Source organism: Nocardioides sp. SLBN-35 (genome assembly GCF_006715725.1).
Classification (GTDB): Bacteria; Actinomycetota; Actinomycetes; order Propionibacteriales; family Nocardioidaceae; genus Nocardioides.
On the sequence record NZ_VFNU01000001.1, the window covers coordinates 559,545 to 669,578 of the forward strand.

Consider the following 110,034-nt stretch of genomic DNA (forward strand, 5'->3'; position numbering starts at 1 on the left):
TGGGTCAGCCGCGGCTCGTCGCTCGGGACGGCGATGCCGAAGTCGGTGAGCCGCAGGTGCGGCCGGCGGCGGCCGGTCGGCTCGAGCAGCAGGTTGCCCGGCTTGATGTCGCGGTGCACGATCCCCGCGAGGTGCACTGCCTCCAGCGCCTGCAGGGTCTGGTCGGTGAGCACGGCGATCCAGCGTGGCGGCAACGTCCCGCCGTTGCGCTTCATCAGCCCGGACACGGATCCGCCGCGCACCAGCGGCATCGTGAACAGCACCCGGTCGTCGACGCCCGCCCAGGACTGCGGAGTCACCACGTGGGTGTGGTCGATGCGCACCGACTGTTCGCGCACGAACCGCAGCAGCATCGCCGCGTCGGCCTGCCGCAGCATCTTCGCGGCCTTGACCTCGCCGGCCGTCCGGTCCAGCACCCGCCAGACCGTGCCCATGCCGCCCGCGGCGATCGGGTCCAGCAGCTCGTAGCGCCCCGCGAACACCTCGCCCATGCGGGCGACCCTATCCGGCCCGGGTGTCAGTCCAGGCGGACCGCCCGGTGCACCCAGGTCGCCTCGACCCGCATCCCGACGTTCTCGTAGAGGCTCAGCGCCCCGGTCCGCGAGTCGGTCGACAGCGACGACGAGGTGGCCCCGCGCTCGCGGCCGGCGGCGAACGCCGCGACGAGGAGGGCCTGGGCGAGGCCCCGGCGCCGGTGCTCCCGAGCGACGGCGAGCTTCGAGACGAAGGTGTCCGTGCCGGCGTTCCAGGCGTGGGCCGCGGCGACGACGGTGCCGTCCGGCCCGGTCACCAGCTGCAGGTGCCAGGGCTGCGAGCCGGGTCGGCCCCAGACCTGGGCGCCGAAGTCCGCCAGGCTCGCCCGCTCGCGCACCGACCACTCGAGGAAGGCGTCCTCGGTCACCGTCCAGACCTGCCGGCGGTCGGCCGGCGTCGCCTCGCGCAACGTGTAGCCCTCGGGCAGCCGCCGCGGCGCCACCCGTGCCCCCTCGGGCAGCCGCAGCACCCAGCTGGTCCAGCGCACGTCGTACCCCAGCGCGGTGAGCAGCCGGTCGCCGTCCGAGCCCTCGGGCACCGGCATCCCGACGATCGCGACGCCGCGGCTGCGGGCCAGGTGCTGGATCCAGCCGGCGAGCCAGGTCCCGATCCCGCGCCCGCGGTACGACGGCGCCACCGCGGCGTCGTACCTCTCCTCGCCGAGGTGCTCGGCGTAGGCCACGATCCGCTCGCCGTCGAGGACCGCGACCGAGCTCGCCCCGAGGTCGTACGACGGCCGCCCCCAGTCGGCGAGGAGGTCCGCCTCCTCGACCTCGACGGTGCCGGTGTCGTGCCGCTCCTGCTCGGCGACGACGGCGAACACCGCCGCGACGTCGTCGAGGGTCAGCGGGCGCGCGGTCAGCCCGGGCAGGGTGGCGGGCAGCGAGATGGCGGACACCCGGGTGAGTCTGGACGACGGGCCCGGGTGTCGGCGCGGGATTTACGGGACAGGATCCTCGCCATGATCCGCACCGGTGCTCGTGTCCTCGTCGCCGTCGTCGCCGCGACAGCCGCCACGGGCTGCTCCCAGGTCACCGGCGACGACGAGCAGCACGCTCGGGTCGGCGACGTCTTCGAGCTCAACGGCCAGGCCGAGGGCAGTCCACTCACGGTCCAGCTGCCGAACCTGCGCTACCAGTTCGTGGTCAGCCGGCCCCAGGCGAAGGCACGCCACTCGGTGGGCGAGTACGACGACCACTGGTCCGCCGAGCCGGCCCGGGGAGCGGAGTTCCTCGAGATCGGCTACCGCCCCGAGAAGACCGACGGCGACGCGTGGGCGCTGTGGCAGCCCAGCGCCCGCGGCAAGCTGCCCGACCCGGTGTTCACCGTCGTGGCCGATGACGAGCGGATCGTTCTCGACAACGACCTGAGGTTCGACTGGCTGGTCACGGTCCCGGCGGACGCCGACGACCTGGCCCTCGAGGTGGAGTTCGACGGCCGCACGCTGCGCACCGACCTCGGCACGCCGGTCAGCGGGATCGACGTCTTCGCCGCCGCGCCACCGCGACGCTCGCAGGTGCCGTGTCCCGAGCAGCCGCGCACGACCGTGCGCGGCGGTGCGCGGTTCAACGGGACCGAGTGCGGCGTCGCCGCGCTCACCGCGGTCCCCTGGCATGCCGCGGTCGGGTGGGCAGCGCCGGGCCGGGCCTGGCTGGTGGCGAAGGTGAACGTCTCGATCAACACCTACTTCACCGGTGGCTCCGGGCCGGGCACGAGCTACGAGATCGGCTACGGCGAGCCGTCGTACCTCCTCGACGGAGCCCTGCCGCACGTCGTGCTGGACGATGACGGCCGGGAGCTCGCAAGTCGTCCCGCCGACATGACGGTGGACGACGTGCGCACGGTGATCTTCGACGTTCCCGCCGACGCCACCCGGGCCACCCTGGAGCTGGCGCTGGACTACACCGGCACCCCGGAGGACGGCGAGGGCCAGCAGGTGCGCTTCCGGCTGCGCCGGTCGCTCCCACTGGCCCTTCGCTGAGTTCCCAGGCCCCGCGTCGCAGGGCCCGGGCGAACGTCGTCAGGCGTTCTTGATGGCGGAGATGTCGAACTCGAGCTTGATCTTCTCCGAGACGAGGACGCCGCCGGTCTCCAGCGCGGCGTTCCAGGTCAGGCCCCAGTCCTTGCGGTTGACGGTGACGTCGCCCTCGAAACCGACGCGGATGTTGCCGAAGGGGTCCTTGGCCGAGCCGTTCTCCTCGAACTCGATGGTGACGGGCTTGGTGACGTCCTTGATGGTCAGGTCGCCGGTGATGGTCCACTCGTCGCCGTCGCGGGTGACGTCGGTGGAGACGAACTTCCACTCCGGGAACGCCGCGGTGTCGAAGAAGTCGGGCGAGGTGAGGTGGCCGTCGCGGTCCGCGGACCCGGTGGAGACGCTGGCCGGGTTGATGGTCACGGTGACCGAGGACGCGGCGGGGTTGGCGGTGTCGATGTGGGCGGTGGCGTTCCAGTCGGTGAACTGGCCACGGACCTTGGTGACCACCGCGTGGCGCGCGACGAAGCCGAGGCGGCTGTGCGCGGTGTCGAGGGTGTAGTCGCCGGTGATGTCGGTGAGGGCTGCGGACTCGCTCATGGTTCTGGCTCCTGTGGTGGCGGATTCGTTGAACTTTCAAAGACCGTAACCAATGGTGACACGGCAACCATTCCGTGGCAAGGGGTGACGTGGGTCACATACGTGGCAAGCAGGTGAAGTCCAGGCGTCGTGCGCTACCCGGAAATGACGGAAGCCACCCCCCGAGTCGGGGAGTGGCTTCCGAAGAGTGGTCCTGCGTCAGGCAGCGTGCGAGTGCGCGGCCGTGGGCTGGCCGACCTCGACCCAGACGGCCTCCATCCGGGTGCGTCCGTCCGGGGCGGTCACGGGCAGCCAGCGCATCTCCAGATGCGTCTCGGTCATGTTCGTGTCGGTCATGGGTCACCTCCTGTTCACCTTGTGTTCACCAAGATAGCACGTCCTCCACCGCGCCGCCTCGGAACGCCGGATTCCGGCCCCTCCCGCTCCACTCCGATGCTCCGGGCGCTGCCGTGAGGGGGCTTCGTCCTCCACCACCGGTGGCGGGCGGCCGTACGACGCAGGGGACCGTCGATCTGCCCGATTTCGGGCAGGAAGTTGAGAATTGGCCGGAAACGGGTGCAGTCTCACCGGGTGCACGTCGATCCGCGGCTCCTCCAGCACGTCCAGGACAGCACCGGGCTGGCGTCGGCGGCGGCGGCCCGGCTGGTCCAGGACGTCCTCGCCTTCCACGACGAGACGGTGGAGGGCTGGGTCCGGCGGCGGCACGCGGAGCTGAAGCTGCACGGCGGGCGCAACGAGGAGATCTTCGCCCGGCTGCGCGAGGAGCTGCGGACCACGGTGGTCGCGGCACCTGACCTGTCGGAGCGCCAGCTCCGGCGCATCATCTACGGCTGAGGGAGACGGACATGTGCGGGATCGTCGGCTACATCGGGACCCAGCAGGCGGCGCCGCTGCTGCTGGAGGGGCTGACCCGGCTCGAGCACCGCGGGTACGACTCCGCGGGCGTCGCCGTCCTCGGCGGCAGCGGCCTCAAGGTCGCCAAGCAGGCCGGCCGGGTCCGCGACCTGTCCGACGGCCTGCCGAAGCGCTTCGGCGGCAAGATCGGCATCGGCCACACCCGCTGGGCGACCCACGGTCCCGCCAACGACGTCAACGCCCACCCGCACACCGACGAGGCGGCCCGCGTGGCGGTCGTCCACAACGGCATCATCGACAACGCCGCCGCGCTGCGCGCCGAGCTGGCCGACGACGGCGTGGTGCTCGTCTCGGACACCGACACCGAGGTGCTCGCCCACCTGGTCGCGCGCTCCACGGCCAAGACGCTCGAGCAGCGCATCGCCGAGGCGCTGGGCCGGGTGGAGGGCACCTACGGCATCGCGGTGGCCCACGCCGACTTCCCCGACCGGCTGGTCGTGGCCCGCAACGGCAGCCCGCTGATCATCGGCGTCGGCGACCACGAGATGCACGTCGCCTCCGACCTGGCCGCGCTGGTCCGCTACACGACCACGGTCGCCCACCTCGACGACGGCGAGATGGCCACGATCACGGCCGCCGGCTTCACGACGTATGCATTGGGGAGCATCGAGGCCACCGGGCGGCCTGGTTTGACGGCCACCGACCGCCGCGCCAAGGAGGTCGACATCGACCCCGAGGCGTACGACGCCGGCGACCACGACTCGTTCATGCACAAGGAGCTGCTCGAGCAGCCTGCCCGCGCGGAGGCGGTGCTCCGTGGCCGGCTCGACGAGCGCTTCGGTACCGGCCACCTCGGCGGCCTCAACCTCGACGCCCGCGAGCTGCGGGCGTTCCGCCGCGTCAAGATCCTCGGCTGCGGATCGGCGTACTACGTCGGTCAGATGGGCGCCTCGCTCCTCGAGGAGCTGGCCCGGATCCCCGCGGACGCCGAGGCGGCCAGTGAGTTCCGCTACCGCAACCCCATCGTCGAGCCGGACACGCTGTACGTCGCGGTGAGCCAGTCCGGCGAGACCATCGACACCCTGCTCGCGGTGCAGGAGGTGCAGCGCAAGGGCGGTCGGGTGATCGGGCTGGTCAACGTGGTCGGCTCGGCGATCGCGCGCCAGGTCGACGGCGGCATCTACCTCCACTCCGGACCCGAGGTCGCGGTCGCCTCGACCAAGGCGCTGACCAACATGTTCCTCGCGTTCGGCATGCTCGCCGTCCAGCTCGGCCGGGTCCGCGACCTGTCCATCGCCGACGGCAAGCGGCTGATCGCCGGCCTGACCCGGATCCCCGAGCAGATCGACCAGGTGCTGGCGACCGAGGCCGACCTGGCCCTGGTCGCCAAGCGGCTCGCCGAGGCGGAGAGCCTGTTCTTCATCGGCCGGGTGCGGGGCTTCCCGGTGGCGCGCGAGGGTGCGCAGAAGTTCAAGGAGATCACCTACCGCCACGCCGAGGCGTACCAGACCAGCGAGCTCAAGCACGGCCCGCTCGCCCTGATCTCACCCGAGGTGCCGACCGTCGCGATCGTCCCCGACGACGAGCTCGTCGAGCGCAACGTCGCGGCCCTCCACGAGATCGCCGCCCGCGGCGGCCCGCTGGTCGTGGTCACCCACGAAACGGTCGACCTCGGCGACCTCGAGGGGATCGTGGCCGGCCGGATCGACGTACCCCGCAACGAGCGGGAGCTGGACCCGATCCTGCTGACGATCCCGCTGCAGGTGCTGTCCTACCACGCCGCCCTGGAGCTGGGTCACGACATCGACAAGCCGCGCAACCTGGCCAAGTCCGTCACCGTGGAGTGATGCTCACGGCATCAGGACGGTCACCCGGACGGGGGAGTGGTCGGACAGCTGCTGGCTGCCGGCGAACGGCGACTCCATCTGCCAGCTGGTGACCTTGGCGCCCGGCGTCACGAAGACCCGGTCGACGTGCTCGCCCCAGCGCCACGACTGCGGAGCCGGGTTGCGCCAAGCGTTCCAGGAGTTGATGTAGGGCAGCGTGTTGTAGCGCTCGGCGACGTCGAAGGCGTCGTCGTAGCCCGCGCCGTTGAGCAGCTCGCGCGGCGCGTCCCACGAGCTGTTGCGCGTCGAGTTGTAGTCGCCGGTGAGCACGATCTGCGGCGGGGCGCCGGCGTAGGCCGCCTTGATCGCCTCCAGGAACTGGTAGGTCTCGCTGTAGCGCTCGGTGTCGGAGGCGTCCTTCGGCGGCGCAAGGTGCACGCTGGTCAGCACCAGGTGCCGGGAGTTCGCCCCGGCTGCATTGTCGATCACCTCGACCCAGCAGCCGCCGTGGGTGTAGCCGGGGAAACGGATGCCCCTGGCGGTGCCGTTGACGACGCTGTACTTGGCGGTGCGCACGAACAGGGTCTGGTTGCGCCACTCGGCTCCGTTGCCGTCGCCCGCCTTGCACGCACGCACGTAGCCGGGCAGCGGCTCCATGCCGTCGTACCCGACGTTCGGGCCCTCCTGGATCGCGACCGCGTCCGGCTGGATCTGGGTGATCCGCTGCTTGATCAGCGGCTCGCGGACCGCCCATCCGTCGCAGACGTTGGCGCACACGTTCCAGGTCATCATGTTCACCTGGATCGGTCCGCCGACCCGGTCGGTCGGCTCGGTGTACTTGCAGCCGGCGGTGCCGAACGCACCGACACCCTTCGGCCCCGACGGCCGGACCTGGAAGCAGTACGTCGCGCGCGGCTCGAAGCCGCCGATGGTGACAGCGGCGGTGCCGCTGCCCACGGCCGCGACCTGCACCCGCTTCTTGTTCTTGTGGCCCTGGATCGGCTGCTGGCCCTTGACGTAGTCGAAGTCGTACGAGGTCGCGCCGGCGATCTCGTTCCAGCGGAAGGTCAGTGTGACGGTCGCACCCTGGACCTGCTGGGCCTCGACCCACACCGGCTGCACCGGGGGGAGCGTGGCCGTCGTACGACAGCGGGTCTTGGACCACTTGCCCTTGCGCTTGCCGTTGTAGGCGCGCACCTTCACGCAGTAGTCGGTGCCCTGCGCGAGCTTCTTGATGGTCATCGTGGTCTTGCGGGTGCGCTCCTTGTGCGGCTTGCCGCCGGGCGTGCGCCACTGGACCTTGTACGACGTGGCGCGGGCCGCGCGCTTCCACTTCACCTTGAAAGACGCGGTCGTGCCGTCGACGTGGGGCTTCTTGAGCTTGACGCCCTTCACCTTCGCAGGCTTGGGCGCGGCGCTCGCGGGCGACGCGTTCGCAGCGACGAGGCCGGAGGTGCACAGGAGGACGGCGATCGCCGCGAGCAGCAGGTGCCGCACGCGGCGGGTGGTGGTGTCGGGCCTCATGGAGATCTTTCTCGTCGCGGAGCATGACCGTATGCCGAGGGTGACAGCGGTTGCAGGCCGTCCGGCATTACAGGCTGTCCTTACCAGATCGCACCCGGTCTAACCGGCAGTGACCCAGCGCACCGCGACGAGGATCACGCCTCGCACGCTTGACGGCACTAGTCTTGACGGGTGAGTGACCTTGCCAGTGACGCCGCGGACCAGCCCGCCACCTTCGCCGACCTCGGTCTCGGTGACCGCATCCTGAAGGCTCTCAAGGACATCGGCTACGAGTCGCCGTCCGCGATCCAGGCCGAGACCATCCCCCACCTCCTCGAGGGGCGCGACGTGATGGGCCTCGCGCAGACCGGCACGGGCAAGACCGCCGCGTTCGCGCTGCCGATCCTCGACCAGCTCGACCTCGCGCAGAAGACCCCGCAGGCGCTGGTCCTCGCGCCGACCCGCGAGCTCGCGCTCCAGGTGTGCGAGGCGTTCGAGAAGTACGCCGCCAACCTGCGCGGTGTCCACGTGCTCCCCGTCTACGGCGGCCAGGGCTACGGCGTCCAGCTGTCCGCGCTGCGCCGCGGCGTCCACATCGTCGTCGGCACGCCCGGACGGATCATGGACCACCTCGAGAAGGGCACCCTCGACCTCACCGAGCTGCGCTTCCTGGTCCTCGACGAGGCCGACGAGATGCTCAACATGGGCTTCGCCGAGGACGTCGAGACGATCCTCGCCGACACGCCCTCGGAGAAGCAGGTGGCGCTGTTCTCGGCGACCATGCCGAAGCAGATCAAGTCGCTGTCGGCGAAGTACCTGAAGAACCCGGTCGAGATCGCGATCGAGCGCAAGACCCGCACCGCCGAGAACATCAAGCAGCGCTACCTGATGGTCAGCTACCCGCAGAAGGTCGACGCGCTGACCCGGATCCTCGAGGTCGAGAACTTCGAGGGCGCGATCGTGTTCGTGCGCACCAAGAACGAGACCGAGACGCTGGCCGAGAAGCTGCGCGCCCGCGGCTACAGCGCGGCCGCGATCAACGGCGACATCGTGCAGGCCCAGCGCGAGCGCACCGTCAACCAGCTCAAGGACGGCAAGCTCGACATCCTGGTCGCCACCGACGTCGCGGCCCGCGGCATCGACGTCCCCCGGATCAGCCACGTCTTCAACTACGACATCCCCACCGACACCGAGGCCTACGTCCACCGGATCGGCCGCACCGGCCGCGCCGGCCGCAGCGGTGACGCGATCTCCTTCATCACCCCGCGCGAGCGCTACCTCCTCAAGCACATCGAGAAGGCCACCCGCTCCACGCTGGAGCAGATGCAGCTCCCGAGCGTCGACGCGATCAACGTCTCGCGCCTGAGCCGCTTCGACGACCAGATCACCGCCGCCCTCGAGTCGCCGCAGATCGACTTCTTCCGCGACGTCGTCGGCCACTACATCCGCGAGCACGACGTGCCGGAGGCCGACGTCGCCGCGGCGCTGGCCATCGCGCTGCAGGGCGACACCCCGCTGCTGCTGGAGGAGGAGCCGGAGCCGGAGCGCCGTCCGCGCCGGGAGTACGACGACCGCGGCGACCGCGGCGAGCGCCGGGGCGGGGACCGCGACCGGGGTGAGCGGGGCAGCCGGGACCGTGCCCCGCGCTCGGGCGGCAACCTCCAGGCCTACAAGATCCAGGTCGGCAAGCGGCACCGCGTCGAGCCCCGCCAGATCGTCGGCGCGCTCGCCAACGAGGGCGGCCTCGACCGCCGCGACTTCGGCAAGATCACCATCCGCCCCGACTACTCGATCGTCGAGCTGCCGGCCCGGCTGACCGAGGACCAGTGGGAGCGGCTCAAGAGCACCCGGATCAGCGGCAAGCTGATCGAGCTGGCCAAGGACTACGGACCGCCGAACCGCTCGCGCAAGCCCCGCGACTGACCTACCCTCGGACCCCATGGGGGGTCTGCGTCGCTCGGCCGCGCCCGCTGCACTCGCAGCGGGCGCGCTGCTGCTGAGTGCCTGCGGCAGCACCACTGCTCCCGCTGCCGAGCCGGCTGACGCAGCGGTGGCCACCTCGGCGGCACCCCCGCCGACCCCGCGCGAGGCGGATCCGTCGCGCTCGGGCGCCCGGGTCGACGTACCCACGGTCGAGATCATGGCGGCGCTCGCCCGGCGGGCCGAGCGGATCGCGAAGAAGCTGCCGGCGGTGATCGTCCCGGCCGAGGTCGACCCCGCGTCGAACCGCGGCCTGGGCTACCGCGAGATGATCGAGTTCGGCTTCCCTGCCGACCAGTGGCCCTACCTCGACGCGCTGTGGCAGCGCGAGTCCGGCTGGAACCACCTCGCCGAGAACCGCAGCTCCGGCGCCTACGGCATCCCGCAGTCCCTGCCGGCCACCAAGATGGCCGTCGTCGGCAGCGACTGGCGCACCAACCCCGAGACCCAGATCCGGTGGGGGCTGGCCTACATCGCCGCGCGGTACGGCAACGTCCAACGCGCCTGGGAGCACTCGCAGCGCACCGGCTGGTACTGAACTCGCTGCTGCGCGTGGCCGGTGTTGACGTCGCAACTACCGAATTTGCGGTGCTGGCGCCGATTCCGCGACGAATTCGGTAGTTGCGTCGCAGCCAGGCCAGCCCCTCAGGTCAGGCGGGCGAGCGCCGCGTCCTGCACGCACGCGGCCGCGGCCATCATCCCGGCGGCGGCGGCCACCAGCACCGACGCCATCGGCATCGGCAGGCCCGGGCCCTGGGCGAGGTCACCGGCGGCGTAGACGCCGGGGACGCTCGTGCGGCCGAAGGCGTCGACCACCACGGCGCCGACCTCGGAGGTCTCCAGTGCGAGCTGCTCGGCGAACGGCGCGGCCTGCTCCCACTCGGTCTTCACGAGCAGCCCGCCCAGCGCGAGCTCCTCGCCGCCGGCGAGGGTGACGACCAGGCCCGCCCCCTCCTTGCGTACGGCGACCAGCCGGTCGGTCACCACGCCGGCACCCGTCCGGTCGAGCGACGCCGCGGTCGCCTCGTCGAGGTCGGCGCCGTCGGTGAGCACGACGCGGTCCTCGGCGATCGGCTGCACCATCGACGCCATCGCGGCCACGTGGGGCGCGGAGCCGAGGATCCCGACGCGGGTGCCGGCGTACTCGTGGCCGTGGCAGAACGGGCAGTGCGCCACCAGGTCGCCGAAGTTCTCCGCGATGCCGGGGACGTCGGGCAGGGTGTCGCGGACGCCGGTGGCGAGGAGCACCCGCCGGGCGCGCACGGGCTCCTCGCCCTCGATCTCGAGGAGGAAGTCGCCGAGCTCGCCGGAGATCCGGGTGACGCCGGTGCCGACGACGTCGAGGAAGTGCACGTCGTCGTAGGCCTCCGCGTCCTTGCGGGCCGCGAGCCGGAGCTCGGCGGGCGGTGCGCCGTCGTGGCCGAGGAAGTTGTGCATGTGGCCGGTCGGGTCGTTGCGGTAGCGGTCGGTGCCGATCACGACGGTCGAGCGGTGCATCCGGCCGAGGGTCTGGGCGGCCTGGAGGCCAGCGGATCCGGCGCCGACCACGGCGACGTCGTACAGCGTCGGTGAGGAAGTGGAGTTGATCATGGGCCCCAGCCTGTGACTTCATGTGAACATGAAGTCAAGTACCCGGGACATCCGGTGGTCGGTGGGCGAGCTGGCTGCACGCTTCGAGCTCGAGACCCACGTGTTGCGGCACTGGGAGGACAAGGGCCTGCTGCACCCGCAGCGCGACTCCGCGGGCCGGCGGGTCTACGGCGAGGACGACGCGTACCGGGTGGCCGCGATCCTCGCGAGCAAGGCGTCGGGGATGAGCCTCGACCAGATCCGCACCCTCGTCGACGCGTCCGTGGAGGGCCGGCGCGACGCGCTGCGCGCCCACCTCGACGAGCTCGACCGGCGCCAGGCAGAGCTCGAGCGCTCGCGGCACATGACGAAGCACGCGCTCGAGTGCCGCGCGCACGACATCACCACCTGCCCCGGATTCCAGGCCCACGTCTCCGACATCGTCGACGGCACCACCCAGGGCATCCGGTTCCTCGCCAGCCACTGACGCGGCTGACGCGCGGTCGTGGCGGACCCGGCTGGTAGAACCTTCACCATGCGGCGGACCTCGGCAGCCCTCACCTCCCTGCTCGTGCTCGGAGGCGTCCTGAGCGCGTGCTCCGGCAGCGACACCGACGGCGCCGAGGCCGTGGCCAAGCAGCTGGCCGGCGCGCTGGCCGCGGCCGCGACCCCGCAGGCCGGCGAGGCGAGCAAGGCCCCGGACCCGCTCGCCTCGGTCCCGTTCACGGGCACCGACTCCGCGACGGTGGCCGAGGCGTACGCCGCCATCGTCGACGACATGGACGGCGTCGTCCCCACCGTCGCGGTCGGCAAGGTCGACGCGGAGGCCGAGAAGCCGACCGCCACCCTGCGCTGGTCCTGGCCGGTGGTCGACGGTGCCGACCCGTGGGCCTACGAGACGACCGTCGCGCTGAGCCACCAGGGTGACAAGTGGTCGGTGGGCTGGGCGCCCGACGTCGTCGCCCCCGACCTGGCCGAGGGCGAGACCCTCGACGCGGTCACCCAGCCGACGGACCGTGGCGACATCACCGGCGCCGGCGGCACGGTCCTGGTGACCGAGCGCGCGGTGGTCCGGGTCGGGATCGACCGGTCCAAGGTCGACGCCGCGGCCGCGCCGGACTCAGCGCGCGCCCTCGCGAAGCTGGTCGGCGTCGACGTGAAGCCCTACGTCAAGGCGGTCAGCGGCGCCGGGCCGCGCGCCTTCGTCGAGGCGATCACCTACCGCTCCGGCGAGGAGCCGGCGGGCTTCGCCGACGCGCTCGGCGCCATCGTCGGTGCTACGACGGTCGATGCCGAGCTCGCCCTCGCGCCCAGCCGCGACTTCGCCGCGCCGATCCTCGGCCGGGTCGGACCGGTGACCGCCGAGATGGTCGAGAAGCACCCCGACACCTACCGCTCCGGCGACGTCGCCGGACTCTCCGGCCTTCAGGCGCGCTACGACGACCAGCTGCGCGGGAGCGTCGGCCGGGTCGTCGACGTGGTCCCCGCGCCGGACAGCAAGGACCCTGGCGCCGACAGGCGTGAGGTCTACCGCCACGACGCGACCCCCGGCCGGCCGCTCGCGATCACCCTCGACGAGCGGCTGCAGACCCTCGCCGAGCAGGTCCTCGCCAAAACCGGTCCGGCCGCGGCCCTGGTGGCGCTGCGCCCGAGCGACGGGGCGATCCTCGCGGCCGCCAACGACGCGGCCACCGGCGGCCAGAACTACGCCACCTTCGGTCAGTTCGCGCCCGGGTCGACGTTCAAGATCGTCACCTCGCTGGCCCTGCTGCGCGCCGGCCTCACGCCCGACAGTCCGGTGGAGTGCACGCCGACGGTGACCGTCGACGGCCGCCAGTTCAAGAACTACTCCGACTACCCGTCGTCCGCGCTCGGGACGATCCCGTTGCGTGAGGCGGTCGCGCAGTCGTGCAACACCGCGCTGATCGGCCAGCGAGATGCGCTCGGCAAGGGCGACCTCGCGTCGGCGGCGGCGACCCTCGGCCTGGGCATCGACCACGACCTCGGCTTCCCGGCGTTCTTCGGGGAGGTCCCCGACCCGGCCAGCGAGACCGAGGCCGCGGCGTCGCTGATCGGCCAGGGCAAGGTGCTGGCCTCGCCGATGGCGATGGCCACCGTGATCGCCAGCGTCCAGGCCGGCACGACCGTCGTACCCCGTCTCGTCGACCAGGTCGACGTCAGCGTCCCCGCCGAGGCCACGCCGCTCGCCGCCGGCGAGGCCGACCAGCTGCGCGCGATCCTGCGCCAGGTCGTCACCGAGGGCAGCGGCCGCGGCCTGGCCGACGTCCCGGGACCGCCGGTGATCGCCAAGACCGGCACCGCCGAGTACGCCGACGGCGACACCATCCGCACCCACGCCTGGATGGTCGCCGCGCAGGGTGACCTCGCCGTCGCGGTCTACGTCGAGACGGGCGAGTCCGGCTCCCAGACCGCGGGTCCGCTGCTCGAGGCCTTCCTCCGTGGCGCACGCTGACCATGCACCCGGGACCAAGGTCCCGGGCAGCGGGGGACGACCGGAGGAAATCTCTGCGTGAGGTCTTGTCCCTCACCGTCGGCGCGCTAGAGTGGCATCAGTCGTACTTCGGAGGGAGCACCGATACGACTGAGCCCCTCGTCGACCCCATGCGATGAGGGGCTCTCTCCGTTTTTCACCCCCGACGTCCTCGGGGGTTCTGGCCGTTGCCCGGCAGTGCCAGAGTGGGCCCATGACCTTCCGCGAACGCCTTGCCCACCTGCTCCCGGAGTCGCGTCGCCAGCTGTACGTCGGCGGCAGCTGGGTCCCCTCGGGCAGCGGTGCCCGGATCGACGTGCTGGACCCGGCGGACGGGTCGGTGCTGACCGACGTCGCGGACGGCACCCTCGACGACGCCCGAGCCGCACTCGATGCGGCGGCCGGTGCCCAGGAGTCGTGGGCGGCGACCCCGCCGCGCGAGCGCGGGGAGATCCTGCGCCGGGCGTTCGGCCTGGTCACCGAGCACGCCGACGACCTCGCGCTGGTGATGAGCCTCGAGATGGGCAAGCCGATCGCCGAGGCGAAGGGCGAGGTGACCTACGGGGCGGAGTTCCTGCGCTGGTTCTCCGAGGAGGCGGTGCGCATCCACGGCCGCTGGATGCAGAACCCGGCCGGCGGCAGCCGGCTGCTGACCGTCCGCAAGCCGGTCGGCCCGTGCCTGTTCATCACCCCGTGGAACTTCCCGCTGGCCATGGGCACCCGCAAGATCGGCCCGGCCGTGGCGGCCGGCTGCACGATGGTGGTCAAGCCCGCCTCGCAGACCCCGCTGACCATGCTCCTGCTCGCGGCGCTGCTGGCCGAGGCGGGCCTGCCGGCCGGCGTGCTCAACGTCGTGACCACCTCCGACTCCGGCGGCCTGTCCAAGACCCTCCAGGCCGACCCGCGGCTGCGGAAGGTGAGCTTCACCGGCTCGACCGGCGTCGGCAGGTCGCTGGTCGAGCAGTCGGCCGGTCAGCTGCAGCGGATGTCGATGGAGCTCGGCGGCAATGCGCCCTTCCTGGTCTTCGCCGACGCCGACCTCGACGCCGCCGTCGACGGCGCGATGATCGCCAAGATGCGCAACATGGGGGAGGCCTGCACCTCCGCGAACCGGTTCCTCGTCGAGGCCTCGGTGGCCGAGGAGTTCGGCGCCAGGCTCGCCGAGCGGATGGGCGGCCTGCGGGTCGGTCGCGGCCAGGACGTCGGTGTCCAGGTCGGCCCGCTCATCGACGCCAAGGCGGTCACCTCCGTCTCCGCCCTGGTCGACGACGCCGTCGACCGCGGCGCCCGCCTGCTGACCGGAGGCAAGGCTCCCGGCGGCGACGGCTTCTTCTTCCCGCCGACGGTGCTGGCCGACGTACCCGCAGACGCGGATGCGGTCCGCAACGAGATCTTCGGACCGGTCGCCCCGATCACCACCTTCACCTCCGAGGACGAGGCGATCCGGCTGGCCAACTCCACCGAGTACGGCCTCGCCGCCTACGCCTTCACCCGCGACCTGGCCCGCACCATCCGCCTCGCCGAGCGCCTCGAGACCGGCATGCTCGGCATCAACACCGGCCTGGTCTCCAACCCGGCCGCGCCGTTCGGCGGCGTGAAGGCGAGCGGGTTCGGGCGCGAGGGCGGGTTCGAGGGGATCGAGGAGTACCTCGACACCACGTACGTCGCGCTGCCGGTCACCTGAGCCCGGCCGGCCACCGATGAAATCGGTGGCCGGTGTCGGTCCTCACGGGCAGACTCCCTAGGACCGCCATGACCGATCAGCTCGCCCCGCCCGTCCCGGTGCCGGAGGAGCCCGATCCCGGGCTCCGCGGACCGCGGCGGCTCCCGCGCGCCCTCACGCCGTTCCGGCACTCGTCGTACCGGCGGCTCGGGTCGGCACTGGTGCTGACCAGCTTCGGCAGCGGGGTGTGGATCGTGGCACTGGTCTGGGAGGTGATCCGGATCGGCGGGGGCGCCGGCGCGCTCTCCGCGGTCACGACCGCCGGCGCCGTCGGTGTGGTGCTGCCCGCGCTCCTCGGCGGGGTGGTCGCCGACCGGGTCCCGCAGAAGCTCATCCTCGTCGTGACCACGAGCGTCGAGCTGCTCGGCATGAGCCTGGTGGCGGCGCTGTCCTTCACCGACCTCACCCGGCTGTGGCACCTCGCCGCGGTCGCGTTCGTCGCGGGCATGGCGATGGCGTTCTACTACCCCGCCTACTCCGCGTGGCTGCCGGCGCTGGTTCCCGAGGAGGACCTGCTCGCCGTCAACGGGTTCGAGGGCATGGTGCGCCCGACGATCGGCCAGGCGCTCGGCCCGGCCGTCGCCGGCGGCGTCGTCGGCGCGAGCTCGTCCTCGGCCGCGATCGCGGTGGCCGCGGCGGCGTACCTCGGTGGGCTGCTGGTCCTGCTCCTGGTCCCCCTGACCGCCGTACGACGCGACCTGCCGGTCGCCACGGACGGCGGCTCGGGCGGTGGCTCGGGCGGCGCGCTGCGGGCGGTGCGCACGACGCTGGCCGACATGCGCGAGGGCTTCGGCTACATGGTGCGCACGCCGTGGCTGCTCGCGACCTTGCTGTTCGCGTCGATCATGGTGTTCGTGATCATGGGGCCGCTCGAGGTCCTCGTCCCGTTCCTGATCAAGGACGAGCTGGGCGGCGGCCCCAGGGACCACGCGGTCGTGATGGCCTGCTTCGGCATCGGCGGAGCGGTCGGCTCGCTGGTGACCGGCTCGCTGCCGATGCCGCGGCGCTACCTGACCTGGATGAACCTGATGTGGGGCGTGGGCTGCATGCCGTTCCTGGTGATCGGGTTCGCGACCGCGGTGTGGCAGGTCGCGGCGGCAGCGTTCCTGATCGGCGCGCTGTTCTCGGCGCCGATGGTCATCTGGGGCACGCTGCTCCAGCGCCGGGTCCCGCCCGAGCTCCTCGGCCGGGTGGCCTCGCTCGACTTCTTCGTCTCGATCAGCCTGATGCCGGTCTCGATGGCGGTCGCCGGACCGGTGGCCGGGCTGATCGGGCTCGAGGCGACCTTCGCCATCGCCGCGCTGGTTCCGGGAGCCGCGGCCGCGGTCGCGATCCTCGGCGCGCGGCTGCCCGCCGACGAGCTCGCCCACCCGCTGCGGGAGGAGCCGGTCAGTCCGTGAGGCTCTCGAGCACCGCGACGTTGTGGCGGTAGCCGACCGTCTCGTAGCCGACCACGGTCACCCACGGCGCCAACGCGAGCACCAGCAGGCACCAGCTCAGGTCGACCTCCGAGCGCGCCATGAGCACCGGCACCACCAGGACCACGACGGTCACGGCCAGGAGCACCACGTGGAAGGCGTCGAAGGAGCGTGAGAGGAGCGAGTAGCCGGCGTAGAAGACGGCGATGAACAGCGCGACCGGTACGACGACGGTGAGCACCGTCGCGGTCAGGCCCAGCTTGCTGTGGTGGTCCAGGTAGTACGCGCCCACGTGCAGGCCGGCGCCGATGGCGACGATCGCGCCGAAGAGTCCGATGGCGCCGTACCCGAAGCCGAAGGAGCGCTCGCGACGGGCGTGCAGGATCTCCCCGGTCGGGATGGAGAAGTAGCACCACCAGATCCCGAAGGTCAGCGCCGTGCCGGCGAACGTGAAGAGCCCGATCTCCCAGTCGAGGCCGTCCTGCGCGAGCGCGTTGATCGCGGCCATCGTGCCGATCATCCCCTCGCCGAGGGTGATGATGACCATCAGGCCGTACCGCTCGGCGATGTGGTGGGCGTGCCACGGCGTGCCGCCGCGAGCACGCTCGGCGAGGGCGGGCCCGCCGATCTCGACGAGGAACGGCACGATGATCAGCGCGAAGGTGGTGCCGACCGGCAGGTCGACCAGGGCCAGGATGCACCACAGCACCTGCGCGATCGCGATGGAGACGACATAGGTGCGGCAGGCCTGCCGGCGGTCCGGGTCGTGCCGACCGGCGCGCAGCCACTGGAAGATCATCGCGACGCGCATCACGACGTAGCCCCACACGATGACGTCGTTGTCGAGCGTCTCGCCGTGCTTGGTCACCGACTCGAACATGGGCTTGATGCCCAGCGCGAAGATCAGCACACCGACCATCTGCACCATGGTGGTGACCCGGTAGATCCAGTCGTCGGTGTCGTACGCCGAGGCGAACCAGGTGAAGTTGATCCAGGCCCAGGTGATGCCGAAGGTCGCGAACGCGAACGCCGCGATGCCGCTGCCGATGTGGTCCGCGGACAGCGCGTGGGCGAGCTCGTTGGCGGCGGTGCCGAAGGCGACCACGAACGTGAGGTCGAACAAGAGCTCCAGCGGCGTCGACGCGCGGCCGGACTCGTGGGGATCGCGGCCGGACATCCGGCGGGTGCGGTGGCGGACCGCGGACTCGGTGTCGCGTTCCTCGGCCTGCTCGGCGTGGTGCTCCGACATGCGCCGCAGTCTAGGAGCCTGCTGAACAAGACGGGCGAACGCCGCGTAGCCGCGCGGATGTTCAGCAGTCACCTAGGAACGAGCTGCGGGCCCGGCCCGGTCAGGACCGCCGGCCGAGCAGGGCGAGCACGTGCACCCCGGCGGGTGCCTCGACGTCGACCGGCAGCGGCGGCGCGAACCGGTCGTCGCCGGCCAGCGCGATCTGCAGCGCCGAGGGCAGCAATGCGACCGCGAGCGGCTCGGGCAGCGGCTCGGCGTGGCCGGTCGCCCGGCGTACGTCCCAGCCGTGGACCGCGATCTCGAGCGCGGCGATCCGGGCGATCGCGTCGACGGGCAGCGGGTGCCCGCCGACGTCGACGCTCGGCTGGTCGGCGCTCAGCCAGGCCGTGAGCAGGGCGCAGGCCTTGTGCTGCAGGGCCTGGACCCGGGTCTGGAGCGGGGTCGGGGCGGCGCTGCTCAGCCCGACCGCGCCGTCCGCGGCCTCGGCGAACGCGTCGAGTGCGTCCTCCATGTGGGCGAGCAGGTCGGCGAGGCTCCAGCCGGCGCAGGGGGTCGGGCGGTCGACGTCGGCGCAGGTGATGGTACCTAGCGCGGCGCTGGTGTAGTCGAGCGCGCGCTGCAGCAGGTCGAGGCCGGCGACCATCCCGTCCGGCGCTCTCGTGGGCGCGGACACGGTGGCCTCAGGCCGGGACGTAGTCGGCGGGCAGCCGCTCCGGCAGCCCGAAGCGTGCGAACAGCCGGGCGTCGAAGAACGCCGTGACGTGCTCGACGCGCAGGTCCTCGCCGGTGCCGGCCAGCTGCAGCACCTGCAGGTGGAAGGGCTCGAAGTGGCCCTCGGGCTGGCGCATGTAGAGACCGAACGCCGGCTGCCCGTTGGCGATGGTCTCGACCATCGGCATGTCGTTGCACCCGCCCGGGCACTTGGTGCCGATGAGCTGGCCGATCGCGTCGGTGCCGCGGTAGTGGTTGAGGAACGGCGGCATGTCCCAGGTGGCGTCGTACTTGAGGAGCTGGACGATCTGGTCGATGTCCTTGCGCCAGAACGCCTGCAGGTAGGCGTCGAGCAGGGTGCGCTGGGCCTGGTCGAGGTCGGGCTCGACGGTGTCGGGGGACAGCCCGCGCTCGGCGAGCTGGGCGTGTGCGCGCTGCAGCGCGGAGTTCACGGCCGCGGTCGTGGTGTCGAGGGCGGTGGCGGTCTCGGCGGCCGACCAGCGCAGCACGTCACGCAGGATGAGCACCGCGCGCTGGCGCGCGGGCAGGTGCTGCAATGCGGCCACGAAGGCGAGCCGGATCGTGTCGCGCTCGGCGACCTCGACCGCGGCGTCCGGGATCGGCTCCAGCCACGGGACCTCGTGGTCCTCGAGCAGCTCGTCGGAGGGAGCGGAGTCCGCCGTACCGAGTCCGGTCGGCAGCGGTCGACGTGGCTTCGCCTCGAGGTTGGTCAGGCACACGTTGGTGGCGATCTTGTAGAGCCAGGTGCGCACCGAGCTGCGGCCCTGGAAGCTCGCCGACGCCTTCCACGCGCGCAGGAAGGTCTCCTGGACCAGGTCCTCGGCCTCGTGCACCGACCCGCTCATCCGGTAGCAGTGCGCCATCAGCTCGCGCTGGTAGCGCCCGGTCAGGGTGTCGAAGTCGGCGAGCTCGTCACTCGCCACTGCTGCCGTCTCGGTCTCGGTCACCGTGATTCCCATCGCTACCCCCGTGGTCTCGCCAGTCTGCCTGATGGGTGTGACCGGGTGCGAGCGGAAAACTCATCGCTCGCCGCGGACGATCTCCAGCACCTTCTCGGCAACGGGTACGGCGAGCGCCCGGTCCTCGGGGATCAACCCGATGCGGGTACGCCGGTCGAGCAGGTCGGCGACGTCGGCGGCGCCCTCGTGGGTGACTCCGAAGAAGAGCTCGGCCCACACCGTCGAGATGCCCTCGGCGATCGGCGCGAGGAGCTGGTCCTGGTCCCAGCCGCTGGCCCTGACGGCAGCCTCGAGCGCGAGGTCGGCGTCGGCGCCGTAGCGGCGGACCAGGCGGGCCTCGCCCGGGTGGCCGGCCTTGGCGGCGCGGTCGGCCAGGGTCTCGCGCGGCGCGGCCCCGGCCAGCGGCAGGGTGGCGGTGACACAGGGGCCGGCGGTGAGGCGGGCGTGGCCGACCGCCGCGTCGACGGCGTCCTCGGCCATCCGGCGGTAGGTCGTGAGCTTGCCGCCGACGATGGTCACGATGCCGGTCGGGGAGGTGAGCACCGCGTGCTTGCGGGACAGGTCGGCGGTGGAGTCGTCGCCGCTGTCGAGCAGCGGGCGCAGGCCGGCGAAGGCGCCGACCACGTCCTCGCGCCGCAGCGGTCGGGCGAAGGAGGCAGCCACCACGTCGAGCAGGAAGCCGATCTCGACCTCGGTCGGCTCGGCCACGTCGGGGATCGGCCCGTCGACCGGCTCGTCGGTCAGGCCGACGTAGAACTGGCCGTCGGGCTGGGGCAGGACGAGCACGAAGCGGTTGGTCTCGCCGGGGATCGGGGCGAAGACCGCCACGTCGAGGCCGGGCAGGGTGCCGGCGCGGAGCACGAGGTGGGTGCCGCGCGAGGGGCGCAGGCGTACGTCGTCGACCAGGTCGCCGGCCCACACGCCGGCAGCGTTGACGACGGTGCGGGTGGTGACGGTGGCGGTCGCGCCGGTGAGCTCGTCCTTCAGCACCACCTCCTGGCCGGCGGCGGAGACGACGCGGGCGTGGGTGCGCACGTGGGCGCCCCGGTCGGCCGCGGTCCGCGCGATGGTGGTGACCAGGCGGGCGTCGTCCTCGAGCTGGCCGTCCCAGCCGAGGTAGGCGCCGCGCAGACCGTCGGTGCGCAGCGGTGGTGCGAGCCGGCGGGTCTCGGCGGCGCTGAGACGGCGGGGCCGGGGGAGCGTGTCGGCGCTGGTGCCGGCGGCCCGGCGGAGCAGGTCGCCGCCGAGGAATCCGGCGCCGGCGAGGGCCCCCATCGGGCGGCTCACGCCAGCCGAGAGCGGGATGAGCGACGGCAGCGGCCTGGTCAGGTGGGGCGCGGTGGTCTCCATCAGGATCCCGCGCTCGACCGCGCTCTCGTGGGCGATGCCGACCTGGCCGGAGGCGAGGTAGCGCAGGCCGCCGTGGACGAGCTTCGAGGAGAACCGCGACGTGCCGAACGCGAGGTCGTGGGCGTCGACTGCCAGCACGGTCAGCCCGCGTGACACGGCGTCGAGGGCCACGCCGGCGCCGGTGACGCCGAGGCCGATCACGACCATGTCGACCTCAGTGGGGAGATCGGCGAGACCAGGGGTGATCCGGGTGTGGGGCTGGTGTGCGGTCATGGCGCGAGGCTCCGGGAGATGAGGGCGTGCAGCTCGTCGTCGAGCGCGGACTGGTCCACCTCGTCGTCGACCATGGTGTGGGCGGACAGGACGAAGCCGTGGGCGGCGAGGACCAGGCCGCGAGCGACCGCCTGGGGGAGGCCGTCGGTGATCAGTCCGGCCTCCTGGCCGGCGGTGATCGCGGTGGCCAGCACCTGGAGGATCAGCTCCTGCGAGCGGCCGCGCCGGGACAGCAGGTAGGGGAGGATCAGCTCGGGGTCGAGCTCGACGATCCGGGTGAACAGCTCGTTCTCGCGCAGCGCGCCGACGGTCGCGACCACGGCGTCGGCGATCGCGTCGGGTGTGGGCGACGCCGCGACATCAACGCCGGAGGCGACGAGCGTCCCCCACTCGCGCGTCATCAGGTCGCCGAGCAGCGCCGGCATGTCGGACCACGCGCGATAGATCGTCATCCGCGAGACGCCGGCCCGGCGGGCGACCTCGGTGAGGGTCGTGCGCCGCCAGCCCACGTCGAGGATGCACTCGCGCGCCGCGTCGAGGTAGGCGTCTCGAGGGCTCTGCTCGGATTCGGTGTTGTGACGATGTGACGTCATGTGTAACACTGTAACACATGACGATCGAGCGCCCCTCCGTTCTCCAGCCCGAGATGCCCCCGACGCGCTGGGGCGACCCGGCCCACGCCACCGGGCTGCCGGACGGGGTGCGCGACCTCGTCGGCCTCGTCTTCCCGATCCAGGACACCCCGGCCCGTGCCGAGGTGACCGTCCCCGCTCCGCGGCTCACCGACGACCGGGTCGCCGGCCTGCGCGCGATCGTCGGTGACGACAACGTCGTCCTCGACGACGACCTGCGCCGTCGGCGTACCAGGGGCAAGTCGACCCCCGACCTGCTCCGCCAGCGCACCGGCGACCTCGGGGACACGCCCGACGTCGTCGTCCGCCCGGCCGACCACGACGAGGTCGTCGCCGTGCTCGGCTATGCCCAGGAGCAGCGGATCGCCGTGGTCCCCTTCGGTGGAGGTACGGCGGTCACCGGCGGCCTGGTCGCCGACCCGGCCGGCCTCACCGGTGTCCTGTCCCTCGACCTCGGCCGGATGCGCGGACTGCTCGCGCTCGACCCGGTCTCCTCGACCGCGACCCTCGAGCCCGGCCTGCGCGGCCCGGAGGCCGAGGCGCTGCTCGCGGCGCACGGGCTGATGCTCGGCCACTTCCCGCAGTCGTTCGAGTACGCGACGATCGGCGGCTTCGCCGCGACCCGCTCGAGCGGCCAGTCCAGCGCCGGTTACGGCCGGTTCGACTCCATGGTCGTCGCGCTGCGCGTCGCCACCCCGGTCGGCGAGGTCCGGCTCGGCGCCTCCCCGGCCAACGCGTCCGGCCCCGACCTGCGCGAGCTGTTCCTCGGCTCCGAGGGCACCTTCGGCGTGATCACCGAGGTGACCGTGCGGGTGCGCCCGCTGCCCGAGGTCAAGGAGTACGAGGGCTGGCGCTGGCCCACCTTCGACGCCGGCGCCGACGCGATGCGCGCGCTCGCCCAGTCCGACCTGCTGCCCACCGTGATCCGGCTCTCCGACGAGAACGAGACCGCGATCAACCTCGCCGACCCCGCAAGTGTCGGAGGGACCGGCGGTGAGGGCGCTGCATCGTCGGGCGGCTGCCTGATGATCGTCGGCTACGAGGGCACGCCCGCCGCCGTCGCCGCCAAGAGGGCTGCCGTCACCGAGGCGCTGACCGCGCTGGGCGGCACCGCCCAGGGCTCCGGCCCGGGCGAGGCCTGGGCGCACGGTCGGTTCAACGCGCCGTACCTCCGCGACAGCCTGCTCGACAACGGCGTTCTCGTCGAGACGCTCGAGACCGTCACCTTCTGGAGCAACCGCGCCAACCTCTACACGCGGGTGAGGGCCGCGCTGCAGGAGACCCTCGGGGAGGGCGCGATGGTGCTGTGCCACATCTCGCACGTCTATGCGACCGGCTGCTCGCTCTACTTCACCGTCGCCGCCCCCGGTGGCGCGGACCCCCTCGCCACCTGGCTCCCGGCCAAGGCCGCGGCGTGCGAGGCGATCGTCGCCGCCGGCGCCTCGATCACCCACCACCACGCGGTCGGCACCGACCACAAGCCGTACCTCACCGCCGAGATCGGCGAGGTCGGCGTCGAGGTGCTGCGCGCGGTCAAGAAGGCCGTCGACCCGGAGGGCATCCTCAACCCCGGGGTGCTGATCCCGTGACCGCGGACAGGGCCTTCGCCTTCCTCGTGAACCCGGCCTCCGGCGGCGGTGCGGCGCCGAGGGTCGTCGTCCCGCTGGCGCGGGCGTTGCGCGAGGCCGGCGCGGACGTCGAGGTCACCTACACGACCTCGGCCGCCGAGACTCCCGCGCTCGTCGACGCCGCGGTCGCCCGCGCCGCCGTCGTGGTGTCCGTCGGCGGCGACGGGATGCTCTCCTCGGTCGCCGGCTCCGTGGCCGAGCGCGGCGGCGTGCTCGCCGTGGTCCCGGCCGGCCGCGGCAACGACTTCGCCCGGATGCTCGAGGTCCCCACCGAAACCGCCGCCCAGGCGCGACTGTTGCTCGACGGCGAGGCCCGGCCGATCGACCTGCTCCGGGCCACGCAGGCCGACGGGTCGTCGTACGTCGTCGCGGGGTCGGTCTACGCCGGCGTCGACGCCCGCGCCGCGGAGATCGTGGACCGCTCGCACTGGCTGCCCTCGAAGCTGCAGTACCCGTACGCCGCGGTCCGCGCCCTGGCGACGTACCGCCCCGTCGAGTGCACGCTCGAGGTCGACGGCGTCCGGAGCACGCACCAGGCCGCGACCGTCGTCGTCGCCAACTCCCGCTTCTACGGCAAGGGCATGGCGATCGCACCGACCGCGTCGCTCGACGACGGCCTGCTCGACGTGATCGTCATCGAGGCCGCCGGGCACCTCGACCTGATCCGCTCGCTGCCCAAGGTGTACGACGGCAGCCATGTCGACCTGGCCGAGGTGACCGTGCGCACCGGCCGCAGGGTCAGCCTCTCCGGGCAGCACCGTGGGGGTGCCGCCGTACCCGTGGGCGCCGACGGCGAGCGCCTCGGTCCCCTCTCCGCCGACCCGGCGACCCCGCTGACCGTCGAGCTGCTCCCCGCGGCGGTCCTGGTCATCGCCGACCCGGCTCGAACGGGCGCGTAATTCCGGCCGACCCGGCTCGAACTGGCTCGTAATTCCGGCCGACCCGGCTCGAAAGTGCGCGAAAGAACAGCCGACCCGGCAGAAAGTGTCCTGCGGAAGATCACTTCCTGCCGGGTCGGCGGGAAATCCGAGCCACTTTCTGCCGGGTCGGCGCGATCTCAGAGCCAGTTCGAGCCGGGTCGGCGTCAGACAGGAGCCGGCAGTGAACGGGCGATGATCTCCTTCATGATCTCGCTGGTGCCGGCGTAGATCTGGGAGACGCGGAGGTCGGCCCAGGCGCGGGCGATGGGGTACTCGTTCATGTAGCCGTAGCCGCCGTGCAGCTGCAGGCACATGTCGGCGACCTTCTGCGCCCGCTCGGAGCACCAGAGCTTGGCCATGGCCACCGTGGGGATGTCGAGCTGCTTGTCCAGGTGCAGGCCGACGCACTCGTCGACGAACGAGCGGGCGACTCGGGCCTCGGTGGCGATCTCGGCCATCTTGAACTTGGTGTTCTGGAAGCCCCAGATCGGTCGGTTGAAGGCGTGCCGGTCGTGGACGTAGCGCATGGTCTCCTCGAAGCAGAGCTCCATCGCGGCGACATTCGAGACGGCGACGATGAGCCGCTCCTGGGGCAGCTGCTCCATCAGCTGGATGAAGCCCTGGCCCTCCTCGCTGCCGAGCAGGTTGGTGACGGGGATCCGGACGTCTTCGAAGAAGAGCTCGGAGGTGTCCTGGCCCTTCATGCCGATCTTGTCGAGCACCCGGCCGCGTGAGAAGCCGGGGGTGTCGGTGGGCACGATGACCAGCGAGATGCCGGCGGCCGCCTCCTCCGGGTTGGTCTTCACGACGGTGACCACGACGTCGGCCTGGGCGCCGTTGGTGATGAAGGTCTTGGCGCCGTTGACGACGTACTCGTCACCTTCGCGGATCGCCTTGGTCCGCACGTTCTGCAGGTCCGAGCCGGTGCCGGGCTCGGTCATCGCGATGGCGCCGACGACCTCGCCGCTGGCCATCTTGGGGAGCCACTCGAGCTTCTGCTCCTCGGTGCCGTAGTTGAGGATGTAGTGGGCGACGATGCCGTTGTGGAGCGAGACGCCCCACGAGCTGTCGCCGACCCGCGCCTGCTCCTCGATGAGGATCGCCTCGTGGGCGAACGAGCCGCCCCCGCCGCCGTACTCCTCCGGGATCGACAGGCAGAGCAGGCCGACCTCGCCGGCCCTGTTCCACAGGTCGCGGTCGACCTGCTTGTTGGCGATGTAGGTCTCGACGTTGGGCTTGATCTCCTTCTCGCAGAACGTCCGGGCGAGGTCGCGGAAGTCGTCGAGATCGGTGTTCATCCAGGGTGAGCGGCGCATGGGTACAGGGTGTATCACGGAGAACCGTCCGGATACAAGGTGTATCCGGACGTCGGACCGCGATAGCGTCGGTCGCATGGTCGACGTGGCGGACGTGGCGAAGTGGGTCGACTCGACCGTGCGCCGGCGCAACGCCAAGGAGGCGCTCGAGAGCGACGCCCGTCGCGCCCAGGTCGTCCAGGCCGCCGTCGACGCGATCGAGGAGGGCGGCGGGCAGGTCGGGATGGGCCAGATCGCCGAGCGCGCGGGCATCCCGCGACCCAACGTCTACCGGCACTTCGCGAGCAAGGAGCAGCTCGACGCCGAGGTCGCCCGCTTCGCCGCGACCGAGCTGCTGCGCCGGGTGCGCCCGCACCTGTCGACGCCCGGTACGCCGGTCGAGATCGTCCGCGGCCTGATCGCCCCGTGCGTCGCGTGGGCGGCCGAGCATCCCCACCTGTTCCGCTTCCTCGCGGCCCAGCAGCAGACCAAGGCGCTGCATCGCGCGCGGCTCGGGCGCACCCGGCTGCTCAGCGAGATCGCCGACGCCGCCCGCGCGTACCTCAGCGAGACCCCGCTCTCCGCCGACCCGCCCGAGGGTGTCCTGGTCGGCGTCATGGGGATGGTCGACGCCAGCATCATCTGGTGGTTCGACCACCATGACGAGACCCAGGGCCAGCTCGTCGAGCGGCTCACCCGCCAGGTCGTGGCGGTGCTCGTCGACGCCCTGGCGCAGTCGGGCCTCGAGGTCCCCGACGACCTGGTGCTCCGCCCGATCCGGTCGACCTGACGGGAATACCTGCGCGGCCGGCCGCCTTGTGCCACCATCATTTCAAGTTTGAAATAATGGAGCGACCATGACCACCTGCCCCACCCGCGCCCGCCGCGCGCACCGCGTGAGCGACGTCCCGACGGTCCCGTACGCCGAGCCGGCGGCGGCGGTCCGCACCCGGGTCGTCGTACCGCTGCGCTTCCCCGACGGCTATGCGACCACCGCCGACGTGGTCACCTTCGAGGGCCTGGTCGACGGCAAGGAGCACCTGCTGCTCGGCCTCGGCGCGTGGCGCGAGCGCCTCGACACCCTGGCCCAGGGCGGCCCGGCGCCGCTGGTCCGCCCGCACAGCGAGTGCCTCACCGGCGACGTGTTCGGCTCCCAGCGCTGCGACTGCGGCCCGCAGCTGCGCGAGGCCGTCGAGCGGATCACCGACGAGGGCGGCTTCCTGCTGTACCTGCGCCAGGAGGGCCGCGGCATCGGCCTGTACGCCAAGCTCGACGCCTACGCCCTCCAGGACGCCGGCCTCGACACCTACGAGGCCAACGTCGCGCTCGGTCGCGGAGAGGACGAGCGCGACTACCGCGCCGCCGCCCAGATGCTCCGTGCCGTCGGCGCCGACCGGGTCCGGCTGCTCAGCAACAACCCCGACAAGGCCCGTCAGCTCGGTGAGTACGGCGTCGGGGTGGACGAGCGGGTCCCGACCGGGGTGCACCTCTCGGCCGCCAACGAGCGGTACCTCACCGTCAAGCGCGACCACACCGCCCACACGCTCGACCTCGGCGGGCTGTCGGCATGAGCGAGCCGCGCTGGCTGGACGAGCAGGAGATGGCGGCCTGGCTGCCGCTGGTCCGCCTCGTCCAGGAGCTCCCGCAGGCGATCGACCGGCGGCTGCGCGAGGAGGCCGGCATCACGCACACCTACTACGCGATGCTCGCCAACCTCTCCGCCGCGCCCGACCGGATGCTCACCATGGGCGAGCTGGCACGGCTCACCGCGACCAGCCCGTCCCGGCTCACCCACGCCATCGCCGTCCTCGAGCAGCGCGGTTGGGTCACCAAGACGCACTGTCCCAGCGACCGGCGCAGCCAGTTCGCGGTGCTCACCGACGAGGGGCAGGCGCTGCTCGAGAGGATCGCCCCCGGTCACCTCGCCCAGGTCCGCGAGCTCGTCTTCGACCGGCTCACGCCCGCGCAGGTGCGCAATCTCGCCGAGATCGCGACCGCCCTCGCCGAGCCGGCCGAGGTGTTCGGGGAGGCCTGAGCCGCCCCTCAGAGGAACGACCAGACCAGGATCTCGGTCGGCACCCCCGCCGTCAGCTCGTACGACGCCCCGTCGCTCACGCACATCGCGTCCCCGGCGGCCAGCGGCTCGGCCAGGGACGACCGGACCAGCGCGCCCGTCGTGAGGAAGGCGTGCACCCGCGGAGCGGCCGGGAGGGCGACGGTCTCGCCGGCCCCGAGGCGGACCACGTCGAGGGCCGCGCCCGCGACGCCGACCGACAGCGCCGCGTCGTCGCCGACCACCCGCACCCACCCGGCACCGGGCTCGGCCGCGACGGAGGAGCGAGCGTAGGAGGGCGCGAGCCCGGGATCGTCGGGCCGCAGCCACACCTGCACGAACCGCGCCGGCCCGTCCGGCCCCGCGATCTCCGCGTGCCGGACCCCCGCGCCGGCCGACAGCACGCCGCAGTCGCCCGCGGCGAGCACCTCCTCGGCGCCGGTGCCGTCGCGGTGGACGACCGCGCCGGACACCACCCAGGTCACGATCTCGAGCCCCTCGTGGGGGTGCTCCTCGAAACCGGTGCCGCGGCCCAGGACGTGGTCGTCGTGGCAGACCATCGGCCCGAACGAGAGCCGTTCGGGGTCGAGGTGCGGGCCGAACGAGAAGCCGTGGTGACTCAGTCGACCGGGCTCTCGTTCGACGAACCGGGCGGTTCCCCTGCGGATCTCGACGCTCACGTGTCAGATTGTGCCGGTGTCGTGGGAGTCTGGTCCCGTGGGGGACAGGGTGGGAGCGCTCGCCGGACGTCTTCCGGTCGACTTCAGGTTCGGCACCAGCACGGCGTCGTACCAGATCGAGGGCGCCGTCACGGAGGACGGACGAGGTCCGTCGATCTGGGACACCTTCTGCGCCGAGCCCGGCCGCATCGTCGACGGCTCGAGCGGTGCGGTCGCGTGCGACCACTACCACCGCTATCCCGAGGACATCGCCCTGATGCGCACCCTCGGCGCCTCCGGCTACCGCTTCTCGATCGCCTGGCCGCGGATCCAGCCGACCGGCTCGGGCGCGGTCAACCAGGCGGGCCTCGACTTCTACGACCGGCTCGTCGACGGACTGCTCGAGGCCGGTATCGAGCCGATGGCGACGCTCTACCACTGGGACCTGCCGCAGGCCCTCGAGGACGACGGCGGCTGGCTGAACCGCGCGACCGTCGATCGCTTCGCCGACTACGCCGCGATCGTCGGCGAGCGCCTCGCGGACCGGGTCACCGACTGGGTGCCGGTCAACGAGCCCAACGTCGTGACCCTGATGGGGTACGCCGTCGCGATGCACGCGCCGGGCAAGGCACTCATGTTCGACGCACTCCCGGTCGGTCACCACCTGCTCGTCGCCCACGGCCGGGCCGCGATCGCGCTGCGGGCCGCGGGCGCGACCAGCGTCGGCTGCGCCAACAACCACGCACCGATCTGGCCGGCCAGCGACGACCCGGCCGACGTCGGCGCCGCGAAGCTCTTCGACATGCTGTGGAACGCCCACTACATGGAGGGCATGCTCCTCGGCCGCTACGGCGACGACCTGATGATGCTGCTCGAGCCCCACGTGCGCGACGGCGACTTCGCCACGATGCGCCAGCCGCTCGACTTCTACGGCGTCAACTACTACAACCCGATGCGGATCGCGGCCGCCGACGAGACCGCCGAGCTGCCGTTCGAGTTCCGCGAGGTGCTCGGCTACCCGATGACCGACTTCGGCTGGCCGGTCGTGCCGGACGCCCTGCGCGAGTGGCTGATCACCTTCCGCGCACGGTTCCGCGCCGCCGTACCCCCGATCATGATCACCGAGTCCGGCTGCTCCTACGGCGTCGGGCCCGACGAGCACGGCATCGTCGACGACCACCTGCGCGTCGACTACCACGCGCTGCACCTCAACGCGGTCGCCGAGGCGATCGAGCGGGGCGTCGACGTGCGCGGCTACTACGCGTGGTCGCTCATCGACAACTTCGAGTGGTCCGAGGGCTACACCCAGCGCTTCGGCCTCGTGCACGTCGACTACGAGACCCAGAAGCGCACCCCGAAGCGGTCGTTCAGCTGGTACGCCGACCTGGTCGCCGAGCACGCCCGGCGCTCCGCAACCCCGTAGGGGCCACTAGCCTGCGAGCCATGCGCGCAGTCCAGGTCGTCACCACCACCGGTCCCGCCGACGTCGTCGTCCAGGAGGTGCCGGACCCCACGCCCGGGCCCGACGACGTGCTGGTCGAGGTGCACAGCGTCGGGGTGTCCTTCCCGGACCTGCTGCTCAGCCGCGGCCAGTACCAGCTGCGCCCGGAGCCGCCGTTCACCCTCGGCGTCGACTACGCCGGCGTCGTGGTGTCCGGGCCGGGCTTCGAGCCGGGCCAGCGGGTGGTCGGCGTCGGCGGGTACGGCGGCGCCTCCGACCTGGTCGCCGGCCCCCGCCAGGCCACCTTCGCGCTGCCCGACGGGGTGAGCTTCGACGAGGCGGCCGCGCTGCCGATGAACTACCTCACCGCTCTGTTCGCCCTCGACGAGCGAGCCGGGCTGCGCCCGGGCGAGACCGTGCTCGTGCACGGTGCGGCCGGCGGTGTCGGCACCGCCACGATCCAGGTGGCCAAGGGCCTCGGCGCGCGCACCATCGCGGTCACGAGCACCGAGGAGAAGGCGGCCTACGCCCGCGCCGCCGGTGCCGACGAGGCCGTCCTCTTCGACGGGTTCAAGGACGCCGCACTCGAGCTCACCGGCGGCAGGGGCGTCGACGTGGTGCTCGACGTCGTCGGCGGCGACGCGTTCACCGACTCGCTGCGGGCGCTCGCGCCGCAGGGCCGGGTGATGGTCGTCGGGTTCGCGGCCGGCGCCGGCATCCCTGAGGTCAAGGTCAACCGGCTGCTGCTCAACAACATCGACGTCCGCGGCGTCGGCTGGGGCGCCTACGCGTTCACCCGGCCCGACTACCTGCAGCAGCAGTGGGCGCAGCTGGTGCCGATGATCGAGTCCGGCGTCGTGAAGCCGCCCGTCGGCGAGGTCTACCCGATGGCGGAGTTCGGTCGCGCGCTGGCCGACATGGACGCCCGCGCCGCGCTCGGCAAGCTCGTCGTACGCCTGCGCGACTGAGCCTGCATTCACCGATTTCCAGCGGCGGAGCGCCCCCACATGGGCGCGCTGGCTGCGTTGCCGACGCTCGACAGACGCCCAGTCTGGCTTCGCGCCGGACGCCTTGCCATCACACCCATCTGGTGACGCTCCACTCGCCGCAAATCGGTGAATACAGGCTGAGCCCGAGCCTGCGTCAGCGCCGGCGGACCAGGTCGATGGTCCACCACAGCTGGCTGCCGACGGACTGCACGCCGAGGCCGACCAGCCGGAGTCGGCAGTCCAGCAGCAGCGCCCGGTGCGGCGGGCTGTCGAGCCAGCGGCGCAGTGCCTGGCGGGCGCTCATCGGTCCCATCGCGATCACCTCGCCCATGAGCGCGGCCTCCGGGTAGCCCGCCGCGGCGATCCGCTCGCGCAGCTCCGCCTCGCCGGCGACCTGGTGGGTCAGGCTGCGCTGGGCGGCCATCGCGCCGGAGTGCGCGGTCGCGGAGCCGTGCAACCCCGACCGGGGCTTGAGGCCACGACAGCCCGCGTCCCGGCGTACGGCGTTGACCTGCGCGAGGAGCCTGACCTCGATCCGCGCCGTGTCCGCTCCCGGTCCGTGCTCGGGCGAGGGGGCGGGGCGTGACGAGGCGGGGACCGCTGCCAGCAGGACCGTCGCGAGGACGGCCGCGGAGAAGAGAGCCGAGCGCACGCAGAGCATCATGGCGGTCGCCGGGTGCGTTTGTCAGCGACGTGCGAAGTCCTGGGTCCACCACACCCGGTCGCCCTGCACCACGACTCCGACGCCGAGATGCCGCAGCCGGCAGTCGAGGATGTTCGCGCGGTGGCCCGGGCTGGCCATCCAGGCCTGCATCACGGCCTTCGGCGAGCCGTAGCCCATGGCGACGTTCTCGGCGACCCGGCGCCACCGGCGGTAGCCGGCGAAGGTGATCCGCTCGCCGAGTCCGGCCTCGCCGGGGAGGTAGTGCGTCATGGTGCGGTACTGCGCCATCCCCACGCTGTGCGTGCGGGCCGAGGTGCGCAGCTTCGCGTTGGGGCGCAGCGCGCGGCAGCCGGCGCGCGCCCGCCGCCTGTTGACCAAGGTCACCACGCGGTCCTCCAGGTCGACGGCGACCGTCATCGGCATCGGGGCCGGTGTCGCGGCTCCGGGAGTGCTCGGCTGCGGGGAGGGGACCGTCTTCTGCCCGCCGAGCAGCGCGGCCAGGAGCCCGGCGAGCAGGTCGGTCAGGGTCCCGGTCAGGGGCGGGATGTCCGCCGCCGGGTTCGCCGGCGCCTTCGCGGTCGTCGTGGTGGCGGTCGCGGGTGCGGCATGGAGTGCCGCGGAAAGGGCGATCAGGACCGTGAGGACGGCCGTCGCGGCCATTCGTGTGCAGCGCAGGAGCATGCGCACGATCCTCCGACGTCCGACGGCGCCACCGCGTCGGTGCTCCGTGCGGGACCTGCTAGTCCCGAAGGACTAGGAAAAGGCCGCGATCGTCGCCGGGCGCCGACGGCCCGGGGTCAGCGGACCCCGAAGTCCTGGGTCCACCACAGCTGGTCGTCCTGCAGCACCACGCCCACGCCGATCTCCCGCAGCCGGCAGTTGAGGATGTTGTGCCGGTGGTCCGGGCTGTTCATCCACGCCGTCATCACCGACTCGGGGGAGCTGAAGCCGCGCGCGATGTTCTCGGCGACCAGGTTCCAGCCGCGGTAGCCCGCACGCGTGATCCGGGTCGAGAACGTCGCCTCGCCCGGCAGCTGGTGCGACATCACCCCGGCCTGCGCCATCGCGACGGTGTGCCGACGGGCGGCCTTGCGCAGCTGCTTCGACGGCTTCAGCGCCCGGCAGCCGTTGCCCGTGCGCTGCTCGTTGACCAGGGCGACGACCTGGTCCTCCATCGCCCGCTGGACCAGCCTGCGGGCCGGCGCCACGTCGGGGGCGACCGGTCGCAACAGGGCGGCGGTCGTCGTACCCGTGCCGGCATCGGCGGCGGTCGGTGCCAGCAGCCCCAGGCCGAGCACGAGGCACGGCACGAGGGCGAGCAAGCGGGTCATGTCCTGCTGATCGGTGGCCGGGCCGGGGTCCTGAGTGCACGCCCGGAAATCGGGACCATGGTCCTCGCGAGCCACACCACGGCGAGACGCGGCCGCCACCCCATGCGTAGGCTCGGCGCGTGAGCATCCTCGACGACGCCCGTCCGGGCATGGACCTCGACATCCGCCCGCAGGACGACCTGTTCGGCCACGTCAACGGCACCTGGCTGACCGAGTCCGAGATCCCCTCCGACAGGTCGAGCTGGGGACCCTTTGTCCAGCTCGCCGACCAAGCGGAGGAGGACGTGCGGGTCATCATCACCGAGCTCGCCGCCGCGGGCGACGGCGACGAGGACGCGCGCAAGATCGCCGACCTGTTCAACTCCTTCATGGACACCGACCGGGTCGAGGCGGCCGGCCTCGCGCCCGCCCAGCCGCTGGTCGACGCGGTCGCCGGGCTGCGCGACGTCCGCGACGTCGCGGCCTTCCTCGGCGAGTTCGAGCGGATCGGCGGCTACGGCCTGTTCGGGTCCTACATCGACACCGACAGCCGCCAGTCCGACCGCTACCTGTTCCACGTGGTGCAGGGCGGCCTCGGCCTGCCCGACGAGTCCTACTACCGCGACGACAAGTTCGCCGACATCCGCACGGCGTACGTCGCCTACCTGTCCCGGCTGCTCACCCTCGGCGGCCACGCCGACCCCGACGCCGCCGCACAACGGATCCTCGCCCTCGACACCGAGCTCGCCAAGGGCCACTGGGAGCGCGCGGAGACGCGCGACGTCCAGAAGACCTACAACCTGATGACCGCCGACGAGCTGAAGGCGCTGTGCCCGGCCTTCGACTGGGACGCCTACATCACCAACCTCGGTGGCCACCTCAGCGGCGAGCACGCGACCATCGCGGAGGTCGTGGTCAAGCAGCCGTCGTACCTCGAGCACCTCTCCGGTGTCCTCGAGTCGGAGCCGCTCGAGGCCTGGCGCGACTGGTTCCTCTCGCGGGTGCTGCGCTCGGCGGCGCCGTACCTCTCCGAGGCGTTCGTCGAGACCAACTTCGACTTCTACGGCCGCACCCTGTCCGGCACCCCCGAGCTGCGGGCCCGCTGGAAGCGCGCGGTGTCCTTCGTCGAGGGCGCGATGGGCGAGGCCGTCGGCAAGGAGTACGTCGCCCGCCACTTCCCGCCCGCCAGCAAGGCGATGATGGACGAGCTGGTCGCCAACCTGCTCGCCGCCTACCGCCAGTCGATCAGCAAGCTCGACTGGATGGGCGAGGAGACCAAGGAGCGGGCCTACGAGAAGCTCGCCACCTTCCGGCCCAAGATCGGCTACCCGGAGAGGTTCCGCGACTACAGCGCGCTGGTCGTCGTCCCCGACGACCTGGTGGCCAACGCCCAGGCGGCCGCCGGCTTCGAGACCGACCGCCAGCTCGCCAAGATCGGCTCCCCGGTCGACCGCGACGAGTGGTTCATGCTCCCGCAGACCGTCAACGCCTACTACAACCCCGGCACCAACGAGATCTGCTTCCCGGCCGGGATCCTGCAGCGGCCGTTCTTCAGCCCCGACGCGCTCGAGGCGGAGAACTACGGCGGCATCGGCGCGGTCATCGGGCACGAGGTCGGCCACGGCTTCGACGACCAGGGCGCGCAGTACGACGGCGACGGCAACCTCAACGACTGGTGGACCGCCGACGACAAGGCCGCGTTCGAGGTGAAGTCGAAGGCCCTCATCGCGCAGTACGACGCCTTCTCCCCACGCAACCTGCCCGGCGAGCACGTCAACGGCGCGCTGACCGTCGGCGAGAACATCGGCGACCTGGGTGGCCTCACCATCGCCCACACCGCCTTCCAGATCGCGCAGGGCGGCGCCGCCTCGCTCGAGGACCGCACCAAGCTGTTCCTCAACTGGGCCTACGTGTGGCGCACCAAGCGCCGCCTCGAGCAGGAGCAGCAGTACCTCACCATCGACCCGCACAGCCCGCCGGAGTTCCGCGCCAACATCGTGCGCAACCTCGACGAGTTCCACGAGGTCTTCGACACCGCGCCCGGCGACGGGCTGTGGCTCGATCCCGCGGACCGGGTGCGCATCTGGTGAACGCCGAGGGACCCCGCGAACGCTCGGGCGATCCGGGGCGGTGGCCTCGCTACCAGCGACCGGGGACCGACGACGTCGAGCGGGAATCGCGCGACGCAGCCGGCCGTCCCCTGCCCGAGGCGTCGGCGCCCGCGGGGCGCGCGCCGACCTCGCGGTCCAGCAGGCGGCGTCGTCGCGGACGCCGGCGCCTGGGCTCGGCCGTGGTCGTGCTGGCGGTCTTCGGGGTGGTCCGCGCCGTCGCCGGCGGAGGCGAGCAGGCCCCCGAACCGCTGCCGGCCGAGGACGCCTACGAGCCGATCGCGACCGAGCAGGGCTTCGACGCGCTCGGCGACGCCCTGACCGAGAAGACCGGGAGCACCCAGATCCTTGAGCTCCGCGGCTACGGCACCGACGACATGCAGGTGACCGTTCCGCCGGAGCAGGAGGGCGATCTCGCCGAGGTGTGGCGCTGGGACGGCCAGACCCTGGAGAAGTGGCTCGGGGAGAAGGCGGGCGACAAGCTGCCCTTCGACCTCGACGATGTCGACCCGAATGTCCTGGTCGATGTCGACGAGGACGCGCGTAGCCGCAGCGAGGGGCGGATCAGCGACAGCAGGTACGACGTCGAGAAGCCGGTCGACGCCGACTACGACCACTGGATCTACCTGAAGGTCTACGAGGTCGACCACGGGGGAGTCACCCTGTGGGCCGACCTCGAGGGGAACGTCGAGTCCGACCTGGTCAACAAGAACTGGCGCGACGACTGAGTGGCGCTCGCCGGGTCAGTTGATCAGGAACGTGAAGCCCTGGTCGGCCTGGTAGATGTCGCCGCCGAAGGCGCGTTGGTAGGTGAAGACGGCGAAGCCACCGACGCAGTCGGGCTCGTTCGCCGCCCACACCTCGACGATCGCCTCGCCGTCGGTGCCGGCGTTCGTGGCGTCGTTGGCGTAGTTGGGTGTCGCGACCAGGACCGAGGTGGTCGCGTCGACCGGTGTCGGAGTGCCACTGAGCCTGATGCAGAACTTGCCGATGCTGAGCCTCACGACGGTGGCGGACACGCCCGGGGCGCCGTGGAACCGAGCCAGCGTCCCGGAGGTGCTCACCAGCCCCGACGCCCTCGCGCCGGCCAGCTCGTAGCGTGCAGGCTGGCCCAGGTCCGCCGTACCCAGCGATGCATCGGTGACATCAGCGCCCGTCACGGAGCCGTCGGCGACGTCGGCGCCAGTGAGGTTGTTGTTCCTGATGTCCTTGGTCGTGACGGTGCTGTTCTTGATCTGCTTGCCGGTGATCATCGCGCCGGCGACCGCGCCGCCGGTGCCGGCAGTCAGGACCAGGCCGGTCGCCACGGCCACGGCAGCCAGAGCGGCCCGGCTCACCGGGCGGCCTCCACCATCAGGCGCAGCAGCCTCTCGCTGGTCGCGACGAGCTCGTCCTCGGACAGACCGACGCCCTGCGCGAGGTTGAGCGTGTAGACGACATGACCGACGAGTGCCCCGCCGGCGACCTGCAGGTTCTCGCCGCCGGCGATGGTGCCGATGTCGACGTACGCCGCATCCCCGATGCCGTCGAGGTCGTGCCGGGCGGGGTCGTCCAGCGCGGCGGTCGTGCCCGACTGGTAGGTCTCGTAGCCCCCGCCCGCCTGCACGTCGGTCGCGCCGAGCGATCCGCTGAGGGCGCGGGGGTCCTCCTGGTCGAACTCGCACGCGTCGAACGGGCCGGTGCTCGTGCTCACCGCGGCCCCCACAGCGGCGGTGAGCTCGTCGGCCGTCACCAGGTCACAGAACATCGGGAGGTCCGCGGCGGTCGGGGCGGAGCCGGACGCGGAGGCCGAGGTGCCGGTGGGCGGCGGTACGTCGCCCGCCGCCTCGCCCCCGTCGTCGCTGTCGTTGCACCCGGCCGTCAGCACGGCCACCAGGGCCAGCCCGCCGATCGTCCCCGTCCACCGCATCCGGTCACCTCCGTGTCTCGCGGCGACCGACTCTTCCCGACCGGGCGGGGCCGCGTCGGTAGGGAATGGTCGTAATCCCGGATCCGGCCGTGCGGCGGCGCGGCCCGTGGGAGCGTTCGGGTCATGGACCGCGACGCCCTGCTCGACGACGTGCTCCGGCACCTGGCGGAGGGGACGCCGCAGGTGGCGCGCGCAGCCTGCCTGGCCGCGGCGGCCGGTGGGGGCGGCGGTGCGGCGTACGGGCTGGCCGCGCTCGCCGACTTCTGGCTCGGCGACTTCGCCGGCGCGACCCGGCATGCGTCGTACGGGCTCGGGGAGGCGACGGACGACCCGACCCGGGCGATGTGCAGCGCGACGGCCGCACTCGCGGCGGGCGGCGACCTGGCCGCACCTCCCGTCGACCTGGCCGGCCTGCGCGGCCTGCTCGCGGCGGCCGACGCGCCGGGGTCGCGCTGGTGGTCGGCAGTGCGGTACGTCGCCGCCGAGGCGGCCCTCGTCGGTGCCCGGATCCGCGACGCCGCGGAGGTCGACGCCCTCGGCCCGCCGGCCGGCGAGTCCTGGACGGGCCACCCGTTCGCACCCGTGCTGTGGATCTGCCAAGCCCGGATCGCCGCCTTCTCCGGCCGGATCGAGGCAGCCGACGCCCTGCTCGCACCCATGCGTGCCTCCGTCGTCGCCGGCTCGCGCGTCGCGCCCGTCGTGGAGTCGGTGGCCGTGCTCGTGCGCGGCAACGCCGGCGACGAGGAGGTCGTCCGGGTGGCGGAGGCGATCGCCGCGCAGGTCCCCGCCGAGCCTCGCGACTTCATCGACCGCGGCGCGCTGCTACTCCTGTCGTACGGCGCGATCGCGCTCTACGACGTGGCGACGGCCGCTGCGCTCGCCTTCCGTGCCGGCTCCGACGAGGCGCTCAGCCACTGCACGCTGATCGACCGCGCGATCAGCTTCGAGATGTTCCTCCACGCCGCCCTCCTCGAGCAGGACCGGGGCGCGGTCGCGGCCTGGCTCGCCGCCCTGGCGGACCTCGCTGCCCACCCGATCACCGAGCCGACCGTGCAGCGCGCCCGCGCCCGGGTGGCGATCGAGGCCGGCGACGCCGTGACCGCCATCGACCTGCTGACGGCGAGCATCGAACGCTGCGTCGCCGACGAGCGCCGGGTCGAGGCGGGCGAGGGCCAGATCCTGCTCGCCCGCGCCCGGATCCTCGCCGCCGACCTCGGTACGGCGTCCCGCGGCCTGCGCACCCTCGTCGCCGAGAGCGACCGGACCGGGTTCGGGGCACTGCGCCGCGCCGCGGGCGTCGCCCTCGCCGGCTCCGGTCGCCGACTGCCCCCAGTGGCCGGAGCCGGCTGGGCGGCCCTCTCCGCACGCGAGGCCGAGGTCGCCCGCGCGGTCCTGGCCGGCCAGGAGGTCGAGGAGATCGCGGCCTCCCTGTTCCTCTCGCCCCGCACGGTCCGCACCCACCTGTCCCGCGTGCTCTGCGCCTTCGGCGTCGCCACCCGGGTCGGGCTGCTCGCCGCCGTCGGTGACGACCTCCCCTCGCAGGCGCCCCCGGGTGCGCCGACCCTCAGCCCCCGGCAGGCCGAGGTCGCCGCGCTCGTCGCCGCCGGTCGGACCAATCCGCAGATCGCCGGCGAGCTCGGCATCTCGGTCAAGGGCGTCGAGAAGCACGTCGGCGACGTACTGCTGCGCTGGAACGCCGGGTCGCGCTTCGAGCTGGCCCGGATCTGGTGGTCCCTGGCCTGAGACCGCCCGGAAGGTTCCCCCGGACGACCGCCCGGAAATAGGTGCAGCCGCTGGCGTCTCGGGTCACCAGCGGCTGCAGATAGAACTCTACGGGGCCGGTGGTGGGACCGTCTCGGGAATCGTCAGGATCGCCGGTAAAGAATCTCAGCCGCCGAGCCGGGACTGCCCGCGCAGCCCGGCCACCTCCCCGATCACGGTGAAGTCCGTGTCCGATCGGATCGCAAGGGTCGCTTGCCGGTCTCGGTGGTGAACCTCCCTGTGGATGCTCGGGCCGACGTGTCGGGCGCCGCTGGTAGACACGGGGGCATGGACACCCAGGCCCCCACCGACGCCGCCGTCCGCACCCGTGCGGAGGAGCACCTCCGTGCGCTGGTCGGCCGCCCCGACGCGACGCTGTACGACGACCAGTGGGCCGCGATCGCCGCGCTGGTCGTCGACCGGCGGCGCGCCCTCGTCGTCCAGCGCACCGGATGGGGCAAGTCCGCGGTCTACTTCGTGGCGACCCTCCTGCTGCGCGAGCAGGGGAGCGGGCCGACGGTGATCATCTCGCCGCTGCTGGCCCTGATGCGCAACCAGATCGCCGCGGCGGAGCGGGCCGGGATCCGCGCCGTGACGGTCAACTCGACCAACATGGAGCAGTGGGACGAGGTCCACCGCGCGATCGCGGCGGGCGAGGTCGATGTGCTCCTGGTCAGCCCCGAGCGGCTCAACAACCCGGGCTTCCGTGACGAGGTGCTGCCCCGGCTCGCGGCGACCTGCGGCCTTCTGGTCGTCGACGAGGCGCACTGCATCTCCGACTGGGGTCACGACTTCCGGCCCGACTACCGCCGCATCCGGACCCTGTTGCGCGAGCTTCCCGACGGCATCCCGGTGCTCGCGACCACCGCCACCGCCAACCAGCGGGTGACCGACGACGTCGCGGAGCAGCTGGGAGGTGACGCGCTGGTGCTGCGCGGCAGCCTCGACCGGGCGTCCCTGCGCCTCGGCGTGGTGCGCCTGACCACGGCCGAGCAACGCCTGGCCTGGCTGGCCGACCACCTCGCCGAGCAGCCCGGCAGCGGCATCGTCTACTGCCTGACCGTGGCGGCCACCCAGGAGGTCGCCGACTACCTGCGCTCGCGGGGGCACCAGGTGGCGGCCTACTCCGGCCAGACCGAGCAGACCGAGCGGCTCGCGTTGGAGCAGGCGCTGGTCGACGGCGAGGTCAAGGCGCTGGTGGCGACCAGTGCGCTCGGGATGGGCTTCGACGCTGCGCTCGGGTTCGTGGTCAACCTCGGCGCGCCCAACAGTCCCGTGGCCTACTACCAGCAGGTCGGCCGCGCGGGCCGTGGCACGGTCGACGACGCAACGGTGGTGCTGCTGCCGGCCGTCGAGGACCGCGACATCTGGGCCTACTTCGCCTCGCTCGCCTTCCCGCGCGAGGAGCTGGTCCGCGAGACCCTCGCGGTGCTGGCCGAGGAGGGCCGGGCGCTGAGCACGGCCGCGCTCGAGCCGCGCGTCGACCTGTCGCGCAACCGGCTCGAGACCATGCTCAAGGTGCTCGACGTCGACGGTGCCGTACGCCGGGTCAAGGGCGGCTGGGAGGCGACCGGGCAGCCGTGGTCCTACGACGCGGAGCGCTACGAGCGGGTCGCCGCCGCGCGGCAGGCCGAGCAGCAGGCCATGCTCGACTACCTGCGCAGCGACGAGTGCCGGATGCGCTACCTGCGTCGCCAGCTCGACGACCCGGCCGTGCTCGCCGACCCGGAGTGGCGCTGCGGCCGGTGTGACAACTGCGGCGGCCTCGGTCTCTCGACCGAGGTGTCCGCCGCGGCGGTCGAGGAGGCCGCCGACCGCATCGCCCGCCCCGGTGTGCCGATAGAGCCCCGCAAGCTGTGGCCCACCGGGCTCGCCGCGATCGGGGTCAGCCGGTCGGGGCGGATCAAGCAGCCCGCCGAGGAGGGGCGGGCCATCGCGCGGCTCACCGACCTCGGCCACGGCGCCGCGCTGCGCGGCCTGTTCGCGGTCGACGCCCCTGACGGTCCGGTGCCCGACTCGCTGGCGCGGGCGATGGTGACCATGCTCCACGACTGGCAGCCACGGGTCGACGCGATCGTGGTCGCCGGGTCCGAGCGCAAGTCCCAGCTGACCGCCGACCTCGCTGGTGGTCTGTCCCGGTTCCTGCAGGTCCCGGTCGTCGGCCGCTGGGACGTCGTCGACCTCTCGGTCGGGCCCGACCGGGGCGCCACCAACTCCGCCCAGCGGGTCGCCGCCGTCAGCCGCCGGTGCGCGCTCCGGCTCGACGACCCGGCCGCCGTGCAGGACCGCCGAGTGCTGCTCGTCGACGACCGGCTGGTCACCGGGTGGTCGGTCACGCTGGCGACGGAGGCGCTCCACGCCGCGGGCGCGGCCGCCGTCGTCCCGCTGGTGCTGGGGGTGAGCGGCTGAACCGACGCCTGCCTCCCGCGATCCGGCGCCTCCCGGTCATAGAGTCGAAAGCATGACCGAGGACGCTCCCGCGAACGGCACCCCCGAGCACCCCGCCGACGGGCCGCCCCCGCCCGCGTCGACGGCACCCGACACCGTCATCCGTCCACCGGCGTCGGCGATCGTGACCGACCCGGACGACGCGAACGGCCCGGCCACCGACGACCGTGGCGCGGGCCAGCCGCCTCCGCCGGTGGCCGGCACCGGCGTGCCGGGACCGATCGAGCCCGGGATGCCGACCCGCGCCACCCGCGCCGGTACGACGGCCGGTGTGGTCGCTCTCGGCACCGGCCTGCTCGGTGCGGCCGTGGTCATCGCCGGGTTCCGCAGCCGCAGCGGCGACGACGGGCTCGACTGGTCGACGTACGGCGTCGGTCTCGGCGCCACCGGCGTGCTGCTGGTGATCGCCGTCCTCGGGTCGCTCGCGGGCCGGCGGGGCGGCGGTCGGGCACGCGAGGAGGTCGTCACCTGGCCCGGCACGGTCGGGATCCTCGCCACCGGCCTGATGATCGGAATCGGGCTCGACCGTGACGACAGCTGGGTCGCCTACCTCATCGGCGGCGTGATGACCGCGCTCGCGGTGGTCGGGTACGTCGCCGCGCGCCGCGCCGCCTTCGTCGTCGTGGCGATCCTCGGCCTTGCCATCGTCTACGGCGTCGCGTTCGACGACCTCCTCGCCGACAGCATCGGCAGCGACCACCCGCAGGTCACGGGCGCGGCGCTGGTGGCGGTCTTCGTCGTCGCCGTCACCGTCCTCGGCTGGGCGCTGCCGAGCCGGGCGGTGTCCGGGGTCGTGGTCGGAGCGTTCGGCCTGGTCGGGATCCTCGGCACCCTCGCGTCGTTCGCGGTGCTGCGGTTCCTGGGCGGGATCTTCGGGGAGATGGGCCCGATGCTCGAGAGCGGGCTGGGCGGCGGCCAAGACGCCGAGGCGTCGTCCACGGTCGTCGGCATCTCCGGTGGCTTCCACGAGTCCGACGTGTGGTGGGTGGTCGCGATCGGCGGGGTCCTCGCCGTGCTGTGGGCGCTGGCCGCCGCGGTCTCGAACCATTCCGGGTTCTCGGTGCTCGCCATCGCGATGCCGGCCCTCGGTGCGCCGCTCGCGTCGATCGCGCTGGCCGCGGAGCACCCGACCTGGTGGGCGGCGACCACCGCCGTCGCCGGCGGTGTGCTGCTGCTCGGCGGTGCGTTCCTCGCGCGGCTGCGCGGTCGTCGTACGGCACCCGCGGCGGGCTGACCCCGGCCGGGAACCTCCTGTCGGCCCCACCCGTTAACGTCCCCATGTGAGCTTCGTTCCCGTCTCCGGACCCGCGACCTTCCGGCCCGGGGACCCCGCGACGATCGAGTTCACCGATGCCGACGGCGCCCGCCGGATCGCGCTGCCGGTCAGTGCGGCGCTGCCCGTCCTGAGCCGGTCGCGGTCGGGTGACGCCCACCCGAGCGTCCGCCTGCTCAGCGGCGCGGCGCTGCTCGGGCTACGTCTCGTCGCCGCCGGCAAGGTCGCGCCCGACGAGGCCGGTCGCGCCTGGCGGGTCGGGCGGCTCGACTCGCGCGACCGGGACGCGATCGACCGGCTCGCCCGCTCGTTCGACGTCGACGACGCGCTCGTCCACGGGATGCTCGACGCGGTCGCCGACACGCTGCCGCGCGCGGCCCCGTCCGGGCGCCGCACCGCACCCGCGGAACCTCCGGATCAGCAGGACCAGCGCACCCCCGACCACTTCGCCGAGCGGGTACGCCGACGGATGGCCGAGCGGCGCGACGACGCCGTGCTGCCGGAGCTGGTGCGGGTCTCGCTCCGGGTCGAGGCCGACGAGGAGGAGCTGGTCGCCGGCACGGTCCGGGTGGTGCTCCAGGTCCACGATGAGCGCGACCCGCTCCACGTCTGCGATGCCGCGCTGCTGTGGACCGCCGGCGCGGCCGAGCACGGCTTCGGCAGCCGGGCCCGCGTGCACGCCAGCATCGCCCTGCGCGCGGCGGCCGATGCGTGGCCGGTGCTCGACCGGCTGCTCGGGCTCGCCGTACCCGACCAGCTGAGCCTCGACGGTGACGAGATCGGCAGCCTGCTCGACAGCGTCGGCGCCCTGCGCGACGCCCGGGTCGACGTGCACTGGCCGCGTTCGCTCGGCCCCGAGCTGACCACGCGCGCGGTCCTCGACCGGCGCCGCGAGGGCACGGGACCGGCTCGCGGTGAGGAGCTGCCGCTGCAGGACAGCCCGTTCTCGACCGAGGGGCTGTTCTCGTTCTCGTGGCAGATCTCGCTGCACGGCGAGGCACTGACCAGTGACGAGATGGCCGAGCTGGCGCAGGCCGCCAGCCCGGTGATCAAGCTGCGCGGCGCGTGGACCGTCGTCGACCCGACGACTGCCGCCCGGGCCCGCAAGCGCCTGATCCGCAAGGCCAGCGGCGCCCAGGCCCTCGCCGCCGCGCTCACCGGCGTCACGGACCTCCCCACCACCGGCGACGAGCAGCCCGCCACGACCGAGGTCGTCGTCGGCGCCAGCCTGCTGAAGGTCCGTGAGCAGGTCCTCGACGCCGCGACGCGCACGCCGATCCCGGAGCCCGCGGGCCTCGCCGCCCGGCTGCGCGACTACCAGCGCCACGGCCTGACCTGGCTCGCCGACCTGACCGGGCTCGGCCTCGGCGCCTGCCTCGCCGACGACATGGGCCTCGGCAAGACGATCACCCTGATCGCGCTGCACCTGCACCGCCTCGAGTCGGGCCGGTCGTCGGGCGGGCCGACGCTCGTGGTCTGCCCGGCCAGCCTCCTCGGCAACTGGGAGGCCGAGGTCGAGCGGTTCGCACCCGGCGTACCCGTCCGCAGGTTCCACGGTGGCTCGCGCTCCCTGGACGACCTCGACGGCGGCTTCGTGCTGACCACCTACGGCACCCTGCGCCGCGACGCCGACACCCTCGCCGCGGTCGGGTGGGACCTCGTGGTCGCCGACGAGGCCCAGCACGTCAAGAACTCCCGTACGTCGACCGCCCGGGCGCTGCGCCGTGTGCCCAGCCGGGCGCGGGTGGCGTTGACCGGCACGCCCGTCGAGAACGACCTGACCGAGCTCTGGTCGATCCTCGACTGGTGCGTCCCGGGCCTGTTGGGAAGCCGTCAGGCGTTCCGCCGGGTGTGGGGCGCGCCGATCGAGTCGGGTGCCGAGCCCACGAAGGCCCGGCAGTTCGCCGACCTGATCGGCCCGTTCCTGCTGCGTCGCCGCAAGTCCGATCCCGGCATCGCCCCGGAGCTGCCGCCGAAGACTGAGACCGACCACCTGCTCGGCCTGACCCGGGAGCAGGTCGTCCTCTACGAGGCGTTCGTCAAGGACACCATGGAGCGGATCGAGCGCGCCGACGAGGAGACCCGCCGCGGTCTGGTGCTGGCGCTGCTCACCGGCCTCAAGCAGATCTGCAACCACCCGGCGCAGTTCCTCAAGCAGTCGGGTGCGATCCGGCTGACCGGCCGCTCCGAGAAGCTCGAGCTGCTCGACGAGCTGGTCGCCACCGTGCTCGCCGAGGACGGTGCGGTCCTCGTGTTCACGCAGTACGTCGCGATGGCCCGCCTCGTCGAGCAGCACCTCACCGCGATCGGCGTCCCCCACCAGTTCCTCCACGGCGGCACGCCCGTCCACCGGCGCGAGGACATGGTGCGCCGGTTCCAGGCGGCCGAGGTGCCGGTGTTCCTGCTCTCGCTGAAGGCCGGTGGCACCGGCCTCAACCTGACCCGCGCCGACCACGTCGTCCACTTCGACCGCTGGTGGAACCCCGCCGTCGAGGAGCAGGCCACCGACCGCGCGTACCGGATCGGCCAGACCCGGCCGGTCCAGGTGCACCGGATGGTCACCCGCGGCACGATCGAGGAGCGGGTCGCGGGCCTGCTCGACCGCAAGCGCCAGCTCGCCGATGCCGTTCTGGCCCGCGGCGACGCCGCGCTCACCGAGCTGAGCAACGAGGAGCTGCGCGACCTGGTGACCCTGCGCCGCCAGGCGCGGGAAGCGGCTGCCGCTGAGGAGCGCGACTGATGCGCACCACGTTCACCCGGCAGAGTCAGCCCACGCGCGGCGTCCGCTCGTGGTGGGGCAAGGCATGGCAGCGTGCGGTCGAGGAGGCGGCGTACTCCGAGGCGGAGCTGCGCCGCGGCCGCACCCACGCCCGCCGTGGCGACGTCGGCGCGATCAGCGTCGAGCCGGGCGGACTGCTCGCGGCCTGCCGTGACGGCGACGACGCCTGGACCGTCCAGGTCCTCCTTCCCGTGCTCGAGGCCTCCGCGCGCACCGCGCTCGTCGAGGCGGTCGCGGCCGAGGCCGGACGGATCGCCGAGCTGCTCGGCGGCAACCTGCCCCACGACCTCGTCGAGCACGCCGAGGAGGTCGGCGTCGAGCTGTTGCCGTACGGCGGCGAGCTGACCGCGACCTGCACCTGCCCCCACTACCTCGACCCCTGCCCGCACGCCATCGCGGTGCTGATCCAGGCGGGCTGGCTGGTCGACACCGACCCGCTGGTGCTCCTCGGGCTGCGGGGCCTGGAGCGCGACGACCTGCTCGCCGACCTGCACGCCCGGACCACCCCGGCCTCCGGCGCCCCCGGACACCCGCCGGTGTCCGCCGACCTTGCCGACGACGTCGAGCTCGTCATCGATGCCGCGGCCCGGGCCCAGCGGCTGGTCGCCCTCTTCGAGGCGGGGGCCGAGCTGCCCGACGGACTCCTCTGACGCCGACCCGGCGCAAAGTGGCCCGGAAATCGCGCCGACCCGGCACAAAGTGGCAGGGATTTCTCGCCGACCCGGCAGAAGCCGTCCGGGTCGACGTCGATTGCGGAACACTTTCTGCCGGGTCGACGGGTTCAGTACGTCATTTCGAGCCGGGTCGGGCCAATGCGTCGAGATGGTCGTCCAGAGCGCGAGTGGCGGACCGACGCCGCCGCGGGTCGCGCATGGCGTGCAGGGCGAGTCCGTCGACGAGGGCGTGCAGGGCGGTGGTCTCGCGGCCGAGGTGCCGGTCGGGGGCGACCCGACCGGCGTCGCGGAGGTCGGCGAGCAGGCGTAGGCACAGCCCGCGGATGGCCTCGTGCGCGTCGTCGGCGAGCGCGGTCAGCTCCGGGTGGCGCGGTCCCTCGGCCATGAGGGCGAGGTGGACGCGCATCTCGACGGTCCGCTCGTCGTCGAGGGGGAGCAGCTCGCGCAGGCAGGCGACGGTACGGCGGCGGGGGTCGGTGATCCCGGCGTGCCGGCCGATCCGCGCGGCGGCGCGCTCGTGGGCCAGTCGCATCGCGAATGCCAGCAGCTCGGCCTTGGTCGGGAAGCTGTGCCGCAGCGAGCCCAGCACGAGGTCGGCCTCGGCCGCCACGGTCCGCAGCGACACCGCTCCCACGCCTTCGCGCAGGACCAGCCGCCACACCGCCTCACCGATCCGCTGCCGCCGCTGGTCGTGGTCGATGGTGCGCGGCATGACCGGACGTTAGCACGGCTGTGCTAAGTTCCGTATTGGCACACTCGCGCTACCAAGGAGGGTTCGTGTTCGTCGCCGGCTTCATCGCGGCCTCCGAGGTCGGCCTGTGGGTACTGCTCGGCCTGGGCCTCGGCCTGCGCTACGTCTTGCGGCGGCGCCGCGCCAGCACCCTCGTCCTCGCGCTGATCCCACTGCTCGACGTCGCCCTGGTCGCGGCGACCGCGGTCGACCTGCACCGCGGCACCGCCGCCGGTACGACGCACGGGCTCGCCGGCATCTACCTCGGCTTCTCGGTCGCCTTCGGGCCGGCGCTGGTCCGGTGGGCCGACGTCCGGTTCGCACACCGCTTCGCCGGCGGCCCCGCGCCGGTGAAGCCGCCGAAGCAGGGCCCGGAGCGGATGGCCGCGCTGTGGCGCGAGTGGCTCCGGGTCGTCGTGGCCGCGGTGATCGCCTCGGTCGTGCTGCTCGGACTCGTCCTGCTCGTCGCGGACGTCGACCAGGACCCGGTGCTGCTCGGCTGGGTCGCCCGAGCGTGGGTGGTGGTCGCCCTCTGGTTCGTGTTCGGGCCGTTGTGGGAGCTGCCGACGTCGCGTCAGCGCGCCACGGTCCACAGCGAGCGCAGCTCGTCCTGATAGGCGGCGTACGCCGTCCGCATCGACGCCGCCGGCCAGTCGGCCGGGAGCAGGGCGGTGGGCAGCAGGGGATCGCTCGCCAGGTGCCGTACGACGTGCGCCGCGACCGCCAGCCGGGCGGCCGGCTCCGGCGTCGCCTCCAGTCGCGCGAGCAGCGAGCGACCCTGCGCGGCCCAGTCGCCGAGGTCCCACAGCTGCCGGGCGAGGGCGGCCGGATCCTCGTCGGGCGTCGCGGTGAAGGTGCTCAGCACGACCTCGGCGGCGTACTCCCGCGGCCGGCGCAGGTTGGCCGGGCGGGTCCACACGCCCTCGCGCAGCTCCGCCATCCGGTACGACGTCAGCCGGTCGCGCAGCGCCGCCCGCTCCGCGCCCGTGCGGCCGGCGACCACGACGACGGCCATCTCCCAGGTCCCGTCCCACGCGGTCTCGGCGTCGAGGACCGCCTCGTCCTGCCGGCGCTGCCGGGCGGCGAGACGGGCGCCGAGCACGTAGTCGCCGTCGGCGCGCTGCAGGTCGCCGGCCGCGACGGCACGGGTCAACGCGACCCGGGTGGTGGCGGGCGGCACGCCGAAGTGCTCGCCGGCGCGGACCAGCTCGGCGGCGGACATCCGGTCCGGGTGTGACCCGAGCAGCAGGCTCAGCATGACCGAGCGCGCCGAGAGAGGGGCGAGGCTGGGCATGCGCACAGTTTCGCATCGTTACAGATCTAGACACAACCGTCTGAGCAATCGTAATATCGGGGGATGGTCGACGAAGCACCCTGGCGCCGTACCGCCCTGGACGCCGTGCCGACCGAGGCACCGTCGTACCGGACGCTCACCTACGAGGTCGACGGACGCGTCGCACGGCTGACCTTCGACCGGCCCGAGCAGGGCAACTCGATCACCCCGGACACACCGGTCGAGCTCGCCGACGCCGTCGAGCGCGCGGACCTCGACCCACGGGTGCACGTGATCGTGCTGAGTGGGCGGGGCAAGGGCTTCTGTGGCGGCTACGACCTCGCCGCGAGCGCCGAGGGCCTGATGGACGGGGGTCTCGACAAGCTCGACCACCGGGTGGGCCCGGTGCCACGCGAGGGCACCGTGCTGGACCCGACCGTCCAGATGCTCAACCACGACCCCGCCGGCACGTGGGACCCGATGGTCGACTACGCGATGATGAGCCGCTTCACGAAGGGCTTCGCCAGCCTCCTGCACGCGAACAAGCCCACCGTGGCCAAGATCCACGGCTTCTGCGTCGCCGGCGGCACCGACATCGCGCTGCACTGCGACCAGATCGTGATCGCCGCCGACGCCAAGATCGGCTACCCGCCCACCCGGGTGTGGGGCGTCCCCAGTGCCGGGCTGTGGGCGCACCGGCTCGGCGACCAGCGCGCCAAGCGCCTGCTCCTCACCGGCGACACCCTCACCGGCCGTGAGGCCGCCGAGTGGGGCCTGGCGATCGAGGCGCCCGAGCCCGAGGACCTCGACGAGCGCACCGAGCAGCTGGTGCAGCGCATCGCCGCGATGCCGCTCAACCAGCTGATGATGGTCAAGCTCGCGCTCAACTCCGCCCTCCTCGCCCAGGGCGTGCAGAACAGCCAGATGATCAGCACCGTCTTCGACGGGATCTCCCGCCACACCCGCGAGGGCTACGCGTTCCAGCAACGCGCGGCCGAGGCCGGGTTCCGGCAGGCGGTGCGCGAACGAGACAGCGCGCCGTACGACGACGGCGGACCCGCGACCAGCAACGTCACCAACCAGCCCAACCGCAAGGGATGACAGACATGACCAGCACCCACGAGGTCCTCAACCAGGTCCCGCCGCTCGTCGGCCACGACACCTCCGCCGACCCGGCGCTGCGCGAGGGCATCGAGCGCGAGGGTGCCGGCTGGGCACTGGCCGAGATCCAGGAGGTCGGCCGCCTCGCCGGAACCCAGGAGGCGATGGACCTCGGCCGCCTCGCCGAGCGGGTTCCGCCACGGCTGCACACCCATGACCGCTACGGCCGCCGCGTCGACGAGGTCGAGTACGTGCCGGCGTACCACCGCCTCATGGAGACCGCTGTCGGCCACGGCATCCACGCCGCCCCCTGGGCCGACGACCGCCCCGGCGCGCACGTCGCCCGCGCGGCCAAGTTCTACGCGTGGAACGTCGATGCCGGCCACGGCTGCCCCATCTCGATGACGTACGCCGTCGTCCCGGCCCTGCGCGCCAACCCGGACCTCGCCGCGCGCTTCGAGCCGCTGCTCACCAACCGCGACTACGACTTCGGCCTGCGCGACCCCGAGACCAAGCGGGGCCTGATCGCCGGCATGTCGATGACCGAGAAGCAGGGCGGCTCCGACGTCCGCGCCAACACGACCACCGCCACGCCGCAGCCGGACGGGACGTACCGGATCGTCGGCCACAAGTGGTTCACCTCGGCGCCGATGTCCGACATGTTCCTCACCCTCGCGCAGGCGCCGGGCGGCCTGTCCTGCTTCCTGCTCCCCCGCGTGCTGCCGGGCGGTGAGGCCAACCCGATCCGGTTCCTGCGGCTCAAGGACAAGCTCGGCAACAAGTCCAACGCGTCGTCCGAGATCGAGTACGACGATGCCGTCGGCTGGCTGGTCGGCGAGGAGGGCAAGGGCGTCAAGACCATCGTCGAGATGGTCAACATGACCCGCCTCGACTGCGTGATCGGCTCGGCGTCGGGGATGCGGACCGCGCTGGTGTACGCCGCCCACCACGCCCGCCACCGCGCCGCCTTCGGCAAGCTGCTCATCGACCAGCCGCTGATGCGCAATGTGCTGAGTGACCTGGCGGTCGAGTCCGAGGCCGCGACCACCGCGATGATGCGGCTCGCCGGCGCCAACGACCGGGCGATCCATGGCGACACCGGGGAGGCGGCGCTGCGCCGCCTCGCCCTCGCCGCGACCAAGTACTACGTCTGCAAGCGCGGCCCGGTCCTCGCCAACGAGGCGCTGGAGTGCCTCGGCGGCAACGGCTACATCGAGGACTTCGACATGGCCCGGATCTACCGCGAGCTGCCGCTGCTCTCGATCTGGGAGGGCTCCGGCAACGTCGCCGCCCTCGACGCCCTGCGCGCCATCGGCCGCGAGCCGGAGTCCCTGGACGCGTTCTTCGCCGAGGCCGAGCTCGCCGTCGGCGCCGACCAGCGCTACGACGACGCGGTCGCCTCGCTCAAGAAGGAGCTGACGCAGTTCGACGACATCGAGCTGCGTGCCCGCCGCCTTGTCGAGCAGATCGCCGTCGTCTTCCAGGCCGGGCTGCTCCTCCGTCACGCCCCGACCGCCGTCGCCGACGCGTTCTGCGCCAGCCGCCTGGCCCGCGACTGGGGCAGCGCCTTCGGCACCCTGCCCGCCGGCCTCGACCTCGCGCCGATCCTGGAGCGGACCGAACCGGGCTTCTGACCGCACCATCCGCTGTGGCCGAGGGACCGTCAGTGGGCGCGGCGGGGGCGGTCGCCGAGCTTGATCCTGACCGCGGCGCCGGGAGGAAGCACGGCCCCCGGCTTGGGCTTCTGGCGCACGACCCAGCGCGCGCCCGGATGGGTTCGGCGTACCTTGCCGACCTTGCAGCTCGCGGCGCCGAGCAGCTTGCGGGCGGCCTTGAGCCTGTGGCCGACCAGCTTCGGAACCGTGCAGGCGCTCGGACCTGCGGCGTAGGTCAGCGAGATGGACGGCTGACCGGTCGTGTCGGTGACGACGGAGGTGTTCGTGGCCCCGGCGCCGGAGCCGCTGGAGCCCGCTCCGCCGCCGTCTCCGGCGGAGCTCGTGCCCCCGCCTCCTCCGCCGTAGAGGCCGGCGCCGCCGCCTCCGCCGCCGCTGAAGGGGAAGCTGCAGCCGACGCCGGACCGGCCGGATGCGCCGGTGCCCAGCGATCCTGTCGTCGCGATCCCGTCACAGCTGTATCCACTCGGCCCGCCGGACGTCGGCGTCCCCGGCTGCCCGCCCCCGCCGTAGCCCTGCCCGGCGGTCGGAACGGCGCCTGCAGTGCCGCCGCCGTTGGTCGTCCCGGGGCTCGGCGTCGAGCCGCCCCCGCCGCCTCCGCCCGCGGCGACGAGCAGCCGCAGGGTGAGCGACGTGCCGGCCGCGCGTGGTGCGAGCCGGATGTCCGAGGCGCCACCGCCGCCCCCTCCTGCGTCGGACCCGCTGCCACCGGCGCCGCCGCCGTTGAAGCCGCCGAGGGCGCCGACGCCGTTGCCGCCCACCTCGAGGTAGAGGATCTGCCCCGGCGTCACCGACAGGTCGGCTGACACAAGGGCGCCGTAGCCTCCCGCTCCGCCCGAGGCGCCGTTGCCACCGCGCCCGCCGACGGCCACCGCATGCAGGGTGGTGACACCCGCCGGCACGGCGAAGGTCTGCTCGCCGCCCGTGGGCAGGAAGGTGACCGACTGGGGCGTCGCCCGGGCGGCGGACGCTTCGGCACCGGCAGGTGCGACGGCAGTGAGACCGCCGATCGCCAACGACAGAATGAAGATGAGGCTGAACATGCGGGACATGAAGCCAACGTAGGTTCGTGCGCCGCTGTGGGGGATGGCCCGATCGGACTACGGTTCGACGATCCCCAACGCCCCCAGCGCCATCGACGCGAGCAGGTCCCGCAGCGCGGCATCCGGGATCGCATGACCCGCCCGGGGGGTGGAGTTGAGCAGCCCGAACGCGGCCTGGGCGGCGGCGTGGGCGCGGGGCTTGTCGAGATCCGCGCGCAGGGCGCGCAGCTGGTCGGCCCACAGGTCGACGTACCTGCGCTGGAGGCGGCGGACCTGCTCGCGTGCGTCCTCGGGCAGCGACTCCCAGTCGCGGTCCTGGACGATGATCAGCGGGCGGTGGCCGAGGGCGAACTCGACGTGCCAGTCGACCAGGCCGCGCAGTGCGGCCGACGGGTCGCCGCCGCCGGCGGCCACGCGCTCGCGGCCGACCTCGAGGAGTCGCTCGCTGATCGAGGTCAGCATCTCGGCGAGAACTGCCTGCTTGGAAGCGAAGTGCTTGTAGAGCGCCGGACCGGAGATGCCGCAGGCGGCGCCGAGGTCGGCGACCGAGACGCCGTGGAAGCCGCGGGCGGCGAACAGGTCGGCTGCGGTGGCCAGGATCTGCTCGCGGCGGGTCGGCTCGGTCACGGTCACCCCCGAAGGCTACCCAGATTGGGTCATGACGCCGTCGCGACGCCGCTGCTAGGCAGGTGACGGTGCGGTGCGCGCCAACGACCCGAGGAGCAGACCATGGGCAAGGCAGCGATCAGGATCGGTACGGCGATGGCGGCGCTCGCCCTCGCGGCGACCGGAGCGCCGGCGGTGGCCGGCCCGCAGGACGCCGGCGGGCGCGCGGCACCGAAGACGGTCGCCCCGCTCATGGGCCCGCGTGGCGTCGACGCGCTCGGCCACGGCCGGACCCTCGTCACGGAGACCGGCGGCACCTTCAGCCTGGTCGTGGAGCGCAAGCACAAGCCGGCGCGGGTGGTCCCGCTCGGCAACCTCCCCACGGACTTCCCGCCGGCGATCTCCAAGGGTCCGCACGGCACGATCTACCTGCTGACGGGGGCTTCCGGCCCGCCGCCGGAGCAGCGCCCGTCGGTCCTGCGCGGCGCCGCGGCGCCCGCGCCCGCGACGACGCTGTTCAAGTGGAAGCGCGGCTGGCCCGCACCCAAGGTGGTCGCCGACATCAGTGCGTACCAGAAGACCGACCCCGATCCGTGGGACCAGGAGGGCTTCCCGGCCGACAGCAACCCGTTCGGGGTCCTGGCCCTGGACGACGGCACGGTGCTGGTCTCCGACGCCGCCGGCAACGACCTGCTCCGGGTGTGGCCGAAGAAGGGCAGGATCAGGACGGTCGCCCGGCTGATGCCGCGCACGGTGCCGGTCCCGGCCGGGCTGCCCGACGTACCCCCGCCGATGGGCCCGCTCCCGCCTGCCGGCACCCCGATCGTCTCCGAGGCGGTGGCCACGTCGGTGACCGTCGGCGCCGACGGCTACTGGTACGTCGGCGAGCTGCGCGGCTTCCCGGCGACCCCGGGCACCTCGCAGGTGTGGCGGATCAGGCCGGGGTCGACGAACGCCACCTGCGACCCGGCGCACCCGCGCAAGGGCGCCTGCAAGAGGTACGCCGACGGCTTCACCTCGATCACCGACCTGGCGGCCGGACCGAAGGGGATCTACGTCCTCGAGCTGTCGAAGAAGAGCTGGTTCGCCTTCGAGATGGGCCTGCCCGGCGCCGAGGAGGGCGGCCTGTTCCTGGTCCGCGACCGCGGGGCCATGCCGCGGGTGCGCGAGCTCGCCGCGGGCCGGTTGAAGAACCCGGGCGGGGTCGACGTGAGCGACCACGTCTACGTCGCGGGCCCGCTGTTCGGTCCCGGGGCGCTGCTCCGGCTCCGCTGAGCCTCGGCGGCGCTCACGTGCAGTTGGCGGACAACCACTTGTCGACGGCTCGGCCGGTCGGCGGGTCCGCGGCCAGCGCGTCCTCGTACTCGGCGAGCGACGCGCTCTCCCGGACGGCCCGCTCGATCTGGTCGAGCTCGTCGACGGCCGCCGCGGGGAAGGTGGCCGGGACACCGGCCTCGTCGATCGCGTCGAACGCCGCCCCGATCCGCGCCCACGCCTCCTCCGGGTCGCCGGTGCGGTCGTAGGCGTCGTCGATCGAGGCTTCCACCTCCTGCATCAGGTCGCAGAAGGTCGCCGGCGGGACGGTCTTGCCGCCCTCGGGTCGGGTGGACGACTCGTCGTCGCCGGACCCGCACGCCGTCGTCAGCAGGAGCGGTACGGCGAGCGCGGCGGCGAGCCGTCGGATCGGGGAGCGACGCATGGGGTGACCCTAGGGCGTGTCCTAGGCGATCGCCCGGTGAGCCGCCCCATTGCGCACAAGGTTAATGATCGTTAACCTCGTGCTCGTGTCCGAGACTTCCGAGCCCACCCTCCGGGACCTGGCCGCCGACCTGCGCGAGCGCCTCGCGCGGGTGCGCCAGGGCGGCAGTGAGGCCGCCCGCACCAAGCACACCGACCGCGGCAAGCTCCTGGCCCGCGACCGGGTCGACGGCCTGCTCGACCCCGGCAGTCCGTTCCTGGAGCTGGCGCCGCTGGCGGCGTACGGCATGTACGGCAAGCCCGGCGACGACTACGCCGTCCCCGCCGCGGGCGCCGTCGCCGGCATCGGCCGGGTCGAGGGCCGCAACGTCATGGTCGTCGCCAACGACGCGACCGTGAAGGGCGGTACCTACTACCCGATGACGGTCAAGAAGCACCTGCGGGCGCAGACCGTCGCCGCCGAGAACAACCTGCCCTGCGTCTACCTGGTCGACTCCGGCGGCGCCTTCCTGCCGATGCAGGACGAGGTGTTCCCCGACAAGGAGCACTTCGGCCGGATCTTCTTCAACCAGGCCAACATGTCCGCGCGCGGGATCCCGCAGCTCGCCGCGGTGATGGGCTCGTGCACCGCCGGCGGCGCCTACGTCCCGGCGATGTCCGACGAGACCGTCATCGTCAAGAACCAGGGCACGATCTTCCTCGGCGGCCCGCCGCTGGTGAAGGCCGCGACCGGCGAGGTCGTCAGCGCCGAGGACCTCGGCGGCGGCGACGTGCACGCCCGCAGGTCCGGGGTCGTCGACCACCTCGCCGACGACGACGCCCACGCGCTGCGCATCCTGCGCGGCATCATCGACACGCTGCCGATTGGGCACAGACCGCAGGATCCCGCGCCGAATTCGCGCGGTTTGGTCCCAAACCGCATCAATTCCGAGGACCCGCACGAGCCGCCGGAGAGCATCTACGACGTCGTGCCGGTCAGCACCCGCACGCCGTACGACGTCCGCGAGGTCATCCGGCGCCTGGTCGACGGCAGCCGGCTGCAGGAGTTCAAGCAGCTGTACGGCGAGACCCTGGTCTGCGGGTTCGCCCGCATCCACGGTCACCCGGTCGGCATCGTCGCCAACAACGGCATCCTGTTCAGCGAGTCGGCGCTCAAGGGCGCGCACTTCGTCGAGCTGTGCAACCAGCGCGGCATCCCGCTGCTCTTCTTGCAGAACATCTCCGGCTTCATGGTCGGGCGCGAGTACGAGAACCGCGGCATCGCCCGCGACGGTGCCAAGCTGGTCACCGCGGTCGCCTGCTCGGTGGTCCCGAAGCTGACCGTGGTCATCGGCGGCTCCTTCGGCGCCGGCAACTACGGCATGTGCGGGCGCGCCTACGACCCGCGCTTCTTGTGGATGTGGCCCAACTCCCGGATCTCGGTGATGGGCGGCGACCAGGCGGCCAACGTGCTCGCGACGGTCGCCGGCCGCGAGGACGACGAGGAGTTCAAGCAGCCGATCAAGGACCAGTACGAGACCCAGGGCTCGCCCTACTACGCGTCCGCGCGGCTGTGGGACGACGGTGTGATCGACCCCGCCGACACCCGCCGGGTGCTCGGCATGGCGCTCGAGGTCGTCTCCGCGGTCCCGACCCCCGCCCCCAACTACGGCATCTTCCGGATGTGATCGCGATGACCGAGACCCACGAGATCAGGTCCGTACTGGTCGCCAACCGCGGCGAGATCGCCCGCCGCGTCTTCCGCACCTGCCGCGACCTGGGTATCCGCACCGTCGCGGTGCACACCGACCTCGACGCCGACGCGCTGCACGTCCGCGACGCCGACGTCGCCCTCCGGGTGCCGTCCTACCTCGACGGCGACGCCGTCCTCGCCGCCGCGAAGGAGGCCGGCCTGGCCGACGGGGGCGCGATCCACCCCGGCTACGGCTTCCTCTCCGAGAACGCGGGCTTCGCCGCCGCCGTCACCGACGCGGGCATCGCCTGGGTCGGGCCCAGCCCGAAGGTCATCGAGCAGATGGGGCGCAAGGACGCGGCCCGCGACCTGGCCGTCGCGGCCGGCGTGCCGGTGGTGCCGTCGTACGACATCGCTGAGGACCCAGCCACCTTCGCCTACCCGGTGCTGGTCAAGGCCGCCGCCGGCGGTGGCGGCAAGGGCATGCGCGTGGTCCGCGCGGCCGCCGACTTCGACGCCGCCGTCGCCGCCGCGAAGCGCGAGGCGGCCAGCGCCTTCGGCGACGACACCATCCTGGTCGAGAAGTACGTCGAGCGCGGTCGCCACATCGAGGTGCAGGTGCTCGGCGACAGCCACGGCACCGTCGTCCACCTCGGCACCCGCGAATGCTCGGTGCAGCGCCGTCACCAGAAGGTGCTCGAGGAGGCGCCCGCCCCCGCGCTCGACGACGAGCTGCGCTCCCGGATCCACGCCTCCGCGGTCGATCTGTCCGCGTCGGTGGGCTACGAGAACGCAGGCACGATCGAATACCTTCTCGACGCCAGCACCGGAGACTTCTACTTCTTGGAGATGAACACCCGGCTCCAGGTCGAGCACCCGGTCACCGAGATCCACAGCGGCACGGACCTGGTGGCGCTGCAGCTCGCCGTCGCCGCGGGGGAGCCGCTGCCGTTCGACCAGTCCGGGGTGCGCTTCCGGGACCACGCGATCGAGGCGCGGATCTACGCCGAGGACGCCTTCGCCGGCTTCCTCCCGCAGGCCGGTACGGCGACCGTCGTCCGTTGGCCGGACTCGGTGGTTGAGGTGCGAGCGCAGCGAGCCTCGAAACCCCGGGTCGACCACGCGCTCGAGTCCGGCCAGGTCGTGAGCACGTCGTACGACCCGATGCTAGGCAAGGTCATCGTCTCCGGGCGCGACCGCGAGGGCGCGCGTCGCGCGCTGGTCGCCGCGCTCGACGACACCGCGATCCTCGGCCTGACCACCAACACCGGCTTCCTGCGGGTGCTGGCGGCGGGCGAGGAGTTCGCCGTCCCCGGCGGCATCGACACCGCCTGGCTCGACCGGCACGACGTCCCGGCCCCCGATCCGGCCCCGGCCCGAGCGGTCGCCGCCCGGCTCTGGCTCGACGCCAACACCGCGGCCACCGGCCCGTTCGCCGGCGACGGCTTCCGGATGGGCGCACCCGCGGCCCCGGTCGTGGTGGAGTTCACCGACGGTACGGTGGTGCTGCCCGACCGCCCCCGAACCGTTCGATCGAACGGTTCGAGGGACTCCGAGCCCCCCGAGGTCCCCCGAACCGTTCGATCGAACGATTCGGTGGCCCGCGTGAGCCGGTACCACGTCGAGCTCGCCCACCAGGGCCAGCGCTATGTCTTCGACCGCCCCGACGCAAGTGCCGACCACGGCGTGGCGGCCGGCGACGGCACGGTCGTCGCGCCGATGCCCGGCACGGTCCTCGACGTGAGGGTCGCGGTGGGCGACACGGTCGCCGAGGGCGACGTGCTCGGTGTCGTCGAGGCGATGAAGATGGAGCTGGCGCTCAAGGCGCCGTACGCCGGCACGGTCACCGCCGTCGGCGCCGGCACCGGCCAGCAGGTGGCCCTGGGCGCTGAGCTGTTCGTCGTGGAGGGGGAGAGCGCATGAGCGGGCTGCCGATGGTGATCGACGAGCCGGGACTGCCCGCGAAGGTCACGATCTACGAGGTCGGGCCGCGCGACGGCCTGCAGAACGAGAAGTCCGTGGTGCCCACCGAGGTCAAGGCTGCCTTCGTGAAGCGGCTGATCGACGCGGGGCTCCCGATCGTCGAGGCGACCAGCTTCGTGCACCCCGACTGGGTGCCGCAGCTCGCCGACGCCGCTGACCTGATGACCGGCCTGACCGCCGACCTCGGGGACGCCGCCCGCCAGCTGCCGGTCCTGGTGCCCAACCAGCGCGGCCTGGACCGGGCCGTCGGCCTCGGCCTGCGCCACGTCGCGGTCTTCGCGTCGGCGACCGAGACGTTCGCGAACAAGAACCTCAACCGCACCCTCGAGTCGCAGTTCGAGATGTTCGAGCCGACCATCGTGGCCGCCCTGGCCGCCGGGATGGACGTCCGCGGCTACGTCTCGATGTGCTTCGGCGACCCGTGGGAGGGCGCCGTACCGATCGAGCAGGTCGTCGCCGTCGGCACCCGCCTGCTCGACCTGGGCGTCGGCCAGCTCAGCCTCGGCGACACCATCGGCGTCGCCACCGCCGGCCACGTCAAGGCCCTGGTCGCCGCGTTCGCCGAGGCCGGCGTCTCGTGCGACCGGCTCGCGCTGCACTTCCACGACACCTACGGCCAGGCGCTCACCAACGTCCACGCGGGGTTGCAGTCCGGAGTCACGACGTACGACGCCTCGGCGGGCGGCCTCGGCGGCTGCCCCTACGCCAAGAGCGCCACCGGCAACCTGGCCACCGAGGACCTGGTGTGGTTCCTCACCGGGCTCGGCATCGAGCACGGCGTCGACCTGGACGCGGTCGTCGCGACCAGCGCCTGGATGGCCGAGCAGCTCGGCCGGCCGAGCCCCTCGGCCGTCGTCCGGGCCCTCAGCGGCGCCTGACCGTTGCTCGCGCCCCATGCGTTCTGGTCGCGAATTCGCCGGATCGACGACCAGAACGCATGGGGTGCGGCAGCCCGGCAGGCGCCCCTGGCAGGCACGGGTTCGCCACCTCCCCTTAACGTTGGGCCATGAGTGGTCGACGACGCGCCTGGGGATGGGTGGCCGCGTTGCGAGCCGGAGCGACGACGCCGTGGCTCGACTGGCCGGCCGACGGATCGGGGGAGGGCGAGCCGCTCGGCGCCGAGCTCCCGGGAGCCCAGCAGCTCGCGCTGTTGCGCCGCCTCAACGCCCACGCCCATGCGGCCGGGCGCACCGTCCCGGCCGCCACTGCGGAGCGCGTGCTCGCCGCCGGCGTCTCCGGACGCGGCCGCAGCGAGCTCGCACTGGTGGGGGTCGACGACGCCCCTGACCAGTTCGGGCCGCGTCCGGTCGACCCGGACGCGCTGAGCGACGACGAGCTGCTCCGGGTCGCGAGCGCCCTGATCGCCGACGACGTCGCGCTGACCGCCGCCCTCCCGGAGCCCGAGCCGACCTTCGTCGACAAGGTCCGCGCCGTACGACGCCCCTGGGTCCGCTCGTTCGTCGTGGTCGGCATGCCCTGGCGTGCCGACGCCGTCCGCGCCGAGCTCACCGTCCAGGGTCACCGTCCGGGCGGTCGCCGGCCCACGGCGTACCTCCTCGCCGACGACCTGGAGACCGTCCTCGTCCAGGCCTGGACCGCGCGCAGCTTCGACCAGGGCGGCGCGTCCTGGCGCGGCTTCGTGCGCGCCAACGCCGGTGCCGGTCACCTGCCGCCGCGCGCCGACCTGGCGCGGATGGCTCGCTCCGCGGCCTACAAGTACGGCGCCGAGCGGGTCCGGGTCGTCCTCGACGACCGGCTGCTGGCCGACGAGCTCGGCGTGACCCGGCTCGGCGGTCCGCCGCGCCTCGGTGCGCACGCAGTCGACCTGATTCGCCGGGTCGGCGAGCCGCTCGGCCTGCTGGTCGCCTCCGAGGACCGCCCGCGGCTGCTCCGCGACACCCTCGGCCGGCGCCTCGACGGGCTCGGCGGACCGCCCCCGACGCTGCCGCCGCGCTGGGACGGCTGGCTCAGCACGCAGGCCGAACGCACCCGCCACGACCTCGCCGCGGCTCGCTACCCTGTGCTCGGCGATCTCGACCAGCTGTTGCCGCGCCCCCTCGGTACCGAGCCGGTGGCACCGGTCGACGCCGAGGTCCTGGCCCTCGCGCTCGGCCTGCTCCTCGACCCCGTCACCGTGCCCAAGGAGGAATCGTGAGTCGGCGAGTCCTGCTCCACGTCGGGACGCCCAAGACCGGGACGTCGTACCTCCAGGACGTCCTCTACAAGAACCGGGCCAAGCTCCTCAAGCAGGACGTGCTCTACCCTGCGGACCGCTTCGACGAGCACTTCCTCGCCGCGCTCGACTTGATGCGGCTGCGCTGGGGCGGGCTCGAGGCCGAGGCCGTCGGCGCCTGGGACCGGCTCGCCGAGCAGGTCCGGGCCCACGACGGCACCGCGATCATCAGCCACGAGATCCTCGCCTCCGCCTCGCGCAGCCAGGTCGCCCGCGCACTCGCCTCGATCGGCCACCGGCCCGGCGGCGACACCAGCGACGGCGGCACCGAGGTCCACCTGATCCTCTCCGTGCGCGACCTGGTCCGCCAGATCCCGGCCGAGTGGCAGGAGAACGTCAAGCACCGCGCGCGCTTCGGCTACGGCCGCTTCCTCGAGCTGATCCAGGACCCCGAGCGCGCGCATCGCGTCGGCGCGTGGTTCTGGGGCGTGCAGGAGATCCCCGACATCCTGGACCGCTGGGGTGCGGACATCCCGCCCGAGCGGATCCACCTGGTCACCGTCCCGCCGTCCGGCGGCCCACCCGACCTGCTGTGGGAGCGGTTCAGCACGACCTTCGGGCTCGACGGGCTCGACCTCAAGCTCACCACCCGGCGCGCGAACCCGAGCCTCGGCGTACCCGAGTCGGCGCTGATCCGCCGGATCAACCGCACCGCCGCCCGCGACCTGCCGCCGCAGCACTACCGCCCGCTCGTCCGCGAGCTGCTCGCCCACCGCACTCTCTCCAAGCGCACCAAGTCCGCCCGCCTCGGCCTGCCGCCGGACCAGTACCCCTGGGTGCACGAGCTCACCGAGAGCTGGATCGCGGAGCTCTCCCGCCGTGGGTACGACGTCACCGGCGACCTCGAGGACCTGCGCGGCGCTCCCGCCCCGGCCGGCAAGTGGGTCGATCCCGACCACCCGCCGGAGCGCCAGGTCGCCTCCGCCGCGGTCGACGCGATCAAGGCGCTGCTGCTCGACAACGCCGAGGCGCACGCCGAGAACGAGCGGCTGCGCCGCAAGCTCGAGGCCGCCCGTCGCGAGCTGGTCCGGGCCCGCACGCCGCGACTGATGCGGTCGATGGAGTGGACCGTGCAGAGGCTGGAGCGCAGCGGCAAGGGCCGCCAGGCGCTCGGGGTCTACCGCAAGGCCCGCAACCGGACGCCGCAGGAGCAGTAGGGGTTCAGGAGCGCCGCAGCGGCCGGAACTCCCGGCCGGCGTACCGCCCCACCCGGTAGGTGCTCCAGCCGTCGGCCACCGCGCCGACCGCGCCACCGACCAGCGGCACCTTCTTGCCGACGGTCGTCACCATCCGCTTGCCGATCACCCGGCTGATCAGCTCGCCGGCCAGCACCGTCGACACGGTCCGGTCGAGGTTCGGGTCGTGCTGCGGCGCGGTCGCGATCGCCATCGGCGGCGCCGGCAGCTGGTGCCGCTTGACCATCGTCTTGACCGTGTCCTCGCCGAGGATGCAGACCAGGATCGCGTTGCGCACCCGCGGGTCGTCGAGGTCGTAGCCGCGCAGGTGCGCGATGCCGGCCACCATCCGGCACTGGATGAGCGCCAGCCCGGTGATGCTCGCCGGCGCCACGATCGTCGCGGTGATCAGCCCGCCCAGGTTGGTCGCGAGCCCCTCCACGCTGGCGTAGGCCACGTGGTTCTCGACCAGCTCCCGCACGGCCTTGTCGACGTCGCCGCGCTGCTCGTCGAGCTGCACCCGCGCCGCCTCCGCCGCCGGCGGCAGTGGTCCGACCCCCACCAGCGCCCGGTGCAGCGCCTCGCGCACGAACGACTGCGTCAGTCCCGGCGCGAACCGGGTGACCTTGGGCGCGAGCTGCTGCGCGGTCCGCAGGGCCAGTCCCTTCTTCAGCGAAGCCATGTCCCCGAGCCTAGCGAGCGCCGCACCCCATGCGGATTGGTCGCGATTCGCGTCACAACACGGCCAATCCGCATGGGGCGCGGTGCACATTCGACCGCATACGCTCGGCTCGTGCCCGTCGAGCCCGAGCCCAGCCCCTGGGTCTTCCCGAGTCGCACGGAGCTGGCGGCGCTGCCGGTCCTCGACGACCCGGAGGAGTACGACGACGCAGACGAGGGCGACGGCACCCACGACGGCAGCGACCTGGTGGCGGTGGGTGCCGACCTCGCGCCCGGGACCCTGCTGGCGGCGTACCGCAGCGGCCTGTTCCCGATGCCCGAGGGGCGGGCGATCGGGTGGTGGAGCCCGGCGTACCGCGGGGTGCTGCGCCTCGACGAGCTGCGGGTCTCCCGTTCGCTGCGCCGCTCGGCGCGCGACTTCGAGGTGCGCGTCGACACCGCCTTCGACGAGGTGGTCGCCGCGTGCGCCGACCCGCGGCGACCGCACGGGTGGATCGACGCCCGGATCGCCCGTGCGTACGGCGACCTGCACCGCCTCGGCTGGGCGCACTCGGTCGAGACCTGGCGAGACGGCCGCCTCGTCGGCGGCCTGTACGGCGTCGCGATCGGCGGGCTGTTCGCCGGGGAGTCGATGTTCCACCACGTCACCGACGCGTCGAAGGTCGCGCTGATCGGCCTGGTCGAGGGACTGCGCGCGGACGCAGACGGGGCGGCCGGCAACCGGCTGGTCGACGTGCAGTGGGCCACCCGGCACCTGATGGGGCTGGGTGTGCGCGAGATCCCGCGGGCGTCGTACCTCGCGGCTCTCGAGGGCCTGCTGGAGGTTCCGCCCGCCCCGCTCTGGGACGGCTGACTCCGCAGTCGCACCACGCCGGTCACGGGACCGCAACCTGCTGTTCGTCCTACCTGTGAATAGTCTGAGACCGGTGGGGGCAGGGTGACCGCGTGGTCGCCCGTGCGGCCGCGCCCCTGCTCGAGGGGCGTGCCGACGTGCTCCACCCCCTCAGGAAAGGAACTGACATGACCCCGATCAAGCGCCCGCTGGCCTCCGCCGGTGCTGCCGTCCTGCTCGCCCTCTCGCTCACCGCGTGCGGTGGCGGCGCGCCGACTGACGCCTCGGTCAAGGACTTCTGCGACGCCGTGTCCGGCTCGAGCAGCGACGCCGCCTTCACCAAGGCCTTCACCGACGAGGACTGGGACAAGCTCGCCGACCTCGTCAAGGAGCAGGCCGACGACCTCGAGAAGGTCGGTACGCCGAAGGACATCTCCGACGACGCTCGCGAGGGCTTCGAGATCCAGCTCGACGCCGCGAAGGACATCGACGCGGACGACATCAAGGAGGCCCTCACCAAGGGCGGCGACGAGAACCCGTTCGAGGCCGACCTCAGCAAGGACGAGAAGAAGAAGGTCGAGGCCTTCTCGGAGTACCAGGCCAAGACGTGCTCGGGCTCGACCGGCTCGGACGACTCGGGTGACTCGGGCGACTCGTCCGACCTGCCGACCGAGGTCCCGACGGACCTGCCGACCGAGGTCCCGACGGACCTGCCGACCTCGCCGGAGGACCTGGAGAGCCTGCTCTCCGACCTTCCGTCGGACCTGCCGACGGACCTCGAGAGCCTGCTCTCGGACCTGCCGTCGCAGTGACCCGCTGAGTGCCGTACGACGGCCCCGCCGACCTCGGTCGGCGGGGCCGTCGTCGTCAGGGGCTCGTCTCGCCCTCGATGAAGACCGGGGCGAACCGGTGGCCGTGGGTGGGCGCGTCGCGCTCGGGCCCCTCGCCACCGTCGATCAGGTCGCGGATCGCCAGGGTCATCTCCTCGACCGGCTGGCGCACGGTCGTCAGCGGCGGGTGGGCCAGCGTCCCGGCGCCGATCCCGTCGAAGCCGATCACCCGGAAGTCGTCCGGTACGGCGCGACCCGCGTGCAGCAGCTGGGACAGCACGCCGAGGGCGATCACGTCGGCCGCGGTCACCACGGTCGCCCGCTCCCACCCGTCGGCCAGCAGCCGCCGCGCGGCCTCGTTGCCCCACGCGCTGGAGAAGGAGCCCAGCAGCACGGGGGCGTCCGGGCCGAACGCCTGGCGGAAGCCGTCGAGCCGCTCGTGGGCGGAGGAGGAGTCGGGCTCGGCGCCGACGTACACGACCGGCTGCCGGGCCAGGTCGATGCGGGCCGCGGCGTGCTCGCCGACGAGCTCCATGCCACGCAGGTTGTTGACGGCCACGAAGTGGGCCGCGGTGGAGGGCACGCACCGGTCCAGCTGGACGGTGGGCACCGCCCGGGCCGCCAGCTCGACGGCGTCGGCGCTGTCGACCTCGTGGACCGGGATCATCACGAGGGCGTCGACCTGCCGGCCGAGGAACGAGCGCACGCCGCGCAGCTCGGTCGCCAGGGAGCCGTCGGCGGCGAACACGAAGAGGTCGACGTCGGTCTCGGTGAACACCCGTGCCAGGTGCTGGGCGAGCGCGGAGAAGAACGGGTTGTCGAGGTCGGGTACGACCAGTCCCACGGTGGCCGTGCGCGTCTGGCGCAGGGCCCGGCCGACCAGGTTCACCTGGTAGCCGAGCCGCTCGGCGGCGGCGAGGACCCGCTCGGCCAGGGCGGGGTCGACCGCGCGGGTGCCGCTGAGTGCGCGGGAGACCGTGGCGACGGACACGCCGGCCTCGCGGGCGACGTCCGCCATGCGCGGTGAGCGGGGTCGAGGTCGGGGACACACCCTCTGATCCTGCCGTCGCGCGGCTGCTCGTGCGAAACCATCGTCTCAATCCGTGGAAATCGATTACCGACCTCTGGACGTGGTCCGGGTCACTTCCTACGCTCGACGGAAACGGTCTCGGAAATCGATTACCCAAGGAGTGTGCGCGCATGGCCAGGATGAATCGGACCATCGTCGCGGCGACCGGCGCCGCGGCCCTGGTGCTCGCCGGATGCAGCACCGGCAACGGCGGCGACGACAAGGCCGGGTCCGGCGGGTCGGGCAGCGGCGAGTGCGTCATCGGCATGACCCAGATCAACCAGACCGCCGCCTTCTTCACCCAGATGAACGAGGGCGCCGAGGAGGCGGCGAAGAAGGCCGGCTGCGAGCTCACCATCGCCAACGCCAACAACGACCCGGCCAAGCAGAACTCCGACATCGAGAACTTCGTGACCCAGCAGGTGACCGGCCTGATCGTCGTCGCCATCGACGTCAACGGCGTGCTGCCGGCCGTGAAGGCCGCGAAGCAGGCGGGTGTCCGGGTGGTCGCCATCGACGCCGAGCTCGAGAAGGGCGCCGCGGACACCTTCGTGGGCGTCGACAACGACGCGGCCGGCGCCGAGGCCGGCACCTGGGTCGTCGACAACGGCCTGGCCAAGGGCAAGTACGGCGTCGTCGACGCTCGCAACTCCTTCATCCAGAACCAGCGGGAGGACAGCTTCCGCAAGGTCATCGACGCCGCCGGCGCCACGCACGCGCAGAGCGTCAACGGCGACAACGTCCAGGAGAAGGCCGCCACGGCGGCGCAGAACCTGGTGACCGCGGAGCCCGACCTGGACTTCGTCTACACCACCGGTGAGCCGGCGACGGTGGGCGCCGTCGCCGCCCTCGACCCGGCCGGCACGACGAAGATCATCGGCTGGGACCTCACGGCCGAGGTGATCGCCGGCATCGACTCCGGCCTGGTCACCGCCGTGGTCCAGCAGGACCCGCGCCAGGAGGGCGTCGAGGCCGTCGATGAGCTGAAGGCCGTCATCGGAGGTGCGGAGCCGAAGGGCTTCATCGACGTCCCGATCACCATCGTGACCAAGGACAACGTCGACGACTTCCGGTCCATCTTCGAATGACCGCGGAGCTGGACGGGGGCACGGCGGGTGCCGTGCCCCGCGTGGAGATGCAGGGCATCACCAAGAGCTACGGAGCGCTCAAGGTGCTGCGCGGGGTCGACCTGAGGGTCGGGCGTGGCGAGGTCGTGGGCCTCGTCGGCGACAACGGCGCGGGCAAGTCGACCCTGATGAAGATGCTGGCCGGCGCCGTCGTGCCCGACAAGGGCAGGATCCTCGTCGACGGCGAGGAGCTGACCGGCACCGGACCCCGGGCGGCGCGGGCGCACGGCATCGAGATGGTCTACCAGGACCTCGCCCTGTGCAACGACGTCGACGTCGCCGGCAACCTGTTCCTCGGCCGCGAGCCCTACCATCGGCTCACCCGCAGGCTCGACCACGAGCGGATGCACCGCGAGGCGGCCGAGGACCTGGCCAAGCTGCACATCCGGATCTCCGACACCCGTCAGCTGGTCGCCAACATGTCCGGCGGTCAGCGGCAGGCGATCGCGATCGCCCGTGCCGTCGCGTTCGAGCCCCGGGTGCTCGTCCTCGACGAGCCGACCGCGGCGCTCGCCGCCCGCGAGGTGGAGATGACCCTGCAGCTGATCCGCGACGTCTCGGAGCGTGGGGTCAGCGTCATCCTGATCACCCACCGGCTGCAGGACCTCTTCGAGGTCGCCGACCGGTTCGTCGTCCTGCACGAGGGCGTCAACCACCGGGAGCTCGACCCGGCCGAGACCGACCTGACCGGACTGGTCACCGCGATGATGGGGAAGTAGAGCGATGAGTGCCACCACCACGTCCGTCCCGGACCGCGACGCCCGGCGCGACAGCCGCCGCGACTTCGTCGCCAAGAACTTCGGCGTCATCTCGATCAGCGTCGTCTTCGTCGTGCTGTTCGCCTACTTCAGCCTGGCCTCCGACGCCTTCCTCACCACCACGAACCTGGTCAACGTGCTGCGCCAGGTCGCGCCGACCGTGATCGTCGCGGTGGGCATGACCTTCGTTATCACCACCGGCCAGATCGACCTGTCGGTGGGCTCGATCGTCGGTCTCTCGGCGGCCGCCCTCGGCCTGTTCGCCGAGAGCGGCAACCCCGTCGTCGCGCTGGTCGGCACGCTCGCGATCGCGTTGGCGATCGGGTTGGCCAGCGGGATGATCACGGCGTTCGGCAAGGTGCAGTCGTTCATCGTGACGCTCGCCGCGTTGACGGCGGTCCGCGGGGTCGCGCTGCTGATCACCGACGGCTACAGCACCCCGATCACCTCCGACTTCCTGCTCCCGCTGGGCCAGGGCTCGCTGGCCGGCATCTACACGCCGACCTGGATCGCGGTGATCGCGGTCATCGCGGGGTGGTACGTCTTCAACCACACCCGCTTCGGGCGCTACGTCACGGCGGTCGGCTCCAACGACGAGTCGCTGCGCCGGGCGGGCGTCGACATCCGGCGGATCCAGGTCACGGTGCTCGGACTCACCGGCGTCCTCGCCGGCCTGGCCGGCGTGATCACCGCGGCGCGGCTGGGCAGTGGGTCGTCGAACTCCGGCACCGCCTTCGAACTCGAGGTGATCACGGCGGTCGTGCTCGGTGGCACCAGCCTGATGGGTGGGCGCGGCTCGATCATCGGCTCGGCCGTCGGCGCCCTGACCCTGGGCATCATCAACAACGGCCTGGTGCTGTCCAAGGTCGACGTCTACTGGGTGCCGATCACCCAGGGACTGATCCTGATCGTCGCGATCTTCCTCAACAGCAAGCTCTTCGGCAGGATCGTCGGGACTCGCGGATGAGCGAGGTGATGACCGTCCGTGGCCCGGTGCCGGTCACGGAGCTGGGGGTCGTGCTCACCCACGAGCACCTGCTCAACGACGTGTCCTCGTGGTGGCAGCGCTCGACGCTCCCGGGCATCGACCCCGACGCGTACGCCGACGCGCCCGTCACCGAGGACCTCGGCTGGGAGCTGCGGCAGGACCCGTTCGGCAACCGCGACAACTGCCGGCTCGACGACGTGGAGGTCTGCGTCGCGGAGGTGGCGCGATTCGCCGCCCTCGGGGGCGGGACGATCCTCGACGCCACGGGCCTCGGTCTCGGCCGTGACCTCGCGCGACTGCGGGAGGTGAGCGAGCGCACCGGCGTGCACGTGGTCGCCGGCACCGGCTACTACCTCGACGCCGCCCAACCGGCGGACGTGCACGGCCTTGCGCCGGAGGCCATCGCCGAGCGGATCCTGGCCGACCTCGAGGAGGGCGAGGACGGCATCCGTCCCGGCTTCATCGGGGAGATCGGCGTCGGGGCCGACTTCACGCCGGCCGAGCAGGCCAGCCTGCGGGGCGCGTTCCTGGCGCAGCGGGCCTCGGGCCTGCCGGTCCAGGTGCACCTGCCCGGCTGGTTCCGGCGCGGTCGCGACGTGCTCGACCTCGCCGACGAGCTCCAGGTCGATCCTGCCCGCGTGGTGCTGTGCCACATGGGCCCCTCCGGTGACGACCTCGACTACCAGGTCGAGCTGCTCCGGCGGGGCGCGTGGGTGCAGTACGACATGGTCGGCATGGAGGTGTTCTACGCCGACCAGGGCGTGCAGTGCCCGTCCGACGAGCAGAACGCCGCCTGGATCGCGCGGCTGGTCGACCTCGGCCACGGCGAGCGGCTGCTCCTCAGCCAGGACGTCTTCCTCAAGTCGCTCCTGCGGTGCCACGGCGGCCCCGGCTACGCCCACATCCCCCAGTTCTTCGTGCCCCGCCTACGCCGGCACGGCCTGACCGAAACCGACATCGAGACGCTGCTGGTCGACAACCCGCGGCGCCTCCTCACCCGATAGGGAGGACACCCACCATGACCCGTGTACTGCTCGCAGGCGAGAGCTGGATCTCGACCGCCACTCACGTGAAGGGCTTCGACGAGTTCACCAGCACGACCTTCCACACCGGGGCGGACGCGTTCATCGAGGCGGCCGCCCAGCAGGGCATCACGATCGAGCAGATGTACGCCCACGACGTGCCGAACCGGTTCCCGCGCGACGTCGCCGGGCTCTCGGCGTACGACGTCGTCATCCTCTCCGACATCGGCTACAACTCCTTCGTGCTCCCGCCCGAGACCTGGCTGGAGGGCAAGCGCAGCGGCAACCCGCTGCACGCGCTGGTCGAGTGGACCCGCCAGGGGGGCGGGCTGATGATGGCCGGCGGCTACCTCAGCTTCCAGGGCTTCCAGGCACGGGCGAACTTCGCGCGCAGCCCGCTGGCCGACGTCCTGCCGGTAACCATGCGGGAGTCCGACGACCGGGTCGAGGCGCCGGAGGGGGCCGCCGTCGAGCTGGTCGCGACCGGCCACCCGCTCGCCGCGTCCTGGGCGCCGGGCGCTCCCGAGCTGTTGGGCTACAACCACGTCCTCGCCAAGGAGGACGCCGAGGTCGTCGCGACCGTCGGTGGCGACGTCCTGGTCGCGACGGCGAGCGTGGGCGAGGGCCGCTCGCTGGTCTGGACCTCCGACATCGGCCCGCACTGGTGCCCCGAGGAGTTCCTGGCCTGGGACGGCTTCCCCGCCGTGGTCGGCGGCATGATCACCTGGCTGGCGGGCGGCGCCTGAGCATGGCCCCGGACCAGCCCCGCCCGGTGTCGATCCTGCTCGACTGCGACCCCGGCCACGACGACGCCGTCGCGATCCTGCTGGCGCTCGGCTCGCCCCAGGTGCGCCTGCTCGGCATCTCGACCTGCTTCGGCAACTGTGCCGTGGAGGACGCCACCCGCAACGCGCAACGGGTCCTCGCTCTCGCCGGTCGGGCCGACGTACCCGTGGCCGTCGGGGCGGCCGGCCCGCTGGTCGGCGACGTCGCCCTCGGGAACTACGTCCACGGCGTGAGCGGCCTCGACGGCCCGCCGCTGCCGGAGCCCGCCGCGGACCCGGTCGCCGAGGACGCCGTGGCCTTCCTGCGCCACCGGCTGCTTGAGGCCGCGGAGCCGGTGACCCTCGTGGTGACCGGGCCGATGACCAACGCGGGCCGGCTGCTGCGCGATCACCCCGAGGTGGCCGACCGGATCGCCGAGGTGGTCTTCATGGGCGGCAGCACCGAGCGCGGCAACCACACGCCGACCGCGGAGTTCAACACCTACGCCGACCCGGAGGCACTCGACGTCGTGCTGCGCTCGGGCGTGCAGGTGCGGATGGTCGGGCTCAACCTCACCCACCAGGCGCTCGCCACCCCGGAGGTGGTGGAGCGGATGCGCGCGATCCCGACCGGGATCGGCCGCACCTGCGCGGCCTGGATGGGCTTCTTCGGCGACTCCTACCACCGGCTGTGGGAGTTCGACTCCCCGCCGGTCCACGACCCCTGCACCATCGCCGCCCTCGTCGATCCCGAGGTGATCGAGTGGCGGGAGGCCTTCGTCGCGGTCGAGCTGGACGGCACCTGGACGAGGGGCACGACGGTCGTCGACCTGCACCGCCGCTACCCCGACCAGCCCGTCAACGCCCAGGTGGCGGTCCGGCTCGACGCCGACCGCTACTGGGACCTGGTGATCGACGCGCTGCACCGGCTCGGGGACGCGCCATGAGCGGCGGCCCGCTCGTCTGCGTGGTCGGCTCGCTCAACGAGGACACGACCCTGCGCGTGCCGAGCCTGCCCCGGCCCGGAGAGACGGTGCTCGCCACCGGATCGTTCCGTGCTCCCGGCGGCAAGGGCGCGAACCAGGCCGCGGCGGCCGCGGTGCTCGGCCGCAGCCGAGGGACGTCGGTCGCGATGGTCGGCGCGGTCGGCGGCGACGACGCCGGCGAGCGCTCGGTCGCCGCGCTGGCTGCCTGCGGTGTCGACGTCGCGAGCGTACGACGGCTCGGCACCGTCGCCACGGGCACGGCCGTGGTCGTGGTCGACGACGCCGGAGAGAACCACATCGTCGTCGACCCGGGCGCCAACGGCGCCCTCTCCGCCGAGGAGGTCGAGAAGGCCGTCGGCGACCTGCGGCCGGCAGTGGTTCTCGCCCAGCTCGAGGTCGCCACGGCCTGCATCGAGGCGGCCGCCCGCGCGGTACCCGAGGCGCGGGTGATCCTCAACCCCGCCCCGATGCCCGCCGACCCGGCCGCCGTACGAGTGCTCCTCGACCGCGTCGACGTCCTCGTGCCCAACCAGGCCGAGCTCGGCCGGCTGGCCGGTCGCCCCACCCCGCGCACGCCGGAGGAGGTGGCCTCGTGTGTGGCCACCCTGGCCTTCGCGGGCGACGTCGTGGTGACGATGGGCGCCCACGGCGCCTACGTCGCACCCCGCGACGCGGCCGCGCGCCACGTCCCCGCGCAGCCGGTCGACGCGGTCGACACGAGTGGTGCCGGCGACGTCTTCACCGGCTGCCTCGCCGTCGCCCTCGCGGGCGGCGCCGACCTCGTCGAGGCCGTCGCCGAGGCCAACCGGGCCGCGGGCCGCAGCACCGAGCTCGCCGGCGCGCGAGTGCCGGTCGACTTCGCCGGCTGAGCTCGCGCGCCCTTGTAACTACGTGTTATGTCCACTACCCGGGTGTTGTTGCACCGCTTTTCGTGCTGTAACACTTAGTTACAAGCCGTCGGCCGCCAGCAGGTGGAGGCCGGCGCCGAGCGCCAGCACGCCCTCGTCGAACATCGCGTCGGCCGCGTGGTTGAACGCGTCGTGGCCCGGGACCTGCGCGCCGAGGTAGACCATCGAGCCCGGCCACCGCTCGAGGAAGTAGGCGTAGTCCTCGATCACCATCGAGGGGGCGGCCATCGGCCGCGCCTCGACCGGCGCGTGCTGGAGCGCGGCGACCAGCCGGTCGTCGTACGTCGGGTCGTTGACCACCGGTGGGTAGCCCTCGACGATCTCGACGGACACGGCGAGGCCGGCGTCCTCGGCCGCCCGCTCGGCGAGGTCGCGGAGCACCGAGACCAGGGCCGCGCGCCGTTCCCTGCTCAGCGTGCGCAGCGTCCCGCGCAGGCTTCCCTCGGCGGGGATGACGTTGACGGTGTTGCCCATCAGGCTCTCGGTGACCGTGGCGACGAGGTGCTCGTCCGTCGCGAGCTCCGCGACGGCCCGGCGCAGGCCGTGGACGACGTCGGCCCCGGCGACGATCGGGTTGCCGGCGAGGTGGGGCTGGCTCGCATGCGCGCCCGGCCCCGTGAACGTGATGCGGAACCAGTCGCCGGCAGCCATGAACACGCCGGGGCGGTGGAAGACCGTGCCGGCAGGCCAGGTCGCGTGCACGTGGATCGCGAAGGTCTCGGCGTCGTCGAGGCGGAGGTGGGCGTGCCGCGCGAGGGTGGGCACCGCGCCGCGGTCGCTCTCCTCGCCCGGCTGGAAGACGAGCACGGTGTCGCGCCGGGGCGCCTCCTCGACCAGGCAGCGGGCGGCGCCGAGCAGCATCGCCATGTGCAGGTCGTGCCCGCACGCGTGCATCGCGCCGTCACGGCGGGACGCGAAAGGCAGGCCGGTCTCCTCGTGGACCGGCAGCGCGTCCATGTCGGCCCGCAGGACCACCGTCCGGCCGCCCTCGCGGCCGCGCACCACGGCGGTGACCCCGGCCGCCTCGTGCACCTCCGGGCTCAGCCCCAGCTCGGCCAGGGCCGCGGCGACGTACGCGTGGGTGTCGGGGAGGGCGAGGCCGACCTCGGGCTCCTCGTGGAGTCGGCGGCGGTGGCCGAGGATCCAGTCGGCGTGCCCGGCGGCCTGCTGCCAGCGATCGATCACGTGACCACGGCTCCCGCCGGCGTCAGACGACGTACGGCGGCTCGTCGCCGTCGGCTGCCATCGGCCGCCCGGCCCGCTCCCAGCCGAGCATGCCGTCGACGAGGTTCACCACGTCGTACCCCTGCTGCGCGAGGTAGGCCACGGCGCGGGCCGAGCGGCCGCCGCCCTTGCAGACCACGAGCGTCTGCGGTGCCTCGAGCTCGACGAACTCGCCGAGCCGGGCGGGCAGCTCCATGAGCGGGATGTGCACAGCGCCGTCGATGTGGCCGGCGGCCCACTCGTCGTCCTCGCGGACGTCGAGCACCACCAGGCCCTCGGGCAGCGGGTCCGGGACGGCGTCGATCTCGATCTGGGGGATCATGCCTCCACCTTAGAGACCGCGCGGCGCGCGGATCAGGGTGCCCGCATGACGCCGACGCTCTCCGGCTGGAAGCCGGGGAAGACCTGCGCCGACGAGGCGCCCAGCCGGCCGACGACCACCTCGGACAGCACGCTGCGGTAGTCGGTGGTGACCAGCAGATCGCCGTCGACGTCGTTGACCAGGCCCGGCCACCGGCCGTGGTAGCCGCCCGCGACCCCGGCGCCGAGCAGGAGCATCACGTTCCCGTAGCCGTGGTCGAGGCCGTAGTTCGCGTTCTCCTTGGTACGACGCCCGAACTCCGAGAGCGTCACGACGGTCACCTTCGACGCCAGCGGCCCGAGGTCGGTGAGGAACGCCGCGAGCGCGGCCGCCAGCTCCTTGGTCATCCGCTGCATCTGGCCCCAGTCCAAGGTGCCCAGGTCGACGTGGTGGTCCCAGCTCCCGGTGTCGATGGTGATCACCTCGGCCCCGACGTCGCCCCGGATGGTGCGGGCCGCCGACGCCAGGCTCTCGCCGAGGTCGCCGTCGGGGTAGACCGCGCCGTTGGCCGGCGCCGCCGAGGACGTGCGGACCGGCGCGAAGTCGGCGATCGCCTTCATGGCCGACCGGGCCCCGACGCCGAGCGGGCCGTCCGCGTCGGCCCACATGGTGCTCATCGACTGCGGGCGCCGGCCGTGGGTGTCCCAGCGGTCCGCGCCGGCCAGCACCATCGACTCGACCCGGTCGACGGCCACCGCGGGCTCGGGCCCCAGCAGTGACGCGGGCACCACGGAGTCGCCGAACTGCACGGCCTGCAGCGGGCTGTCCTCGGTGTCCCGGCCGATCAGCCGGTTCAGCCAGCCGACCCGCTCCGACGAGCCCGGGTCGGCGTCCTCGACGGCCTCGATGGCCGCGAAGTGCGAACGGTTCGGCGCCGGGAGCCCGGTCGCGTGCACGGCGGCCATGGAGCCGGCGTTCCACCACGGCAGCAGCGGCGCGAGGTCGGGGTGCAGGCCGAAGAACGCGTCCTTGGCGAGCAGCTTGCTGGACGGTACGGCGATCCGCGGGCGCGCCGCGTAGTAGACCGGGTCCGCGTGCGGGACCACCAGGCTCATCCCGTCGACCGCGCCGCGCATCGAGAGCACGACCAGCACGGCAGGGGCGCTCGGCGCCGCGGCGTACGACGTCGACATGAACGCCCCGCCGATCGTGGCCGTGGTCGTCACCGCCGCGGTCGTACCGGCCAGGCCGCGGAACAGGCCACGCCTGGTCAACCCACCGCTCAGTCCGCCGTTCATGGCGGCGAACTCGTCGCAGCACGAGGAAGTCATCGGCACCTCACCGGGTCATGTGCAGGGGCGAGTCGAGCAGGACGGTGATCAGGCGCGGCATCTCCCACGCCACGATCCGGTGCTGCGGCGTGATCACGTCGGCCGGCGCGCAGCCGGCCGCCTCGCACGCCGCCTGCAGCATGGTCGGCGCGACCGGCTGGCCGAGCATGGTGCGGCACAGGTGGTCGACCAGCTCGTCGAAGCGGATGCTCGCGACCGGGGTGGTCGGCGGCTGCGGCTGGTCGGGCGGATCGGGCACGACGGGGTCCGGCGGAGGCGGGCTGACCGGCGGCGGGGCCGGGGGCTTCCGCTTCTTCTTCTTTTTCTTCTTGTCCTTCTTCGGGCGGCCGACGACGAGCGGGTCCTCGTCGGCGGCGGGTGCCGCCGGGGCGCCGGCGGCAGCGGCGGGAGCGGCGGGCAGCCAGTCGATCGGCGCGCGATAGCGGGCGCCGTCCACGGGCCACCAGCCGCCGCTCATCGTGTAGTGGATGTCGAGCGAGGCCAGGAAGCGCGACGTCGAGGACCAGGCCTGGGCCGTGTCGGGCCGCCCGTCGGGCCGCGGCCAGTTGAACGGCTTGGCGCCGATCCGCTGGGCCTGCCAGATCAATGTGTTGGCCGCCGACTCGTCGGCGAGACCGGTCGGTGGACCGGTGAGCTCGACGCCGAGCGCGCGGTAGGTCGCGACCACGTCCTCGGGCGGGGTGCGGACCTTGGTGTCGGCGCCCGCGCGGAACTCCGCGGAGCCGACCAGGGCCAGCAGCACGGGCGTGATGTCGGTGTCGTGGTCGAGGTAGACCGCGGCCAGCTCGTCGACGAGCGCGGCGGAGGGCGCGTCGGAGACGAACCGGACGGCGAGCTTGCGGGCGATCCGGCGGGCGGTCGCGGGGTGCCGGGCGAGATAGCGCAGGTACGCCGACAGGGCCGCGCGTCCGTCCGGGTTGCTGTTGGGGTGGCTGAAACCCATCACCTGCACCGGGCCGGTCCAGTGCGCGTTCGGGTCGTAGGACGTGGCCCAGGTCGTCCAGATGCCCACCTTGAACCCGGTCAGCAGCCGTGCGGAGTTCTTGACGTCGGTCTCGGTGTACTGCCCGACGCCGACGGTGTGCAGCTCGAGCAGCTCCCGCCCGAGGTTCTCGTTGGGAGCGGACCTGGTCGAGTTCGCGTTGCCCAGGTAGACGCTCATCGCCGGGTGGGTGATGGCCGCCTCGAGCAGGTCGGAGAACCTGCCGAGCGCGTGCCTGCGGACCTCCTTGCCGTACGCCGTGCGGAACGGCCCGACCGCACCCTGCGCCGGGACGTGGAGGTGGTGCTCCCACAGCTCGGCCATCGTCTCCAGCACCTGGCGTTGCGAGCCGAGGCGCCGGACCATCGCCCAGCTCTGGTAGTTGGCGTCGGCCCACCACAGTGACTCGACGTCGCTGCGGTCGCGCTGCCACACGGTCGCGTCGTCGGCGTTGATCGAGAGCCACCAGTGCGCGGTCGCGTCGTACCACGCGTCGTCGTACGAGCCGTCGAGCTGGCGCGCGAACCAGGCGTCGAAGCCGCCCGCCGCCTCGACCTGGGCCCGGAGCGCGGGCGTGTAGCCGGCCGTGAACCGGCGGATGCCGTGCCAGGTGGGTGCGTCGGGGACCGCGGTGGCCGGGTAGCCGCGCACGTCCGGGGCGGCCAGGGCGACGCCGGGCCGGGCCAGCACCGCGCCCAGGCCGGCGGCGGCGCCGGTGAGCACCGCGCGGCGTGCGGCGCGGGCAGGAGTCGGCGAAGGCGGCCTGCGGCCCATGGGTCCCCGATCGGCCGTCGTGGGCGCTACTTGAGGAGCTTGCTCATCCGACGGTCGGCCAGCGGCTTGCCGCCGGTCTGGCAGGTCGGGCAGTACTGCAGGCTCGAGTCGGCGAAGGACACCTCGCGCACGATGTCCCCGCACACCGGGCACGGCTTGCCGGTCTGCCCGTGCACCGCGAGGTTGGACTTCTTCTCGGCCTTGAGCTCGCTGGCCGCGAGCCCGCGGGAGCGCTCGACCGCGTCGCCGAGGGTGTCACGGACGGCGGCGTACAACGTGGCGAGCTCGTCCTCCGACAGGCTGTCGGCCGGCTTGAACGGCGACATCCGCGCGGCGTGCAGGATCTCGTCGGAGTAGGCGTTGCCGATGCCGGCGATGGTGCCCTGGTGGCGCAGCACGCCCTTGAGCTGCTTGCGCCCGGCGTCGGCGAGGATCGCGGCGAGGCGCTCGGAGGTGAAGTCGTCGGTCAGCGGGTCGGGGCCGAGGCTGGCGATGCCGGGGACGTCGAGCGGGTCGCGCACGAGGTAGAGCGCCAGTGACTTCTTGGTGCCGGCCTCGGTGATGTCGAGGCCGGGCGTGAGGCCGTCGCGCTCGTCGAGCACGATCCGCGCCGCCAGCGTGGACTTGGTGCTCGGGCGCGGCGGCAGCGCCGGGACCTCGTCCTTCCAACGTACCCAGCCGGCCCGGGCCAGGTGGAGCACGAGGTGCAGGCCGCTGGCCTCGATGTCGAGGAACTTCCCGTGGCGTCGTACGTCGTCGACCAGGGTGCCCTCGATCGCCGACAACGGCGGGTCGTAGGTCTTCAGCGCGCTGAACGCGGCGATGTGGACGCGGGTGATGGCGCGCCCGTCCAGCCGGCCCCGCAGGTCGAGGGCCAGGGCTTCCACCTCGGGCAGCTCGGGCACGCGCCCAGCCTAGATGAGTAACTCCAAGGGCTCGCACGCTCCGCGACGCTCACCACGCGCGCTGGCGGCGTTGCAGACGCTCGACGTGCGCCCAGCATGCCTTCGCGGCTGCGCCTTGCCAGCGCACGCGTTGAGCGCCGCTCGCTTGCACGATCCCTTGGAGTTACTCATCTAGGACCTTCCTCCGACCTGACCAGGGAGCCGGGACTTCGTCCTGTTTCCGGTGTCCTCCCATGACCCGGTCCGGAGCCCGGCGTTGGTCGGTCATCGGCGCCGCTCGGGAGCCCCACACCCCCATTCCAGAAGGGCCCTCCCATGCACAGCAGGCACCTCACCCTTGGCACGCTTGCCCTCGTGGCGGTCATCGGCGCCGGATCGGGGCTGCTCCCGGCCGCCGCCGCGACCCCCGGCTCCCCGATGACCCCCGCCGACCAGCGCGGCTGCGGCCAGCCGGAGATCCCGGCCCAGTGGGGCTCCATCGAGCACCCGGCGGTCGTGCACACCGTCCCCGCGGTCACCGCCACCGCCTGGCGCTGGCAGCGCACGACGGCGACGACCGAGCGGGAGTTCACCCGGGAGACCGTCGCCGCCCTGGTGCTCGTGCACTGGACCCGCACCACCGACGTCGTCGAGCGCGAGTACTCGTGGACGGTGGTGGACCGGGCCGCCCGGCCGGGGACCCCGGAAGTGGGCCACACCGAGACCCGGGTGCTGAGGCCCGCGGTGACCCGGACCGAGTGGGAGTACGTCCAGCAGCAGAACGGCACCACCCGCTGGGAGCCCGAGGGCTGGAACGCCGGTGACAACGGCAAGGGGTGGACGCCGACCGGCCGCACCCGCGACGTCGAGGTGACCCCCGCCGTCACCGAGGACGTCTGGGTCGTCGACCGCGCCGCCGTACCCGCCGAGCCCGAGCAGTCCCACGTCGAGACCGCCTGGGTCGGAGACGGTACGGCGCCGCCCGCCGGCTCGACCTCCACCGGCCGCACCCGGGTCGCCTCGTCGAGCACCGAGGAGCAGGACCTGCCCGTCGGCGAGCGGCCCGCCGGCGCCGGCTGGGTCGAGGGCGCCACCTCCGAGATCTCGGCCGCCGAGGAGGAGCGGGTCTGGTTGGCCGACGGCACCGCACCCGACCCCGGCTTCACCGCCACCGGCGCCACCCGGCCCGGTACGCCGGTCGTGGAGACCACGCCCACCGCCACCGTGCTGCCGCCGGCGGGTGCCGGCTGGACCGAGCTGCCCGGGTCCGACGTCGACGTCGTCGTCATGGCGGCGCACGACGTCGTCGACCGGCCCGCCTGGGTGGAGGACTTCATCGCGGTCCCGGCCCAGCCCGCCACGCCGGCCTGCGTGCTGCCGATCGAGGAGGGTGTCGACCCCGCGCTCCTCGTACCGGCGCAGCCTGCGCAGCCGGCGGGTGTGCTCGCCGAGACCGAGGTGCAGCCGGTGATCGAGACGGTCGTCGTACCCGACGGCGCGGTCGCGCCCGCCACGGCGAGCGCTCCGTCCGGCGCGCTGCCCTCGACCGGCGCCTGACCTAGCGCTCACCCGGCCAGCAGCACGCTGAGGGCGAGCAAGCAGACCAGGCCGACCAGCCCGATGCCGAGGACGACCGTCGCGACCAGCCGCATCCCCGGCGTGTGGTCGACCGAGCCGGACCGGTAGGCCAGCGCGCGGACCAGGCCCGGGGGCAGCGTGCCGACCGTGACGATCAGCGCCACCGACCACGCGAAGTGCACCGCGTCCATGCCCGCACGGTGCCCTCGACGACCTGCCGCACACCGACGATCCGACACGCTAGCGATGTCTAAGGCGATCGCTAGACACCCCGATAGCGTCGGATCATGGACCCGATCCGCAACCCGTACGCCCCCGGCGCCGGGCAGCGCCCACCCGAGCTCGCCGGTCGCAACGAGCAGCTGACGGCCTTCGACGTCGTCCTCGAGCGGGTCGCGCGCGGGCGCCCGGAGCGCTCCCTGGTGCTGACCGGCCTGCGCGGCGTCGGCAAGACGGTGCTGCTCAACGCGCTGCGCTCGGCGGCGGTCCGCAAGGGCTGGGGGACCGGCAAGCTCGAGGCGCGGCCCGACCAGTCGCTGCGCCGGCCGCTGTCCTCGGCGCTGCACCAGGCCGTCCGCGAGCTCGGGCACCCGGAGCCGGCGGAGGCCGACCACGTCCTCGGCGTGATCAGGTCCTTCGCCCAGCGCGACGCCGGCCCCGACGCCAAGCTGCGCGACAAGTGGTCGCCCGGCATCGACGCCCCGGTGGTCCGCGGCCGGGCCGACTCGGGCGACGTGGAGATCGACCTGGTCGAGCTCCTCACCGACGTGGGCGGGCTGGCGGCCGACGTCGGCAAGGGCGTGGCCGTGTTCATCGACGAGATGCAGGACCTCGGCGCCGACGACGTGTCCGCCCTCTGCGCCGCCTGCCACGAGCTCAGCCAGAACGGCCTGCCCGTGATCGTCGTCGGCGCCGGGCTGCCCCACCTGCCCGCCGTGCTCTCGGCCAGCAAGTCCTACTCCGAGCGGCTCTTCTCCTACCAGCGCATCGACCGGCTCTCCCGCGACGCCGCCGACCGCGCCCTCGTCGCGCCCGCCGCCGAGGAGGAGGCCGAGTTCACGCCCGAGGCGCTCGCCGCGATGTACGACGCCACCCGCGGCTACCCCTATTTCATCCAGGCCTACGGCCGCTCCGTGTGGGACCTCGCCCCGCGCACCCCGATCACCGCCGAGGACGTCGCCGTCGCGGGCCCCGAGGCCGAGACGGAGCTGGCCGTCGGCTTCTTCGGGTCCCGCTACGAGCGGGCCACCCCGGCCGAGCGCGACTACCTGCGGGCAATGGCCGACGCCGCGGTCGCCGACGCCGCCGACGGCGTCGAGGACCCGGTCGGATCGGTCGCTACCGCCGACGTCGCCACGGTGCTCGGCAAGAAGCCGCAGTCGCTCTCGCCGGCGCGGGACTCGCTGCTCAAGAAGGGACTGATCTACTCCGGCGAGCGGGGGCGGATCGCGTTCACGGTGCCGCACTTCGGGCGCTACCTGCGCACGCAGGCCTGAGGCGGTCGCCGGTCCCGCCGGGTGAGACGCCGGCTCCCCGATCTGACTTAGGTACGGCTAACCTTTGCATCATGATCGTCTGCCAGTGCCGCGTCGTCACGGACCGTGACGTCGACGCTGCCCTGGCCGAGGGGGCACGGACCGTGGGCGCGGTGTGCCGCTCGACCGGCGCAGCCCAGGACTGCGGGTCCTGCATCTTCTCGATCAAGGCGCTCGTGCAGCAGCACCACGAGCAGGAGTGCGCCCACCTGCGCGCCGACGGGGCCGCGAGCTGAGCGCTCGGTGAGCCTGGCCTCACCCGGGGGTGGTGTGCCAGCATCGGCGGCAAGGGTCCCCACCGCCGGAGGTACGCCGTGCAGCCAGTCGATCCCCGAGTCGTCGAGCTCCTCAATGAAGCGCTCACGTTCGAGCTCACCGTCACCAACACCTACTTCCTGCATGCCCGGATGCTCGACAACTGGGGCCTTCCGAAGCTCGGGAAGGTGTTCTACGACCTCTCCATCGACGAGATGCGGGACGCCGACGACCTGATCAACCGGATCCTCATGTTCGACGGGCACCCCAACGTGCAGCGGCTCAACCCGATCCAGGTCGGCGAGACCGCGGAGGAGATGCTCGATCTCGCACTGGCGAGCGAGCGGGCCGCGGTCGAGCAGTTCAACGCCGGCGCCAGGGAATGCCACGAGCTCGGTGACCACGGCACCGCCGCCGTCTTCGAGGACATGGTCCGCGACGAGGAGAAGCACGCCGACTGGTTCGAGAGCCAGCTCGACGCGATCGCCCGGATCGGTGTCCAGCAGTACCTCGCCCAGCACGTCGCGGCCGGCGAGGGTCCCCAGTAGCGCGCGTCCGCCGGCGGTGCGGACCTAGGGGTTCCGCCAATAGGAGCCGCCTGCTGCGCGCCGCGACACGCGCACGCTGACTGCGTCGGCGTCGCTCGATGGGCGGACGAGCACGACTTCGCTCCACCGCCTTGTCATCGCACGCGTCTCGCGCCGCTCGCGACGACGCCACCTAATGGCGAAACCTCTTACGCTGTCGCCCATGACCGTCGCCCCACGGGACGTGCCGCGGCCGCCCTCCCTGCTCGGCAGCTACCTGCCGCCCGTGCTGTTCCTGCTGGTCTGCGGGGTCGTGGGCCCGATCTTCCTGGTCATGGGCATCGCCATGGGCGACCAGCCCGACGCGGGTTGGCTGCTGCCCATCGGTGTCGGCATCACGGTGCTCGACCTGGTCATCGGCGTCCTGATCGGCCGCGGACGCTACCGCTCCGCGAAGAAGCTCCACCGGCTGCGCACCAACGGCCGCCCCGCCCGCGGCCAGGTGCTGTCCTTCGACTCCACCAACGTCCGGATCAACGACCAGCCGCTGCTCAAGCTGCGCCTGCGCATCCACGGCGACGACGTCGCCCCCTTCGAGGTGGAGAGCCGCACCGTCGTACCCGACCTCCGGATGCCGCTGCTCTACACCGGCGAGCTCCCCGTCCTCGTCGACCCCGAGTCGCGCGAGTGGGAGATCGACTGGGACGCCGCCGAGCCGGTCGCGCCCCTCCGCCCGATCGGCGCCGTCCGGCCGCCGGACCAGAAGACGCCCGCGGAGCGGCTGGCCGAGCTCGACGACCTGCTGAAGCGGGACCTCGTCAGCCGCGAGGAGTACGACGCCACCCGGGCCCGGATCCTCGGCGGGATCTGAGCCTCGATCCGTGGATGGCCACCTACTACGCGTCACCGCAGCGGCGCGCTCGCCGCGTTGCGGACGCTCGATGGGCGGCCCAGCACGACTTCGCGCCCGCGCCTTGCGATCACACCCCTGCGGTGCCGCTCGCTACGGCGCCCATCCACGGATCGAGGCTGAGCGCCGTCTAATCAGTCGCGCCCGCGCCCACCCGTCCCGTAGGCTCGAGCCATCATGCTGATCCTCGCCTGACCCGACTCGCGCCCGCGGCCGTCCCTGCGTCCACCGACCAGTGCCTGACCAGTGCCTGACCAGTGCCCGGCGAGTCCGACCCCGTCACCGATCGGATCAGCCATGTCAGCACCCACCACCGCCTCCCTCGGCCCGCTCGTCGTCCGCGACCTCACGGTCGCCTTCGGTCGTCGTACCGTCCTCGACGGGATCGACCTGGTCGCCCAGCCCGGCCGCCGGATCGGCCTGATCGGCGAGAACGGCGCGGGGAAGTCGACGCTGCTGCGCGCGGTCACCGGCGGCCTGCCGGACAGCGCGCAGGTGAGCGGCACCATCGAGCGGCCCGCCGACCTGGCGTTCCTCACGCAGGAACCGCCGTTCCGCGACGACGACTCGGTCGCCGACGTGCTGGCGACAGCGCTGCGGCCGCTGCGCGACGCGGTCGCAGCGGTGGAGGGACTGGCCGACAGGCTCGACGACCCGGCGGTCGCCGAGGAGTACGCCGCCGCGCTCGACCTCGCCCTGGCCCACGACGCCTGGGACGCCGACCGGCGGGCACTGCTGGCCGCCGAGCAGCTCGGGCTCGACCACCTCGCGCAGGACCGGCGGGTCGGCAGCCTGTCCGGCGGCCAGCGCACCCGGCTGGCGCTGGCGACGCTGATGACCCGGCGCCCACAGTGCCTGCTGCTCGACGAGCCGACCAACCACCTCGACGACGAGGCTGTCGCGCTGCTCGTCGCGTTCCTGCGCGACCTTCCGGGCGTCGTCGTGCTCACCAGCCACGACCGGGTGCTGCTCGACGAGGTCTGCACCGACCTGGTCGACCTCGACCCGGTGGGGATGGGGACCGACGGTCGCGGCGGGAGGCGGTACGGCGGCGGGTGGACGGCGTACGCCGAGGCTCGGGCCGCCGCCCGGCGCCGATGGGAGGAGACCTTCGCCGCCCAGCAGGAGGAGCTCGAGCGGCTGCGCGAGGCGGCGCGGATCGACAAGTCCGCTGTCGCACCGGGCCGCGGGCCGCGCGACAACGACAAGTTCATCCACGCGTTCAAGGGCGCGAACGTCGACCGCGCGCTCGCCCGGCGCAAGCGTGACGCGGAGCGACGGCTGGAGGAGGCGGAGCGCTCCCAGGTGCGCAAGCCGCCCGCTCCGCTGCGGCTCGCGACCGGCCTGACGGGCTCCGCACCGAGCGGAGGAAGGGCGGTCACCGTCCGCGACCTCACCGTCGAGGGGCGGCTGCGGCTGCCCGTCCTCGACCTCGACAGCGGCGCGCACCTGTTGGTGACCGGCGCCAACGGCACCGGCAAGTCGACCCTGCTCGGCGTCCTGTCCGGCCGGATCGTGCCGACGAGCGGGGCGGTCCAGGTCGGTGCGCAGCGGGTCGCCGAGCTCACCCAGGACCCGCTCTTCGCCGACCTCACGGCCACCGCGCAGGCGACGTACGACGCCGCGGTCGGGCCCGACCTCGCCGTACGCCGGCCGCTGCGCAGCCTCGGCCTGCTGCACCCGCGCGAGCACACCAAGCCCGTCGTGCTGCTGTCCGTCGGCCAGCGCCGCCGGCTCTCGCTGGCGATCGCGGTCGCCACCGAGCCGGACCTGCTGCTGCTCGACGAGCCCACCAACCATCTCTCGCTCGCCCTCGTCACCGAGCTCGAGGAGGCGATCGGCGCCAGTCCCGGCGCGGTGGTCGTCGCCTCGCACGACCGTTGGCTGCGGCGGCGGTGGGAGGGCGAGGAGGTATGCCTCCCCGCCGTCGGCGGAGAGGCGTACCTTCGACGAGAGACCACCACCCGACCCGTCGACAGCTCGGAAGGAACCCGATGACCAGCGCCCCCACGCCCATCGACGACGACGACAAGATCACCGGTGACATCCTCAAGGTCGCCGGTGTCGTCGTGCTCGGCTCGATCATGGCGATCCTCGACACCACGGTGGTCAACGTCGCACTGCCGACGTTCATGGCCGAGTTCCGGGTCAACACCTACTCCACGGTCGCGTGGACCATCACCGGCTACACGCTCGCGCTGGCCGCCGTCATCCCCGCGACCGGCTGGGCCGCCGACCGGTTCGGCACGAAGCGGCTCTACCTCACCGCGCTGGCGCTCTTCACGCTCGGGTCGGTGCTGTGCGCGACCGCGTGGAGCATCGAGACACTGATCCTGTTCCGGGTGCTGCAGGGCCTCGGCGGCGGCATGCTGATGCCGCTGGGCATGACGATCATGACCAAGGCCGCCGGGCCGCACCGGATCGGCCGGTTGATGGCGATCCTCGGCATCCCGATGCTCCTCGGCCCGATCCTCGGCCCGATCATCGGCGGCTGGTTGATCGACTCCGCCTCGTGGCACTGGATCTTCCTGATCAACCTGCCGCTCGGCATCGCCGCGCTGATCTACGGCGTCCTCGCCCTGCCCGCCGACAACCCGGAGCCCAGCGAGACCTTCGACGTCGTCGGCATGGCCCTGATGTCCCCGGGCCTCGCGCTGTTCCTCTACGGCGTCTCGTCGATCCCCGGCGAGGGCACCGTCGCCGCGACCAAGGTGCTGGTCCCCGGTCTCGCGGGCCTGGCGCTGATGGTCGGGTTCGTCGCCTGGGCGTTCCGCCCCGAGCACCCGCTGCTCGACCTGCGCCTGTTCAAGGACCGCAACCTGACCGTCGCGACGATCGTGATGTTCCTGTTCGCGGGCTCGTTCTTCGGTGCGCTGCTGCTCGTGCCGACGTACTTCCAGGAGATCCGCGGCGAGAGCGTGCTCAAGGCCGGCCTGCTCGTCGCGCCGCAGGGCCTCGGCGCGATGCTGACCATGCCGATCGCCGGTGCGCTGGCCGACAAGATCCCGGTCGGGCGGATCGTGCCGTTCGGGTTCGCGGGGATCATCATCGGCGTCGGCGGGCTCGCGTTCAGCACCGACCCGAGCACGTCCTACGCGCAGATCATCGCGTTCCTGTTCGTGATGGGCCTTGGCATGGGCGGCACGATGATGCCGGTCTTCACCTCGGCGCTGAAGACGCTGCGCGACCACCAGGTCGCCCGCGGCTCGACGCTGATCAACGTGCTGCAGCAGGTCGCCGCCTCGGTCGGCGTCGCGGTGATGTCGGTGGTGCTGACCAACCAGCAGAAGAGCGGCGTGGACCCGTCCGAGGCGTTCCGGGCGCCGTACCTCGTCGCCACGGTCGCCCTGATCCTCACCCTGGTCCCGGTCGCGTTCCTGCCGCGCCGGCGCGAGGAGTCCCATCTCCTCGACGACGAGGAGGGGCCGCGGGACCCGGTCGTGCTCCACTGAACGTGTAGGCGTCGAGGGGATACCTCCGCGCCGCCCACATGGTCTCCAGGGTCGTCGCGGGCCGGAACGGCACGTCGCCGTGGGCGTCGAAGTAGTAGCTGTTCGCTAGCCCGCACGACTCCTGGAAGAAGACCTGGTGGCGCCGCCGCCCCAGCGCGGCGGCGAGGTAGGACGCGTTGGCCTCCGGCGTCACCTCGACCCGGGTCGCACCGAGCTTCCGGGCGTGGCGCAGCGCCCGCACGATGTGGGCGCTCTGGGTCTCGATCAGGTTGAAGTACGACGACCCGTTGTAGCCGTAGGGGCCGAGGATGGTGAAGAAGTTCGGGAAACCGGGCACGCTCACCCCCTGGTAGGCCTGGAAGCGGTTCTCGTCCCACCACTTCTCCAGGTCGAGCCCGTCGGCGCCGCGGACGGTGAACGGGGGCATGTTGCCCTGCTCGAACACCTTGAAGCCGGTCGCCAGCACCAGCACGTCGACCTCGTGCTCGACCCCGTCGACGGTCCGGATGCCGCCCGGCGTGACGGTGGCGATGCCGGACGTCTCCAGGGTGACGTTCGTGCGGTTGAAGGTCGGCAGGTACGCGTTGGAGAAGCTCGGCCGCTTGCAGCCGAGCGCGTACGCCGGCGTCAGCTTCGCCCGCGTGCCGGGATCGCGGACCGCCTGGCGCAGGTAGGCGTGGCCGAGGCGCTCGCCCACGGCCGCCACCGGCACCAGCCCGGCGAAGTGCGCGGCGACCGGAAAGGTCGCCTCCACGAAGGTCTGGCTCGCCAGCCGGCTCACCCGGCGAGCGCCCGGAACCAGGCGCAGCGCCGCGCGGGCCGCCCCGGGCAGGGGCACGTCCGGCTTGGGCAGGCACCAGATGGGAGTGCGCTGGAAGACGGTCAGCTGGCGCGCCTGCGCCGCGACGTGCGGGATCGCCTGGACCGCGGAGGCGCCGGTGCCGACGACCGCGACCCGCTTGCCGGCGAGGTCGACGGCGTGGTCCCAGCGGGCGGTGTGCATGACGGTGCCCGCGAAATCGGGCAGTCCATCGATGTCGGGCAGCTTCGGCTGGGTGAGCACCCCGGTCGCGCCGACGACGTACCGCGCCGTGAGCGGCTCGGCTCCGTCGAGGTCCAGGCGCCAGAGCCGGGCCTCGTCGTCGAAGGTCGCGGCCGTGACCGTGGTCCGCAACCGGGTGCGGCGGCGTACGTCGTACTTGTCGACGCAGTGCTCGGCGTACGCCTTCAACTCCCGGCCGGGCGCGTACACCCGCGACCAGCCGGTGACCTGCTCGAACGAGAACTGGTAGCTGAACGACGGGATGTCGACCGCGACGCCGGGATAGGTGTTCCAGTGCCAGGCGCCGCCGAGGCCGTCGCCGGCCTCGAGCAGCAGGTAGTCGTCGAAGCCCGCGCGGGACAGCAGGATGGCGGCGCCGATGCCGGAGAAGCCGCCACCGACGATCACCACCTCGTGGTCGGGCCGGTCGGTCCGGGTCATGCGCTGAGGTCCTCTCGGTGGGCGGCGGAGGTGCCGAGGATGATGCAGTCGACGTGGTGCTCGATGCCCTCCGCGCTGCGGACGCCGCCGGGCACCAGCGCGTAGACGGGCCACGAGATCAAGGTGCAGTGGGGTTCCTGCAGGGCCGCGTAGTAGCGGCCGTCGACCCGGGGCCGGTGTCGGTTGAACCGGGCGTCGGGGGTGAGCCGTCGTCGCGTCCACGGATCGCGGACGGCGAGCCGCAGGCCGACCCGCGCCGCCGGGCGGGCGAGCAGGCGCGGCAAGGGGAGGGGCAGCGGCAGCAGCCAGTCCGGCTCCTCCTGGAACACCTTGACCGCGCGGGCGGTTCGCATCACCTCGGGCACGATCACCGCCGCCTCGCGCCCCGGCGCGATCACCGCCACCGAGCGGCCGGTGAACGCGCGACCGCGCCACTGCTGGCCGCGCAGCAGCTCGCCGTCGTACCCGCTCACGACGCCACCGGCTCGTGGGTCAGCTCGTCCACCCAGGCCTGCGGTCGGCCGAGCACCTTGGCCGGGACGAGGGATGTCAGCCGGACCATCGGGTCCGCGAGCAGCCGGTGGTACGGCGAGGTGCGGTCGACGACCATCGCGGCCTGGGCCTTGAGCACGTGGTACGCCGGGATCCGGCTCGTGTGCGCGCCGCGTGAGCCGATCGTGGCGAACCTCCTCACCGCGTTGTAGAGCTTCTGCTCCGGCAGCCCCATCGCCACGATGTTGTCGCGCATCTTGTTGATCAGCGGCGTGAACACCACGATCAGCCCGAGCACGACCTGGGGCTGCAGCAGCGCTATCGACTCGATGAGCAGCTTGTGCAGCGGTCCCGCGCCGATCAGCTCCAGCACCTGGAAGTCGACGGTGATGTGCCGCGCCTCGTCGGAGTTGATGTGCCGGAACACCTCGTGACAGACGGGGTCGTGCACCTCGTCGAGCAGGAACTTCACCAGCGCACCGTCCAGCGCGCACTCCAACAGCGGGATCAGCGTCGCGAGGCCGGTGAGCGGCAGTGTGTCGCCGTAGTCGTCGAGCACCTTGATGGCCAGCTTCACGTTGATGTTCGGCTCGGGCGCGTTGCCGTCCTCGTCGAGCATGCCCCACCGCTTCATCAGGGCCAGCTCGGCGTTGGCGTGCTTCTGCTCCTCGGCGTGGAAGTACTCGTAGATCCGCTGGATCGTGGGCGTCGGTGCCTTCTTCGCCAGTGACGCGAAGCCGCGGGCGCCGACGTGCTCGATCCAGACCAGGTCGGCCATGAACGGCTTCATCTTCGCGCGCACCTCGTCGGTGACGAGCTCGGCGCCGGGCGCGTCCCAGTCGATGTCGGCCAGGGACCACTGCTTGTCCTTGATGGTCTGCAGCATCGCCTCGAAGTCGTAGGTGGTCATCGGTGAGCGCCTTCCTCGTCGGGGACGAAGCGGCCGAGCAGCCCGGCCGCGCGGGTGTAGGGGGCGGGGAGCAGGCGTTTGGTGCGCCAGAGCAGCTGGGCGTCGAGCTGAGGTACGACGTACAGGCGGCCCTTGTCGTGGGCGTCGAGGGTGGTGCGGGCGACCCGGTCGGCCGAGAAGCCGGCGATCCCCGCGATGCGACGCGCCAGCCCGGCCGCGCCGGGGTCGATCAGCTCGCCGTCGAAGATGTTGGTCTTCACGAAGGTCGGGCAGAGCACGGTGACCGTGATACCGGTGCCGGCCAGCTCGGCCGCGAGGGTCTCGGACAGGCTGACCACGCCGGCCTTGCTGACGTTGTAGGCCCCCATCCGCGGTGCGGCGGTGAAGCCCGCGGCGGAGGCGACGTTGATCACGCCGCCGCCCCGGCCAGCCGCGCGCAGGGTCGGCACGAACACGTGGCAGCCGTGGATGACGCCCCACAGGTTCACACCGAGGGTGCGTTGCCAGTCGGCGAGCGGCGCGTCGCCGACGACCTTCCCGCCGGCGCCGATGCCGGCGTTGTTGAGGACGAGGCGGGGTGCGCCGTCGAACCAGTCGAGCGCCGTGTCGTGCAGGGCCTGGACCTGGGCCAGGTCGGCGACGTCGCACGCCACGGCGATCGCCGTACCGCCGACGGCCTCGATGGCGGTGACGGTGTCCTTCGTGGCGGTCTCGTCGAGGTCCGCGCAGACCACGCGCCCGCCACGCCGGGCCAACTCGCGGGCGAAGGCGCGGCCGATGCCGCTGCCCGCTCCGGTGACGACCGCGTCGGCGTCCTTCGTGCGACGTGCCATGTCAGGCCTCCTTGACGGGGTGGACCAGGGTCAGGGCGCTGCGGCGGCGCTGGACCTCGAGCTGCTCGTCGACGAAGTCCGCCGCGACGTCGAGCGCGCGGTCGGCCTCGGGCACGACCCGCGGCAGCGCCTGGAAGACGTGCATCTGGTCCGGCCACACCTCGAGCCGGCACTCGGCGCCGCTGGACGACAGGCCGCGGGCGAGCTCGATCGCGTCGGCGGCGAGCATCTCGGCACCGCCGGCCTGCACGAGGGTCGGCGGGAAGCGATCGGCGCCGTCGAAGGTGAAGGAGAGCCGGGCGGCCCTCGGGTCGTGCCCGGCGACGTACAGGTCGAGCATCCGGGCCGCCCTCGACGCCGAGATCATCGGGTCCGGGCGCATCCGCTCGCGGGCCGCGGCCAGTGACATCGACAGGTCGAGGACCGGTGAGAACGCGACCAGCGCCGCCGGCGAGGTCCGGCCCTCGCGGATCAGCTCCAGGGCGAGGTCGACGGCGAGGTGGCCGCCGGCGGAGTCCCCGGCGAGCACGATCCGGGCGGGGTCGTGGCCCTCGCCGATCAGCCACTCGTACGCCGCCCGCACGTCGTCGGCCGCGCTGGGGAAGCGGTGCGAGGGCGCCAGCCGGTAGTCACAGGCGAACACCGGAAGCCCGGTGCGCGCCGACAGTCGCGAGGTCAGGCCGCGGTGGGTCCGCGACGAGCAGATCGTGTACGCACTGCCGTGGACGTAGAGCACGACCGCGTCGTCCCGCTCGGCGCCGGGGCCGCGCACCCACTCGCCGCGTGGCGTGGGGCCGGAGGTCGCCGGCCGCTCGACCCGGACCACGCGGCTGCCGCGCAACGGTGGGCCGAAGACTGCGAGGCTGCCGGCGACCAGCCCACGCGAGAACCGGATGCCCGCCCGGTTGAGCGGGACGACCGCGGTGAGCGGGCGCAGGGTCCGTGCCGTGACGGCCGCGGCAGCGCGGCTGCGCACCGAGCCGCGGACCTGGGCCGCTTTCTGAAGGCGCATGCCCTCACATTGCATTCTGAGGGCGGGTGCCGTCAAGATGTTGGGGTGGACACAGCAGCGCAGGCCACTCGTCGCCGGTACGGCGGCAAGTCGGCCGACGAGCGCCGTGCGGAGCGTCGTACCGCCCTGGTCGCGGCTGCGCTGGAGATCTGGCAGGAGAGCGGCTGGGCCGCGGTGACCATGCGCGGGGTGTGCGCGCGGGCGAGCCTGACGGACCGGTACTTCTACGAGAGCTTCGCCGACCGTGACGCGCTCCTCGCGGCGCTGTGGGACCAGGTCCGGGACGAGACGCTGGCGATGCTGCTGGCCAGCATCGTGCCGCACGCCGACGACGACCCGCTGGTCCAGCTCCGCGCCGCGCTGTTCGCCGTCGTCCACCACATCGGGGATGAGCCGCAGCGGGCGCAGATCATCTTCGGCGACCACGCGGGCAGCGCCGTGCTCGAGCAGCGGCGCCGTGAGACCATCCAGCTGGCGGTCGACCTGCTGATCGACCTGGCTCGTCCCTACCTCCGCGCCGACGCCGACGAGACCGGCCTGCGGATCAGCGTGCTGCTCGGCATCGGCGGGTTCGTCGAGACCGTCTTGGCCTGGCAGTCCGGACTGGTCGAGGTCGACGCCGACGAGCTGGTCGAGCACCTCACCGCGGTCGGTGCGGCGATGGCGCCGCGCTTCCTGCGCGACGACGCGCTGTAGGCCGTCTCCGCGCCCGGATTCTCAGGGTTCTCTGGGGCTGGGCGAGGGGATGCGTCCAGGTTCGGTTGATGAGGTTGACACAGCAACCGTTCTCGGACCGGGCCGTGGGCTCGGAAAGGTGTGTCATGAACCGTCTCCTCCGCCCCCTCCCTGCGTCCGGCCAGCACCTGGCGCTCCTCGTGGCGCGCGTCCTCGTGGGCGTCGTCCTGGTCGCCCACGGCTGGCAGAAGCTCGACGAGTACACGCTCGACGGCACCGCCGCGAGCTTCGAGGAGATGGGGGTGCCGGCCGCGCGCGCGGCGGCGACGTTCGCCGCGTTCGCCGAGCTCGGCGGCGGCGCACTGCTCATCGTCGGCCTGCTCACCCCGGTGGCCGCGCTGCTGGTCGCCCTGAACATGGCCGGCGCCTGGTATTACGGCCACCGCGGGACCGGCATCTTCGTGGCCGAGGGCGGCGGGGAGCTGGTGATGGTGATCGGGGCTGTGGTGCTGGCGATCGCGGCGACCGGTGCGGGCCGGTTCAGCCTCGACGCGATCCTGCAGCGCCGGGCCACCGCCCGCTGACGGCGGTCGTCTCGCGGTCGTCGTCGTGGTGGACCTCGGCGACCAGGCTCGCGGCGGTGAACGCGACGGTCGCGGCGGCGGCCTGGTCCTGAGAGACCTCGCAGAACAGCACCCCGCCCGGTCGTAGCCAGGTGGGCGCGAGGGCGGCGACCCGGCGGAGCAGGTCGAGGCCGTCGGCGCCGCCGTCGACGGTGCCTCGCGGCTCGTGGTCGCGGGACTCGGGCGGCATCAGGGCCACGGCGGCGCTCGGCACGTAGGGGACGTTCGCGACGATCACCGCCGCACTCCGTTCCAGGGACGGCGGCAGCGCGGCCGTCAGGTCGCCGGCGACGGCGGACCCGCCGACCGGCGCCAGGTTGCGGGCCGCGCATGCGACGGCCACGGGGTCGATGTCGGACGCGCGCACGCTGATGCCGGGGACCCGGCGCGCCAGCGCGAGCCCGAGGGCTCCGCTTCCGCAGCACAGGTCGAGCACGGTGTCGCCGGGTCTCAGCAGCGGCGCCGCCAGCTCGACGAGGTACGCCGTGCGCTGGCGCGGGACGAACACGCCCGGCTCCACCGCCACCCGGCCACCGTCGAAGCCGACCCAGCCGACGACGTGCTCGAGGGGGTCGCCGGCGACGCGGCGGGCGAGCATCTCCTCGAGGTGCGCCGGCGAGGTCGCCGACGAGGTCAGCACCTCGGCCTCCTCCTCGGCGAACACGCAGCCCGCCGCACGGAGCCGGGAGACGAGGTCGGTCACCCGCACAGGGTGTCAGCCGCGCGGCATCAGCCACCAGCCGGCGAGGTACACGAGGAGCGCGGCGCCGCCGGTGAAGACGGTCACGGCGACCATCAGCAGCCGGACGACGGTCACGTCGACGTTGAGGTGCGCGGCGAGCCCGGAGCAGACGCCCGCGATCATCTTGTCGTGCTCGCGGCGGGTCAGCCGCCGGGGCGTGACGGGGTTCTGGGGGCTGGAGTAGGTGTCGTAGTTGCTCATGCCCCAACGGTGCCTCGTCGCCCGCCGCGACACATCGGGGAACGACCCCGGTCCGACCCGGATCCGACCCTGAGACCCCTGGGTCGGCGGACCTGCCACAATCGACCCGTGCCCACCGTACGACCCCAGGTGGTCGCCCACCGCGGCGCCAGTCACGAGCTCGCCGAGCACACCCTGGGCGCCTACCTCGAGGCCCTCGACACCGGCGCCGGCGGACTCGAGTGCGATGTCCGGCTCACCGCGGACGGGCACCTCGTCTGCGTGCACGACCGCGACCTGCGTCGTACCGCCGCCACCAAGGGCATCGTGTCGACGATGGACCTCGCGGACCTCTCCGAGCTCGACTTCGCGGCCTGGAAGAACCCGTGGGCCGATCTCGACGACGAGGCGCCCGACGAGGACCAGGACCTGCGCGGCGTGCTCACCCTGCGCAAGCTGCTCGAGACCGTCGCCGACTACGACCGCCGGGTCGAGGTGGCGATCGAGACCAAGCACCCGACGAGGTACGGCGGCCTGGTCGAGAAGCGCCTGGTCGACATGCTGCGCGACTTCGGCTGGGACCAGGCCGGTGCTCCGGTCCGGGTGATGAGCTTCTCGTTCACCGCGCTGCAGCGCGTCGAGCGGCTGGCGCCGGAGATCCAGCTGGTCCAGCTGCTCGACAAGCCGAACTACTGGCCGATGCTGCGCCGGGTGATCGGCCGCGACTGGATCGTCGGCCCCGGCATCAAGATGCTGCGCGACCATCCCCGGGTCGGCGAGTCGATCGCCCGGTCGGGACGCGACATCCACGTGTGGACGGTCAACAAGGAGAAGGACCTCGACCGCTGCCTCGGCCTCGGCGTGAAGGCCGTGATCAGCGACCGGCCGCGGCTGATGCTCGACCTGCTGGAGCAGCGGTTCGGCCCTGCCGAGTAGGTTTCCGCGCATGGCGAAGAAGAACCGCACCAAGACCGCTGCCGAGACCCCTGCGGGCGAGGTCGGCCCCCGGCAGCCCTGCCCCTGCGGCTCCGGCAAGCGCTACAAGGCGTGCCACGGCGCGCCCGGCGGTGGCCAGGTCTTCGTCAAGCGCCCGTTCGAGGGTCTGCCGTCGGAGTGCGACATCGTCGCGCTGCGTGAGCTGGTGCCCGCCGCGACCGTGCCGCTGAGCCTGCAGGGCGAGTACGCGGACCGCGTGGTCAAGCTCTGCACGCTGCTGCCGATGGCGGCGCCCGCGCTGGTCCGCGACAGCGGCGAAGTGTGGCTCGGCCTGCAGGTCCAGCACAACTTCGGCGACCCGGCCCGCGACCTCGGCGCCGTTCTCATCGATGCCCTGGCCGCCGAGCCCGGCGCCGGCATGGTCGGCCTGACCGCGCCTCCGGGACCCGGCCCGCGGCTGCAGGACCTCGTCACCGGCGACGACCTCGCCGTCGAGGTGCACGAGGGCTTCGACTACTGGGTCTCCGACATGGACGCCAGCTCCGAGCTGGCCCAGGCGCTGGAGCAGGCCCAGGGTGCGGCGGCCCCGACCGCGCGGCTGACCGGCGTGAGCGCGGCGTACTGGACCCGGATGGGCGCCAAGGAGCACCTGCGCTGGGTGATGCCCGAGCCCGAGGACGCCCTCCTCGACGCCCTCGCCCGGCTGCACGTGTCCGGCGACGACGTGATCGTCCCGGACGCCCGCTTCGTCGGCATGTTCCGCGCGCACGGCCTGCTCGCCCCGGTCTGGGACCTGCCCGTCGGCACCGGCCCGGAGCCGCTTGAGGAGGCCGCCACGGCGTTCAAGGTCAAGCTCGACGCGGCCCTCGCCGACACCAGCGACCTCACCACCGAGCAGCGATCGGCCCGCAACGGCCTCGCCAACCGCCAGGTGACGATCCGCTAGCGGGCCTGCAGCGCCCAGACCTTGAGTCGCGAGTAGCCCTTCACCGAGACTCGCCGCAGCCGCCGGAAGCGGTAGGTGCCGGTGTGCTCGTCGGACTCGTCGTCCTCACGCCCGGTGAGCGCCTCGTAGGCGCCGAGGTCGACCAGCACCGAGCTGGGCCGGGCCACCGAGGTGAGCCGGGCGGCGATGTTGACGACGGGACCGAAGACGTCGCCGAGTCGGGTGACCACCTCGCCGTACGCGATGCCCGCGCGGACAGCGGGGAACGGGTCTTCCGGGTCGGCGCCACGGCGGGTGAGCTCGAGCGCGATGTCGGCCATCGCCTCGGGCGAGTCGGCGACGATGAGCAGCTCGTCGCCGATGTTCTTGATGATCCGGCCGCCGCGGTCGACGGTCAGCCCGAGCACGGTGGACTCGAAGGACTCCAGCCAGGTCACCAGCTCGCGGTCGCTGAGCGTGCGGGAGCGGGAGGTGTAGCCGACGATGTCGACGAAGCACACGGCGAGCATCGCGGTGGGGCCGGAGGTCTGCTCGGCCAGCAGGCGGGCGCTCGCGCTGAGCAGGTGGCGGCGCCACACGTAGCTCTGCAGCTCCTCCACCCGCGGCATCACCTCGTCGGAGACGGCGAGCAGCCCGGCGGTCGGGTCGGCGCCGGCGTCGGCCGCGACCGAGGCCAGCAGTGCGACCTGCCAGTCGGCGAGCCGGGCGAAGCTGCGGCCCCAGGTGCGGACCAGGCCGTCCTGCCGCTCCTGGCTGAGGATCCCGAGCCGGATCAGGTCGTGGGTCAGCTGCAGCGCCCGGACGTCGGCGGACGTGAACGCCGCCTCGTCGTCGGGCACGTGGGCGAAGCCCAGCAGGTGCCACAGCTCGTTGGCCGTCTCCAGCGGTACGCCGGCCCGCTCGGCCACCTGCTCCTGGGTGAGCCAGGGCGCCTCGCCGAGGAGGTGCTCCTCAAGCGCGCCGACGACCCCGCCGTCAGTGCCGGCGGGGCCCTCGGCCGTGCTCATCGGCGCTCGGTCAGGCGTCGCCGAGACGCGACTGGGCGACCTCGACGAGCGCCTGGTGGAACGCGGGCCACTCGGCGTCGAGCTCGCGCAGGGTGTCGTCGGTGAGGTGGATGGTGTCGAGCGGCGTGAGCGCCACGATGGTGGCGTTGCGCAGCTTGTGGCCGACGATCGCGGCCTCGCCGACGATGTCGCCGGCGCCGAGCTGGGCGATCTCGGCGCCGTCGCGGCGGACCGAGACGGTGCCGTCGAGAATGACGTAGGCCTTGTCGGCCGGGGTGTCCTCCCAGATCGGCGACCAGCCCTCAGGGAGCTTCACCCGCCGTCCGGTCGCGCTGATCCGCGCGATCTCCTGAGGCGAGAAGTGCTCGAAGAACGTTGCCATGCTGACCCTTTCGCTGTGCCCGACGCAGCGCGCCGGGCTCACCTTCTCTCTCCCCGACTGTCACCGCCGACCCTAGTGCGCCCGACGCCGGTGCGGGAGACACCTGTCACAACGTGTCCGGGACACTCGCGTTATCCCGGACATCCGACCGCGCACGGGGCCTGGTCGGCTCAGCTGCGGAACGGGTCGGCCGGGTAGACCCCGAGCACCTTGATGTCGGTGGTGAAGAAGGTCAGCTCCTCCAGCGCCCGCTTGAGGCCCGGGTCGTCGGGGTGCCCGTCGACCTCGGCGAGGAACTGCGTGGCGGCGAAGTGGCCGCCGACCATGTAGCTCTCCAGCTTGGTCATGTTGATGCCGTTGGTCGCGAACCCGCCGAGCGCCTTGTAGAGCGCCGAGGGCAGGTTGCGGACGTTGAAGACGAAGCTGGTGACGACCGGGCCGTTCCCCTGCGGCGCCATGACGTACTCGGGGGAGAGCAGCACGAAGCGGGTCGTGTTGTGGTCCTCGTCCTCGACGTCCTTGCGCAGGATCTCCAGGCCGTAGATCTCCGCGGCGAGCGGCGGCGCGATCGCGGCCTGGGTCGGGTCGCCGGCCTCGGCGATCTCGCGGGCGGCGCCGGCGGTGTCGCCGGAGATGATCGGGGTCAGCCCGAGGTCGCGGATCACCTTGCGGCACTGGCCCAGCGCGTGGACGTGGCTGTGCACGGTCCGCAGCGTGTCGGTGGACGCGCCCGGCACCACCATCAGGTGGAACTGGATGCGCAGGAAGTGCTCGGCGATGATGTGCAGCCCCGAGTCGGGCAGGAAGTGGTGGATGTCGGCGACCCGGCCCGCGATCGAGTTGTCGATCGGGATCAGCGCGAGGTCGCAGTCACCGCTGGCCACGGCCGCGAAGACGTCCTCGAAGGAAGCGCAGGCGACCGCTTCGGCGTCCGGGTAGTGCTGCTTGCACACGATGTGCGAGTTGGCGCCGGGTTCCCCCTGGTACGCGATACGGGCCATGCGGCAAGGGTAGTGGCGGCGCGTGGCCGCTCCCTGCCCCGTCTCGCCGACTACGGTCGCCCTCATGGCCGTCGTCCTCGCGCTCCTCGCCCTTCTCGTGGCCGCCGCCGCCCTCGCCGTGGCGCTCCGCAACGGTCGCGATCGTCGTACGACGGACGCCGACGACCTCCCCGCCGATGCCGCCGGGCTGCGCCGCGAGGTCGCCGCGCTGCGGGCCGAGGCGGTCGGCGCACTGCGCCACCTGGCCGTCGTCCGCTACGACGCCTTCGACGAGATGGGCGGGCGGCTGTCGTGGTCGCTCGCGCTGCTCGACGACGCCGGCGACGGGGTCGTGCTCACCTCGATCCGGGGCCGCAACGAGGCCCGCACCTACGCCAAGTCGGTCGCCGGCTGGAGCAGCGACCAGGAGCTGTCGCCCGAGGAGGCCGAGGCCGTCGCCCACGCGCGGCTGGCCCGGAGTTGACCGCGCCCCCTACGAATTGGTCGCAGATCGGCGCGATCTCGGACCAATTCGAAGGGGCGCGGTTCACACGGTCCGCGGCACCCGCACCAGCACCCGGCCGTGGATGCACTCCATCCGCAGCTCGGAGCCCAGGCCGATGGTGTCGCCGTCGAGCTGGCGCGGCACCTCCCCCGACGCTCGTACGACGACCTTGCGTCCGGTCATCCGCGCGACCGACTCTCCGGCGTTGTGCTCGCGCCGGGTCACGACGCGCAGCACCAGGGGGATCCAGCTCAGGAAGCGGCGCGGGTAGAGCAGCACCACGTCGAGCTGGCCGTCGTCGATGGCGGCGTCGGGGATCAGGTTCATCCCGCCCTGCAGGCTGCCGACGTTGCCGATCACGCAGGTGCGGGCGCGGTGCTTGGTGAACGGCATGTCGTCGACCGAGATCTCCAGCCTCATCGCCGGGAACATCAGGCCCTTGAGCGCGGAGAGGACGTAGGCGAGCCAGCCGACCTTCTTCTTGAGGTCCTCGTTGACGCCCTCCATGATCGCGGCGTCGAAGCCCATGCCGGCCATCACCATGAAATGGGTGGGCTCGAGGCCGTCGCCGTCGACCTCGACCATGTCGATGGCCCGGTCCTGGCCGGTGAGCGCGATGTCGATGGCGGCGCGGATGAAGAGCGGGATCTCCAGGTTGCGGGCCAGCAGGTTGCCGGTGCCGGCCGGGACCACGCCCACCGGGACGCCGGTGCCGGCGAGCTCGGCGCACACCTCACGCACCGTGCCGTCGCCACCGCAGACGATGACCAGGTCGGCGCCCTCGACGGCGGCCTGCTCGGCCTGTCCGGTGCCGGAGTCCTCGACGGTGGTGAGGTACCAGCGCGGCTCGTTCCAGCCGGACTCCAACGCCATCTGGGTCACCAGGGTCTGGAACTGCTCGACCGACTCGACCTTGATCGGGTTGAGGACGACGGCCAGCTTGCGCGCCGACGGGAACGGCTGGGGCAGCGGCTCGGCCTTGAGCGCGTGGCTGCGGGGGAGCGGGTTGTAGAGCGCCACCCCGAGGAGCAGCACCCCGATCCCGAGCAGGGTGCCGCCGACCACGTCGCTCGGGTAGTGCCGCCCGAGCAGGATCCGGTCCGCGGCGACCAGCGCCCACACCAGGACCGCGAGGATCGAGAGCAGGCGGCGGATGCCGGGTCGTCGGACGAGCATCACGGCGAGCAGCACGACCAGGCCGGCGAAGGCGGCGGCCGAGGAGGTGTGGCCCGACGGGAAGGCGTTGGAGTGCAGGAAGTACTGGGGGTCCTGCCAGACGGGCCGGCCGCGGCCGACGAGCACCTTGGTGCCGTACGTCGCCAGCGCGGTCGCCGCCATCACCGCCGCGACCAGGATCCCGGCGCGCCGGTGCCCCTTGACGAACAGGGTGACGGCCAGCACCGCGGTGATCGCGGTCATGCAGGCGGTGCCGAAGACGATCTCGACGATCCGCAGGGGGTGCTCCAGCCAGCCCTGGTCGCCGGCCCAGTTGCGGGCGGCCTCGCCGTGGCTGTCGAGATCGACCACCCAGGACCAGTCGGCGGCGACGGCTCCGGCCACCCCCGCGAACAGGGCGAGCAGGATCAGCGAGGCCAGCAGCGGGGTCCGGCGGGGTCGGTCGAGCACTGGTGGAGGATAACGTCGAGGCATGACCGCCCCCTCTTCCGTGACCCTCGGCCGCTCGGGCCTCGTCGTCTCCCGCGTCGGCCTCGGCTGCAACAACCTCGGCCGCCCCGGCGCCGCCACGGAGTCCCAGGAGGGCACCGACCGCGTGATCGGCGCCGCGCTGGACGCTGGGATCACCTTCTTCGACGTCGCCGACGTGTACGGCGCCACGCCTGGCCTGTCCGAGGAGCGGCTCGGCAAGGCGCTCGGCGCGCGGCGGGCCGACGTGATCGTGGCCACCAAGTTCGGCATGGACATGCGCGGCGCCAACGGCCCCGACTTCGGCGTCCGGGGCTCGCGCCGCTACATCCGGACCGCCGTCGAGGCGTCGCTGCGCCGGCTCGGCACGGACTGGATCGACCTCTTCCAGTTCCACACGCCCGACCCGCGGACCCCGATCGAGGAGACGATGTCCGCCCTCGACGACCTGGTGCGCTCCGGGAAGGTCCGCTATCTCGGCCACTCCAACCGGGCCGGCTGGCAGATCGCCCAGGCCGAGTACGTCGCCCGCGAGCTCGGTGTCGAGCGGTTCGTCTCCGCCCAGAACCACTACAACCTCACCGATCGCCGCGCCGAGCTCGAGGTACTGCCCGCCTCCCGCGCGTTCGACATCGGTGTGCTGCCGTACTTCCCACTCGCCAACGGCCTGCTCACCGGCAAGTACGCCTCCGGCAACGCCCCCGAGGGCTCCCGTCTCTCGCACACCCGCCAGCACCTGCTCGAGGACGCGGTCTCCCCGACCCTCAAGGCCTACTCGGACTTCGCCCGCGAGCGCGGCATCTCGGAGGTCACCGTCGCCATCGGATGGCTGCTCGCCCAGTCGCCCGTCGCATCGGTCATCGCCGGCGCCACCTCGCCCGAGCAGGTCGCCGCCAATGCGCAGGCCGACCGGTGGGTGCCCACCGCCGAGGACCTCGCCGAGCTGGACGAGCTCTTCCCGGCGCCGGAACCCATCGCGCTGTACTGATCTCCGGCCCCTCAAATCGTTCGATCGAACGGTTCGAGGGGATTTCTGCCACGAAACTCCCCCGAACCGTTCGATCGAACGATTCGGGGGATCGAGGAGCCAGCGAAACCGATGCGCGGTGTGTCGAGGGCGGCGGATAACCTGAGCCGCATGATCGACCCGCGCCTCCTCCGCGACGAGCCCGACCGCGTCCGTGCCTCGCAGGCCAAGCGCGGGGCGTCTCCCGACGTGGTCGATGCAGCCCTGCAGGCCGACCACGTACGACGCGCCGCCATCTCCGCCTTCGAGGAGAAGCGCGCCGCCCAGAAGACGTTCGGCAAGCAGGTCGCGCAGGCGCAGGGCGAGGAGAAGCAGGCGCTGCTCGCGCAGGTCAAGCAGCTGGCGGCCGAGGTCAAGGACCTGGAGGCGGCGCAGACCGACGCCGACGAGGCGTGGACCACCGCCCTCAAGGCGATCCCCAACGTCGTCGCGGACCAGACCCCGACCGGCGGCGAGGACGACTTCGTCGTCCTCGAGACCGTGGGCACGCCGCGGGACTTCGCGAAGGAGGGCTTCGAGCCGCGCGACCACATCGAGCTCGGCCGGATGCTCGGCGCGATCGACCTCGAGCGCGGTGCCAAGGTCAGCGGCAGCCGCTTCTACTTCCTCACCGGCGTGGGTGCCCAGCTCGAGCTGGCGCTGGTCAACCTCGCCATGGAGCAGGCCCGCAACGCCGGGTTCACCCAGGTGATCGCGCCGTCGCTGGTGCGCACCGAGGCGATGGAGGGCACCGGCTACCTCGACCAGGGCGGCGGCGAGGACATCTACCGGATCGAGGGCGAGGACCTCTACCTGGTCGGTACCTCGGAGGTGCCCATGGCGGCCTACCACTCCAAGGAGATCCTCGACGCCGACAGCCTGCCGCGCCGCTACGCCAGCTTCAGCCCGTGCTTCCGCAAGGAGGCCGGCTCGCACGGCAAGGACACCAAGGGGATCATCCGGGTCCACTGGTTCGACAAGGTCGAGATGTTCGTCTACACGACGCTGGAGGACGCCGAGGCCGAGCACCAGCGCCTGCTCGCCTGGGAGAAGGAGTTCCTCGACAAGCTCGAGCTCGCCTACCAGGTCGTCGACATCGCGGCCGGCGACCTCGGCGGCAGCGCGATCCGCAAGTTCGACTGCGAGGCGTGGATCCCCACCCAGGGCAAGTACCGCGAGCTCACCTCGACCTCCAACTGCACCGACTTCCAGACCCGCCGCCTCGACACCCGCGGCCGGTTCGGCGACAGGACCGGGCCGATCGCCACCCTCAACGGCACGCTGACCGCGATCACCCGCGCGATCGTCGCCGTGCTCGAGACCCACCAGCAGGCCGACGGGTCGGTCCGGGTCCCGAAGGCGCTGCAGCCGTTCATGGGCGGCCTCGAGGTGCTGGAGCCCGTGAACCGATGAGCGACTGGCAGCCCCGCCTCGTCGCCCTCGACATCGACGGCACCCTGCTCAAGTGGGTGGCGGGGCTCGGCATGAGCCACGAGGAGGTCACGCCCGCGGTGCACGACGCCGTCCAGCGGGTCCTCGACTCCGGCGCCCACGTCGTGCTGTCCTCGGGCCGGGCGCCCCACAACATGACGGTCGTGGCCGACAAGCTCGACCTCCACGGCCACGGCGAGCAGCTCTGGATCGTCGCCGCCAACGGCGCCGTCGTGCTGCGCTACCCGCCCGCCGAGGTCGTCCACGAGGTCACCTTCGACGCTCGCCCCGCTGTCGCCGCCGTCCTGGCCCAGCACCCCGAGGCCCTGGTCGCGGTCGAGGAGCGCGGGGTCGGCTACCGCGTGTCCGGACCGTTCCCCGACGGCGAGCTCGGCGGTACGACGATCATCGCCGACGTCGACGACATGGTCGCCCAGCCGGTCAGTCGCGTGATCATCCGCGACCCGAAGGCGACCGCCGAGGACTTCGTCGCCCTCGCCGCCAACCTGGGCCTCCACGGCACTGACTACGTCGTCGGTTGGACCGCCTGGCTCGACCTCGCCCCGGTCGGCGTGTCCAAGGCCTCCGGCCTGGAGTACGTCGCCCAGCAGCTCGGCATCGACCGGGCCGACGTGCTCGCCATCGGCGACGGCCGCAACGACATCGAGATGTTGCAGTGGGCCGGCCGCGGCGTGGCCATGGGCCAGGCCGTCGACGAGGTGAAGCAGATCGCCGACGCGGTCACCGACACCGTCGACGAGGACGGTGCCGCCGTCGAGATCGGCCGCTGGTTCCCCGCCGCCGGATCTGGTGGGATGGACCTGTGAGGTCCCCCCGACTGCTCCGCGCTGCCCTGCTCGCGGTGCCGGTGGCGCTCGTCGCGCTGCCGGGTGCCGCCGTCGCGGACGCCGCGGAGGCGTACGGCGGGCTCCCGGCCGACTGCGCCCCCATCGACATCACCGACGAGGCGGTCGTCGACCAGCGCGCCGCCGCGGCCGACGACGTCTTCGTCGGCCGGGTCGACGCGGCCGCGCCGGTGACCGGCTCGGGTCGCGTCGGCTACGGCGTCACCGTCGAGCACGCCTGGCTGGGCGACGTCGCCAAGGGCCAGCAGGCCGCCGTCACCATCGACTGGCCGGTGGGCGCGCAGCCCGGCGTGAGCCAGGGGGCGTCGTACCTCTTCTTCACCAAGGACACCGTCGACGGGATCGTCGCCGACGCCTGCGGGGGCACGGTGCTGTTGCCCAAGGGCCTGACCCCGAAGGTCGCGGGGATGCTGAAGAAGTACCTCGCCGTCGTCGAGCCGCCACCGGTGCCCGAGCCGGAGCCGGAGCCGGTCAGCTTCCACCAGCCGTCCGACCCGCTGGGCGACCCGCCCCAGATCAGCCGGGTGCTCGCCTCCGGCGGCGCGATCAGCCTGATCGGCCTGCTCGGGCTGCTGCTGGTCTCCCGGCTGGGCCGCCGCCCCCGCGGCTAGAGGTACATCCCGCCCGACGAGGACTGCTCGCCGCCACCGGGCTGGTCGGGAGCCGGCTGCTCGGCCGGGTGGGCGCCCGGACCGCCCGGACCCCCCGGACCGCCGAGGCTCATGCCGGGCGGCAGCGCTCGCCGGATCTGCTCGAACTGCGCGCGGGCCGCCATCTGCTGAGCGTAGATCGCGGTCTGGATGCCGTGGAAGAGGCCCTCGAGCCAGCCGACCAGCTGGGCCTGGGCGATCCGCAGCTCCGACTCCGACGGCGTGGCGTCCTCGGAGAACGGCAGCGAGAGCCGCTCGAGCTCCTCGACGAGCTCGGGGGCCAGACCCTGCTCGAGCTCGGCGATCGAGGAGCGGTGGATCGCCGCGAGACGGCTGCGGCTGGCCTCGTCGAGCGGAGCCGCCTTCACCTCCTCGAGGAGCTGGCGGATCATGCTGCCGATCCGCATCACCTTCGCGGGCTGCTCGACCAGGTCGGTCAGCGCGCGCTCACCGTCGTCGCCCTCGCCGTCGTCGGCGGCGGTGGCGCCGGCCTGCTCGACGGCGGACGCCGGGACGGTGCCGATCGGCTGTCCGTCCGGACCGATGACGACGATCTGCTCTTCGCTCCCGGAGGCGTTCTCGCTCATGACCCCAACTTAGAGGATCCCCTCATCCCCCTCTTGGGCGATGTCACGGACACCGCGCCGGCGTACGTTGCCGATGGGCCCGGCCGGGGCCCGGTGTGTGCGGCCTCGACCGATCCCTGTGGACATCCACGTCCGATCCGACGACCGAGGAGCAGCACATGTTCATCCAGATGATCCAGGCCGCCTGCACCCGGCAGGCCGAGGCCGACGCGATGCTCGACGAGTGGCGGCGGGACCTGGCTCCCGGTGCGACCGGCTGGCTGGGCGGCACCTATGGCTACACCGATGACGACCAGCTGATGGCCGTCGTGCGCTTCGCGTCCCGTGACGAGGCGATGGCCAACTCCGCCCGGGCCGAGCAGGGCGCCTGGGCCGAGCGGTTCATGGCCCTCATGGACGGTCCCGCCGAGTTCCACGACTGCGACGACGTCACTCTCTTCATGGACGGCGGCTCCGACGAGGCCGGCTTCGTGCAGATCATCACCGGCAAGGTCGACGACCCGAGCCGGCTCAAGGCGATGATGGCCGACACCGAGACGCTGCACGAGATGCGCCCGGAGATCCTCGGCGGCACCCTCGCCATCGAGCCCGACGGCTCCTTCGTCGAGACCGTCGCGTTCACCACCGAGGACGCGGCCCGTGAGGGCGAGCGGATCGAGCCGCCGGCCGACGTACGCCGGGAGCTGGAGTACGCGATGCAGGGCGCGACCTTCCACGACCTCCACAATCCGCACTTCCAGAGTGCCTGACGGGAGCCGTCCGATGCTGTTGGAGAACTGCCAGGTCACCGCGAACATCCCCGCGGGCGACATCGGGCGCGCCAGGAAGTACTACGCCGACATCCTCGGCCTCGAACCGGTCGAGGAGAACCCGGGCGGGCTGATCTACCGCACCGGCGGGACGGACTTCTTCCTCTACGAGACGCAGTACGCCGGCCAGGCGGGGCACACCATCGCCCAGCTGCACGTCGCCGACGTGCGTCCCGTGGTCGAGGAGCTCAAGAGCCGTGGTGTCACGTTCGAGCAGTACGACATGCCCGGCATCACCTGGGACGGCGACGTCGCCTCCATGGGCGACATGGGCCACGCCGCGTGGTTCAAGGACAGCGAGGACAACATCCTGTGCCTCGACGACAGGAGGAGCGACTGATCGCCCGAACCGGAGGTCTGGTCAGGGGGTGAGCAGGACCTTGCCGACGGCGTCGCCGGACTCGATCATCCGGTGCGCCTGCGCGACGTCGTCGAGGGGGAGCACGGCGGAGACGATCGGCTGGATCGTCCCGTCGGCCACGAGCGGCCACACGTGCTCGACGACCGACGCGCAGATCCGGGCCTTCCCCTCGGCCGGACGGGACCGGAGCGCGGTCGCGATCACCGCGCCGCGCTTCGACAGCAGCCGGCCGAGGTCCAGCTCGGCCTTGGTGCCGCCCTGCATGCCGATGACGACGAGGCGGCCCTCGTCGGCGAGCACGTCGACGTTGCGGGCGAGGTACTTCGCGCCCATGTTGTCGAGGACGACGTCCGCTCCGGACCCGTCGGTCGCCGTACGCACGACCTCGACGAAGTCCTCGTCGCGGTAGTTGATCGCCACCTCGGCGCCGAGCTCGCGGCACCGCTCGAGCTTCTCCGCGCTGCCCGCGGTGGTGAACACCCGCGCGCCGGACGCGGCGGCGAGCTGGATCGCGAAGGTGCCGATCCCGCCGCCCCCGCCGTGCACGAGGAAGGTGTCCCCGGGCCGCAGGCCGGCGATCATGAACACGTTCGACCACACCGTGCACGCCACCTCGGGAAGTGCCGCGGCGGTGACCAGGTCGACTCCGTCGGGGACCGGCATCAGCTGTCCGGCCGGTACGACGACCCGGCTCGCGTAGCCGCCGCCGGCCAGCAGCGCGCACACCTGGTCGCCGACCGCCCAGCCGGTGACCCCCGAGCCGAGCGCCGCGACCGTGCCGCTGCACTCCAGGCCGATCACGCCGGAAGCGCCGGGCGGCGGCGGGTAGAAGCCCTGTCGCTGCAGCAGGTCGGCCCGGTTGACCGCGGTCGCGGCCACGTCGAGGAGCACCTCGCCGGGCCCGGGGACCGGGTCGGGCAGCTCGGTGACGACGAGGGTCTCGGGCCCGCCCGGGGCGGACTGGGTGACGGCACGCATGGGTCCAGTCTGTCTGGTGCCCGGCACCCCCTACGTTCTGGTTCCGAATTCGGCGGTTTGACAACCAATTCGAATGGGGTGCGGCGGGTCAGACCAGCGAGTCCTCGTCGGAGTAGTCGGCGTCGGCCAGCTCCTCGAAGTCGACGTCCTCGTCCTCGTCGTCGGCCGCACCGGCGGGCCGGTCCCACGACTCGGCCAGCGCCTGCGCCCGGGCGGCGAGCCGCTCCACGGCGTCGGGGTCGGCGCCCTTTTCACCCGCGGAGAACCCCAGCAGGAAGGCGGTCACCAGTCCCGCGGCCGGGTGGACGTTCTCGACCGCGATCCCGGCGAGGTCGACCAGCAGGCCCTCGTCGGCCTCGGCCTCGATGTCGAGGGCGTCGCACAACTCATCGATCCAGTCGTGGAGGTTCACCTGTCCAGAATCACCCGAGGACCCCGCGGGTGCAAGGTTTTCCGGACACTCCGGGACCAGTCCAGATCAGCGGGTCAGCCGTCGCCGGCGATGTCGCGCAGGTCGCTCCAGGTGTCGATGTCGCGCGCCTCGTCGCCCAGCGGCGCGACCTCGACCAGGTCGAGCGGCTCGAGCAGCGCCCGGATCGACATGCCGTGCTGCCCCTCGTGGTCCGGTCGTACGGCGTCCAGCCGGGCCGTCTCCACCACGAACGCCAGCTGCCGGCGACCGTCGGCGTCGGCCAGCACGGCCCCCTCGTGGCCCACCGCGGCCTCCTGGAGGCGGCGGAAGGTGCCGGGCGCGAGCCGGGGCATGTCGACCGCGAGCACCGCGATCGTCGGGAACGAGCGCAGCAGCACGTCGCGCCCCGTCAGCAGGCCCGCCGCAGGGCCGCCGTACCGCGGCTCCTCGCGCACGAAGGTCACCGGCCGGTCGGTCGGCACCTGGTGCCCGACCACGACGACCTCGCTGGCGTCGATGACGGCGTCGAGCGCGTGCTCCAGCAGCGGGCGCCCGTCCACCTCGATCGAGGCCTTGTCGACGCCGCCGAGCCGCGAGCCCTGCCCGCCGGCCAGCACGATCGCCGCGAATCCGGCCAGTCCCAGCTCGATCACCACCTCCCGATCCTCTCAAGCACCCACCTAGGCTGGCACCGTGAGCAGCCCCACAGCCCCCTCGCTCCGCCTCGCGCTGGTGCAGGCCGCGTCGGCGCTCGACCCCGCCGCCAACCGCGCGGCGCTGACGACGCTGGCCGCCCAACACGCCGGTGACGTCGACCTCGTGGTCTTCCCCGAGGCCTTCGCCCGCGACTTCGGCGAGGCCGGCTCCGACGTCAGCGCGTACGCCGAGCCCGTCGACGGCCCGTTCGGCACCGCCCTCGCCGAGGCCGCCGCCGCGCACGGCACCACGCTCGTCGCCGGGATGTTCGAGCAGGGCCCCGACCCCGAGCGGCCGTGGAACACCCTGCTGGTGCGCGGCGAGGCGACGGCGTCGTACCGCAAGGTGCATCTCTACGACTCCTTCGGCTACCGCGAGTCCGACCGGCTCAGCGCCGGCCCGATCGAGCCGGTCGTGGTCGACCTGCACGGCTGGAGGGTCGGGCTGATGACTTGCTACGACCTCCGCTTCCCCGAGCTCGCCCGAGCCCTGGTCGACCGCGGTGCCGAGCTGATCGTGCTCCCCGCGGCCTGGGTCGCCGGGCCGCGCAAGGTCGACCACTGGCGCACCCTGGTGAGGGCTCGCGCGATCGAGAACACGGCGTACGTCGCCGCCGTCGGCCAGCCCGCCGGCCGCTACTGCGGCCACTCGCTCGTCGTCGACCCCTACGGCGACGTGCTGGACGAGGCCGGCCCCGGCTCGCCCGAGCAGCCGGAGGTGGTCCGCGCCGTGATCGAGCGCACGGTGCTGGAGGAGGCCCGTCGCGTCAATCCGTCCCTGCCCAACAGGCGAATGTAGGCTGCTCCTCCGTGTCCCGCGCTCCCTCCCGTGTCCCGCTCGAGCAGCGCATCGGTGAGTTCGGGGCGTCGCGCTGGCCGCTGACGATCTGGTTCGTCGTGGTCGCGGCCAGCACCGCCGCCCTGGTCTGCGCGATGGTGCCGGTCGGGCCCGACTGGCTCGGCACGGCCGGGGCGATCACGGTCGCGACCGCCTTCACCTGGGGGCTGGCCGCCCGGACCGGTGGCCGCCCGTTCGTCTTCGCCCCGCTCGCGCTGGCCTGCGGGCTGGTCGCGGTGCTCACCGACCAGGACCTGCTGCTCACCGGCGCCGCGGTCGGCACCTCCGCCGTCGCCGCGGTGCTCGGCGTGATGATCACGGTGCCCGCGGCAGGGATCGCCACCGCCGCCCGCGAGTGCGTGGTCGGACTGGTCGTCGCCGGGATCGGCGCGATGGCCACGGTCGGCTTCGAGCCGGCGATCCAGAAGGAGCGCTTCGAGTACGTCGGGCTCGGGCTCGCCTTCCTCGGCGCGATCGTGCTGGTCCACCGCCTCGGCGCGGGCTTCCACGGCCTCGGCCGGCGTGGGCTGGTCATCGTCGCGATCGGGGTCGTCGTGCTCGCCGTGACCCTGCTGTACGCCGAGATGCTGCGCCGGTACGGCTCGACCGGCCTGGTCGATGAGCTGCTCGGCTGGGTGGCCTGGAGCCGTGACCACCTCGGCGCGTTCCCGCGCCCGATCGCGACCGTGCTCGGCGTACCCGCCCTCGCCTACGGCTGCCACATGCGGGCCCGGCGCCGGCAGGGCTGGTGGGTGTGCGCCTTCGGCGTCGCCGCCACCTCGCCCACCGCCACCGCCCTCGCCAACCCGGCCGTCTCGGTCACCGAGGCCGGGCTGTCGGTCGTCTACGGGCTGGCCGTCGGGCTGGTGCTGGGCTGGTTCCTGATCCGCCTCGACCTCGCCCTGACCGGCAACCGCGGTCGCGGCAGCCGGGTGGCGGAGCAGGCAGCGGCCGTACGTCCCGAGCCGGGGCGGTTCGCGCCGCTGCTGTGAGCGCTTCGCGTCAGCAGAGGGAGCGGGATTCGAACCCGCGGTAGGTCTCCCTACGACCGCTTTCAAGGCGGTTCCGATCGGCCACTCCGGCATCCCTCCTGGGCCCGGTACGACGCACGCGCCGGCCGGACACCAGGTCGAGTCTAGTGGGGGCGTCGTCGCCGCTTTGGCCGGTCCGCGGCCGGGCCGGGACAATGCGGTCCATGAGCAGTGCGCAGCCCACCCCGGTCACCGACTACCGCCTCGCACCACCGGTGATGGCGCGTTTCGTCGGCGCCTACCTGGTCCTGCTCGCCGTACTGCTCCTCGTCGTCACGGTGGTCGTGGTCGCCGCCGAGCTCAACGCCGACCTGCTGGTGCTGGTGCTCGGGCTGGGCCTGCTCGGGCTGATCGGGCTGGGCTGGTGGCTGCGGGCCCGGCTGGTCGTCGTACGGCTGACCGAGGCGGGGTACCAGGTCCGGATGATCCGGGCGGCCGGCGCCACCGAGGCCCGCTGGACCGAGGTCGAGGACGCCGTCGCCGCCGCTCCCTCGGGCATCGACTGCCTCGTGCTGCGGCTGCGCGACGGGCGCAGCACGACCATCCCCGTGCAGCTCGTGGCCGGCGACAAGGACGACTTCGCGCGCGACGTACGGGCCCACCTCAAGCGCGCCGCCGGCTGACCACCCACGGGTCGGGCCCGATTGGGACAGGCGCGCGCGGTCCTAGTAGCCTGAGCACGCTGGCCGGTCCCTGACCGGCGCAGTGGAGGAGGCGTCGCCTAGTCCGGTCTATGGCGCCGCACTGCTAATGCGGTTTGGGTTTATCGCCCATCGAGGGTTCAAATCCCTCCGCCTCCGCCGCACGACGAGACCCCCGGCAGACCTGCCGGGGGTCTCGCTTATTCAGGCCCGATGCGTGAAGATGTTTGGGGGCGTCCTCATGGGGGTAGGCGCCAGCGGTTCGGGTAGATCCGGAGGGACGGGGCTCGGCCGCCCACCAGTGAGGGGAATGCTCATGAAGAAGCTCGCTCGCAAGACCGCTTTCGTCCTCGCCGCGCTGATCACCACGGCCGGCATCGTCTCTCTTCCCGCGTCCGCGGAGGCCGACACCGGCTGGACCTGGCGGGTCGTCCCCCACGCCCACCGCTGACGGGTCCGCGCACCTGGCGCAGCGTCAGGACGACGTTCCCTCGTCGTCCTGACCGGCGATGCCCAGCGTCCCCATGGTGTAGCCGAGCTGGAAGCGCGTCTCGGCGTCGTACTCCTCCTTGAGCTCGGCGACGTAGCCGGCGTACGTGCGCGGGCTGACGCCGAGCCGCTTCGCACTGACCGCGTCGGCGTGGCCCTCGATGAGCATCCGGATCGTCATCGAGCGCTGCTCGGACGCGATCTCCTTCGTGACGCTCTGCCCCGCGCTGGCGAACGGGCGTCCGCGCGCGAACGCGCGCTCGAAGACGTCGACGAGGTACGCCACGATCGCCGGTTCGCGTACGACGACCGCGGTCGCCAGGCTGTCGGCCGCCGGGATCAGCGCGACCCGGCGGTCGACCACGATCATCCGGTTGAAGAACTCGTCGAGGGTGCGGACCTCGGCGCCCTGCTCGGTCACCGTGGCGACGTACTTGTGCGTCGCGGGATGCCGCCGCGCGCTGTGCTGGTACAGCGTCCGCATCGCCAAGCCACGCTTGAGCGCCTCCACGTCGCGGATCATCGCCTCCGAGACCGACTTGGCGCTGCGCGTCGCCTGAGGCTGCGCGGTCAGCAGCTCCTCCTGCGCCTCGCTCACCAGGGTCGCGAGGTACGGATTGATCGCCTCCCCGTGCAGGTAGAGGAACGGCCCCGACTCGCTCGCGGCCGGCGAACGACGCCAGCTCTGGGCCAGGTGCGCGAACGCCGAGGCCCACCGCGCCGACTCCTCGAGCAGCCGCGCCCCCTCGTTCCCCAGTGGCGTCACCACGCGCGACTGCGCGTTGCTCGGCTCCACCGGCCGCCAGGTCTGCCGCGAGGCGTCCAGCTGCAGCAGGCCCAGCTCGACCAACAGGTCGAACGCTCGTCGTACGGCGGACCCGTCGACCAGCCGCAGATCGTCCGCCGCCAGCCCGCCCTCGGCCAGCACCGCCTCGTAGAGACCGATCGCCTCCTCCTCGAAGATGGCCCGGTCCGCGGGCTCGTAGGAGGTCATGGCGTCATGGTTCCACACGCCCGTCCGGTGCCGGTGGCGTCCGTGATTCGGCATCTGCGCGTCGCCTCGGCTATTCTCGTGCGGTCGCACAGCGACGAGCGCCTGTAGCTCAACGGATAGAGCATCTGACTACGGATCAGAAGGTTTGGGGTTCGAATCCCTACAGGCGCGCAGTGTGATCTCTCAGGAGATGCCGAAGGCCGGACCCAGAACTTGGGCCCGGCCTTCTGGGTCTTGTGGGTTGGGGCCGCGTGGTCGGCCGAGTCGCTGGTAGTCGCGCGTGGTGTGCACGGTCAGGTCGCGCAGGAGACTCCACGTCCGCGTCTCGACGCCGCAACCGGAGAACTCCGTCGACGAGTTTGAAGACCTCTCGAGAGAGGTGTCCGGGAT

At 72.6% G+C, this 110,034-nt stretch carries 110 protein-coding genes and 3 tRNA genes (1 of these 113 cut by a window edge); 65 read left to right on the forward strand and 48 right to left on the reverse strand.

Annotation, left to right across the window (positions count from 1 at the left end; translation table 11 throughout):
* Together FBY23_RS02795 and FBY23_RS02800 are read right to left on the reverse strand one after the other, a co-directional pair.
* Positions 1-491, reverse strand: the start of a protein-coding gene (locus FBY23_RS02795; protein WP_141796751.1) for a serine/threonine-protein kinase. It extends 565 nt beyond the left edge of the window; 491 of the gene's 1,056 nt are visible here — the first part of the coding sequence; its start codon is at positions 489-491; its stop codon lies beyond the left edge, outside the window.
* Positions 492-517: 26 nt separating this feature from the next.
* Complete coding sequence (locus FBY23_RS02800; RefSeq protein ID WP_260805707.1) at positions 518-1,432, reverse strand: GNAT family N-acetyltransferase; 915 nt, start codon at positions 1,430-1,432, stop codon at positions 518-520.
* A gap of 63 nt (positions 1,433-1,495) precedes the next feature.
* On the opposite strand from FBY23_RS02800, the gene FBY23_RS02805 reads away from it, so the two are divergent.
* Positions 1,496-2,515, forward strand: coding sequence for a hypothetical protein (locus FBY23_RS02805; protein ID WP_141796752.1), 1,020 nt, complete (start codon positions 1,496-1,498; stop codon positions 2,513-2,515).
* Between the two features lie 39 nt (positions 2,516-2,554).
* On the opposite strand, the gene FBY23_RS02810 is transcribed toward FBY23_RS02805, so the two are convergent.
* Both FBY23_RS02810 and FBY23_RS25855 read right to left on the reverse strand, forming a co-directional pair.
* Entirely contained in the window at positions 2,555-3,109 is a 555-nt protein-coding gene (locus FBY23_RS02810; RefSeq protein WP_141796753.1) for a YceI family protein, read from the reverse strand.
* Positions 3,110-3,307: 198 nt separating this feature from the next.
* Positions 3,308-3,445, reverse strand: coding sequence for a hypothetical protein (locus tag FBY23_RS25855; protein WP_160158139.1), 138 nt, complete (start codon positions 3,443-3,445; stop codon positions 3,308-3,310).
* A gap of 234 nt (positions 3,446-3,679) precedes the next feature.
* On the opposite strand from FBY23_RS25855, the gene FBY23_RS02815 reads away from it, so the two are divergent.
* Positions 3,680-3,943 (forward strand): hypothetical protein, encoded by a 264-nt coding sequence (locus tag FBY23_RS02815; protein ID WP_174245177.1) that lies wholly within the window; start codon positions 3,680-3,682, stop codon positions 3,941-3,943.
* 11 nt (positions 3,944-3,954) lie between these two features.
* Complete coding sequence (glmS, locus tag FBY23_RS02820; protein WP_141796755.1) at positions 3,955-5,811, forward strand: glutamine--fructose-6-phosphate transaminase (isomerizing); 1,857 nt, start codon at positions 3,955-3,957, stop codon at positions 5,809-5,811.
* Positions 5,812-5,814: 3 nt separating this feature from the next.
* On the opposite strand, the gene FBY23_RS02825 is transcribed toward glmS, so the two are convergent.
* On the reverse strand, positions 5,815-7,314 hold the full coding sequence (locus tag FBY23_RS02825) for a fibronectin type III domain-containing protein (RefSeq protein WP_141796756.1): 1,500 nt from the start codon (positions 7,312-7,314) through the stop codon (positions 5,815-5,817).
* A 171-nt stretch (positions 7,315-7,485) separates the two neighbouring features.
* Here FBY23_RS02825 and FBY23_RS02830 point away from each other — a divergent pair, with 171 nt between their 5' ends.
* Positions 7,486-9,216 (forward strand): DEAD/DEAH box helicase, encoded by a 1,731-nt coding sequence (locus FBY23_RS02830; RefSeq protein ID WP_141796757.1) that lies wholly within the window; start codon positions 7,486-7,488, stop codon positions 9,214-9,216.
* Between the two features lie 16 nt (positions 9,217-9,232).
* On the forward strand, positions 9,233-9,811 hold the full coding sequence (locus tag FBY23_RS02835) for a transglycosylase SLT domain-containing protein (RefSeq protein WP_141796758.1): 579 nt from the start codon (positions 9,233-9,235) through the stop codon (positions 9,809-9,811).
* A 107-nt stretch (positions 9,812-9,918) separates the two neighbouring features.
* Here the strand turns inward: FBY23_RS02835 and FBY23_RS02840 are convergent, their stop codons facing one another.
* Positions 9,919-10,863 carry an NAD(P)/FAD-dependent oxidoreductase gene (locus FBY23_RS02840; RefSeq protein ID WP_141796759.1) on the reverse strand — a complete coding sequence of 315 codons (945 nt, stop codon included), beginning with the start codon at positions 10,861-10,863 and terminating at the stop codon, positions 9,919-9,921.
* A gap of 28 nt (positions 10,864-10,891) precedes the next feature.
* On the opposite strand from FBY23_RS02840, the gene FBY23_RS02845 reads away from it, so the two are divergent.
* From FBY23_RS02845 to FBY23_RS02860, 4 genes are all read left to right on the forward strand, one after another.
* Positions 10,892-11,329 carry a MerR family transcriptional regulator gene (locus FBY23_RS02845; RefSeq protein WP_141796760.1) on the forward strand — a complete coding sequence of 146 codons (438 nt, stop codon included), beginning with the start codon at positions 10,892-10,894 and terminating at the stop codon, positions 11,327-11,329.
* A gap of 48 nt (positions 11,330-11,377) precedes the next feature.
* On the forward strand, positions 11,378-13,315 hold the full coding sequence (locus FBY23_RS02850; protein ID WP_141796761.1) for a penicillin-binding transpeptidase domain-containing protein: 1,938 nt from the start codon (positions 11,378-11,380) through the stop codon (positions 13,313-13,315).
* Positions 13,316-13,547: 232 nt separating this feature from the next.
* The gene (locus FBY23_RS02855) at positions 13,548-15,017 is read left to right on the forward strand and encodes an NAD-dependent succinate-semialdehyde dehydrogenase (RefSeq protein ID WP_141796762.1); all 1,470 of its coding nucleotides are present in this window, start codon (positions 13,548-13,550) and stop codon (positions 15,015-15,017) included.
* Between the two features lie 68 nt (positions 15,018-15,085).
* Positions 15,086-16,456 carry an MFS transporter gene (locus FBY23_RS02860; RefSeq protein WP_141796763.1) on the forward strand — a complete coding sequence of 457 codons (1,371 nt, stop codon included), beginning with the start codon at positions 15,086-15,088 and terminating at the stop codon, positions 16,454-16,456.
* Here FBY23_RS02860 and FBY23_RS02865 read toward each other — a convergent pair.
* The 5 genes from FBY23_RS02865 to FBY23_RS02885 form a co-directional block, all read right to left on the reverse strand.
* Positions 16,446-17,723 (reverse strand): low temperature requirement protein A, encoded by a 1,278-nt coding sequence (locus FBY23_RS02865; RefSeq protein ID WP_222117705.1) that lies wholly within the window; start codon positions 17,721-17,723, stop codon positions 16,446-16,448. The genes FBY23_RS02860 and FBY23_RS02865 overlap by 11 nt on opposite strands.
* A 100-nt stretch (positions 17,724-17,823) precedes the next feature.
* Positions 17,824-18,396 carry a TIGR03086 family metal-binding protein gene (locus FBY23_RS02870; protein WP_141796764.1) on the reverse strand — a complete coding sequence of 191 codons (573 nt, stop codon included), beginning with the start codon at positions 18,394-18,396 and terminating at the stop codon, positions 17,824-17,826.
* Between the two features lie 7 nt (positions 18,397-18,403).
* Positions 18,404-19,402 carry a sigma-70 family RNA polymerase sigma factor gene (locus tag FBY23_RS02875; protein WP_260805708.1) on the reverse strand — a complete coding sequence of 333 codons (999 nt, stop codon included), beginning with the start codon at positions 19,400-19,402 and terminating at the stop codon, positions 18,404-18,406.
* 72 nt (positions 19,403-19,474) lie between these two features.
* Positions 19,475-21,037 (reverse strand): glycerol-3-phosphate dehydrogenase/oxidase, encoded by a 1,563-nt coding sequence (locus tag FBY23_RS02880; protein ID WP_141796766.1) that lies wholly within the window; start codon positions 21,035-21,037, stop codon positions 19,475-19,477.
* On the reverse strand, positions 21,034-21,630 hold the full coding sequence (locus FBY23_RS02885) for a TetR/AcrR family transcriptional regulator (RefSeq protein WP_141796767.1): 597 nt from the start codon (positions 21,628-21,630) through the stop codon (positions 21,034-21,036). Before FBY23_RS02885 ends, FBY23_RS02880 begins: the two co-directional genes overlap by 4 nt.
* 17 nt (positions 21,631-21,647) lie before the next feature.
* Between FBY23_RS02885 and FBY23_RS02890 the strand changes: the two genes are divergently transcribed.
* Complete coding sequence (locus FBY23_RS02890) at positions 21,648-23,258, forward strand: FAD-binding oxidoreductase (protein WP_260805709.1); 1,611 nt, start codon at positions 21,648-21,650, stop codon at positions 23,256-23,258.
* Positions 23,255-24,196, forward strand: a complete 942-nt coding sequence (locus tag FBY23_RS02895) for a diacylglycerol kinase family protein (RefSeq protein WP_141796768.1) — start codon at positions 23,255-23,257, stop codon at positions 24,194-24,196. The genes FBY23_RS02890 and FBY23_RS02895 overlap by 4 nt, the downstream gene beginning before the upstream one ends.
* Positions 24,197-24,381: 185 nt before the next feature.
* Here the strand turns inward: FBY23_RS02895 and FBY23_RS02900 are convergent, their stop codons facing one another.
* Positions 24,382-25,533, reverse strand: a complete 1,152-nt coding sequence (locus FBY23_RS02900; RefSeq protein ID WP_260805710.1) for an acyl-CoA dehydrogenase family protein — start codon at positions 25,531-25,533, stop codon at positions 24,382-24,384.
* A 76-nt stretch (positions 25,534-25,609) separates the two neighbouring features.
* On the opposite strand from FBY23_RS02900, the gene FBY23_RS02905 reads away from it, so the two are divergent.
* The 3 genes from FBY23_RS02905 to FBY23_RS02915 all read left to right on the forward strand — a co-directional run bounded on the left by FBY23_RS02905 (position 25,610) and on the right by FBY23_RS02915 (position 27,547).
* Positions 25,610-26,302: a TetR/AcrR family transcriptional regulator gene (locus FBY23_RS02905; RefSeq protein WP_174245178.1), complete on the forward strand. Its 693-nt coding sequence runs from the start codon at positions 25,610-25,612 to the stop codon at positions 26,300-26,302.
* Positions 26,303-26,369: 67 nt separating this feature from the next.
* The gene (gene ribA / locus FBY23_RS02910; protein WP_141796769.1) at positions 26,370-27,083 is read left to right on the forward strand and encodes a GTP cyclohydrolase II; all 714 of its coding nucleotides are present in this window, start codon (positions 26,370-26,372) and stop codon (positions 27,081-27,083) included.
* Entirely contained in the window at positions 27,080-27,547 is a 468-nt protein-coding gene (locus tag FBY23_RS02915) for a MarR family winged helix-turn-helix transcriptional regulator (RefSeq protein ID WP_141796770.1), read from the forward strand. The genes ribA and FBY23_RS02915 overlap by 4 nt, the downstream gene beginning before the upstream one ends.
* A gap of 8 nt (positions 27,548-27,555) precedes the next feature.
* Here the strand turns inward: FBY23_RS02915 and FBY23_RS02920 are convergent, their stop codons facing one another.
* The gene (locus tag FBY23_RS02920) at positions 27,556-28,245 is read right to left on the reverse strand and encodes a pirin family protein (protein WP_141796771.1); all 690 of its coding nucleotides are present in this window, start codon (positions 28,243-28,245) and stop codon (positions 27,556-27,558) included.
* 37 nt (positions 28,246-28,282) lie between these two features.
* Between FBY23_RS02920 and FBY23_RS02925 the strand changes: the two genes are divergently transcribed.
* Both FBY23_RS02925 and FBY23_RS02930 read left to right on the forward strand, forming a co-directional pair.
* Positions 28,283-29,647, forward strand: a complete 1,365-nt coding sequence (locus FBY23_RS02925; protein WP_260805711.1) for a GH1 family beta-glucosidase — start codon at positions 28,283-28,285, stop codon at positions 29,645-29,647.
* Between the two features lie 20 nt (positions 29,648-29,667).
* Positions 29,668-30,633, forward strand: a complete 966-nt coding sequence (locus tag FBY23_RS02930) for an NADPH:quinone oxidoreductase family protein (protein WP_141796773.1) — start codon at positions 29,668-29,670, stop codon at positions 30,631-30,633.
* A gap of 175 nt (positions 30,634-30,808) precedes the next feature.
* Here the strand turns inward: FBY23_RS02930 and FBY23_RS02935 are convergent, their stop codons facing one another.
* From FBY23_RS02935 to FBY23_RS02945, 3 genes are all read right to left on the reverse strand, one after another.
* Positions 30,809-31,306, reverse strand: a complete 498-nt coding sequence (locus FBY23_RS02935) for a CAP domain-containing protein (protein ID WP_160158140.1) — start codon at positions 31,304-31,306, stop codon at positions 30,809-30,811.
* Positions 31,307-31,339: 33 nt separating this feature from the next.
* Entirely contained in the window at positions 31,340-31,999 is a 660-nt protein-coding gene (locus FBY23_RS02940; RefSeq protein ID WP_141796775.1) for a CAP domain-containing protein, read from the reverse strand.
* Between the two features lie 116 nt (positions 32,000-32,115).
* On the reverse strand, positions 32,116-32,649 hold the full coding sequence (locus FBY23_RS02945) for a CAP domain-containing protein (RefSeq protein ID WP_141796776.1): 534 nt from the start codon (positions 32,647-32,649) through the stop codon (positions 32,116-32,118).
* 119 nt (positions 32,650-32,768) lie between these two features.
* Here FBY23_RS02945 and FBY23_RS02950 point away from each other — a divergent pair, with 119 nt between their 5' ends.
* Positions 32,769-34,718, forward strand: coding sequence for a M13 family metallopeptidase (locus FBY23_RS02950; protein ID WP_141796777.1), 1,950 nt, complete (start codon positions 32,769-32,771; stop codon positions 34,716-34,718).
* Positions 34,715-35,464, forward strand: coding sequence for a hypothetical protein (locus FBY23_RS02955; RefSeq protein ID WP_141796778.1), 750 nt, complete (start codon positions 34,715-34,717; stop codon positions 35,462-35,464). The genes FBY23_RS02950 and FBY23_RS02955 overlap by 4 nt, the downstream gene beginning before the upstream one ends.
* Positions 35,465-35,479: 15 nt before the next feature.
* On the opposite strand, the gene FBY23_RS02960 is transcribed toward FBY23_RS02955, so the two are convergent.
* Together FBY23_RS02960 and FBY23_RS02965 are read right to left on the reverse strand one after the other, a co-directional pair.
* Positions 35,480-36,073: a hypothetical protein gene (locus FBY23_RS02960; protein ID WP_141796779.1), complete on the reverse strand. Its 594-nt coding sequence runs from the start codon at positions 36,071-36,073 to the stop codon at positions 35,480-35,482.
* On the reverse strand, positions 36,070-36,645 hold the full coding sequence (locus tag FBY23_RS02965) for a hypothetical protein (RefSeq protein WP_141796780.1): 576 nt from the start codon (positions 36,643-36,645) through the stop codon (positions 36,070-36,072). Before FBY23_RS02965 ends, FBY23_RS02960 begins: the two co-directional genes overlap by 4 nt.
* A 123-nt stretch (positions 36,646-36,768) precedes the next feature.
* Here FBY23_RS02965 and FBY23_RS02970 point away from each other — a divergent pair, with 123 nt between their 5' ends.
* The 5 genes from FBY23_RS02970 to FBY23_RS02990 all read left to right on the forward strand — a co-directional run bounded on the left by FBY23_RS02970 (position 36,769) and on the right by FBY23_RS02990 (position 45,556).
* On the forward strand, positions 36,769-38,388 hold the full coding sequence (locus FBY23_RS02970) for a helix-turn-helix transcriptional regulator (RefSeq protein WP_141796781.1): 1,620 nt from the start codon (positions 36,769-36,771) through the stop codon (positions 38,386-38,388).
* 306 nt (positions 38,389-38,694) lie between these two features.
* Positions 38,695-40,815, forward strand: a complete 2,121-nt coding sequence (locus tag FBY23_RS02975) for an ATP-dependent DNA helicase RecQ (protein WP_141796782.1) — start codon at positions 38,695-38,697, stop codon at positions 40,813-40,815.
* A gap of 52 nt (positions 40,816-40,867) precedes the next feature.
* Entirely contained in the window at positions 40,868-42,088 is a 1,221-nt protein-coding gene (locus FBY23_RS02980; RefSeq protein ID WP_141796783.1) for a hypothetical protein, read from the forward strand.
* Positions 42,089-42,134: 46 nt separating this feature from the next.
* On the forward strand, positions 42,135-44,867 hold the full coding sequence (locus tag FBY23_RS02985; RefSeq protein WP_141796784.1) for a DEAD/DEAH box helicase: 2,733 nt from the start codon (positions 42,135-42,137) through the stop codon (positions 44,865-44,867).
* A complete protein-coding gene (locus FBY23_RS02990) occupies positions 44,867-45,556 on the forward strand; it encodes an SWIM zinc finger family protein (RefSeq protein ID WP_141796785.1) in 690 nt (229 codons plus the stop codon). Before FBY23_RS02985 ends, FBY23_RS02990 begins: the two co-directional genes overlap by 1 nt.
* A 139-nt stretch (positions 45,557-45,695) precedes the next feature.
* Here the strand turns inward: FBY23_RS02990 and FBY23_RS02995 are convergent, their stop codons facing one another.
* Positions 45,696-46,292, reverse strand: coding sequence for a TetR/AcrR family transcriptional regulator (locus FBY23_RS02995; protein WP_141796786.1), 597 nt, complete (start codon positions 46,290-46,292; stop codon positions 45,696-45,698).
* A 65-nt stretch (positions 46,293-46,357) separates the two neighbouring features.
* Between FBY23_RS02995 and FBY23_RS03000 the strand changes: the two genes are divergently transcribed.
* A complete protein-coding gene (locus FBY23_RS03000; RefSeq protein ID WP_141796787.1) occupies positions 46,358-46,924 on the forward strand; it encodes a hypothetical protein in 567 nt (188 codons plus the stop codon).
* On the opposite strand, the gene FBY23_RS03005 is transcribed toward FBY23_RS03000, so the two are convergent.
* Positions 46,885-47,604 carry a PaaX family transcriptional regulator C-terminal domain-containing protein gene (locus FBY23_RS03005; protein WP_141796788.1) on the reverse strand — a complete coding sequence of 240 codons (720 nt, stop codon included), beginning with the start codon at positions 47,602-47,604 and terminating at the stop codon, positions 46,885-46,887. The two genes, FBY23_RS03000 and FBY23_RS03005, sit on opposite strands and share 40 nt — an antisense overlap.
* A 63-nt stretch (positions 47,605-47,667) precedes the next feature.
* Here FBY23_RS03005 and FBY23_RS03010 point away from each other — a divergent pair, with 63 nt between their 5' ends.
* Both FBY23_RS03010 and FBY23_RS03015 read left to right on the forward strand, forming a co-directional pair.
* On the forward strand, positions 47,668-48,684 hold the full coding sequence (locus tag FBY23_RS03010; RefSeq protein WP_141796789.1) for a crotonase/enoyl-CoA hydratase family protein: 1,017 nt from the start codon (positions 47,668-47,670) through the stop codon (positions 48,682-48,684).
* Between the two features lie 5 nt (positions 48,685-48,689).
* Entirely contained in the window at positions 48,690-50,318 is a 1,629-nt protein-coding gene (locus FBY23_RS03015; RefSeq protein WP_141796790.1) for an acyl-CoA dehydrogenase family protein, read from the forward strand.
* A gap of 29 nt (positions 50,319-50,347) precedes the next feature.
* On the opposite strand, the gene FBY23_RS03020 is transcribed toward FBY23_RS03015, so the two are convergent.
* On the reverse strand, positions 50,348-51,409 hold the full coding sequence (locus tag FBY23_RS03020; protein WP_141796791.1) for a PASTA domain-containing protein: 1,062 nt from the start codon (positions 51,407-51,409) through the stop codon (positions 50,348-50,350).
* Between the two features lie 48 nt (positions 51,410-51,457).
* Entirely contained in the window at positions 51,458-52,033 is a 576-nt protein-coding gene (locus FBY23_RS03025) for a TetR/AcrR family transcriptional regulator (RefSeq protein WP_141796792.1), read from the reverse strand.
* 96 nt (positions 52,034-52,129) lie between these two features.
* Here FBY23_RS03025 and FBY23_RS03030 point away from each other — a divergent pair, with 96 nt between their 5' ends.
* Positions 52,130-53,281 carry a ScyD/ScyE family protein gene (locus FBY23_RS03030; protein WP_141796793.1) on the forward strand — a complete coding sequence of 384 codons (1,152 nt, stop codon included), beginning with the start codon at positions 52,130-52,132 and terminating at the stop codon, positions 53,279-53,281.
* Positions 53,282-53,294: 13 nt separating this feature from the next.
* On the opposite strand, the gene FBY23_RS03035 is transcribed toward FBY23_RS03030, so the two are convergent.
* Entirely contained in the window at positions 53,295-53,705 is a 411-nt protein-coding gene (locus tag FBY23_RS03035; RefSeq protein WP_141796794.1) for a hypothetical protein, read from the reverse strand.
* A gap of 85 nt (positions 53,706-53,790) precedes the next feature.
* On the opposite strand from FBY23_RS03035, the gene FBY23_RS03040 reads away from it, so the two are divergent.
* The 5 genes from FBY23_RS03040 to FBY23_RS03060 all read left to right on the forward strand — a co-directional run bounded on the left by FBY23_RS03040 (position 53,791) and on the right by FBY23_RS03060 (position 60,749).
* A complete protein-coding gene (locus tag FBY23_RS03040) occupies positions 53,791-55,371 on the forward strand; it encodes a carboxyl transferase domain-containing protein (RefSeq protein WP_260805712.1) in 1,581 nt (526 codons plus the stop codon).
* Positions 55,372-55,376: 5 nt separating this feature from the next.
* Complete coding sequence (locus tag FBY23_RS03045; RefSeq protein WP_141796796.1) at positions 55,377-57,299, forward strand: biotin carboxylase N-terminal domain-containing protein; 1,923 nt, start codon at positions 55,377-55,379, stop codon at positions 57,297-57,299.
* Positions 57,296-58,237: a hydroxymethylglutaryl-CoA lyase gene (locus FBY23_RS03050; protein ID WP_141796797.1), complete on the forward strand. Its 942-nt coding sequence runs from the start codon at positions 57,296-57,298 to the stop codon at positions 58,235-58,237. The genes FBY23_RS03045 and FBY23_RS03050 overlap by 4 nt, the downstream gene beginning before the upstream one ends.
* A 128-nt stretch (positions 58,238-58,365) precedes the next feature.
* Positions 58,366-59,514 carry a hypothetical protein gene (locus FBY23_RS03055; RefSeq protein ID WP_141796798.1) on the forward strand — a complete coding sequence of 383 codons (1,149 nt, stop codon included), beginning with the start codon at positions 58,366-58,368 and terminating at the stop codon, positions 59,512-59,514.
* Positions 59,511-60,749, forward strand: coding sequence for a hypothetical protein (locus FBY23_RS03060; RefSeq protein WP_141796799.1), 1,239 nt, complete (start codon positions 59,511-59,513; stop codon positions 60,747-60,749). Before FBY23_RS03055 ends, FBY23_RS03060 begins: the two co-directional genes overlap by 4 nt.
* Positions 60,750-60,753: 4 nt before the next feature.
* Here FBY23_RS03060 and FBY23_RS03065 read toward each other — a convergent pair whose 3' ends face one another.
* Positions 60,754-61,449 carry an EcsC family protein gene (locus FBY23_RS03065; RefSeq protein WP_141796800.1) on the reverse strand — a complete coding sequence of 232 codons (696 nt, stop codon included), beginning with the start codon at positions 61,447-61,449 and terminating at the stop codon, positions 60,754-60,756.
* Positions 61,450-61,560: 111 nt separating this feature from the next.
* On the opposite strand from FBY23_RS03065, the gene aat reads away from it, so the two are divergent.
* Both aat and FBY23_RS03075 read left to right on the forward strand, forming a co-directional pair.
* Positions 61,561-62,301: a leucyl/phenylalanyl-tRNA--protein transferase gene (aat, locus tag FBY23_RS03070; protein WP_260805713.1), complete on the forward strand. Its 741-nt coding sequence runs from the start codon at positions 61,561-61,563 to the stop codon at positions 62,299-62,301.
* Positions 62,302-62,468: 167 nt separating this feature from the next.
* Positions 62,469-63,092 carry a hypothetical protein gene (locus FBY23_RS03075; protein WP_141796802.1) on the forward strand — a complete coding sequence of 208 codons (624 nt, stop codon included), beginning with the start codon at positions 62,469-62,471 and terminating at the stop codon, positions 63,090-63,092.
* 55 nt (positions 63,093-63,147) lie between these two features.
* On the opposite strand, the gene FBY23_RS03080 is transcribed toward FBY23_RS03075, so the two are convergent.
* Positions 63,148-64,128, reverse strand: coding sequence for a LacI family DNA-binding transcriptional regulator (locus FBY23_RS03080; protein ID WP_141796803.1), 981 nt, complete (start codon positions 64,126-64,128; stop codon positions 63,148-63,150).
* Between the two features lie 182 nt (positions 64,129-64,310).
* Here FBY23_RS03080 and FBY23_RS03085 point away from each other — a divergent pair, with 182 nt between their 5' ends.
* Genes FBY23_RS03085 through FBY23_RS03115 form a run of 7 tightly spaced genes read left to right on the forward strand, consistent with a single transcriptional unit; the run spans position 64,311 to position 70,693 of the window.
* The gene (locus FBY23_RS03085; protein ID WP_141796804.1) at positions 64,311-65,267 is read left to right on the forward strand and encodes a substrate-binding domain-containing protein; all 957 of its coding nucleotides are present in this window, start codon (positions 64,311-64,313) and stop codon (positions 65,265-65,267) included.
* Positions 65,264-66,025 (forward strand): ATP-binding cassette domain-containing protein, encoded by a 762-nt coding sequence (locus FBY23_RS03090; RefSeq protein ID WP_222117707.1) that lies wholly within the window; start codon positions 65,264-65,266, stop codon positions 66,023-66,025. The genes FBY23_RS03085 and FBY23_RS03090 overlap by 4 nt, the downstream gene beginning before the upstream one ends.
* 4 nt (positions 66,026-66,029) lie before the next feature.
* Positions 66,030-67,031 carry an ABC transporter permease gene (locus FBY23_RS03095; protein WP_141796805.1) on the forward strand — a complete coding sequence of 334 codons (1,002 nt, stop codon included), beginning with the start codon at positions 66,030-66,032 and terminating at the stop codon, positions 67,029-67,031.
* Entirely contained in the window at positions 67,028-68,056 is a 1,029-nt protein-coding gene (locus FBY23_RS03100; RefSeq protein WP_141796806.1) for a phosphotriesterase, read from the forward strand. Before FBY23_RS03095 ends, FBY23_RS03100 begins: the two co-directional genes overlap by 4 nt.
* A 14-nt stretch (positions 68,057-68,070) precedes the next feature.
* Positions 68,071-68,820, forward strand: a complete 750-nt coding sequence (locus tag FBY23_RS03105) for a glutamine amidotransferase (protein ID WP_141796807.1) — start codon at positions 68,071-68,073, stop codon at positions 68,818-68,820.
* A gap of 2 nt (positions 68,821-68,822) precedes the next feature.
* Positions 68,823-69,785, forward strand: a complete 963-nt coding sequence (locus tag FBY23_RS03110; RefSeq protein ID WP_141796808.1) for a nucleoside hydrolase — start codon at positions 68,823-68,825, stop codon at positions 69,783-69,785.
* On the forward strand, positions 69,782-70,693 hold the full coding sequence (locus tag FBY23_RS03115; RefSeq protein ID WP_141796809.1) for a ribokinase: 912 nt from the start codon (positions 69,782-69,784) through the stop codon (positions 70,691-70,693). The genes FBY23_RS03110 and FBY23_RS03115 overlap by 4 nt, the downstream gene beginning before the upstream one ends.
* Before the next feature lie 78 nt (positions 70,694-70,771).
* On the opposite strand, the gene FBY23_RS03120 is transcribed toward FBY23_RS03115, so the two are convergent.
* From FBY23_RS03120 to FBY23_RS03140, 5 genes are read right to left on the reverse strand one after another with little or no spacing between them, the layout of a single operon-like run.
* Positions 70,772-71,917 carry a M20 family metallopeptidase gene (locus FBY23_RS03120; RefSeq protein ID WP_141796810.1) on the reverse strand — a complete coding sequence of 382 codons (1,146 nt, stop codon included), beginning with the start codon at positions 71,915-71,917 and terminating at the stop codon, positions 70,772-70,774.
* Positions 71,918-71,939: 22 nt separating this feature from the next.
* Entirely contained in the window at positions 71,940-72,278 is a 339-nt protein-coding gene (locus tag FBY23_RS03125; RefSeq protein WP_141796811.1) for a rhodanese-like domain-containing protein, read from the reverse strand.
* Between the two features lie 32 nt (positions 72,279-72,310).
* Positions 72,311-73,588: a DUF1501 domain-containing protein gene (locus FBY23_RS03130; protein ID WP_222117708.1), complete on the reverse strand. Its 1,278-nt coding sequence runs from the start codon at positions 73,586-73,588 to the stop codon at positions 72,311-72,313.
* A 7-nt stretch (positions 73,589-73,595) separates the two neighbouring features.
* Positions 73,596-75,365: a DUF1800 domain-containing protein gene (locus tag FBY23_RS03135; protein WP_141796812.1), complete on the reverse strand. Its 1,770-nt coding sequence runs from the start codon at positions 75,363-75,365 to the stop codon at positions 73,596-73,598.
* Positions 75,366-75,391: 26 nt separating this feature from the next.
* Entirely contained in the window at positions 75,392-76,270 is an 879-nt protein-coding gene (locus FBY23_RS03140; RefSeq protein ID WP_141796813.1) for an Fpg/Nei family DNA glycosylase, read from the reverse strand.
* Between the two features lie 315 nt (positions 76,271-76,585).
* On the opposite strand from FBY23_RS03140, the gene FBY23_RS03145 reads away from it, so the two are divergent.
* Positions 76,586-77,806, forward strand: a complete 1,221-nt coding sequence (locus tag FBY23_RS03145) for a hypothetical protein (protein ID WP_141796814.1) — start codon at positions 76,586-76,588, stop codon at positions 77,804-77,806.
* An 8-nt stretch (positions 77,807-77,814) separates the two neighbouring features.
* Here the strand turns inward: FBY23_RS03145 and FBY23_RS03150 are convergent, their stop codons facing one another.
* Positions 77,815-78,018, reverse strand: a complete 204-nt coding sequence (locus tag FBY23_RS03150; RefSeq protein ID WP_141796815.1) for a hypothetical protein — start codon at positions 78,016-78,018, stop codon at positions 77,815-77,817.
* A 96-nt stretch (positions 78,019-78,114) separates the two neighbouring features.
* Here FBY23_RS03150 and FBY23_RS03155 point away from each other — a divergent pair, with 96 nt between their 5' ends.
* The 6 genes from FBY23_RS03155 to FBY23_RS03180 all read left to right on the forward strand — a co-directional run bounded on the left by FBY23_RS03155 (position 78,115) and on the right by FBY23_RS03180 (position 84,506).
* Positions 78,115-79,323, forward strand: a complete 1,209-nt coding sequence (locus tag FBY23_RS03155) for an ATP-binding protein (protein WP_141796816.1) — start codon at positions 78,115-78,117, stop codon at positions 79,321-79,323.
* A gap of 71 nt (positions 79,324-79,394) precedes the next feature.
* Positions 79,395-79,598 (forward strand): bacterioferritin-associated ferredoxin, encoded by a 204-nt coding sequence (locus FBY23_RS03160; protein ID WP_141796817.1) that lies wholly within the window; start codon positions 79,395-79,397, stop codon positions 79,596-79,598.
* Between the two features lie 78 nt (positions 79,599-79,676).
* Positions 79,677-80,165: a bacterioferritin gene (gene bfr / locus FBY23_RS03165; protein ID WP_141796818.1), complete on the forward strand. Its 489-nt coding sequence runs from the start codon at positions 79,677-79,679 to the stop codon at positions 80,163-80,165.
* A 202-nt stretch (positions 80,166-80,367) separates the two neighbouring features.
* Complete coding sequence (locus tag FBY23_RS03170) at positions 80,368-81,015, forward strand: SHOCT domain-containing protein (protein WP_141796819.1); 648 nt, start codon at positions 80,368-80,370, stop codon at positions 81,013-81,015.
* A 336-nt stretch (positions 81,016-81,351) separates the two neighbouring features.
* The gene (locus FBY23_RS03175) at positions 81,352-83,052 is read left to right on the forward strand and encodes an ABC-F family ATP-binding cassette domain-containing protein (protein WP_141796820.1); all 1,701 of its coding nucleotides are present in this window, start codon (positions 81,352-81,354) and stop codon (positions 83,050-83,052) included.
* Positions 83,049-84,506 carry a DHA2 family efflux MFS transporter permease subunit gene (locus tag FBY23_RS03180; protein ID WP_141796821.1) on the forward strand — a complete coding sequence of 486 codons (1,458 nt, stop codon included), beginning with the start codon at positions 83,049-83,051 and terminating at the stop codon, positions 84,504-84,506. The genes FBY23_RS03175 and FBY23_RS03180 overlap by 4 nt, the downstream gene beginning before the upstream one ends.
* Here the strand turns inward: FBY23_RS03180 and FBY23_RS03185 are convergent.
* Genes FBY23_RS03185 through FBY23_RS03205 form a run of 5 tightly spaced genes read right to left on the reverse strand, consistent with a single transcriptional unit; the run spans position 84,409 to position 89,236 of the window.
* Entirely contained in the window at positions 84,409-85,989 is a 1,581-nt protein-coding gene (locus FBY23_RS03185) for an NAD(P)/FAD-dependent oxidoreductase (RefSeq protein WP_141796822.1), read from the reverse strand. The two genes, FBY23_RS03180 and FBY23_RS03185, sit on opposite strands and share 98 nt — an antisense overlap.
* Positions 85,986-86,462: an FAD-dependent oxidoreductase gene (locus tag FBY23_RS03190; protein WP_141796823.1), complete on the reverse strand. Its 477-nt coding sequence runs from the start codon at positions 86,460-86,462 to the stop codon at positions 85,986-85,988. The genes FBY23_RS03185 and FBY23_RS03190 overlap by 4 nt, the downstream gene beginning before the upstream one ends.
* A complete protein-coding gene (locus FBY23_RS03195; RefSeq protein ID WP_141796824.1) occupies positions 86,459-87,391 on the reverse strand; it encodes a ferritin-like domain-containing protein in 933 nt (310 codons plus the stop codon). Before FBY23_RS03195 ends, FBY23_RS03190 begins: the two co-directional genes overlap by 4 nt.
* Entirely contained in the window at positions 87,388-88,224 is an 837-nt protein-coding gene (locus FBY23_RS03200; protein ID WP_141796825.1) for an SDR family oxidoreductase, read from the reverse strand. The genes FBY23_RS03195 and FBY23_RS03200 overlap by 4 nt, the downstream gene beginning before the upstream one ends.
* A 1-nt stretch (position 88,225) precedes the next feature.
* On the reverse strand, positions 88,226-89,236 hold the full coding sequence (locus tag FBY23_RS03205) for an alpha/beta hydrolase (protein ID WP_141796826.1): 1,011 nt from the start codon (positions 89,234-89,236) through the stop codon (positions 88,226-88,228).
* 45 nt (positions 89,237-89,281) lie between these two features.
* Between FBY23_RS03205 and FBY23_RS03210 the strand changes: the two genes are divergently transcribed.
* Positions 89,282-89,932, forward strand: a complete 651-nt coding sequence (locus tag FBY23_RS03210) for a TetR/AcrR family transcriptional regulator (RefSeq protein WP_141796827.1) — start codon at positions 89,282-89,284, stop codon at positions 89,930-89,932.
* Between the two features lie 125 nt (positions 89,933-90,057).
* On the forward strand, positions 90,058-90,495 hold the full coding sequence (locus FBY23_RS03215; RefSeq protein WP_141796828.1) for a DoxX family protein: 438 nt from the start codon (positions 90,058-90,060) through the stop codon (positions 90,493-90,495).
* Here the strand turns inward: FBY23_RS03215 and FBY23_RS03220 are convergent.
* Positions 90,452-91,237, reverse strand: a complete 786-nt coding sequence (locus tag FBY23_RS03220; RefSeq protein ID WP_141796829.1) for a putative protein N(5)-glutamine methyltransferase — start codon at positions 91,235-91,237, stop codon at positions 90,452-90,454. The two genes, FBY23_RS03215 and FBY23_RS03220, sit on opposite strands and share 44 nt — an antisense overlap.
* 12 nt (positions 91,238-91,249) lie before the next feature.
* Positions 91,250-91,477, reverse strand: coding sequence for a PspC domain-containing protein (locus FBY23_RS03225; RefSeq protein WP_141796830.1), 228 nt, complete (start codon positions 91,475-91,477; stop codon positions 91,250-91,252).
* A 108-nt stretch (positions 91,478-91,585) separates the two neighbouring features.
* Here FBY23_RS03225 and FBY23_RS03230 point away from each other — a divergent pair, with 108 nt between their 5' ends.
* Positions 91,586-92,392: a glycerophosphodiester phosphodiesterase family protein gene (locus FBY23_RS03230; RefSeq protein ID WP_186348216.1), complete on the forward strand. Its 807-nt coding sequence runs from the start codon at positions 91,586-91,588 to the stop codon at positions 92,390-92,392.
* 10 nt (positions 92,393-92,402) lie between these two features.
* Positions 92,403-93,338 carry a DUF5926 family protein gene (locus FBY23_RS03235; protein WP_141796831.1) on the forward strand — a complete coding sequence of 312 codons (936 nt, stop codon included), beginning with the start codon at positions 92,403-92,405 and terminating at the stop codon, positions 93,336-93,338.
* Here the strand turns inward: FBY23_RS03235 and FBY23_RS03240 are convergent.
* The 3 genes from FBY23_RS03240 to FBY23_RS03250 form a co-directional block, all read right to left on the reverse strand.
* Entirely contained in the window at positions 93,335-94,345 is a 1,011-nt protein-coding gene (locus FBY23_RS03240; protein ID WP_141796832.1) for an adenylate/guanylate cyclase domain-containing protein, read from the reverse strand. The two genes, FBY23_RS03235 and FBY23_RS03240, sit on opposite strands and share 4 nt — an antisense overlap.
* A gap of 10 nt (positions 94,346-94,355) precedes the next feature.
* Positions 94,356-94,727, reverse strand: a complete 372-nt coding sequence (locus tag FBY23_RS03245) for a Crp/Fnr family transcriptional regulator (RefSeq protein ID WP_141796833.1) — start codon at positions 94,725-94,727, stop codon at positions 94,356-94,358.
* Positions 94,728-94,897: 170 nt separating this feature from the next.
* The gene (locus tag FBY23_RS03250; protein ID WP_141796834.1) at positions 94,898-95,728 is read right to left on the reverse strand and encodes a prephenate dehydratase; all 831 of its coding nucleotides are present in this window, start codon (positions 95,726-95,728) and stop codon (positions 94,898-94,900) included.
* 64 nt (positions 95,729-95,792) lie between these two features.
* Between FBY23_RS03250 and FBY23_RS03255 the strand changes: the two genes are divergently transcribed.
* Positions 95,793-96,191, forward strand: coding sequence for a DUF4446 family protein (locus FBY23_RS03255; protein WP_141796835.1), 399 nt, complete (start codon positions 95,793-95,795; stop codon positions 96,189-96,191).
* Positions 96,192-96,254: 63 nt separating this feature from the next.
* On the opposite strand, the gene FBY23_RS03260 is transcribed toward FBY23_RS03255, so the two are convergent.
* Positions 96,255-97,838 (reverse strand): YegS/Rv2252/BmrU family lipid kinase, encoded by a 1,584-nt coding sequence (locus tag FBY23_RS03260; protein WP_260805714.1) that lies wholly within the window; start codon positions 97,836-97,838, stop codon positions 96,255-96,257.
* A gap of 22 nt (positions 97,839-97,860) precedes the next feature.
* Between FBY23_RS03260 and FBY23_RS03265 the strand changes: the two genes are divergently transcribed.
* The 4 genes from FBY23_RS03265 to FBY23_RS03280 all read left to right on the forward strand — a co-directional run bounded on the left by FBY23_RS03265 (position 97,861) and on the right by FBY23_RS03280 (position 101,770).
* Entirely contained in the window at positions 97,861-98,844 is a 984-nt protein-coding gene (locus FBY23_RS03265) for an aldo/keto reductase (RefSeq protein ID WP_141796837.1), read from the forward strand.
* Positions 98,845-98,994: 150 nt separating this feature from the next.
* Positions 98,995-100,275: a serine--tRNA ligase gene (serS, locus tag FBY23_RS03270; protein ID WP_141796838.1), complete on the forward strand. Its 1,281-nt coding sequence runs from the start codon at positions 98,995-98,997 to the stop codon at positions 100,273-100,275.
* Positions 100,272-101,120, forward strand: a complete 849-nt coding sequence (locus FBY23_RS03275) for an HAD family hydrolase (RefSeq protein ID WP_141796839.1) — start codon at positions 100,272-100,274, stop codon at positions 101,118-101,120. Before serS ends, FBY23_RS03275 begins: the two co-directional genes overlap by 4 nt.
* Entirely contained in the window at positions 101,117-101,770 is a 654-nt protein-coding gene (locus FBY23_RS03280; RefSeq protein ID WP_141796840.1) for a hypothetical protein, read from the forward strand. Before FBY23_RS03275 ends, FBY23_RS03280 begins: the two co-directional genes overlap by 4 nt.
* On the opposite strand, the gene FBY23_RS03285 is transcribed toward FBY23_RS03280, so the two are convergent.
* Positions 101,767-102,396, reverse strand: coding sequence for a bacterial proteasome activator family protein (locus tag FBY23_RS03285; RefSeq protein WP_141796841.1), 630 nt, complete (start codon positions 102,394-102,396; stop codon positions 101,767-101,769). The two genes, FBY23_RS03280 and FBY23_RS03285, sit on opposite strands and share 4 nt — an antisense overlap.
* Positions 102,397-102,554: 158 nt before the next feature.
* Here FBY23_RS03285 and FBY23_RS03290 point away from each other — a divergent pair, with 158 nt between their 5' ends.
* Together FBY23_RS03290 and FBY23_RS03295 are read left to right on the forward strand one after the other, a co-directional pair.
* The gene (locus tag FBY23_RS03290; protein ID WP_141796842.1) at positions 102,555-103,145 is read left to right on the forward strand and encodes a hypothetical protein; all 591 of its coding nucleotides are present in this window, start codon (positions 102,555-102,557) and stop codon (positions 103,143-103,145) included.
* 13 nt (positions 103,146-103,158) lie between these two features.
* Positions 103,159-103,545: a VOC family protein gene (locus FBY23_RS03295; RefSeq protein WP_222117710.1), complete on the forward strand. Its 387-nt coding sequence runs from the start codon at positions 103,159-103,161 to the stop codon at positions 103,543-103,545.
* Between the two features lie 21 nt (positions 103,546-103,566).
* On the opposite strand, the gene FBY23_RS03300 is transcribed toward FBY23_RS03295, so the two are convergent.
* The 3 genes from FBY23_RS03300 to FBY23_RS03310 all read right to left on the reverse strand — a co-directional run bounded on the left by FBY23_RS03300 (position 103,567) and on the right by FBY23_RS03310 (position 105,612).
* Positions 103,567-104,544: an NAD(P)H-quinone oxidoreductase gene (locus FBY23_RS03300; RefSeq protein WP_141796843.1), complete on the reverse strand. Its 978-nt coding sequence runs from the start codon at positions 104,542-104,544 to the stop codon at positions 103,567-103,569.
* Between the two features lie 88 nt (positions 104,545-104,632).
* Positions 104,633-104,956 (reverse strand): DUF6457 domain-containing protein, encoded by a 324-nt coding sequence (locus tag FBY23_RS03305; protein WP_141796844.1) that lies wholly within the window; start codon positions 104,954-104,956, stop codon positions 104,633-104,635.
* Between the two features lie 74 nt (positions 104,957-105,030).
* Positions 105,031-105,612, reverse strand: coding sequence for a molybdenum cofactor guanylyltransferase (locus FBY23_RS03310; protein WP_260805716.1), 582 nt, complete (start codon positions 105,610-105,612; stop codon positions 105,031-105,033).
* A gap of 37 nt (positions 105,613-105,649) precedes the next feature.
* Here FBY23_RS03310 and FBY23_RS03315 point away from each other — a divergent pair, with 37 nt between their 5' ends.
* Positions 105,650-106,450 (forward strand): carbon-nitrogen hydrolase family protein, encoded by an 801-nt coding sequence (locus FBY23_RS03315; RefSeq protein ID WP_141796845.1) that lies wholly within the window; start codon positions 105,650-105,652, stop codon positions 106,448-106,450.
* Positions 106,451-106,461: 11 nt separating this feature from the next.
* Positions 106,462-107,481, forward strand: coding sequence for a hypothetical protein (locus FBY23_RS03320; RefSeq protein ID WP_141796846.1), 1,020 nt, complete (start codon positions 106,462-106,464; stop codon positions 107,479-107,481).
* 14 nt (positions 107,482-107,495) lie between these two features.
* Here the strand turns inward: FBY23_RS03320 and FBY23_RS03325 are convergent.
* Positions 107,496-107,580, reverse strand: a tRNA-Ser gene (locus FBY23_RS03325).
* A 104-nt stretch (positions 107,581-107,684) separates the two neighbouring features.
* On the opposite strand from FBY23_RS03325, the gene FBY23_RS03330 reads away from it, so the two are divergent.
* The 3 genes from FBY23_RS03330 to FBY23_RS26585 all read left to right on the forward strand — a co-directional run bounded on the left by FBY23_RS03330 (position 107,685) and on the right by FBY23_RS26585 (position 108,612).
* On the forward strand, positions 107,685-108,143 hold the full coding sequence (locus FBY23_RS03330) for a hypothetical protein (RefSeq protein ID WP_141796847.1): 459 nt from the start codon (positions 107,685-107,687) through the stop codon (positions 108,141-108,143).
* Positions 108,144-108,230: 87 nt separating this feature from the next.
* Positions 108,231-108,320 (forward strand) — tRNA-Ser (locus FBY23_RS03335).
* Positions 108,321-108,477: 157 nt separating this feature from the next.
* Positions 108,478-108,612: a hypothetical protein gene (locus FBY23_RS26585; protein ID WP_260805717.1), complete on the forward strand. Its 135-nt coding sequence runs from the start codon at positions 108,478-108,480 to the stop codon at positions 108,610-108,612.
* Positions 108,613-108,636: 24 nt separating this feature from the next.
* Here FBY23_RS26585 and FBY23_RS03340 read toward each other — a convergent pair whose 3' ends face one another.
* Complete coding sequence (locus FBY23_RS03340; protein ID WP_141796848.1) at positions 108,637-109,644, reverse strand: LuxR family transcriptional regulator; 1,008 nt, start codon at positions 109,642-109,644, stop codon at positions 108,637-108,639.
* Positions 109,645-109,742: 98 nt separating this feature from the next.
* Here FBY23_RS03340 and FBY23_RS03345 point away from each other — a divergent pair.
* A tRNA-Arg gene (locus FBY23_RS03345) sits at positions 109,743-109,815 on the forward strand.
* The last annotated feature ends 219 nt before the right edge of the window (positions 109,816-110,034 follow it).

What these genes read in the sequence shown, in the direction of transcription:
- FBY23_RS03045 (WP_141796796.1), top strand. Translation starts at nt 55,377, where the DNA reads ATGACCGAGACCCACGAGATCAGGTCCGTACTGGTCGCCAACCGCGGC.
- FBY23_RS03240 (WP_141796832.1), bottom strand. Translation starts at nt 94,345, where the DNA reads ATGAGCACGGCCGAGGGCCCCGCCGGCACTGACGGCGGGGTCGTCGGC.
- FBY23_RS25855 (WP_160158139.1), bottom strand. Translation starts at nt 3,445, where the DNA reads ATGACCGACACGAACATGACCGAGACGCATCTGGAGATGCGCTGGCTG.
- FBY23_RS03085 (WP_141796804.1), top strand. Translation starts at nt 64,311, where the DNA reads ATGGCCAGGATGAATCGGACCATCGTCGCGGCGACCGGCGCCGCGGCC.
- FBY23_RS03170 (WP_141796819.1), top strand. Translation starts at nt 80,368, where the DNA reads ATGACCGTCGCCCCACGGGACGTGCCGCGGCCGCCCTCCCTGCTCGGC.
- FBY23_RS03015 (WP_141796790.1), top strand. Translation starts at nt 48,690, where the DNA reads ATGACCAGCACCCACGAGGTCCTCAACCAGGTCCCGCCGCTCGTCGGC.
- FBY23_RS03125 (WP_141796811.1), bottom strand. Translation starts at nt 72,278, where the DNA reads ATGATCCCCCAGATCGAGATCGACGCCGTCCCGGACCCGCTGCCCGAG.
- FBY23_RS02890 (WP_260805709.1), top strand. Translation starts at nt 21,648, where the DNA reads ATGACGATCGAGCGCCCCTCCGTTCTCCAGCCCGAGATGCCCCCGACG.
- FBY23_RS03075 (WP_141796802.1), top strand. Translation starts at nt 62,469, where the DNA reads ATGACCCCGATCAAGCGCCCGCTGGCCTCCGCCGGTGCTGCCGTCCTG.
- FBY23_RS03110 (WP_141796808.1), top strand. Translation starts at nt 68,823, where the DNA reads ATGGCCCCGGACCAGCCCCGCCCGGTGTCGATCCTGCTCGACTGCGAC.
- FBY23_RS02995 (WP_141796786.1), bottom strand. Translation starts at nt 46,292, where the DNA reads ATGCCGCGCACCATCGACCACGACCAGCGGCGGCAGCGGATCGGTGAG.
- serS (WP_141796838.1), top strand. Translation starts at nt 98,995, where the DNA reads ATGATCGACCCGCGCCTCCTCCGCGACGAGCCCGACCGCGTCCGTGCC.
- FBY23_RS03245 (WP_141796833.1), bottom strand. Translation starts at nt 94,727, where the DNA reads ATGGCAACGTTCTTCGAGCACTTCTCGCCTCAGGAGATCGCGCGGATC.
- FBY23_RS02835 (WP_141796758.1), top strand. Translation starts at nt 9,233, where the DNA reads ATGGGGGGTCTGCGTCGCTCGGCCGCGCCCGCTGCACTCGCAGCGGGC.
- FBY23_RS02855 (WP_141796762.1), top strand. Translation starts at nt 13,548, where the DNA reads ATGACCTTCCGCGAACGCCTTGCCCACCTGCTCCCGGAGTCGCGTCGC.
- FBY23_RS02980 (WP_141796783.1), top strand. Translation starts at nt 40,868, where the DNA reads ATGACCGAGGACGCTCCCGCGAACGGCACCCCCGAGCACCCCGCCGAC.
- FBY23_RS02965 (WP_141796780.1), bottom strand. Translation starts at nt 36,645, where the DNA reads ATGCGGTGGACGGGGACGATCGGCGGGCTGGCCCTGGTGGCCGTGCTG.
- FBY23_RS03275 (WP_141796839.1), top strand. Translation starts at nt 100,272, where the DNA reads ATGAGCGACTGGCAGCCCCGCCTCGTCGCCCTCGACATCGACGGCACC.
- FBY23_RS03330 (WP_141796847.1), top strand. Translation starts at nt 107,685, where the DNA reads ATGAGCAGTGCGCAGCCCACCCCGGTCACCGACTACCGCCTCGCACCA.
- FBY23_RS02840 (WP_141796759.1), bottom strand. Translation starts at nt 10,863, where the DNA reads ATGATCAACTCCACTTCCTCACCGACGCTGTACGACGTCGCCGTGGTC.
- FBY23_RS03080 (WP_141796803.1), bottom strand. Translation starts at nt 64,128, where the DNA reads ATGGCGGACGTCGCCCGCGAGGCCGGCGTGTCCGTCGCCACGGTCTCC.
- FBY23_RS02930 (WP_141796773.1), top strand. Translation starts at nt 29,668, where the DNA reads ATGCGCGCAGTCCAGGTCGTCACCACCACCGGTCCCGCCGACGTCGTC.
- FBY23_RS03235 (WP_141796831.1), top strand. Translation starts at nt 92,403, where the DNA reads ATGGCGAAGAAGAACCGCACCAAGACCGCTGCCGAGACCCCTGCGGGC.
- FBY23_RS03095 (WP_141796805.1), top strand. Translation starts at nt 66,030, where the DNA reads ATGAGTGCCACCACCACGTCCGTCCCGGACCGCGACGCCCGGCGCGAC.
- FBY23_RS03055 (WP_141796798.1), top strand. Translation starts at nt 58,366, where the DNA reads ATGAGTGGTCGACGACGCGCCTGGGGATGGGTGGCCGCGTTGCGAGCC.
- FBY23_RS02845 (WP_141796760.1), top strand. Translation starts at nt 10,892, where the DNA reads ATGAAGTCAAGTACCCGGGACATCCGGTGGTCGGTGGGCGAGCTGGCT.
- FBY23_RS03175 (WP_141796820.1), top strand. Translation starts at nt 81,352, where the DNA reads ATGTCAGCACCCACCACCGCCTCCCTCGGCCCGCTCGTCGTCCGCGAC.
- FBY23_RS03090 (WP_222117707.1), top strand. Translation starts at nt 65,264, where the DNA reads ATGACCGCGGAGCTGGACGGGGGCACGGCGGGTGCCGTGCCCCGCGTG.
- FBY23_RS03150 (WP_141796815.1), bottom strand. Translation starts at nt 78,018, where the DNA reads ATGGACGCGGTGCACTTCGCGTGGTCGGTGGCGCTGATCGTCACGGTC.
- FBY23_RS02865 (WP_222117705.1), bottom strand. Translation starts at nt 17,723, where the DNA reads ATGTCGGAGCACCACGCCGAGCAGGCCGAGGAACGCGACACCGAGTCC.
- FBY23_RS03255 (WP_141796835.1), top strand. Translation starts at nt 95,793, where the DNA reads ATGGCCGTCGTCCTCGCGCTCCTCGCCCTTCTCGTGGCCGCCGCCGCC.
- FBY23_RS03295 (WP_222117710.1), top strand. Translation starts at nt 103,159, where the DNA reads ATGCTGTTGGAGAACTGCCAGGTCACCGCGAACATCCCCGCGGGCGAC.
- FBY23_RS02860 (WP_141796763.1), top strand. Translation starts at nt 15,086, where the DNA reads ATGACCGATCAGCTCGCCCCGCCCGTCCCGGTGCCGGAGGAGCCCGAT.
- FBY23_RS02990 (WP_141796785.1), top strand. Translation starts at nt 44,867, where the DNA reads ATGCGCACCACGTTCACCCGGCAGAGTCAGCCCACGCGCGGCGTCCGC.
- FBY23_RS03200 (WP_141796825.1), bottom strand. Translation starts at nt 88,224, where the DNA reads ATGGCACGTCGCACGAAGGACGCCGACGCGGTCGTCACCGGAGCGGGC.
- FBY23_RS03195 (WP_141796824.1), bottom strand. Translation starts at nt 87,391, where the DNA reads ATGACCACCTACGACTTCGAGGCGATGCTGCAGACCATCAAGGACAAG.
- FBY23_RS03130 (WP_222117708.1), bottom strand. Translation starts at nt 73,588, where the DNA reads ATGACTTCCTCGTGCTGCGACGAGTTCGCCGCCATGAACGGCGGACTG.
- FBY23_RS03020 (WP_141796791.1), bottom strand. Translation starts at nt 51,409, where the DNA reads ATGTCCCGCATGTTCAGCCTCATCTTCATTCTGTCGTTGGCGATCGGC.
- FBY23_RS02970 (WP_141796781.1), top strand. Translation starts at nt 36,769, where the DNA reads ATGGACCGCGACGCCCTGCTCGACGACGTGCTCCGGCACCTGGCGGAG.
- FBY23_RS02900 (WP_260805710.1), bottom strand. Translation starts at nt 25,533, where the DNA reads ATGCGCCGCTCACCCTGGATGAACACCGATCTCGACGACTTCCGCGAC.
- FBY23_RS03030 (WP_141796793.1), top strand. Translation starts at nt 52,130, where the DNA reads ATGGGCAAGGCAGCGATCAGGATCGGTACGGCGATGGCGGCGCTCGCC.
- FBY23_RS03145 (WP_141796814.1), top strand. Translation starts at nt 76,586, where the DNA reads ATGCACAGCAGGCACCTCACCCTTGGCACGCTTGCCCTCGTGGCGGTC.
- FBY23_RS02880 (WP_141796766.1), bottom strand. Translation starts at nt 21,037, where the DNA reads ATGACCGCACACCAGCCCCACACCCGGATCACCCCTGGTCTCGCCGAT.
- FBY23_RS03225 (WP_141796830.1), bottom strand. Translation starts at nt 91,477, where the DNA reads ATGAGCAACTACGACACCTACTCCAGCCCCCAGAACCCCGTCACGCCC.
- FBY23_RS02945 (WP_141796776.1), bottom strand. Translation starts at nt 32,649, where the DNA reads ATGACCCGCTTGCTCGCCCTCGTGCCGTGCCTCGTGCTCGGCCTGGGG.
- FBY23_RS03010 (WP_141796789.1), top strand. Translation starts at nt 47,668, where the DNA reads ATGGTCGACGAAGCACCCTGGCGCCGTACCGCCCTGGACGCCGTGCCG.
- FBY23_RS03285 (WP_141796841.1), bottom strand. Translation starts at nt 102,396, where the DNA reads ATGAGCGAGAACGCCTCCGGGAGCGAAGAGCAGATCGTCGTCATCGGT.
- FBY23_RS03115 (WP_141796809.1), top strand. Translation starts at nt 69,782, where the DNA reads ATGAGCGGCGGCCCGCTCGTCTGCGTGGTCGGCTCGCTCAACGAGGAC.
- FBY23_RS02810 (WP_141796753.1), bottom strand. Translation starts at nt 3,109, where the DNA reads ATGAGCGAGTCCGCAGCCCTCACCGACATCACCGGCGACTACACCCTC.
- FBY23_RS03180 (WP_141796821.1), top strand. Translation starts at nt 83,049, where the DNA reads ATGACCAGCGCCCCCACGCCCATCGACGACGACGACAAGATCACCGGT.
- FBY23_RS02940 (WP_141796775.1), bottom strand. Translation starts at nt 31,999, where the DNA reads ATGCTCCTGCGCTGCACACGAATGGCCGCGACGGCCGTCCTCACGGTC.
- FBY23_RS02850 (WP_141796761.1), top strand. Translation starts at nt 11,378, where the DNA reads ATGCGGCGGACCTCGGCAGCCCTCACCTCCCTGCTCGTGCTCGGAGGC.
- FBY23_RS03300 (WP_141796843.1), bottom strand. Translation starts at nt 104,544, where the DNA reads ATGCGTGCCGTCACCCAGTCCGCCCCGGGCGGGCCCGAGACCCTCGTC.
- FBY23_RS02805 (WP_141796752.1), top strand. Translation starts at nt 1,496, where the DNA reads ATGATCCGCACCGGTGCTCGTGTCCTCGTCGCCGTCGTCGCCGCGACA.
- FBY23_RS03105 (WP_141796807.1), top strand. Translation starts at nt 68,071, where the DNA reads ATGACCCGTGTACTGCTCGCAGGCGAGAGCTGGATCTCGACCGCCACT.
- FBY23_RS02975 (WP_141796782.1), top strand. Translation starts at nt 38,695, where the DNA reads ATGGACACCCAGGCCCCCACCGACGCCGCCGTCCGCACCCGTGCGGAG.
- FBY23_RS03340 (WP_141796848.1), bottom strand. Translation starts at nt 109,644, where the DNA reads ATGACCTCCTACGAGCCCGCGGACCGGGCCATCTTCGAGGAGGAGGCG.
- FBY23_RS03005 (WP_141796788.1), bottom strand. Translation starts at nt 47,604, where the DNA reads ATGCCCAGCCTCGCCCCTCTCTCGGCGCGCTCGGTCATGCTGAGCCTG.
- FBY23_RS02825 (WP_141796756.1), bottom strand. Translation starts at nt 7,314, where the DNA reads ATGAGGCCCGACACCACCACCCGCCGCGTGCGGCACCTGCTGCTCGCG.
- FBY23_RS02885 (WP_141796767.1), bottom strand. Translation starts at nt 21,630, where the DNA reads ATGACGTCACATCGTCACAACACCGAATCCGAGCAGAGCCCTCGAGAC.
- FBY23_RS03050 (WP_141796797.1), top strand. Translation starts at nt 57,296, where the DNA reads ATGAGCGGGCTGCCGATGGTGATCGACGAGCCGGGACTGCCCGCGAAG.
- FBY23_RS03160 (WP_141796817.1), top strand. Translation starts at nt 79,395, where the DNA reads ATGATCGTCTGCCAGTGCCGCGTCGTCACGGACCGTGACGTCGACGCT.
- FBY23_RS03215 (WP_141796828.1), top strand. Translation starts at nt 90,058, where the DNA reads ATGAACCGTCTCCTCCGCCCCCTCCCTGCGTCCGGCCAGCACCTGGCG.
- FBY23_RS03100 (WP_141796806.1), top strand. Translation starts at nt 67,028, where the DNA reads ATGAGCGAGGTGATGACCGTCCGTGGCCCGGTGCCGGTCACGGAGCTG.
- FBY23_RS03065 (WP_141796800.1), bottom strand. Translation starts at nt 61,449, where the DNA reads ATGGCTTCGCTGAAGAAGGGACTGGCCCTGCGGACCGCGCAGCAGCTC.
- FBY23_RS03155 (WP_141796816.1), top strand. Translation starts at nt 78,115, where the DNA reads ATGGACCCGATCCGCAACCCGTACGCCCCCGGCGCCGGGCAGCGCCCA.
- FBY23_RS03205 (WP_141796826.1), bottom strand. Translation starts at nt 89,236, where the DNA reads ATGCGCCTTCAGAAAGCGGCCCAGGTCCGCGGCTCGGTGCGCAGCCGC.
- FBY23_RS26585 (WP_260805717.1), top strand. Translation starts at nt 108,478, where the DNA reads ATGAAGAAGCTCGCTCGCAAGACCGCTTTCGTCCTCGCCGCGCTGATC.
- FBY23_RS03265 (WP_141796837.1), top strand. Translation starts at nt 97,861, where the DNA reads ATGACCGCCCCCTCTTCCGTGACCCTCGGCCGCTCGGGCCTCGTCGTC.
- FBY23_RS03185 (WP_141796822.1), bottom strand. Translation starts at nt 85,989, where the DNA reads ATGACCCGGACCGACCGGCCCGACCACGAGGTGGTGATCGTCGGTGGC.
- FBY23_RS02905 (WP_174245178.1), top strand. Translation starts at nt 25,610, where the DNA reads ATGGTCGACGTGGCGGACGTGGCGAAGTGGGTCGACTCGACCGTGCGC.
- glmS (WP_141796755.1), top strand. Translation starts at nt 3,955, where the DNA reads ATGTGCGGGATCGTCGGCTACATCGGGACCCAGCAGGCGGCGCCGCTG.
- FBY23_RS03250 (WP_141796834.1), bottom strand. Translation starts at nt 95,728, where the DNA reads ATGGCCCGTATCGCGTACCAGGGGGAACCCGGCGCCAACTCGCACATC.
- FBY23_RS02915 (WP_141796770.1), top strand. Translation starts at nt 27,080, where the DNA reads ATGAGCGAGCCGCGCTGGCTGGACGAGCAGGAGATGGCGGCCTGGCTG.
- FBY23_RS03290 (WP_141796842.1), top strand. Translation starts at nt 102,555, where the DNA reads ATGTTCATCCAGATGATCCAGGCCGCCTGCACCCGGCAGGCCGAGGCC.
- ribA (WP_141796769.1), top strand. Translation starts at nt 26,370, where the DNA reads ATGACCACCTGCCCCACCCGCGCCCGCCGCGCGCACCGCGTGAGCGAC.
- FBY23_RS03035 (WP_141796794.1), bottom strand. Translation starts at nt 53,705, where the DNA reads ATGCGTCGCTCCCCGATCCGACGGCTCGCCGCCGCGCTCGCCGTACCG.
- FBY23_RS03135 (WP_141796812.1), bottom strand. Translation starts at nt 75,365, where the DNA reads ATGGGCCGCAGGCCGCCTTCGCCGACTCCTGCCCGCGCCGCACGCCGC.